Origin of the sequence: Sphingomonas pollutisoli (assembly GCF_029167165.1) — a bacterium.
GTDB lineage: Bacteria > Pseudomonadota > Alphaproteobacteria > Sphingomonadales > Sphingomonadaceae > Sphingomonas > Sphingomonas pollutisoli.
In genome coordinates, this window is sequence record NZ_JARFNJ010000004.1 from 1 (window position 1) to 115,343 (window position 115,343).

88 protein-coding genes, 1 tRNA gene and 2 riboswitches (1 of these 91 running past the window's edge) are annotated in these 115,343 nt (G+C 67.1%); of the genes, 47 read left to right on the forward strand and 42 right to left on the reverse strand.

Features of this window, described 5'->3' with window-relative positions:
• Positions 1–55 precede the first annotated feature (55 nt).
• Together PX554_RS09360 and PX554_RS09365 are read right to left on the reverse strand one after the other, a co-directional pair.
• Entirely contained in the window at positions 56–472 is a 417-nt protein-coding gene (locus tag PX554_RS09360; protein WP_275501036.1) for a hypothetical protein, read from the reverse strand.
• Positions 473–1,504, reverse strand: a complete 1,032-nt coding sequence (locus tag PX554_RS09365; protein WP_275501038.1) for a lytic murein transglycosylase — start codon at positions 1,502–1,504, stop codon at positions 473–475.
• A gap of 96 nt (positions 1,505–1,600) precedes the next feature.
• Here PX554_RS09365 and PX554_RS09370 point away from each other — a divergent pair.
• The 3 genes from PX554_RS09370 (at position 1,601) to PX554_RS09380 (ending at position 5,641) form a co-directional block, all read left to right on the forward strand.
• Positions 1,601–1,690, forward strand: a tRNA-Ser gene (locus PX554_RS09370).
• A 239-nt stretch (positions 1,691–1,929) separates the two neighbouring features.
• Positions 1,930–4,329: a TonB-dependent receptor plug domain-containing protein gene (locus PX554_RS09375; RefSeq protein WP_275501040.1), complete on the forward strand. Its 2,400-nt coding sequence runs from the start codon at positions 1,930–1,932 to the stop codon at positions 4,327–4,329.
• 13 nt (positions 4,330–4,342) lie between these two features.
• Positions 4,343–5,641, forward strand: coding sequence for an aminotransferase class V-fold PLP-dependent enzyme (locus tag PX554_RS09380; protein ID WP_275501042.1), 1,299 nt, complete (start codon positions 4,343–4,345; stop codon positions 5,639–5,641).
• Between the two features lie 231 nt (positions 5,642–5,872).
• On the opposite strand, the gene PX554_RS09385 is transcribed toward PX554_RS09380, so the two are convergent.
• The 11 genes from PX554_RS09385 to PX554_RS09435 all read right to left on the reverse strand — a co-directional run bounded on the left by PX554_RS09385 (position 5,873) and on the right by PX554_RS09435 (position 20,033).
• Positions 5,873–7,756 (reverse strand): PAS domain S-box protein, encoded by a 1,884-nt coding sequence (locus PX554_RS09385; protein WP_275501045.1) that lies wholly within the window; start codon positions 7,754–7,756, stop codon positions 5,873–5,875.
• Positions 7,757–7,869: 113 nt separating this feature from the next.
• Positions 7,870–8,547, reverse strand: coding sequence for a response regulator transcription factor (locus tag PX554_RS09390; RefSeq protein ID WP_093225981.1), 678 nt, complete (start codon positions 8,545–8,547; stop codon positions 7,870–7,872).
• Positions 8,548–8,911: 364 nt separating this feature from the next.
• Entirely contained in the window at positions 8,912–9,847 is a 936-nt protein-coding gene (locus PX554_RS09395) for an OmpA family protein (protein WP_275501048.1), read from the reverse strand.
• A 120-nt stretch (positions 9,848–9,967) separates the two neighbouring features.
• Entirely contained in the window at positions 9,968–10,372 is a 405-nt protein-coding gene (locus PX554_RS09400) for a hypothetical protein (RefSeq protein ID WP_093225984.1), read from the reverse strand.
• Between the two features lie 358 nt (positions 10,373–10,730).
• Entirely contained in the window at positions 10,731–12,128 is a 1,398-nt protein-coding gene (locus PX554_RS09405; protein ID WP_275501051.1) for an efflux transporter outer membrane subunit, read from the reverse strand.
• A complete protein-coding gene (locus tag PX554_RS09410) occupies positions 12,128–13,696 on the reverse strand; it encodes an MFS transporter (RefSeq protein WP_093225985.1) in 1,569 nt (522 codons plus the stop codon). Before PX554_RS09410 ends, PX554_RS09405 begins: the two co-directional genes overlap by 1 nt.
• Complete coding sequence (locus tag PX554_RS09415; RefSeq protein WP_093225987.1) at positions 13,696–14,799, reverse strand: HlyD family secretion protein; 1,104 nt, start codon at positions 14,797–14,799, stop codon at positions 13,696–13,698. The genes PX554_RS09410 and PX554_RS09415 overlap by 1 nt, the downstream gene beginning before the upstream one ends.
• Positions 14,800–14,908: 109 nt before the next feature.
• The gene (locus PX554_RS09420) at positions 14,909–16,009 is read right to left on the reverse strand and encodes an FAD binding domain-containing protein (RefSeq protein ID WP_093225989.1); all 1,101 of its coding nucleotides are present in this window, start codon (positions 16,007–16,009) and stop codon (positions 14,909–14,911) included.
• Between the two features lie 3 nt (positions 16,010–16,012).
• Positions 16,013–17,206: an MFS transporter gene (locus tag PX554_RS09425; RefSeq protein WP_093225990.1), complete on the reverse strand. Its 1,194-nt coding sequence runs from the start codon at positions 17,204–17,206 to the stop codon at positions 16,013–16,015.
• Between the two features lie 263 nt (positions 17,207–17,469).
• The gene (locus PX554_RS09430; protein ID WP_093225992.1) at positions 17,470–18,987 is read right to left on the reverse strand and encodes a DUF389 domain-containing protein; all 1,518 of its coding nucleotides are present in this window, start codon (positions 18,985–18,987) and stop codon (positions 17,470–17,472) included.
• Between the two features lie 77 nt (positions 18,988–19,064).
• Positions 19,065–20,033, reverse strand: a complete 969-nt coding sequence (locus PX554_RS09435) for an NAD-dependent epimerase/dehydratase family protein (protein ID WP_275501059.1) — start codon at positions 20,031–20,033, stop codon at positions 19,065–19,067.
• Positions 20,034–20,122: 89 nt separating this feature from the next.
• Between PX554_RS09435 and PX554_RS09440 the strand changes: the two genes are divergently transcribed.
• A complete protein-coding gene (locus PX554_RS09440; RefSeq protein WP_093225995.1) occupies positions 20,123–21,022 on the forward strand; it encodes a LysR family transcriptional regulator in 900 nt (299 codons plus the stop codon).
• Between the two features lie 15 nt (positions 21,023–21,037).
• Here the strand turns inward: PX554_RS09440 and PX554_RS09445 are convergent, their stop codons facing one another.
• The 4 genes from PX554_RS09445 to PX554_RS09460 all read right to left on the reverse strand — a co-directional run bounded on the left by PX554_RS09445 (position 21,038) and on the right by PX554_RS09460 (position 24,379).
• Entirely contained in the window at positions 21,038–21,310 is a 273-nt protein-coding gene (locus PX554_RS09445) for a response regulator transcription factor (protein WP_093225996.1), read from the reverse strand.
• Entirely contained in the window at positions 21,310–21,711 is a 402-nt protein-coding gene (locus tag PX554_RS09450) for a response regulator (RefSeq protein ID WP_093225997.1), read from the reverse strand. Before PX554_RS09450 ends, PX554_RS09445 begins: the two co-directional genes overlap by 1 nt.
• 81 nt (positions 21,712–21,792) lie before the next feature.
• The gene (locus PX554_RS09455) at positions 21,793–22,407 is read right to left on the reverse strand and encodes a response regulator transcription factor (RefSeq protein ID WP_093225999.1); all 615 of its coding nucleotides are present in this window, start codon (positions 22,405–22,407) and stop codon (positions 21,793–21,795) included.
• Positions 22,394–24,379, reverse strand: coding sequence for a PAS domain S-box protein (locus PX554_RS09460; RefSeq protein ID WP_420833443.1), 1,986 nt, complete (start codon positions 24,377–24,379; stop codon positions 22,394–22,396). Before PX554_RS09460 ends, PX554_RS09455 begins: the two co-directional genes overlap by 14 nt.
• A gap of 168 nt (positions 24,380–24,547) precedes the next feature.
• Between PX554_RS09460 and PX554_RS09465 the strand changes: the two genes are divergently transcribed.
• Positions 24,548–27,229 (forward strand): bifunctional acetate--CoA ligase family protein/GNAT family N-acetyltransferase, encoded by a 2,682-nt coding sequence (locus PX554_RS09465; RefSeq protein WP_275501062.1) that lies wholly within the window; start codon positions 24,548–24,550, stop codon positions 27,227–27,229.
• 56 nt (positions 27,230–27,285) lie between these two features.
• Here the strand turns inward: PX554_RS09465 and PX554_RS09470 are convergent, their stop codons facing one another.
• The gene (locus tag PX554_RS09470; protein WP_275501064.1) at positions 27,286–28,320 is read right to left on the reverse strand and encodes a lysylphosphatidylglycerol synthase transmembrane domain-containing protein; all 1,035 of its coding nucleotides are present in this window, start codon (positions 28,318–28,320) and stop codon (positions 27,286–27,288) included.
• Positions 28,321–28,619: 299 nt separating this feature from the next.
• Between PX554_RS09470 and PX554_RS09475 the strand changes: the two genes are divergently transcribed.
• Positions 28,620–29,243 (forward strand): Bax inhibitor-1/YccA family protein, encoded by a 624-nt coding sequence (locus PX554_RS09475; protein ID WP_420833444.1) that lies wholly within the window; start codon positions 28,620–28,622, stop codon positions 29,241–29,243.
• Between the two features lie 2 nt (positions 29,244–29,245).
• On the forward strand, positions 29,246–31,780 hold the full coding sequence (gene mgtA, locus PX554_RS09480; protein WP_275501945.1) for a magnesium-translocating P-type ATPase: 2,535 nt from the start codon (positions 29,246–29,248) through the stop codon (positions 31,778–31,780).
• On the opposite strand, the gene PX554_RS09485 is transcribed toward mgtA, so the two are convergent.
• The 5 genes from PX554_RS09485 to PX554_RS09505 form a co-directional block, all read right to left on the reverse strand.
• Positions 31,773–32,468: an ABC transporter ATP-binding protein gene (locus PX554_RS09485; RefSeq protein ID WP_275501067.1), complete on the reverse strand. Its 696-nt coding sequence runs from the start codon at positions 32,466–32,468 to the stop codon at positions 31,773–31,775. The two genes, mgtA and PX554_RS09485, sit on opposite strands and share 8 nt — an antisense overlap.
• Positions 32,465–33,718: an ABC transporter permease gene (locus PX554_RS09490; RefSeq protein WP_275501069.1), complete on the reverse strand. Its 1,254-nt coding sequence runs from the start codon at positions 33,716–33,718 to the stop codon at positions 32,465–32,467. The genes PX554_RS09485 and PX554_RS09490 overlap by 4 nt, the downstream gene beginning before the upstream one ends.
• The gene (locus tag PX554_RS09495; protein ID WP_275501072.1) at positions 33,715–34,722 is read right to left on the reverse strand and encodes an efflux RND transporter periplasmic adaptor subunit; all 1,008 of its coding nucleotides are present in this window, start codon (positions 34,720–34,722) and stop codon (positions 33,715–33,717) included. The genes PX554_RS09490 and PX554_RS09495 overlap by 4 nt, the downstream gene beginning before the upstream one ends.
• Positions 34,723–34,800: 78 nt before the next feature.
• Positions 34,801–35,580: a universal stress protein gene (locus PX554_RS09500; protein WP_275501074.1), complete on the reverse strand. Its 780-nt coding sequence runs from the start codon at positions 35,578–35,580 to the stop codon at positions 34,801–34,803.
• A 131-nt stretch (positions 35,581–35,711) separates the two neighbouring features.
• Positions 35,712–36,488 carry a sensor histidine kinase gene (locus tag PX554_RS09505; protein ID WP_275501076.1) on the reverse strand — a complete coding sequence of 259 codons (777 nt, stop codon included), beginning with the start codon at positions 36,486–36,488 and terminating at the stop codon, positions 35,712–35,714.
• 264 nt (positions 36,489–36,752) lie between these two features.
• Here PX554_RS09505 and PX554_RS09510 point away from each other — a divergent pair, with 264 nt between their 5' ends.
• Genes PX554_RS09510 through PX554_RS09520 form a run of 3 tightly spaced genes read left to right on the forward strand, consistent with a single transcriptional unit; the run spans position 36,753 to position 38,786 of the window.
• Positions 36,753–37,088, forward strand: coding sequence for a hypothetical protein (locus tag PX554_RS09510; protein ID WP_093219171.1), 336 nt, complete (start codon positions 36,753–36,755; stop codon positions 37,086–37,088).
• 53 nt (positions 37,089–37,141) lie between these two features.
• Positions 37,142–37,708: an HdeD family acid-resistance protein gene (locus PX554_RS09515; protein WP_275501081.1), complete on the forward strand. Its 567-nt coding sequence runs from the start codon at positions 37,142–37,144 to the stop codon at positions 37,706–37,708.
• A 28-nt stretch (positions 37,709–37,736) separates the two neighbouring features.
• On the forward strand, positions 37,737–38,786 hold the full coding sequence (locus tag PX554_RS09520) for a zinc-dependent alcohol dehydrogenase family protein (RefSeq protein ID WP_420833445.1): 1,050 nt from the start codon (positions 37,737–37,739) through the stop codon (positions 38,784–38,786).
• Here PX554_RS09520 and PX554_RS09525 read toward each other — a convergent pair.
• The 3 genes from PX554_RS09525 to PX554_RS09535 all read right to left on the reverse strand — a co-directional run bounded on the left by PX554_RS09525 (position 38,748) and on the right by PX554_RS09535 (position 43,774).
• Positions 38,748–40,961 carry a copper-transporting P-type ATPase gene (locus PX554_RS09525; RefSeq protein WP_275501083.1) on the reverse strand — a complete coding sequence of 738 codons (2,214 nt, stop codon included), beginning with the start codon at positions 40,959–40,961 and terminating at the stop codon, positions 38,748–38,750. The two genes, PX554_RS09520 and PX554_RS09525, sit on opposite strands and share 39 nt — an antisense overlap.
• Before the next feature lie 67 nt (positions 40,962–41,028).
• Positions 41,029–42,186 (reverse strand): Acg family FMN-binding oxidoreductase, encoded by a 1,158-nt coding sequence (locus PX554_RS09530; protein ID WP_275501085.1) that lies wholly within the window; start codon positions 42,184–42,186, stop codon positions 41,029–41,031.
• Positions 42,170–43,774, reverse strand: coding sequence for a phytoene desaturase family protein (locus tag PX554_RS09535; RefSeq protein WP_275501950.1), 1,605 nt, complete (start codon positions 43,772–43,774; stop codon positions 42,170–42,172). The genes PX554_RS09530 and PX554_RS09535 overlap by 17 nt, the downstream gene beginning before the upstream one ends.
• A 293-nt stretch (positions 43,775–44,067) precedes the next feature.
• On the opposite strand from PX554_RS09535, the gene PX554_RS09540 reads away from it, so the two are divergent.
• The 5 genes from PX554_RS09540 (at position 44,068) to PX554_RS09560 (ending at position 48,381) form a co-directional block, all read left to right on the forward strand.
• Entirely contained in the window at positions 44,068–44,256 is a 189-nt protein-coding gene (locus tag PX554_RS09540) for a hypothetical protein (protein WP_176786959.1), read from the forward strand.
• Entirely contained in the window at positions 44,228–44,965 is a 738-nt protein-coding gene (locus PX554_RS09545) for a Crp/Fnr family transcriptional regulator (RefSeq protein ID WP_176786960.1), read from the forward strand. The genes PX554_RS09540 and PX554_RS09545 overlap by 29 nt, the downstream gene beginning before the upstream one ends.
• A 445-nt stretch (positions 44,966–45,410) precedes the next feature.
• Positions 45,411–46,712 (forward strand): M28 family metallopeptidase, encoded by a 1,302-nt coding sequence (locus PX554_RS09550; protein ID WP_275501090.1) that lies wholly within the window; start codon positions 45,411–45,413, stop codon positions 46,710–46,712.
• An 89-nt stretch (positions 46,713–46,801) separates the two neighbouring features.
• Positions 46,802–48,118 (forward strand): Nramp family divalent metal transporter, encoded by a 1,317-nt coding sequence (locus tag PX554_RS09555; protein WP_093221601.1) that lies wholly within the window; start codon positions 46,802–46,804, stop codon positions 48,116–48,118.
• Positions 48,119–48,180: 62 nt separating this feature from the next.
• On the forward strand, positions 48,181–48,381 hold the full coding sequence (locus tag PX554_RS09560) for a hypothetical protein (protein ID WP_143023257.1): 201 nt from the start codon (positions 48,181–48,183) through the stop codon (positions 48,379–48,381).
• Positions 48,382–48,420: 39 nt separating this feature from the next.
• Here PX554_RS09560 and PX554_RS09565 read toward each other — a convergent pair whose 3' ends face one another.
• Entirely contained in the window at positions 48,421–49,296 is an 876-nt protein-coding gene (locus PX554_RS09565) for an aldo/keto reductase family oxidoreductase (protein WP_093219194.1), read from the reverse strand.
• A 93-nt stretch (positions 49,297–49,389) separates the two neighbouring features.
• Between PX554_RS09565 and PX554_RS09570 the strand changes: the two genes are divergently transcribed.
• On the forward strand, positions 49,390–50,295 hold the full coding sequence (locus PX554_RS09570; protein WP_275501098.1) for a LysR family transcriptional regulator: 906 nt from the start codon (positions 49,390–49,392) through the stop codon (positions 50,293–50,295).
• Between the two features lie 417 nt (positions 50,296–50,712).
• Here PX554_RS09570 and PX554_RS09575 read toward each other — a convergent pair whose 3' ends face one another.
• A complete protein-coding gene (locus tag PX554_RS09575; RefSeq protein WP_275501101.1) occupies positions 50,713–52,263 on the reverse strand; it encodes a cryptochrome/photolyase family protein in 1,551 nt (516 codons plus the stop codon).
• 117 nt (positions 52,264–52,380) lie between these two features.
• On the opposite strand from PX554_RS09575, the gene PX554_RS09580 reads away from it, so the two are divergent.
• The 7 genes from PX554_RS09580 (at position 52,381) to cobJ (ending at position 62,012) form a co-directional block, all read left to right on the forward strand.
• Positions 52,381–54,069, forward strand: coding sequence for a GH39 family glycosyl hydrolase (locus tag PX554_RS09580; protein WP_275501103.1), 1,689 nt, complete (start codon positions 52,381–52,383; stop codon positions 54,067–54,069).
• Positions 54,070–54,128: 59 nt separating this feature from the next.
• A riboswitch (cobalamin riboswitch) is annotated at positions 54,129–54,355 on the forward strand.
• A 169-nt stretch (positions 54,356–54,524) separates the two neighbouring features.
• Positions 54,525–55,562 carry a cobalamin biosynthesis protein CobW gene (gene cobW / locus PX554_RS09585; protein ID WP_275501104.1) on the forward strand — a complete coding sequence of 346 codons (1,038 nt, stop codon included), beginning with the start codon at positions 54,525–54,527 and terminating at the stop codon, positions 55,560–55,562.
• A gap of 7 nt (positions 55,563–55,569) precedes the next feature.
• Positions 55,570–58,839, forward strand: coding sequence for a cobaltochelatase subunit CobN (cobN, locus tag PX554_RS09590; protein WP_275501106.1), 3,270 nt, complete (start codon positions 55,570–55,572; stop codon positions 58,837–58,839).
• On the forward strand, positions 58,836–59,921 hold the full coding sequence (locus PX554_RS09595; RefSeq protein ID WP_275501108.1) for a cobalamin biosynthesis protein CobG: 1,086 nt from the start codon (positions 58,836–58,838) through the stop codon (positions 59,919–59,921). Before cobN ends, PX554_RS09595 begins: the two co-directional genes overlap by 4 nt.
• Positions 59,921–60,550, forward strand: coding sequence for a precorrin-8X methylmutase (locus tag PX554_RS09600; protein WP_275501110.1), 630 nt, complete (start codon positions 59,921–59,923; stop codon positions 60,548–60,550). The genes PX554_RS09595 and PX554_RS09600 overlap by 1 nt, the downstream gene beginning before the upstream one ends.
• Positions 60,547–61,272, forward strand: a complete 726-nt coding sequence (gene cobI, locus PX554_RS09605) for a precorrin-2 C(20)-methyltransferase (protein WP_275501112.1) — start codon at positions 60,547–60,549, stop codon at positions 61,270–61,272. Before PX554_RS09600 ends, cobI begins: the two co-directional genes overlap by 4 nt.
• The gene (gene cobJ, locus PX554_RS09610) at positions 61,269–62,012 is read left to right on the forward strand and encodes a precorrin-3B C(17)-methyltransferase (protein ID WP_275501114.1); all 744 of its coding nucleotides are present in this window, start codon (positions 61,269–61,271) and stop codon (positions 62,010–62,012) included. The genes cobI and cobJ overlap by 4 nt, the downstream gene beginning before the upstream one ends.
• Here cobJ and PX554_RS09615 read toward each other — a convergent pair.
• The gene (locus tag PX554_RS09615; RefSeq protein WP_275501116.1) at positions 61,988–62,737 is read right to left on the reverse strand and encodes a cobalt-precorrin-6A reductase; all 750 of its coding nucleotides are present in this window, start codon (positions 62,735–62,737) and stop codon (positions 61,988–61,990) included. The two genes, cobJ and PX554_RS09615, sit on opposite strands and share 25 nt — an antisense overlap.
• Here PX554_RS09615 and cbiE point away from each other — a divergent pair.
• The 7 genes from cbiE to PX554_RS09650 all read left to right on the forward strand — a co-directional run bounded on the left by cbiE (position 62,736) and on the right by PX554_RS09650 (position 71,091).
• Positions 62,736–63,944 carry a precorrin-6y C5,15-methyltransferase (decarboxylating) subunit CbiE gene (gene cbiE, locus PX554_RS09620; RefSeq protein ID WP_275501118.1) on the forward strand — a complete coding sequence of 403 codons (1,209 nt, stop codon included), beginning with the start codon at positions 62,736–62,738 and terminating at the stop codon, positions 63,942–63,944. The genes PX554_RS09615 and cbiE overlap by 2 nt on opposite strands.
• Positions 63,941–64,306, forward strand: coding sequence for a cobalamin biosynthesis protein (locus PX554_RS09625; protein ID WP_275501951.1), 366 nt, complete (start codon positions 63,941–63,943; stop codon positions 64,304–64,306). Before cbiE ends, PX554_RS09625 begins: the two co-directional genes overlap by 4 nt.
• Positions 64,303–65,088 carry a precorrin-4 C(11)-methyltransferase gene (gene cobM / locus PX554_RS09630; protein ID WP_275501120.1) on the forward strand — a complete coding sequence of 262 codons (786 nt, stop codon included), beginning with the start codon at positions 64,303–64,305 and terminating at the stop codon, positions 65,086–65,088. Before PX554_RS09625 ends, cobM begins: the two co-directional genes overlap by 4 nt.
• Complete coding sequence (locus PX554_RS09635) at positions 65,085–66,398, forward strand: cobyrinic acid a,c-diamide synthase CobB (protein ID WP_275501121.1); 1,314 nt, start codon at positions 65,085–65,087, stop codon at positions 66,396–66,398. Before cobM ends, PX554_RS09635 begins: the two co-directional genes overlap by 4 nt.
• Positions 66,395–67,156 (forward strand): precorrin-6A synthase (deacetylating), encoded by a 762-nt coding sequence (gene cobF / locus PX554_RS09640; protein WP_275501123.1) that lies wholly within the window; start codon positions 66,395–66,397, stop codon positions 67,154–67,156. The genes PX554_RS09635 and cobF overlap by 4 nt, the downstream gene beginning before the upstream one ends.
• Positions 67,157–67,276: 120 nt before the next feature.
• Positions 67,277–67,514: riboswitch (cobalamin riboswitch) on the forward strand.
• Between the two features lie 166 nt (positions 67,515–67,680).
• Positions 67,681–69,837 carry a TonB-dependent receptor gene (locus tag PX554_RS09645; RefSeq protein ID WP_275501125.1) on the forward strand — a complete coding sequence of 719 codons (2,157 nt, stop codon included), beginning with the start codon at positions 67,681–67,683 and terminating at the stop codon, positions 69,835–69,837.
• A 210-nt stretch (positions 69,838–70,047) separates the two neighbouring features.
• Positions 70,048–71,091 carry a HoxN/HupN/NixA family nickel/cobalt transporter gene (locus PX554_RS09650; RefSeq protein WP_275501129.1) on the forward strand — a complete coding sequence of 348 codons (1,044 nt, stop codon included), beginning with the start codon at positions 70,048–70,050 and terminating at the stop codon, positions 71,089–71,091.
• A gap of 51 nt (positions 71,092–71,142) precedes the next feature.
• Here the strand turns inward: PX554_RS09650 and PX554_RS09655 are convergent, their stop codons facing one another.
• Positions 71,143–72,567, reverse strand: coding sequence for an amino acid permease (locus PX554_RS09655; RefSeq protein WP_275501131.1), 1,425 nt, complete (start codon positions 72,565–72,567; stop codon positions 71,143–71,145).
• A gap of 217 nt (positions 72,568–72,784) precedes the next feature.
• On the opposite strand from PX554_RS09655, the gene PX554_RS09660 reads away from it, so the two are divergent.
• Positions 72,785–73,270 carry a hypothetical protein gene (locus PX554_RS09660; protein WP_275501135.1) on the forward strand — a complete coding sequence of 162 codons (486 nt, stop codon included), beginning with the start codon at positions 72,785–72,787 and terminating at the stop codon, positions 73,268–73,270.
• Positions 73,271–73,297: 27 nt separating this feature from the next.
• Here PX554_RS09660 and PX554_RS09665 read toward each other — a convergent pair whose 3' ends face one another.
• Both PX554_RS09665 and PX554_RS09670 read right to left on the reverse strand, forming a co-directional pair.
• Positions 73,298–73,558, reverse strand: coding sequence for a hypothetical protein (locus PX554_RS09665; protein ID WP_275501137.1), 261 nt, complete (start codon positions 73,556–73,558; stop codon positions 73,298–73,300).
• 5 nt (positions 73,559–73,563) lie between these two features.
• A complete protein-coding gene (locus tag PX554_RS09670) occupies positions 73,564–74,628 on the reverse strand; it encodes a Glu/Leu/Phe/Val family dehydrogenase (RefSeq protein WP_275501138.1) in 1,065 nt (354 codons plus the stop codon).
• Positions 74,629–74,758: 130 nt separating this feature from the next.
• Between PX554_RS09670 and PX554_RS09675 the strand changes: the two genes are divergently transcribed.
• Positions 74,759–75,220: an Lrp/AsnC family transcriptional regulator gene (locus PX554_RS09675; protein WP_093221604.1), complete on the forward strand. Its 462-nt coding sequence runs from the start codon at positions 74,759–74,761 to the stop codon at positions 75,218–75,220.
• On the opposite strand, the gene PX554_RS09680 is transcribed toward PX554_RS09675, so the two are convergent.
• The gene (locus PX554_RS09680) at positions 75,209–76,030 is read right to left on the reverse strand and encodes an IclR family transcriptional regulator (protein WP_275501140.1); all 822 of its coding nucleotides are present in this window, start codon (positions 76,028–76,030) and stop codon (positions 75,209–75,211) included. The genes PX554_RS09675 and PX554_RS09680 overlap by 12 nt on opposite strands.
• 163 nt (positions 76,031–76,193) lie before the next feature.
• On the opposite strand from PX554_RS09680, the gene PX554_RS09685 reads away from it, so the two are divergent.
• Positions 76,194–77,372 carry a CaiB/BaiF CoA transferase family protein gene (locus PX554_RS09685; protein ID WP_093219258.1) on the forward strand — a complete coding sequence of 393 codons (1,179 nt, stop codon included), beginning with the start codon at positions 76,194–76,196 and terminating at the stop codon, positions 77,370–77,372.
• Between the two features lie 24 nt (positions 77,373–77,396).
• Complete coding sequence (locus tag PX554_RS09690) at positions 77,397–78,464, forward strand: glycoside hydrolase family protein (protein ID WP_275501145.1); 1,068 nt, start codon at positions 77,397–77,399, stop codon at positions 78,462–78,464.
• A 75-nt stretch (positions 78,465–78,539) separates the two neighbouring features.
• Here the strand turns inward: PX554_RS09690 and PX554_RS09695 are convergent, their stop codons facing one another.
• Both PX554_RS09695 and PX554_RS09700 read right to left on the reverse strand, forming a co-directional pair.
• The gene (locus PX554_RS09695) at positions 78,540–82,565 is read right to left on the reverse strand and encodes a glycosyl hydrolase (RefSeq protein ID WP_275501147.1); all 4,026 of its coding nucleotides are present in this window, start codon (positions 82,563–82,565) and stop codon (positions 78,540–78,542) included.
• Between the two features lie 29 nt (positions 82,566–82,594).
• Positions 82,595–83,704: an extracellular solute-binding protein gene (locus tag PX554_RS09700; RefSeq protein WP_275501148.1), complete on the reverse strand. Its 1,110-nt coding sequence runs from the start codon at positions 83,702–83,704 to the stop codon at positions 82,595–82,597.
• A 115-nt stretch (positions 83,705–83,819) separates the two neighbouring features.
• On the opposite strand from PX554_RS09700, the gene PX554_RS09705 reads away from it, so the two are divergent.
• From PX554_RS09705 to PX554_RS09765, 13 genes are all read left to right on the forward strand, one after another.
• On the forward strand, positions 83,820–84,998 hold the full coding sequence (locus PX554_RS09705) for a CaiB/BaiF CoA transferase family protein (protein WP_275501151.1): 1,179 nt from the start codon (positions 83,820–83,822) through the stop codon (positions 84,996–84,998).
• Positions 84,995–85,444 carry a MaoC family dehydratase gene (locus PX554_RS09710; RefSeq protein WP_275501152.1) on the forward strand — a complete coding sequence of 150 codons (450 nt, stop codon included), beginning with the start codon at positions 84,995–84,997 and terminating at the stop codon, positions 85,442–85,444. The genes PX554_RS09705 and PX554_RS09710 overlap by 4 nt, the downstream gene beginning before the upstream one ends.
• A 4-nt stretch (positions 85,445–85,448) precedes the next feature.
• Positions 85,449–86,444: a sugar ABC transporter substrate-binding protein gene (locus PX554_RS09715; protein WP_275501154.1), complete on the forward strand. Its 996-nt coding sequence runs from the start codon at positions 85,449–85,451 to the stop codon at positions 86,442–86,444.
• Positions 86,438–87,928 (forward strand): sugar ABC transporter ATP-binding protein, encoded by a 1,491-nt coding sequence (locus tag PX554_RS09720; protein WP_275501156.1) that lies wholly within the window; start codon positions 86,438–86,440, stop codon positions 87,926–87,928. The genes PX554_RS09715 and PX554_RS09720 overlap by 7 nt, the downstream gene beginning before the upstream one ends.
• The gene (locus tag PX554_RS09725; protein WP_275501158.1) at positions 87,925–89,049 is read left to right on the forward strand and encodes an ABC transporter permease; all 1,125 of its coding nucleotides are present in this window, start codon (positions 87,925–87,927) and stop codon (positions 89,047–89,049) included. The genes PX554_RS09720 and PX554_RS09725 overlap by 4 nt, the downstream gene beginning before the upstream one ends.
• Positions 89,046–90,215, forward strand: coding sequence for an extracellular solute-binding protein (locus tag PX554_RS09730; RefSeq protein ID WP_275501160.1), 1,170 nt, complete (start codon positions 89,046–89,048; stop codon positions 90,213–90,215). Before PX554_RS09725 ends, PX554_RS09730 begins: the two co-directional genes overlap by 4 nt.
• Complete coding sequence (locus PX554_RS09735; RefSeq protein ID WP_275501162.1) at positions 90,212–91,273, forward strand: Gfo/Idh/MocA family protein; 1,062 nt, start codon at positions 90,212–90,214, stop codon at positions 91,271–91,273. Before PX554_RS09730 ends, PX554_RS09735 begins: the two co-directional genes overlap by 4 nt.
• Complete coding sequence (locus tag PX554_RS09740) at positions 91,270–91,992, forward strand: SDR family oxidoreductase (protein WP_275501163.1); 723 nt, start codon at positions 91,270–91,272, stop codon at positions 91,990–91,992. Before PX554_RS09735 ends, PX554_RS09740 begins: the two co-directional genes overlap by 4 nt.
• Positions 91,989–94,034, forward strand: a complete 2,046-nt coding sequence (locus PX554_RS09745) for a beta-galactosidase (protein ID WP_275501165.1) — start codon at positions 91,989–91,991, stop codon at positions 94,032–94,034. The genes PX554_RS09740 and PX554_RS09745 overlap by 4 nt, the downstream gene beginning before the upstream one ends.
• Positions 94,031–95,617 carry an alpha-L-fucosidase gene (locus PX554_RS09750; protein ID WP_093219288.1) on the forward strand — a complete coding sequence of 529 codons (1,587 nt, stop codon included), beginning with the start codon at positions 94,031–94,033 and terminating at the stop codon, positions 95,615–95,617. Before PX554_RS09745 ends, PX554_RS09750 begins: the two co-directional genes overlap by 4 nt.
• Positions 95,614–97,692, forward strand: coding sequence for a beta-galactosidase (locus PX554_RS09755; protein ID WP_275501166.1), 2,079 nt, complete (start codon positions 95,614–95,616; stop codon positions 97,690–97,692). The genes PX554_RS09750 and PX554_RS09755 overlap by 4 nt, the downstream gene beginning before the upstream one ends.
• A gap of 312 nt (positions 97,693–98,004) precedes the next feature.
• Complete coding sequence (locus PX554_RS09760; RefSeq protein ID WP_275501168.1) at positions 98,005–99,324, forward strand: oligogalacturonate lyase family protein; 1,320 nt, start codon at positions 98,005–98,007, stop codon at positions 99,322–99,324.
• 53 nt (positions 99,325–99,377) lie between these two features.
• Positions 99,378–102,329, forward strand: coding sequence for a TonB-dependent receptor (locus PX554_RS09765; RefSeq protein ID WP_275501170.1), 2,952 nt, complete (start codon positions 99,378–99,380; stop codon positions 102,327–102,329).
• Between the two features lie 28 nt (positions 102,330–102,357).
• Here PX554_RS09765 and PX554_RS09770 read toward each other — a convergent pair whose 3' ends face one another.
• From PX554_RS09770 to PX554_RS09800, 7 genes are all read right to left on the reverse strand, one after another.
• Positions 102,358–103,800 carry an efflux transporter outer membrane subunit gene (locus PX554_RS09770; RefSeq protein WP_275501173.1) on the reverse strand — a complete coding sequence of 481 codons (1,443 nt, stop codon included), beginning with the start codon at positions 103,798–103,800 and terminating at the stop codon, positions 102,358–102,360.
• Complete coding sequence (locus PX554_RS09775; protein WP_275501174.1) at positions 103,797–107,093, reverse strand: efflux RND transporter permease subunit; 3,297 nt, start codon at positions 107,091–107,093, stop codon at positions 103,797–103,799. The genes PX554_RS09770 and PX554_RS09775 overlap by 4 nt, the downstream gene beginning before the upstream one ends.
• Positions 107,090–110,200 (reverse strand): efflux RND transporter permease subunit, encoded by a 3,111-nt coding sequence (locus PX554_RS09780; protein WP_275501177.1) that lies wholly within the window; start codon positions 110,198–110,200, stop codon positions 107,090–107,092. The genes PX554_RS09775 and PX554_RS09780 overlap by 4 nt, the downstream gene beginning before the upstream one ends.
• 12 nt (positions 110,201–110,212) lie before the next feature.
• On the reverse strand, positions 110,213–111,520 hold the full coding sequence (locus PX554_RS09785) for an efflux RND transporter periplasmic adaptor subunit (RefSeq protein WP_093219304.1): 1,308 nt from the start codon (positions 111,518–111,520) through the stop codon (positions 110,213–110,215).
• An 89-nt stretch (positions 111,521–111,609) separates the two neighbouring features.
• Entirely contained in the window at positions 111,610–112,353 is a 744-nt protein-coding gene (locus PX554_RS09790) for a dienelactone hydrolase family protein (protein WP_093219307.1), read from the reverse strand.
• Between the two features lie 64 nt (positions 112,354–112,417).
• Positions 112,418–114,847, reverse strand: coding sequence for a TonB-dependent receptor (locus PX554_RS09795; RefSeq protein WP_275501184.1), 2,430 nt, complete (start codon positions 114,845–114,847; stop codon positions 112,418–112,420).
• 180 nt (positions 114,848–115,027) lie between these two features.
• Positions 115,028–115,343 carry the final stretch of an SDR family NAD(P)-dependent oxidoreductase gene (locus PX554_RS09800; RefSeq protein ID WP_093219311.1) on the reverse strand. The gene runs 527 nt beyond the window's last position, so the window shows 316 of its 843 coding nt (coding positions 528–843); its start codon lies off the right edge, out of view — the gene reads right to left on this strand; it ends in the stop codon at positions 115,028–115,030.

Below are 115,343 nucleotides of genomic sequence, written 5' to 3' on the forward strand. Positions count from 1 at the left end.
ACTTGAAATCCGTCATCGTTCCGTCCGTCCAATCTCCGCCAAGCATGCTCAAGCTTCACGATTTTTGCAACAGAGCCCCCGGAGCGGTGCCAAGCGCCCGGAACGCTCCCGCCGACAGCAGCGCTGTGCCGCCGGGCGCCGCATTCGCGCCGACCAGCGCCAAAATCGTATGGCCGTGATCGAGTTCGGTCAGTTCGACGAAACTGCCCGGCGCGGCCCCTGCCGCCGCGACCGACACGCCGGGAGCACCGCCATCGTCAGGCCGGGCCACCGCGACCATGTCGAACGACGCACCACCCGACGTCGCGCGCGGACCGGCACCTTGCGGCATATCCGAAGGCGCTTCGCCCTGCGGCGGGCCGGCGGGGCGCATCGGCTGCGACCAACCCGTGCGCGGCCGATCGGACGATAGATCATTGCGAAGCCCGTCAGCAGCGTCCAGCGCGGCGGCGAGAACGATCAGCGCGAGCATTTACTGCGACACCGCATCCGAGAGCAGCCCCACCGACAGCGCATAGAAATTCGAGCAATTATAATCGAGAATGACGCGGTAATTGCCCGTCAAAAGATAGGCGGTATCGCCGGGGCCATCCGGTTCGATCAGCGTCGCCAGAACGGAATCGCGCGGCCACGTCCGGCTCTGCGGTACTATGCCAAGCGCGCGCCATTCCGCCATCGTCTTCCAGCCGCTATGCCGCTGGAAAACGCGCGGACAGCGCGGGCTGAACATACGGTTGACGATCTGCGAGCGGTCGAACCCGGCGGGCACGTTCACCGCGAAACCCCAGGGCTGCCCCGGACGCCAGCCGGCATTACTGAAGTAATTGCCGATCGAGGCAAGCGTGTCGGCGTCGCTCGTCCAGATGTCGGCACGCCCGTCGCCGTCACCGTCACGCGCCAGCCGGTTGTAGACCGATGGCAGGAACTGCGGCCCGCCGGTCGCGCCCGCCCAGCTACCCACCAGTTTGCTCCTCGGCACACCGCGATCGATCATCTTGAGCGCGCCGATGAATTCGTCCGTGAAAAGATCGCGTCGACGCCCTTCATACGCGAGCGTGGCGAGCGCGCGCGGCAGGTCGAAACCGCCCATCACCACGCCGTAGTTTGTCTCATTTCCCCAGATCGCGACCATGATCGATTCGGGAACGCCGGTCTCCTCCTCAATCTTCTTCAGGCGCCAGCGCTGCGCCTGATACGCGGTACGGCCGCGGCTGATCCGTTGCGCGTCGACGTGCGCGATTCGGTACGGCGCGAACGGCGGGACGGCCGTGCTCCCCGGGTTGCCGGGCTGCTTGCGATCGAGATCAATCACGCGCTGGTTGAGCGTCAACGTCGGCAGCACCGCGTTGAGCGTCCCCTCCGACACACCCTGCGCCCGCGCCTGCACGCGTAACTGACCGAGGAACGCCTGAAAACCGGCATCGTCCTGAGCACACGCCGGCAGGGAAAACACGGCCGCGACGGCCGCGCCGATCGCCGACAAGGATTTGCAAAACACCCGCATGCGAGGACTCTGGCACAAGCCCGCGCCGACATGAACCCCCAAAGGCCGTACCCCTTGCACAAATCGGCGTTCCGGCTCTAAGCGGAGCCAGCACGCGGAGAGATGGCCGAGTGGTTTAAGGCAGCGGTCTTGAAAACCGCCGTGGGTGTAAGCTCACCGTGGGTTCGAATCCCACTCTCTCCGCCAAAGACGTGCGATCAGGATGCGCGCGGAACGCCCGGAAAAATTTGCCCCTGCACACCGGATGCTCGTGACATGCGTGTACGGAGAACGGTCGCGCCCTGACGGTCCCGTCCGCGCCTATCCGTCGTGGAAACGACATCGCCGCGTCTCATGATTGCAGCGATACTGACACAAAGCGCCCCTAGTGGGTCGCCAGCCGGCGAGAACAACGCAAAGCCGCGCTTTGCCCAAGGGGACATCATTTGACGAAATTCATCTCGGCCGGCGCGTTCGCCGCGCTGCCGGTCGCGCTGTGCGTACCCGTTTTCGCGTATGCCGCACCCGTCGCTACGCCAGCCGAAGCGCCCGTCGCCGATCAGATTGCGGATGCCGACACGGTGATCGTCACCGGCACGCGCGATCGCGGCGTGACCCAGTTCAATTCGCAGTCCCCGATCGACGTGCTGCCCGCCACCGCTCTCGATGCGAGCGTCTCCGGCGATCTCAACGACACGCTCGCGCAATTGCTGCCTTCGTTCAACGTCCAGCGCCTGCCAGCCGCGGATGGACAGGCGTTCGTGCGCCCCGCCACGCTGCGCGGGCTGTCGGCGGACCAGACCCTCGTGCTGATCAACGGCAAACGGTATCACCGTTCCGCCCTGCTCGGCACGCGCGGCGCGCAGGCGCCCGATCTCGCGACGATCCCCGGCCTCGCCATCAAGCGCATCGAAGTGCTGCGCGACGGCGCTTCGGCGCAATACGGATCAGATGCGATCGCCGGTGTCGTCAACATCATCCTGGACGACCAGCCCGGTCTCAACGCATTCGGCCAATATTCGCAATATTACAAAGGCGACGGCAAGGAATATCAAGGTGGCATCCAGGGTGGCGTGGCGCTCGGCGACCGCGGCAGCTTCGTCTTCACCGGCGAATATGATCATTCCGAAGCCACCTCGCGCACCCGCCAGCGGCCCGACGCGATCGCCTTCCAGGCCGCGAACCCCACGCTGAAGGTGCCAAACCCGGTGCAGCGCTGGGGGCAGCCGGATCTCGAAAGCATTCGCGGCGGCTACAATACCCATTTCGACGTCTCGAACGCGTTCAAGCTCTACAGCTTCGGCACGTTCGGCGAGGGCGAAGGCGTCACCGATTTCAACTGGCGCAACCCCGCCGGCACGGCGTCGGTCTATGGCGCCAGCCCCGCCTTTCCCGGTTTCAACTTCTCCAGCCTGTACCCGACGGGGTTCACGCCGCGCTTCGGCACGCAAACCAGCGATGTGCAGGCGACCGGCGGCGCGCGCGGCGCGCTCGCGGATGCGTTCACCTATGATCTCAGCGCATCCTATGGCCAGAGCGTGATCGACTACACGCTGAGCGAGAGCCTCAACGCTTCGCTCGGCCCGACCTCGCCGACCGCTTTCTATCTCGGGCGCCTGCGCCAGCGCGAGTTCAACCTCAACGCCGACTTCGTGTACCGCCTGCCGGTCGGCGGTCTCGCGCCGATCAACATCGCCTTTGGCGGCGAACGGCGCCTCGAACAATATAGCGTCCGCCCAGGCGACCCGGCCTCCTACGCGATCGGTCCGGGCGCGGCATCGGGCCTGGCGCCCAATTCGAACGGCTTCCCCGGCTTCAGCCCGTTGCAGGCGGGTCGGTTCAGCCAGGAGAGTTACGCCGGATACGGCGATCTGGAATGGCAGCCCGTCAAGATGCTCAGCGTCGGCGCGGCCGGCCGCTACGAGAACTTTTCGGCCTTTGGCGGCAAGTTCACCTACAAGCTGAGCGCGCGCGTCGAACCGACCGACGGCATCGCGCTGCGCGGTGGCTATTCGACCGGTTTCCGTGCGCCGACGCCGGGGCAGCTCAACACCTCGAACACCTCGCAAGGCCTCGATACCCGCACCTTGCAGGTGTTCAACAGCGGACGTCTCGCCACCACCGATCCGATCGCGGTCGCGCTCGGCGCCAAGCCGCTCAAGCCCGAAACATCCGATACGATCACCGCCGGGCTGACGTTCAGGACCGCGTTCGGGCTGACCGGCAGCGTCGATGCCTATCAGATCAGCGTCGATGGCCGCTTCAGCCAATCCGCGTCGGTCGCCGTGCCCGCCAGCGTCGCCAATCCGCTGCGCTTCACCTCGGTCAGCTATTTCACCAACGATTTCGACACGCGCACGCGCGGCATCGAGGCGGTGTTGAACTATGTGCAAGCGGTCGGGCCGGGCAAGGCGACCGCGACGATCGCCTATAATTACAATCGCACCAAGGTGACGAGCGGCACATCGGCGGCGATCCCGAACGAGACCCAGCGGATCGTCTTCGAACAGCGTCTGCCTCAACACAATGCGACCGGGTCGATCGGCTATGATGTCGGCGCGGTCGGGCTGCTGCTGCGCGGGCGCTATTATGGCGGCTGGACCGACGTGTCCGGCAACGCGACCGGTGACATCTACCAAAAGTTCGGCGGCATCGCGCTGTTCGATGTGTCGGCCAGCTACACCTTCGCGCGACATTTCACGATCCGCGCCGGTGCGGAGAATGTCTTCAACCGCTATCCGGCCGAAGCGACCAACCAGGCGGTGCGCGGCCTGATCTATTCGCGCAACGCACCCTATGATACCGACGGCGGCCAATATTATGTCCGCCTGGGCATGAAGTTCTGAGGAAGCGAACGGCATGCCGACGATCAGCCGGAGAGCGATGATGACCGCGGCGGCGGCCTTGCCCGTCGCCGGCCGGCTGGGCGCGGCGATGCCGGGGCGCGGTCCGGCGCCGGACAGCCGCGCCGCCCGCCCCGATGACGAAGCCTATTGGGCGAAGATCGCCGCGCAATATGATGTGAGCCGCGACGTCATCCAGCTCGAAAACGGCAATTGGGGCATCATGGCGAAACCCGTGCTCGCCGCCTATGAACGCGCGGTCGAGCGGGTCAACCGCGAGAACAGCTTCTACACCCGCCGCGGCTTCGCGGGCGATTACCGCGCGGTACATCAGCGGGTGGCGGCGGCGCTGGGCGTCGGCGCCGACGAAATCGCGCTGACCCGAAACGCCACCGAGGCGTTGCAGGGGCTGATCGATGGCTACAACAAGTTGCGGCCGGGTGATGCCGTGCTCACCGCCGATCTCGATTACGACAGTATGCTCGGCTGTTTCGACGGTCTCAAGGCCCGACGCGGGGTGCAGGTGGTGCGGATCGCGCTCCCCGAACCCGCGACATATCAGGGCGTGATCGACACCTATGCGCGGGCGTTCGCCGCCAACCCCAAAATCCGGCTGGTGCTGCTCACCCACCTCAGCCACCGGACCGGGCTGGTGATCCCGGTGCGCGAGATCGTGGCGATGGCACGCGCGCGTGGCATAGACGCGATCGTCGATGCCGCGCACAGTTGGGGACAACTCGATTTCGACTTTGCCGATCTCGGTGTCGATTTCGCCGGCTTCAATCTGCACAAATGGTGGGGCGCGCCGCTCGGCGTCGGTGTGTTGTATCTGCGGAAGAGCCGGGTACGCGACATCGATCCCGACCCCGCGAATGGCGAAAGCGACCTCGACAGCGTGCATGCGCGCGTCCACACCGGCACGAGCGATTTCGCCGCGATGTTGACCGTGCCGGACGCGTTCGACTTCCAGCAGGCGATCGGCACGCCGGCGCGGGCGGCGCGGCTGCGCTATTTGCGCGATCGCTGGGCCGAGCCGCTGCGCACGCTGGACGGGTTGCAGATCCTGACGCCGAGCGATCCGCGCTCGCACGGCGGCATAACATCGTTCCGCATCCGCGGCCTCGTCACCCCGGCCGACAATATCGCCGTGGCGAAAATGCTGCTCGACGAATTCGGCATCTTCACCGTCCACCGCACCGGGGTCGCGGCCGGGGCGTGCGTGCGGGTCACACCGGCGTTGTTCACCGATCCGGCACAGATCGACAAGCTCGCCGCGGCGCTGCCACAGGTGGTCAAGCGGCTTGCGAAAGGCTGACGACCGGGGAGAACCCGACCTTCAGGCGGGGAGCCCCGCGATCCCGGCGACGCCTGCGTGGTCATAGGAGCATGGATCGAGCCGCCAACACAGGAGTGCAGGCGCCCACTACAACACGGCGGGGGGGTACGAAGCGGCGAGCGCCTGCCCGATGGGTGTTGCCCTCAGCGGGTCGCCGCGACCATCCGCAATGTCCCGGAGCGTACCGTTCGGACGATCCCGTGCCCGCTCCTAAGCATCCGCCGAGGGCACCGTGAAGTGGAAGCAGGAGCCCTTCCCCTCCTCCGTTTCGTACCAGATGCGGCCGCCATGCGCTTCGACGACGGATCGGCAGATCGACAGTCCCAGGCCCATGCCTTCCGCCTTGTCGCTCAGGAAGGGCTTGAAAAGCCTCGCGGCGGCTTCGGCCGAAATGCCGGGGCCATTGTCGGTCACGGTGAACTGAACCATGTCGCGATCGACCCTGGCGCCGACGTCGATAACGCCGCCGCGCCCAAGAACATCGATGGCGTTACGGATCAGGTTCATCAGCGCCTGCTGGATCTGAACACGATCCACGAGAATGCGGGGCATCGTGCGAGGCACGCTGGAGGTGCAGGAGATGCCTTTGACCTTGCAGTCCACAGCCCCAAGGATCATCGCCTGGGCTGTAACGTCATGCGGATCTTCGATCGTCCGGTCTAGTTCCTCGCGGCGAACGAACTCCCGCAAACCATGTACGATCGCACCGGCACGCAAGGCTTCGCGGCCCGCTTCCTCCAAAGCCTCGCCGACCAGCGCACAGGCGTCCGCGCGTTCCTCTCCGACAAGCGTGGCCGCCGCCTGAAGGTAGTTGGCGATCGCGTTGAGCGGCTGGTTCAGTTCATGGGCAAGCGTCGTCGCCATCGTGCCGGCGGTCGTGATCCGCGATATGCGCAGCAATTGTGTCTGAAGCGTGCGCCGCTCCGCTTCGACGCGCTCGGCCGCAGTGAGATCGCGCATGAAGCCGGTGAGAATCTTGCTGCCTCCTGCGGTAGCTTCGCCGACGAAGAGCCTCAGCGAGAAGACTTCTCCGGTCTTGCGGCGCCCTTGGACCTCTCGCGGTCCCGTCAACGGCCCGCGTGCGGGATCGGCACCATATCGTTCGATACCGCGATTGTGTTTCAGCGCATCGTCGGGAGACATGAGCATGGAGATGCTACGCCCGAGCACCTCATCGGCGGTGTAGCCGAACATCTGCTGCGCCGCAGGGCTGAAAGAGAGTACATCGCCCTTCTCGTCGGCGGTCACCATCGCATCCGGAACGGTGTCCAGGATGGAGCGTAACTGCGCGACGCGTGCCTCGGCCGCCTGCATCCGCTCCCAGTCGGGCGTCATGTCGTGCACGACGGAGCCGAACCCGATCGCATTGCCCGCCGCATCACGCACCGCATTCACGGTTGCGTCGGCCAGGAACTGCGTTCCGTCCTTGCGCAAGCGCGCCGAGCGCGAGTGACAGCTACCTTCTTCCAGCGCCGTGCGTAGCTGCGTGGCGGGCAATCCGGTCATTCGGTCGGAGGGCAGGAAAAGAAAGCTGTGTTCGCGCCCCAGGGCCTCCACTTCGCTCCAGCCGTAAAGCCGCTGGGCGCCGGCATTCCAGATAATCACCCGCCCGCGACGATCGAGGAAGCACAATGCATGTCGCTCGGCGCTGTCGATCAGCAGGTTCAACTCGCGGTTGAGCGCCGCCGCCCGCGTCTGGCTTCGCACCAGCCCGGTGAGGACTTCGGTGAACAAGACGATTCCGCCGATCTCCCCGCCGGGGCGTCGCCAGGGCATGACCTCCCAGCGCACCCAGTCGGTCGCTCCGTCAGCACGGTCGAAACGCTCGATATCGCTGGAAACCGTCTCGCCGTGCAGCGCCCGGCCATGAACCGCCCGCCAATCCTCGCCGATCTCCGGGAACAACTCGTAATGAGATTTTCCCTCGATGCTGCTCTCGCTCAGGTTGTAGTCCGTGAGCCACCGGCGGCTAACGCGCAGATATCGCATGTCAGTGTCGAGAACCGCGATCGCGGCCGGCGCATGCTCCAGCAACAGACGCGTGAGATCGTCATCTTCGGAAACGCGATCCTGTCGAATGCTGGTTTGCGACATGGTGACGATTGCTCTCGCTCTCGGCGCTGATCCGTCCAACCAGCGCCTGACTGCAAGTGGGTCACACCTGCATGGGCTCGCGCAATTGTGGCTTTTCCTGAGCTTCGGCACCATCAGGGATGACCGCAGTCGTTGGCGGCGGGGCGGGACTTGGCCCAAACCTGCTGCGATCCCAACCCAGCGGCGAAGGCGATGCGCAGCGCGTCGGCCAAATTGCTGACGTTCAGCTTGGTCATCACGTTCGCGCGATAGACTTCCACAGTGCGCGCGCTGATGCCCAGATCATAGGCGATGGTCTTGTTGGGATAACCGCAGGCTAGGCCCTCCAGCACTTCGGCCTCGCGAGAGGTGAGCCTGCGAATCTGAAGCGCCGCCCAGCGCGCCTGCTCGCGCCGGCTCTCCTCGCTGCGCAGCAGCTCGAACGCGGTATTCAGGGCTTCGAGCAGCTTTTCCCGGTCGACGGGCTTTTCGAGGAAGTTGGCCGCACCTGATTGCATCGCTCGCACCGCGACGGACACATCGCCGTGTCCGGTAAGCATGATGACGGGAAAGCTCATCCCTTGCTCGGCCATTGAGGATTGGACAGCGAGCCCATCCTTTCCAGGCATCCGCAGATCCAACACGACGCAAGCGGGCTCGGACCTTTCGGCCCCCTTCAGAAAAGCGTCGCCGTCATGCCAGCGTTTCACGCGAAACCCCGCGACGGTGAGCAGGAAATCCAGCGAGCGCCGTACCGAATCGTCATCGTCGATGACGTGGACCAGCGGCCTCTCCCCATCCCCATGCAGCATTGGACGCCCTCCTGCTGTGTCGCACCGGGTCGCCGCTCACGCTCATGATCCCGTCGCCCTCTTGTTATCAGAAGTGAACGCGATTCCGACCATTGTGGTCAGGACAAGATCAGGATGCCGCAAGGGCTATTCTCGAGGTTGAATACTTCGCCTTTGGAAATCGGTTTGTATGGCCGCCGTTTTTTGACCATGTGCGTAGCTTGCGTTCTCTGACTGAGAACAGCACTTATCAACAAGTAGTTTTACGGATTTGACGAGCGCGATCCGCCTGCGCTCACGCCCAAGGCAGCGCCCCGCGAAAGGGAAGGGCCGCCGCGATCATGGCTGCGGCGGCCATCGACGAACCCGACATGATAGCCTCGGATCAGTAGCCAGCCCCTGGCCCGAAGGTGATCTCCACGCGCCGGTTGAGCAGCTCGTGAACGCCATCAGGCGTCGGCACGGCCGGCCGCGTCTCCCCATAGGCGGCGACCAGCATCGCCTGTTCGGGAACGCCTTTGCTGAGCAGATAGGCTTTCACTTCCTGCGCGCGGCGTTCGGAGAGTTTCTGATTATGCTCCTCGGTGCCCGAGCGGTCCGTGTGGCCCGCGATCTGCACCGCCGCCGTGCCGGTCTGCTGGTAAGAGCCTGCGGCATCATCGAGGATCTTCTGCGCGCCGGCGTCGATCTTCCACTGATCGCGCGCGAAATAGACGGTATAGTGGGTGTCCGGCACTTTCGCGATCGCCGGGGCGACCGAGCCTGCCGCTACCGGCACGTACATCGGGTTCGGCGACCCATTCGGCTTGAGACGGCACGGTCGTCCGAGTGCGTTGTACACCGCGTACACATCGGGGTTGCCGCAGATCACCTCGCGCGCCGCCTCGCGATCGCCGAGGGTCTGCGCCAGTTCGCGCGCGTTGAGGCGGCGGACGCATTCCTTGTCCTGCCAGGTCGATCCGCCCGAGGCGCCGAAGCCGAGCACGGACACGCCGAGCGAGGTCGACCCCATGCAGGTATCGGTGAGCGTGGTGGTCAGCGCCGGCGTGAACACGCTCGGCGTGGTGACCAGCTTCTGCCGTTCGGGCGCATAGGAATTCGAGGTGATGGACTGCGCATTGCCCGAGTTCGATGCGTCAGCGCCCGACTGGGAGTTGGAGTTGGAGTTGGAGTTCGAACCCGAGGTCGAGGTCGCCCCCGATTGCGTCTGGGCGACCGCCGCGTTGGTGTTGACCGGGTTCGACGTGGCCGCCGAATTCGAGTTCGAACCGGATGCCGATCCCGACACGGAGCTTTGCGCCATCGCGGCCGAGCTGCTCATGGTGCAGGCTATCAAGAAAAAGAAAGATGCGCGTTTCATGAGGAATCCCCTGTTTCCTGGTGATGGACGAGACCGGGGGAGGTCATCCTCCCCCGGCCCCTTGCACGATCCAGCGTGGTGTCAGCGGGCGCGAAGAGCCATGCCGGGGAAGGTGAAGGTCGGCACGACCGAGAGGCCTCCCGCAGCACCGGCGCCGACCTGCACGCCCGCGGCGGCCGCGTGGCCGTTGCCGAAATTCGTCGCCGAGTTCGACGTACCGCCCTGCGTGCGCGAGTACGTGTCCATGGTGGCCCCTTGCGGGAAGGGCGGCAGCCCCACACTGGTCATCGCGGCGCCCGCCGCCGAGGCGTTGCCCGCCGATGAGTTCGCGATCGAGACACCGTTGTTGTGCGAGCTAGCGATGGAGCCCGAACCCGCGGCGGAGATCGACACGGCGGCCACCCCCGACGGGATTTCCTGGGCGAAGCTCGGCGCGGCAACGGCAAGCGAAACGAGCGAGCAAGCGCCGATCAGAACTTTGCGCATACATTCCTCCTTCTGTGATGGAGCAGTTGGGAACGACAGCGAATGCGCGTCCGTCCGGCCTGACAGGCGCTCGGCGTGCAGGCCGGAAGAACTCACCCTCGTTGTCGCTATCTGGGATACGTCCGGCGCGACCGGCGCTGTATCGGCTCATGTACCGAGGGTGATGAACGTACGGGACAAACCGGATGATCGAGACGCGAACGCACGCGCGCTTCGTTTCTTATCAAGACGATGTCGCCGGTTAGACGGCGGAGCATGATTCGAAAGCTGGGAATGATCCGTAGCCACCGCGATGTAACATACGGCTTAACTCCGAGCGGCGACGCCGGCATGATCTCGCCTCCACCGGATGTTAGCTTTATCTTTGCCAACCGCCTCCGAGTGCCTTGAACACGGTCACCAGCAAATCCGTACGCTGTGCGCGAGATTGGGCGACCGCCGCCTGCGCCTCGATCAGCGTCTGTTCGCTCAGCAACAGATCGAGCTGGCTGGCGGCACCAGCGTCGCGGCGGCCACGCGCCAGGTCCAACGCCTGGCGCGCACTTGCCTCGGCTGCGTCCAGCTCGCGCGCACGGTCGAGCGCGGCGGCGTAACGCGCGAGCGCCTGTTCGACTTCCTTCAGCGCGGTGACGACCGCACCGTCGAAGCGCGCAACTGCGGCGCGGTCCTCGGCACGCGCCGCCTGCAAGCGCGCGCGCGCCGCGCCAAGATTAGGAAAGGACCAACTGACGAACGGGCCAATGCCGAAGCTGGTCGATGCACGCGTACCGAGGCTGACCCCTGCGGGGGCCGCGGTCGACACCGATCCGAGCAGGCTGATCCGCGGCAACAGATCCGCCTCGGCGACCCCGATCCGGGCACTCGCGGCGGCGAGGCGACGCTCGGCGAGCCGCACGTCCGGGCGGCGACGCAACAGCGCGGCGCCGTCGCCGACCGGTAGCGCCTGGCGCAGTTCGGGGGGCTTTCGGCAAACCTCCGCCTCGCGCGGCGCGGCGTCGGGTGTCCTACCGAGCATCGCGGCGAGCGCGAACAGCGCGGCGCGACGCTCGCCCTCCAGCGGCGGGATCGCGGCACGCGTCTGTGCGAGCAATGTCGTCGTGCGCACGGCGTCGAAGCGCGCAGCGCCGCCGGCGGCGAATCCGCGCGAGACGATCGCCTGCTGCTCCAGCGCGACGTCGGCGGAGCGGTTGGCGACATCGACCTGATATGCGGCGGCGCAGGCCGAAACATAGGCGCGGATCGTCTCGGACGCGACGAGCACGCGCACCGCGTCACGCTCGGCGGCGGCGGCATCCGCGTCGGCGCGCGCGGCTTCGACCGAGCGCCGAATACGGCCGAACAGATCGACCTCATACGCAACATCCCCGCCGAACGCGTCGGTCCAGTCGGTCTTCGCCTCGCGGCCGAGCGCGCCGGCGATCTGGGTCTGCGTGCTGGTGCGGCCGTAGCTCGTGCCGGCGGACTCGCTCGTCATCGGCAGCCGCGCCGCGCGCGTTCCGGCCAGAGCGGCGCGCGCCGCGTCGAGATTGGCTTCGGCCGCGCGCAGATCGGTGTTTGCCGCGAACGCCGCCGCGACCAGCCGGTCGAGGACCGGATCATCGTACAACGTCCACCATGCGTCGGGCAGCGGCGTCGCTGCCCCTGGGGCACCAATGAAATTGCGGCTCGCGCCGGCGGCAAGCTCGGGCGGCCGGTAATCCGGCCCCGTCGTGCAGCCTCCCAGCGCCAGCGTAGCGGCGAGGACGAGACGGCGCATCATGACACCTTGCGCCAGAAGGAAAAGCGGAACGGCCGGTACGACGCCGCGCTTGCCGGCGCGCGATCGAGCAGCAACATCGCACCCACTGCGGCAAAGGCGACCAGGCCGATCAGCAGGAATCCGTCGACCACCGATTGCAACTCCGCTGCCTGACGCACCGCGCCGCCCAGCAGCGCATAGGATCGCGCGCCGCCCTCCCCGCCCGAGCGGCTCGTCAGCAGCGCCGCATATTCCTGCAGACGAATCGCGACATTGTCGGCGCCACGCACGACATGCTCGCCGATCTGGCTGGAGGCATATTGCTCGCGCACCCGCACCAAGGTGGCGGTGAAGGCCAGCCCGATCTCGCCTCCCATCAGCCGCGCGGTCTGGATCATCGCGCCGAAGGTCAACGCCGATTCGGGCTTCATATGCTGCACCGAGGTGAAGACCACCCCGCTCAGTGCCAACGTCTGCCCGAGCGCCTGCAGCAACTGGGTCGACAGGAACTGGTGCGGCCCCCATTGCGGTGTCAGGGTCTGCGAGACGATCCAGCACGCCACGCCGACCGCGATCAGTCCGGTACAAGCGGTCCAGCGCGAATCCATCCGCCGCAGCAACAGCGCGGCCACCGGCGCCGCAATCAACTGCGGTATCGCGATCCAGACCAGCGCCTGACCGACCTCCAGACTGCGATAGCCGCGTACCGAGATCAAAAATTGGGGGATGAGGAACGCGGTGGAGAGGATGGTCAGCCGCAAGACCAGCACCATCAGCAGCAGGACGGGCAACGGCCAGCGCAGCGCCCCCTTGGGATCGAACCAACCGCTCGGCGTCGTCACCACGTGCGCCACCGCCGCCAGTAACAGGATGCCCCCGGACGCGAGCAAACCCACAATCGTGCCCGACGCGAACCAGTCCAGCCGGTTGCCTTGATCGAGGGCCGCATAGATCAGCGCGAGCCCGACCGCCGCCGTCATCACGCCGAACAGGTCTGGGCGTCTCGGGATGCGGGGCGCCGGCGCGCGTGGCAACCCGAAATAGAGGCACGCCACCATCGCCAGGGCGAGCGGAACACTCTGCCAGAAGATGAACCGCCAACTGAGATGGTCGATATACCAGCCCTCGAGCGAGGCCGAGATGTTGAGCGACAGTTCGAGATTGAGCGCATAGACGACGATGCCATAGGCCCAATATTTCGGCGCGATCGAGCGCAACACCACTGGCAGCGTCAAGGGGATGAAAGTCCCCGACCCGACGCCGGCGAGGAATTGCAGCACGAGCAACGGTTCGAGCGACCCCGAAAAGGGGATCAGCGTGGAGGCGAGCGCGAACAGCGCCGCGCCGTAGAGGAGAACGTGACGCGGGCCATAGACCCCGCCCGCCCAGATCGCGATCGGGGTGACGAGCATCTGGCCGGACGTTTGCGCGGTGGTGATCCAGGCGCCATCGTCGAACCCGGCGTGCACCGCCCCGCGGATATCGGCGAGGCCGAAGGTGGAGAGCCGGCCGGTCAGCGTCGAGATGAACGCGCCGAACAGTACCGCCGTGATCCCCAGCCACGGCTTCGGCGGGTTGCTCGCCATCAGTGGACCCCGGTATCGATCGTCGCCGCCACCGACATGCCGGGGCGAAGCAGACCCGCGATCGACGCGGGATCGTCGATCACGATCTTCACCGCGAGGCGCTGCACGATCTTGGTGAAGTTGCCGGTGGCGTTGTCGGGCGGCAGCAAGGCGAATTGCGATCCGGCGCCCGGCGCGTAACCGCTGACATGGCCCCGGATGACATGGCCCGGATACGCATCGACAGTGATCGTCGCGGGCTGCCCCGGCCGCACATAGGTCATCTGGGTCTCTTTAAAGTTCGCGATCACCCAGACGCGCGGCAGCGGCATCAGCGTGGTGAGCTGCGCGCCGACCGCGACATATTGCCCCGGCCGCACCTGCCGCTGGCCGAGCACGCCGTCCTGCGGCGCGACGATGCGGGTGTGCCGCAGGGTGATTCGCGCGAGCTCGGCGGCGGCACGCGCGGCGGCAAGCGAGGCGCGCGCCTGCGCGATCTGCGCGGAAAGCACGCCCGATTGACGGATCGCCGCGTCTTTCAGGGCCGTATCGCGCTGCACCTGTGCGGCGGCGGAGGCGCTGGTCGCGTCGGCGGCTTCGCGCTGGTCTTCGGAACCCGATCCATCGCGTAGCAGCGTCCGCTGGCGCGTAGCCGCCTGTCGCGCGCGCAGCGCCAGCGCGTTGGAGGCCTGTACCGAAGCGCCGGCGGCGGCGATATTCGCGCGTTGCAATGCCTGCTGTGCGACGAGATTGCCGATCGCGGCCTCGGCGACCGCGACATTGGCGCGGGCCTGATCGTAGCTCGCGCGGTAATCGTCGTCGTCGATCTGTACGAGCACTTGCCCCGTGCGGACCCTCTCGAAATCCTGCGCCGGCACCGCGCGTACATAACCGGCGACCCGCGCGCCGATCGGGGTCAGATCCGATTGCAGATAGGCGTCGATCGTCTCCTGATAGCGTCGCGCGCCGATCCACCGATCCCAGGACGTGATGCAGAGGATCAACACGATCGCCGCGAGCGCGAATGCGCCGAAGCCGATCAGCGTGGATATCCACCGCCGCCGACGCGTGGTCGGAGCGCCCTCGGTAGGGGGCGCGGGCGGAGACTGAGCGGTCGTCGCCATATCGTGTCTGCTTTCCCCCTCACGACGGACGCGTCGTGCTGGCCCTACCCCTGCCGTCTTGCACACCCCGCGACCGATTTGCATAATCCGCACATCGCCAGCCGATGCGTCAAGCCATGAACGCGCCCAGCTTGCGACCGTAATCGACGATCGCCCGGCCGTTCCGCAGGCGCGCCTGCTGATAGGCCTGCAACGCCGGCTCGACCGAATGCTTAGCGAGCGCCGATGCGAGCGCCAGCGCGTCACCCGCCGCCTTGGCGACACCCATTGCGGTATGCGGTCGCGCCACGAAGGCGCTGTCGCCGACCAGGGCGAGCCGGCCGCGTATCATCTGCGGCGCTTCATAGTCGAAGATCGCCTGAACGAACGGGTTCGGCTCGGCGAGGAGCGCGGTGCGGAACTGCGGCGGCAGCAAGGTCGCGCTGTCCTGCCGCAGCCGCGCGCGGGCTTCATCGGTGAGTTGCCCGGGCGCGAGCGAAAACGGATGCGCGCGCCCCGCCCTATCGGTGAGTGTCGCCGCGAGATCGTCGGCGCGGCGATACCACACCCAATTGTAGCGCCGCCGACCGATGTCGAGTTCGCCGGCCGGACCCGGCACGACATAGCCGAGCGCCTGCGTGCGATCCGCAGTGTAGAAGGCGAACCGATCGAGCAGAATGTCCGCCACCGGCTCCGGCAGCGCGGATTCGGCGATGATCCCGCGCCAAGCGACATAGCCGGTGTAGCGCGCGTGCTGTTCCATGCCGATCACCGCCCCGCGCACGGCGGAGCCGACGCCGTCCGCTCCGATCACCAGATCGGCGGTCTCCCGGCTGCCGTCTTCGAACTCCAGCCACGCCGCGCCGTTCCCCTGCCCGGCGCCCGCAACCAGGCGTCCCAGCGTGTAATCGCGTTCGCCAAGCAGATCGCGCAGGCCGCTATAGAGGTGGTCCCACGAAATCTGCATCTGCGGCGTGGCGACGCGTCCGGCGACGCTCCCGTCGAGATCGAGGAAAATTCGCTCGCGCGCGACCACACCGACCGCCGCGAGATGATCGAGCCCCAGCGCGCGTAGCGCGGTGAAAACCTCTTCCTGCGGGACCAGCCCGGCACCGCGCCCGGCAAGCCCGCCGCGCGACCGCTCGAAGACGATAACCTCATGTCCGGCCCGCCGCAGCAGCCCGGCGGCGAACAGACCCGCTAGCGAGCCACCGGCGATCACGATCCGCATGGATCAGGCCCGCGCGCGCAGGCTGCCGACTTGCAGCGCCGCGGCGACCAGCGCGAACCCGCCGCCAAGCAGCACGACAGCGCTCCAACCGCCCTGGTTCCAACCGATCGTCGCCGCCGCCGAACCGGCCGCGCCGCCGAGGAACATAGCGCCCATGAAGATCGTGTTGAGCCGAGAGCGCGCCTCCGGCCGCAGCGCGTAGACGACGTGCTGGTTCGAGACGAGCGCGCTCTGCACCGCGAAATCGAGCAGGATGACGCCCGCGACCAGCCCCGCGATCGACGTCCACAGGCCGAATATCACCCATGACGCCAGCGTCAGCACCGCGCCGAGCGCGATCACCTGATGCGGCCCGCGCCGGTCGGCGATTCGCCCTGCGATCGGCGCCGCGAGGATGCCGACCGCGCCGACGACGCCGAACAGCCCGGCGACCTCAGCCCCCAACGCGAAGCGCGGTTCCTGCAACCGCAGCGCGAGAATTGTCCAGAACGCGCTGAACGCCCCGAACAGCAGCGATTGTGTCATCGCCGCCAGCCGCAACGCGCCGAACTCACGCCACAGATGGACAAGCGAGCGCAGCAACGCGCCGTAGCGCAAACCGCTATCGGGGTGGCTGCGCGGCAGGCGCAGCGCCATCAGCCCGCAGGCGGCGAGCGCCATCGGCACGCCGAGCCAGAACATCGCCCGCCATCCCGAATGGGTCGCGACGAACCCGGCCAACGTGCGGCTGAGCAGGATGCCGCAGAGCAGCCCCGACATGACCACGCCGACCGTGGCGCCGCGCCGTTCGGGCGCGGAGAGGTGCGCGGCGAAAGGCACGATCTGTTGCGCGACGGTGGCCGCCGCGCCGACCAGCAATGAGGCCAGAATGACCAGACCGACCGTCGGCGCCGCCGCTGCCGCGACCAGCGCCAAGGCGAGAACGCCGAACTGGATCAGGATCAACCGTTTGCGCTCGACTAGGTCGCCGAGAGGCACCAGCAGGAACAGCCCGGCGGCATAGCCCAATTGGGTCGCAGTCGGGATCATGCCTGCGGCGGTGCCGGGGAAGTCGCGCTCGATGACGCCGAGCATCGGCTGGTTGTAATAGATGTTGGCGACGCCGATCCCCGTCGCCACCGCCATCGCCAGCGTGACGCCGTAGGTCAGCGGTTTCGCCGCGGGTGCTTGCGTATCCACGGACACTCTGGTCGACATCACGAAACTCCTCGGAAGATCTTGCGCCCGATCTATTCACACGCCCTTGCCGAGCATAGCGATACGAAAGTTTGGGGGCGATCAGCCGGTGGGCCCGAGCGCGGTGAGCTTACCCGTCTCACGTTCTGCCGTGACCTCGATCCGATCGCGCAACAGGCGCCAGGCTCTTTAGCGGGTGAAGGCCATGCCGTAGCTTTCCTAGGAGACATGCGCGTCACCAAGAGCTCCCGCCGATGTCCGCGCCGGCGGGGCGACACTCACGGTCACGATGCCGGTCGCCCGTCGCTCGTGGGCGCCTCGCCCTCGGGATCATCGCTGCTCCAGCCGAGCCGTAGCGCGCCTCCCGGGTTGCCCGGCGTCGCACGGCCACCCCGATCAGCGATTCCTTCGGCGACCGCGCGGCGCTGCGCGGCTGTCCCCCCTTCGACCAGCAGCGCGCGCTTGCGGCGTGCCGTCGCCCAGGCGGATGCGGTCAGCGCCGCGTCGTCGATGACGCCTGCATCGAGCGCGATCGCGGGCAACGCGGCCTCGGCCGGCGGAACAAGGCGCACCGTCCACTGCGGCAGCGCACGTGCGGCCCGCGCCTCGAGCGCACGGTAGCCGGCGATCGACAATCCGGGCAGTGCCGCCGCCGTGGCGCTCAGCGTCGCCGCCGCGTCGTCCGTCTCGACCGCCGCCGGCTCGACACCCGCTATTAGCGCGAAGTCGGCCACGGCGCGCCGTTGACGCTCGGCATCGCTCGTCCCACCCGCATTCCCGGCTCGCGCGATCTGCGCCGCCTCGACCCCGCCCCCGCCTGACCCGACACTTAGCTGGTCGACATGTAGGTCGATCGGCCGCCCGAGCCGCTCGCGGAGGTCGGTCGCGAGGATACGATCCGCGGCAGGATCGAGCTTCGGTGTCAGGACGACGGCACGGATGCGGATGGGGTTGGCGGCATAGTCGATGTCGAGTTGCCCGAGGCGTGACGAATTCGCGAAGCGTTCGCTGATCGTCTCGCGGACCTGGCGCTGCGCCACGGCCTCGAACGCGATCTGGCGCAGCGCCGCGCCGAGTGGCACGGATAACAGACCCAAAGCGGCGACGAACAGGACGAGCTGCCATCCGGTATGCTGCGGCGAGAGGTGGCTGCCGAACCCATAGGCGCGCGCCACGAGAGCAGCAGTGAGCGCGATCGTGATCGCATTTGTGACGAAGAGCAGTAGCGCGCCAGCGAACACCGTCCAGTTGAGCGTGGCGATGCCAAAGCCCACCACCACCAGCGGCGGCATCAGTGCGATCGCGATTGCTACGCCGACGACCGTACCGCCACGCCCGCGTATCAACGCATAGGCGCCCGCCACGGCCGACAGAAGCGCGACCAGCAGGTCGAACAAAGTGGGTCGGGTCCGCCCGGCGATTTCGCTGGTGATCGTCTGGATCGGCGAGAGCGTGACGAACACGACCGACAGCGCCACGGCCAGCAGCGCGCCGGCGAGCAGAGCGGTGGCCGCCCGGCGAATCTCGTGCGTGTCGACCGTCGCGATGCCGAAGCCGAGCCCGATGATCGGCATCATCAACGGCGACAACAGCATCGCGCCGATAAGCACCGCCACCGACGGCATCAGCAGCCCAAGCAGCGATATCGCGGCCGAGATCACGATGAGGAAGGCGTAGCGGCCAGACCAGCCCGAATCCTCCGCGATCTGGCGCAGCACCGCCTCGTGATCGACACCGCCGACCACCCAGAGCGTCCACCAACGGCTCACCCGTCCTCGATCGTGCCGTATCGTCTGTGCCATGTGGTCTCCACGCTTACTCTCCGGGAGACACCTGCTAGGCCAACCGATCACGAAGGGCGAGCCGCCACCGCGTCGCGTCAGGGTTTCTTGCAGCGCCCGAGCCCCAGGAGTGTCGTGCGCAAGGCTTCGGCCAAGGGCGTGGCCGGCACTTCGCCGAGGAAGTTCCGCAGCTTTCCATCCACGAGCCGCAGCGGGCTGCGCCAGATATACGTCATCTCGCGCATTTCACGAGCGGTTTCGTTGAACGGCGCGAGAAGATGCACCAGCGGCCACGGAAATGGATAGATCGGTATGCGCGGGCGCCCGGCGGCCGTCCGGATCGCCTCGGCGAAATCGCGGTTGTCCTCCACCCAGGTGCCGCCGAACTGAAAGCTGTCGAAGTCGGCGAGTTCGTCGCGCCGTTCAAGCAGGCGCGCCATCGTTTCCGCCAAGTCGGGCAGATAGGCCCACGCATGACCCGTACCTGCCCGCGCAGGGTTGAATATTCGCTTCAGCGGACCCGCTGTCGGCACCATGCCCTGCGCGAACCAGGTATTGCCGCTGCGCGGTCCGTAGAAATCGCCGGCGCGGACCACGAGGGCTTTCGCGCCGCGCGCGGTCGCCTGCTCCAAACGGCGCTCCATCTCGGCCCGGATGCGCCCCTTGCGCGTCAGCGGGTTTTGCGGCGCGTGCTCATCCACCGCGTCGCCCGCGTCCGGACCGTAATTGTACACCGTGCCGGGCAGGAGTACGCGCGCCTCGTTCCGCACCGCTGCGGCGATCGTATTGTCGAGCATCGGCAGAACCAGCCCGCTCCAATTGCGATAGCCCGGCGGATTCACCGCGTGGACGATCACGCGAATGCCGGCGGCCGCCCGCTGGACCGACGCCTGATCCATCGCGTCACCTGCGGTCCAGTGCAGGTCGGGGTTGCTCTGCGACGCGCGGGACGGGTCGCGATGGAGCGCCCGTACCTCCCAACCCCGTGCGTGCAACGCGCGCGCGACCTCGCCACCGATCCCGCCCGTCGCGCCGATCACCAGAGCCTTGTTCACCGCTACCGTCATGTCTCACCTCCTCGATGTCACGAGTGAGATGAACGGTCTGATGCCAATCGGAAATTGTGGATAGGGGCATAGCTGCTATACATTTTTGCATGAATATACATGGCCCAGGCTGGGAATTGTGGCGGACCTTCGACGCGGTTATCCGCGAGGGCAGCTTGTCGAGTGCCGCCCGCGCACTTGGTCTCACCCAGCCGACCGCAGGCCGGCATATCGCCGAACTCGAAGCCCAATTGAGTGCGGGCGCGCTGTTCACCCGTTCGGCACGAGGGCTTCACGCCACCGAGACGGCACGGGCACTGGCACCACATGCGGCCGCGATGGCAGCCGCCGCCGCGGCGTTGATCCGTACCGCCTCCGCGCCCGCGAACGCCGCAGCGGGGGTCGTACGCATCAGCGCGAGCGAGGTTGTCGGGGTCGAAGTGTTACCGCCGATCTTAGCCACGCTGCATGCCGCTCACCCCGGGCTCGCGCTTGAGCTACTGCTCACCAACACGACATCCGATCTGCTGCGGCGTGATGCCGACATCGCGGTCCGGATGACACAGCCCAAGCAACAGGCGCTGCTCGCGAAATCGACCGGCCGTATTCGCCTAGGCTTCTACGCACATCGCGATTACCTCGCTCGCTCCGCCCCGATCGAAAATGCCGCGGATCTCGCTTCGCATGCCCTGATCGGGTTCGACCGCGACGCGGCTTCGCTGCGCGCGATCAACGCGGTCTGGCCCGATCTGCCGGGCTTCGCGTTGCGTACCGACAACCAGTTGGCCCAGGTCGCGGCGGTGCGCGCCGGCTTCGGCATCGGCGTGGTACAAGACCCGATCGCCCGCCGTGATCCGGCGCTTTTCCCGGTGCTGCGGGATACGTTCATCGCTCACCTTCCCGTGTGGGTCGTCATGCACGAGGACTTGCGATCGACGCACCGCATGCGGATCGTGTTCGACGCGTTGGTCAAGGGCATGACCGCGCACGCCCTGGCAAGCGAAGGTTGAGCGACCCACCCGCCTTCATTCGGCGGACGGCGGATGTGCGCCAGCGCCGAGCGATATCGCCGTCGCCACCAGGCTTGCGACCGACGTCGCGCCCAGCTTGCGCATGATCCGGGCGCGATGGATTTCGACGGTGCGGTGGCTGATGCCGAGCTCGCCTCCGATCGCCTTATTGGTGAGGCCGGCCAATATGCCGACCAACACCTCGCGCTCACGGGGCGAGAGACGATCCAGGGAGGGAGGATCGGAGCCCCGCGCCGGGTCGGGCGCCGGATCTTCCGCAGCGGACATCAATCGCCACCGGCGGACCGCACGGTCAGGTTCGCCACCGTGTTGACGAGCGCATACTCCTTGAACGGCTTTTCGAGGAAGGCGCTGAACCCCGCCTCCGAGGCGGCACGCCGCAACTCCTCCGTCGGGAAAGCGGTTATGAGAATCGCAGGCCCCCGCCACCCGAGATTTCTCAGAGTACCGAGGACGTTGATTCCGTTTCTGTCACCCAGAAGATAATCGATGACGAGGCACACCGCCACGGTCAATTCTTCGTCCAGCAGCATCGGATCGGCCGCGGCGTAAGCGCGAACGTCGAAGCCGCGCCCCTGAAGCAGAAGTTGCATCGACCGGCGCATCCCAGCATCGTCCTCCACGACAAGAATTCGCGGTCGCTTGCTGCTTTGCACACCCTGAATCATGGTCACCTACGCCATCCTTTCGCCTGTCGCGAATGGATGCCCGGCGCCGCCCGGTGGGTCGCTACGTATTGATCCTAAGCATCACGCGCCCATGCCAGCGGCGAAGGCGATGCGCAGGGCGTCGGAAAGGCTGCGTACTTCCAACTTGGTCATCACGTTGGCGCGGTGAACCTCGACGGTTCGTGGCGAAATTCCGAGATCGAAGGCAATCGTCTTGTTGGGTAGCCCCTGCGCCAGCCCCCCCAGCACATCGCGTTCTCTTGGGGTGAGGACGCCGAGAAGCACGTCCGCCTCTTCGGCCCTCGCGACAGCAGCATCCGCCCTGGCGATCCGATCGAAGGCAGATTCAACCGCGGCGAGAAGCGCTGCTTTGTCGAAGGGTTTTTCGAGGAAATCGACGGCACCCGCTTTCATGGCGCGAACGGCGATTCCGATATCGCCGTGGCCCGTCATGATAACGACCGGCATCGTCACCCCCCGTTCGGCGAGGATCTGCTGCACCTCGAGACCGTCGATCTCCGGCATGCGGATGTCGAGGAGTATGCAGCCATGCTCCACGTGCTTCACGTCCTTGAGGAAGGCCGCGCCCGTGCTCCAGGCGGTCACGGCATAGCCGCTCGTCTTGAGCGCGAAGCTGGTCGATCGCCGCATCGATTCGTCGTCTTCGACAATATGTACGAGTTTATTGCTCACCATGTTCGTCCTCCATTTCAGCGAGCGGCAGCGTGAAATGAAAGCAGGTTCCCCCGCCTTCGCCGGGTTCCATCCAGATACGCCCCTCATTTGCTTCGATAATCGTGCGGCAGATCGAGAGGCCGAGACCCATCCCGTCCTGCTTGGTGCTGACAAATGCGGTGAAAAGCTGGTTCGCGATCTCCGGCGCCACGCCCGGCCCGGTATCCATCACGGTGACCCGCGCGAAACCCGCCCGGTCAAGGCGGCTTGTCACGGTAACCCGCCGCTCGTCCTGATCTTTCATCGCCTCGCAAGCATTGCGGATGAGGTTGATGAGAACCTGCTGGATCTGGACCCGGTCGACGAAGACCGGCGAGGCATAGGGATCGAGATCGAAACGCGCTTCGATGCCGCGCTCGCGCGCACCGATAAGCCCAAGCACCGAAGCCTCGTTGATGAGCGCCGGCAACCGTTCGACCGTCCGCGCGACCTCACCACGCGCGACGAACTCCCGCAGGCGGCGCACGATGTCGCCGGCGCGCAGCGCATCCTTGGCGGCGTCGCCCAGCGCTTCGATCAGCATGGGCAATTCGGCGGGATCGAGATCGACCAGACGATCGCGCACCGCCTCGACATAATTGGCGATCGCGCCGATCGGCTGGTTGAGTTCATGGGCGAGAGTCGATGCCATTGACCCCATCGCGCTCACCCGGGAAACGTGGATCAACTCGGACCGCAAATCCTCGAGCCGTGCCTCGGTGTGGCGTCGTTCGGTCAGATCGCGAACGAAGCCGGTGAAGATGCGCTGATCGCCGGTGCTTGCTTCGCCAATCGACAACTCCATGGGGAAACTCGAACCGTCCTTGCGGGCGGCGAAGACCACCCGCCCCTTTCCAATGATCCGCTTCTCGCCGGTCTCGAGATAGCGCGCGATATAGCTGTCATGCCGCTCGCGATCGGGCGACGGCATCAGCATGCTCACGTTGCGACCGACCGTCTCCTCCTCGCTATAGCCGAACAGCGCCTGCGCCGCCGCGCTGAACGACAAAATCACGCCATGATCGTTGATCACGACCATCGCGTCGGGCACGGTCGAGAGGATCGAACTCAAATGGTCCTCGCGGGCGCGGATCGTGTTTTCCGCCGCGCGCTTGTCGGTGATGTCGGAGACGATCTTGGCGAAGCCGCGCAGCTCGCCGGCCTCATCCACGAGCGCGGTGGTCGATACCGCCGCAAGGAACTCGCGACCGTCCTTGCGCAAACGCCAGTCCTCTTCCTCGAATCTGCCCTCCTCCCGTGCCCGTGCGAGATCCGCTTCGGGTTTGCCGATCGCGCGGGCATCGGGCGGGTAGAAGAGCGATGCGTGTTTACCCAGAACCTCGGCTTCGCTCCACCCCTTCAGCCGTTCGGCGCCCTCGTTCCAGATCGTCACATGCCCCGTCGTGTCGAGCATATAGATCGCGTGCCCATGCGCACCGTCGATCAGGAGATTGAGTTCCTCGATCACCTGCCGCGCCTCACGAGAACGCGCATCCGCCTTCGCGTCGCTCACGCTCGCGCGTCTCCGCGCCCGGTTCATCAGGTGGCCGAGCGCGATGATACCAGCGGCCACCACCAGGAAGGTCGCTGCCTCGACGATATCCGCGGCGTTGAGCCTTCCGAAACCCGAGAAGTACCAGCCAAAGCCCAGCGACATGATTGCGGCCAACACGGCCGGGACCGGCCCGCAAGCCAAGACCGTGGCCAAGATCGCGAGCACGAAGGGAAGATACGCCGCCCGATCACCAAGCACCGGTTCGAGCGCGGCGCGGGCGGCGGCGGCGACAAGCACGCCGATGATCGCGACGCCAAACCCAGACCACCGTGAACTTCCCCACCCCGGCATACCGAATGCGGCCTCCGTCCGCGCGATCAGCCGGTCCGCAGCGGAAAGGGACTCATTCTCGCGCCTGAAACTGCTTTCACTATAGAAGCTTTTTGCCCGGAACGACATCGTCTCGATCTCCGCTCCTTACGCATTGTTCCGTAAGGGTCTGCCGGTCTGGCTATCGGCGGCGGGGGTGAGCCGACATCGGGGAATCTACGAATGCTCACCGGCGGGCCGGTCGGACATTTTGGCGAGAGGCCAACGACGGCCCGACCAATCAAACGAGGCGCAACCATGTCGATCCGTAATCTCTCGCCGCTGTCGGACGCGAAGAGCGTCGCTGTCATCGGCGGATCGGCAAGGCCACACAGCCTGGGCGCGATCGTGCTCGACAACATCGTCCGCGGCGGTTTCAACGGCACGATATACGCCGTCAATCCGCACCGCTTCGATCAACCGGGCGTCGGTTGGTGCGCCACAATCGCGGATCTTCCCGAGGTGCCGGATCTGGCGGTGGTGGCGACGCCTGCGGAGAGCGTACCGGGCATCATCGAACAGCTTGGTGAGAAAGGAACGCGATGCGCCATCGTGCTGTCTGCCGGTCTGAACCAGGCAAACGGGCTGAAGCAGGCGATGCTCGATGCGGCGCGGTCCCATTGCCTGCGCATCGTCGGACCGAACTGCCTCGGCTTCGTCGCGCCGCGCCTCAAGCTCAACGCGACCTTCGCGCGAACCAAGGCTTCCGAGGGCGGGCTGGCGCTGCTGTCGCAAAGCGGCGCGCTCGTCACAGCGGTGCTCGACTGGGCGCAGGCGCGCTCGATCGGTTTCTCGGCGGTCGCATCGGTGGGGGACATGGCCGATGTCGATCTCGGCGATCTCATCGACCTTTACGCGACCGATCCCGCGACCAAGGCGATCCTGCTTTACGTCGAAGGCGTCACCAACACCGCGAAATTCATGTCGGCGGCGGCCGCTGCTGCGCGGATAAAGCCGGTCATCGCGATCAAGGCCGGCAAATCGGCCGCCGCGGCGAAAGCGACGATGTCGCATACCGGAGCCTTGGCCGGCAGCTATGATGTCTACCGTGCAGCCTTAAAACGTGCGGGCATCGTCCTCGTCGAGACGCTCACCGAATTGTTCGACGCCGCCGAGATCCTGTGCCTTGCCGCCGAGCCGCGCGGCGGACGGCTGGGCATCGTGACCAATGGCGGTGGTGCTGGCATTCTCGCGGTCGACTCGCTGCAGGGTGCCGGCGCGATCCTTGCGCCGCTCCGCGCCGAAACGCTCGGCGCGCTTGATGGGGTTCTTCCGTCCACATGGTCTCACGCCAATCCCGTCGATGTCATTGGGGATGCGCCCCCGGATCGATACCGCGAAGCCGTTTCCGCGCTCTTGCGCGATGAGACGGTCGACGGCCTGATCGTCATGAATTGTCCCACCGGACAGAATGAAGCATCGGCGATCGCGGAAGCCGTTTGCGAGGTGGTCGCCATCGCGCGCGGCGCACGTATCGACAAACCCGTTCTCGGCTGTTGGCTGGGCGACAGCAACGCAGCGGCGGTCGAGACCTTGCTGCTCGACGCCGGCATCCCCGTGTATACCACGCCGGACGATGCCGTCCGGGCGTTCGGCTATCTGCTCGCCAGCCGCGAGGCCCGGCTCGCGCTTACCGATCGGCCGGTCGAAACACGCGAGCGGTCCTTCGACACGACCGAGGCGAAACGGATCGTCGCGGCGGCGCGGGCCGACAAGCGCGAGACCCTGAACCAGATGGAGGCTCAGGCGCTGCTCGCCGCCTACGGCATCGCGGTGGTCCCGACCCGCTTCGCCGCCGCTGTCGAAACCGTGGAGGACGCTTGTGGCTGGCTGAAGCCGCCTTTCGCGGTGAAGATCTCCTCGCCCGATATCGTTCACAAGTCGGAAGCGGGCGGCGTGGTCCTTGGCCTACATGACCGAAAGGCCGCCGCGGCCGCCGCTTGCGCGATGGAAACGCACATACGCAGCGTGCATCCCGAGGCGCGGATCGACGGCTATATCGTCGAGGAAATGGTGGTGCGGCATAATGCCCGCGAGATGATCGCCGGCATCGCGACCGATCCGACCTTCGGGCCGATCCTCCTCGTCGGGACGGGGGGAACCGCGGTCGAGATCATCGCCGACAAGGCGATCGCCCTGCCCCCGCTCGATCATGCGCAAGCTCTGGCGCTCATCAGTGAGACGCGCATGAGCAAGCTGCTCGACGCCTATCGCAACGTGCCCGCCGCCAAGCGCGAGGCCGTGGCCGACGTGCTCGATGCCTTGTCGGCGATGACGGTCGATTTCCCCGATATCGTCGAACTCGACATCAACCCGCTGCTGGTCGATCCCGACGGCGCCGTCGCGCTCGACGCACGCGTGCGGATCACGGCGCAGGCGCCTGCGGGTTCGAACCTGGTCATCCGCCCCGCGCCGATGGAATGGGCATCCTCGCTGGTGACACAGTCGGGCCTCGCCTTTTATGTCCGGCCCGTGCGCGGCGACGACGAACCGCTTTTGGCCGCCTTCTTCGAGCATGTCTCGCCAGAAGATCTGCGCTTCCGCTTCCTGAGCACCGTCGCCCATGTTGAGCATGCGCGGCTCGCGGCGATGACGCGGGTTGATTACCGCCGCACGATCACGTTCCTGGCGTTCGACGCCGCCCGTGAGAACGTGATCGCCACGGCCATGCTGGCGGCCGATCCCGACCGGACCCGTGCCGAGGTGGCGCTTGCAACCCGCGCGGACATGAAGGGCCGGGGCGTGAGCTGGACGCTGCTCGAATATGTCTTGCGCTATGCCAAGGCGGAAGGGATCGGCAGCGTCGAGGCGATCGAATGCGCCGACCACGAGGCGGCGCTGCGCATGGAGCGCGAAATGGGCTTCGCGACCGTCACGGACCCCGATGATCCCACGGTGCGGATCGTTCGTCGCGCGCTCGCTCCCGCCGATGCGGCGTGAACGACGTCCCTGCCGGCGATGGTCTCGCGCGTCTTCCGACGTTGCGGTTGTAGGCTTCAGCGATGATCGTCGCGCGCGCTGCCTCCTGATGCGCCGCTGGGATGTGGCACGCTTGGCGGGCGCTTCATCGCACCGCGCATCAATATCATTCCCGGAACCAGCGGCAGCCACAGGATGAGGAGCCGCAGGAGCATCGTGCCCGCGAATGCGGCTTCGAACGAAACGCCGAGCAGGCGCAGCGTCGCCGTCGATGTGGCTTCGAAGCTGCCGAGGCCAAGCGGAATCGGTCCCAGGGTCACGACGATCGATGCCATGATCAGCGCGATGAAGGACGTTCCGAACGATGCGTTGGTGCCCAACGCCCGCAGACAGGCGAACAGCGTTCCCGCATCGGCGAGGAAGATCAGCGCGTTGCATGCGGCGACGCGCGTTAGCAATGCGCGATCGCGCAGCAAGTCTCCCGGCGATTCCGCCACCGTGTCGAGAAGGCTGCGGACGACCCCGATCCTTTCCAGCCACGCGGGCAGCGGTTCGCTGCCACGGCTGCGCAGCCAGAGGGCAAGACCCGGAATGGCCAGCGCCACACAGAGAAACAGTGTCACGAGACCAGCCATCAACGGTGTCGCGCGATCGTTGAACCAGAGCAGCACCAGCATGATGATCGCGAACAGCGCATAAGCGGCATAGAAGCCGATCATCGAGATGATGAGCGCCGCGACGGCGGTGCCACGCTCGACGCCGATGCCGCGCAATTGATCGACCAACAGGACGTTGCCGCCCATGCCGGCGCTCGGGAGAGCCTGGTCGGCGAACAGCTTCGTGATCGCGATCCGGACCAGCGGCGCGAGCCGCTGCGGCGTGCCGGCGCGCCGCAGCACGGCGGCCCAGCCGGCGGCGACACTGACATAGGTCGAAAGCTGCAGCGCGAACGCCAGCCCCAGCCATCCTGGCCGTGCGCGCTCGACAAGCGCGGCGAAACCCTCGACCTCACCCCAGTGAAGGATGGCGCCGATCAGCGCCGCCGCCAGAACGAACCCGAAGAACCAGTTGCGCCAGCCGCCACCAGCGTAACGTTCACCCCGCGCGGACATGGCGCCCCGCCGCCCGAGCAGGTGAGATGTCGCCGGGCCGGTTCCAAAAGCTTTCGCGCACGAGCGGCTCCCACGGTTGGCTGCCGGCATCGCCTACGCGTCAGCCGCGTCGCGCGAACTTGGGAGTGCTACGTAGCATCACGGATTCGGCTCCGCCCAAGATTGGCGCACCTGAACGGCTTCACCAAGCGCGAGGAGCATGTGCGATGCGTCACCAAGGTGGGATATCCGTGTCCGGCAGCGAATATGCGCGCCGACCCGAAGGGATTAACGCATTTCTGGGATCCGTCTTCCTACAGATGGCGGCGAGCGTCGCCCTTTCGGCCGCAGCCGCGGCGCTCGTTCTGACGATCGGGCCATTGCAAAGCGCGTTGTTCGGACCATCCGGGTTGACGGCGGTGGGTTGGGTGGTGACGTTCGCGCCGCTTGCTCTGGTCATTATCATCGGCGCCGGCGCCGAACGTCTGTCGGGCGCCGCGGCGCGGGCGCTGCTCGCGCTGTACGCGATGTTATTCGGCCTGTCGGTCGGGGTTCTGTTCATCGGCCTCACCGGATCGAGCATCGTCGCGACCTTTCTCATCGCGGCGAGCGCTTTTGCCGTTCTCGGCACGATCGGCCTCACCACCCGACGCGATCTATCGGGCTTAGGCAGCTTCCTCACGATCGTGCTGGTCGGGCTCATCGTGGCCATGCTCGTCAATCTTTTCCTGCGTTCCGCGCGGCTAGACCTTGGCGTCGCCGCCGTCGGCGTGTTGCTCTTCGCCGGGCTGACCGCCTACGACACGCAGCGGCTCAAGCGCCTTTACGACGAGCGGATGCCGACCTCGGACAGCGCGACAACGAGCCTCGGCGCGCTCACGCTGTATCTCGACTTCCTCAACCTTTTCCTCTCGCTCCTGCGGTTCACGGGCCGACGCCGGTGAACATGATCGCCGATGATTTCTGGCGCCGGCCCGCCGAGGAGGTACTCGGCGGGCTCGACGCCACGATGGACGGCATATCGAGTGAAGAGGCGGCGCGGCGGCGCCAGGTGTTCGGCGCCAACCGCATCGTCGAGGCGAAGAAGCGTCATCTGCTCGGCGATATCGGTCGTCGGCTGGGAAACCCCTTGGTCGCCATCCTGCTGTTCGCCTCGGCAATCGCCGGCATGACCGGCGACCTCGTGAGCTTCGTGATCATCGTCGCGATGGTCCTGCTTTCGACCGGACTCGACATCGTTCAGGAGCGCCGCGCCGAAGCGACGGCCGAGGCGCTGAAACACTCGATCGCCCTGCGCGCGCTGGCTTTGCGCGACGGCAGGCCGCAGGAGATCCCGGTCGAGGATCTGGTGCCCGGCGACATCGTCACCGTCATGGCCGGAGATCTCGTTCCCGCCGACGGCATCGTACTCGCCGCGAATGCCTTGCAGGTGAACCAAGCCGCCCTGACCGGCGAGCCGTATCCGGTCGAGAAACGGGCAAAGGTCGAGGCCGGGGACGCGATCGGGGACGCACGCAATGTCCTTCTCCACGGCAGCTCGGTGATCGGCGGCACCGCGACGATGCTCGTCGTCGCGATCGGCTCGCACACACAGTTCGGACAGATCGCCAAGTCGCTCGTCGATGATCAGCCGCCCACCGCGTTCGAACGCGGTATCCACCGCCTCGGCATCCTCATCGTGCGGTTGACGATATTCCTCGTGCTGTTCGTGCTGGTCACGCACCTTGCGCTCGGTCGGCCGCCACTCGAATCCTTCCTGTTCGCAATGGCGCTGGCGGTCGGCCTCACCCCCGAATTGCTGCCGATGATCGTCACCGTCTCGCTCTCGCGTGGTGCGCAGCGCATGGCGAAGGCAAAGGTCATCGTGAAGCGGCTCTCCGCCATCCATGATTTCGGACAGATGGACGTGTTATGCACGGACAAAACCGGAACGCTCACCGAAGCCCATATCACCATGGTCGCCCATCCGGGTATCGACGGTGAGGATAACGAGCGGGTCGCCGAGCTCGCGGCGGTCAACGCCGCGTTCGAAACCGGCCTCAAGAGTCCGCTCGACGACGCGCTTCTCGCGCACGCCGCCGGTCACCCGCTCGACCGGTGGCGCAAACTGGACGAGCGGCCATTCGATTTCGAGCGTCGCCGCGTCTCGGTGCTCGCCGAGGCGGCGGGCGACAGGATCGAGATCGTCAAGGGCGCGCCTGAAACCGTGCTGGCCCTGTGCGACCACGCGGAGGACAGGGCCGGCAAGATCGTCGCGCTCGACGACGCGCTCCGCCGGCGGATCCAGACGCTGCACGACACGCACGCGGCCGCCGGACTGCGCATGCTGGGCGTCGCCTGGAAGAAAGCGGGGGGACGGACCAATATCGATACCGACGACGATGGCGGCCTCATCTTTTCGGGCTTGTGCGTGTTCGTCGATCCACCCAAGGCCAGCGCGACCGACGCCGTGGCCGCGCTGGCGGCGGCGGGTGTTCGGATCAAGGTGATCTCGGGTGACACCGCGATCGTCGTCCAGCACCTCGTCGACAGTCTCAAATTGCCGGTCGAGGGGTTGCTCTGCGGTGACGAGATCGCGCGGCTCGACGATACCGCGCTCGCCGCCCGGGTCGGCTCGGTCGATTTGTATGCGCGGGTGACACCCGATCAGAAGCTCAGGATCGTGCGCGCGCTTCAGGCGCGCGGCGCCACCGTCGGCTTCATGGGGGATGGGATCAACGACGCGCCCGCGATCCGGGCGGCGGATGTCGGCCTGTCCGTCGACGGCGCGACCGACGTCGCGCGCGAAGCCGCCGACATGATCCTCCTCGATCCCGACCTCGGCGTTCTGGCGGCCGGAGTGGAGGAAGGACGGCGCACCTATGCGAACATCATGAAGTACATCCGTATGGGGACGAGTTCGAACTTCGGGAATATGCTCACGATGGCGATCGCCTCCGTGTTCCTGCCGTTCCTGCCGCTCACCGCCGTGCAGGTTCTGCTCAACAACATGCTCTACGATCTCTCGCAGATCGGCATTCCCTTCGATCGCGCGGATGCGAGCGATCTGGCGCGACCGCGCGGCTGGGACATGGCGGCGCTGGTCCGCTTCACCTTCATCATGGGGCCGTTGTCGTCGGTGTTCGACATCGCGACCTTCGTGGCGCTGGTGAAGATCTTCCATGTCGACGTGGCGACGTTCCGGGCGGCCTGGTTCATCGAGTCGATGGCGACGCAGATACTTGTCGTCTTCGTCATTCGAACGGCGGCGCGGTTTTGGCGGGACCGGCCGCACCCCATGCTGACCGCGACAGCGCTCCTCTGCCTCGCGGTGGCGCTCGTTCTGCCGTATCTGCCGGTCGCCGCGCTGCTGGGCTTCAGCGGACCTAATATGGCCGTGCTGAGCATGATCGCGTTGCTGGTCCTCCTCTACCTGGCCGGTGCCGAGGCGCTGAAGCGCCTGGCGATCCCCGAGCGGGTTCGCCAGGCGTCTCTCACATAGCGAGCGCGCCCGTCTCGATCGATGCGATGCGACCGTCGAGCATCGCGATCCGAACATCGGCGGCTTCCGCGACCTTGGGGTCGTGCGTCACACACACCACGGCGCGGTTTTCCCGGTGGGCGAGCGACCTGAACGTCTCGACGACATTGGCCGCGTTCTTGCTGTCGAGGTTACCGGTCGGTTCGTCGCCGAGGATGATCTGAGGATCATTGGCAAGCGCCCGCGCGATCGCGACACGCTGGCGTTCGCCCCCCGAAAGCCGGTCCGGGGTCTTCCCTTCTTTGCCGGCGAGCCCGACCGCCGCGAGCAGCGTCCGCGCGCGCTCGCTCGCGTGCTGCGCGTCCAGCGCCCCCAGGCGTCGGATCGGCAGCAGCACGTTTTCGAGCGCGGTGAACTCTGGCAGCAGGAAGTGGAACTGGAAGACGAAGCCGAAATGCTGGAGGCGCAGCCGCGCCCGCGCGTCTCCGCCAAGCGGCGTCACATCCTCTCCATCGACGAGCAGGGCGCCGCTGGTGGGGCGATCGAGCAGGCCCAGCAGATAGAGCAGCGAGGACTTGCCGCATCCCGACGGCCCGATGATCGTCGTGAACCGGCCGCGCTCGACCGAAAAGGACGCGCCCGCGACGAGCGTGGCCGGCGGATCGCCATCCAGGGTCCGCACCATGTCGCGGGCTTCGAGCGCGATCACGCCGCACCGCGAAGGATATCGACGGGGTCGACCCGGGCCGCCTTGCGGGCGGGCAGCCAGGCGGCGACGATCCCGGCGAGCAGCGATGCCGCCGCCGCGATCAGATACTGACGGGCGCCGTGATCGAGCGGGAGATATTGTGTCTCGCCCGCGATCGGAAACCGCAACGATCCGAGCGCCGACATGAGGCCGAAGCCGAGCACCCAGCCCAGCACGATACCGATGACGGCGACGATCAGCCCCTCGATCACAAAGACGAGTTGTAGATCGCCTTGAGAAAAGCCGATTGAGCGCAGGATCGCTATGTCCCGGCGCTTGTCGGAGACGCTGGTGGACACCGCCGTGTAGATGCCGAAGCTCGCTACGAGCAGGATCGCCGAGACCACGGTGTACATGATGACGTTGCGCGTCACGAGCACCGCGAGGATGTCGGACGAGCGCTCCTGCCAGCTTTGCGCCTTGTAGCCGAAGCGCGCCTCGAGACGTTTGGCGACCGGATCGGCTGCGTAAGGATCACGAAGCTTGATCCCGATCCGGTTGATGATGAACGGCCGTTCGAGCAGCGACTGCGCCTCGCGCAGCAAGACGTAGCCCGACGTGTCGCCGATCGCGGTCTGCCCGCGCTTCATCAGCCCGACGATCCTGAGCGAGCGGGTCGCGCCCGATGCCGATGTCGCGGCGACGACGTCCCCCATGCCAACGCCGAGGCGCGCCGCGAGTTCTTCACCGACGACCAGACCGCCCTGTGTCGTTTCCAAATCGCGCAGATGCCCGGCGCGCAGATTGCTTTCCACGGTGCTGACCCGCGTCTCCTTCTCCGGGTCGATGCCGATCACGCCCAATGCCTCCTCATGTCCGCCGAGTTTCAGCGTGATGCCGCCGCTGAGGCTCGGCGACGCGATCGTGCCGGGCACGGCATCGGCGGAGGCGACGAGCGCCGGCCAGTCCTTGATCCCGCGCGCCTCGGTGCGGGTCTTGAAGTGGCGGAGAATCACGGCGCCTCGCGGAAAGACGATCGTTCCCGGCTGCGGACGCGGGCTGCGAATCTCGTCGGTCACCACGATATGCGGCGCGGCATCGATCAGGCGCGTGATGAAATCGTTCTGGCTGCCGACCATCAACGCCGACACGGCCAGGAAAAATCCCACGCCGACCGCGACGCCGAGGACCGCCACGACGCTCTGCCGCTTGCGCCCGGCGAGATGCTTGATCGCGATGTCGATGAGCAATGGCAGGCGGGCACCGATCATCGGGCCGACGCCGCAACGCGGGTGCCTTCCTGAACGCGCCCGCCCGGAGCGTCGATGACCCGCGCGTCCGGCGCAATACCGCGAACCTCGCTGGTGCCCGGCCCCTGAATGCCGATGCCGACATGCTGGCGGTGCGCGCGACCACCGATGACGAGCCACACGCCATCACCGTCGATCGCCGAGGCCGGCAGGAGCAGCGCATCCGCGACCGAACGCGTCACGATATTCACCTCGAGACTGAGGCCGAGTGGCAGGACGGTGCCGTCGTCGAGCAGGAGTCGCGCCCGAAAGGCACGCTGCTCCGAGTCGCCGGTCGGCGTGAGTTCGGCGACATGCGCGCGGATGACCCGTCCCGGCCAAGCATCCGAGGAAATCAGCGCGCGCTGGCCGACGTGCACGCGGGGGATGTCGCGCTCGTCGACCGTCGCCGTCACCCGCGCGCGCAGCGGATCGCCGAGCAGCATGAGCGTCCGCGTTGGAACGGCGAGTTCCCCTGGCTGAATATCCTGCTTGATGACGATGCCGTCGATCCCCGCCCGTACGACATTCTGGCCGAGCTTGGCGGCGGCCGTGCGTTCCGCGGCGCGCGCGGCCTCGCCATTGGCGACGGCCGCGTCGCGGTCCGCGCCGGTCGTCCAACCCTGGCCGAACAGCGTGACGATCCGCCGCTCCGCGAGGGTCGCGCCGACGCTCTGGGCGTGCGCCTGCGCATAGGTTTCGCGCAGGTCCGTGTCATCGAGCGTCAGAAGGGCTTGCCCTTTGCGGACTTTATCTCCCTCGCCCACCAGCACGGCCTTCACGGGCGCGGTAAACCGCGCGGCGACCGCGACGGGTTGCGTCGGTTCGACGAACCCGGTCGCGTAGACGAGTTCGACGGCGGGGCCGCGGTGCGGCGTGACAATCGTGACGCGGATGGGTCGAAACAAAAAATATGCGGCACCGATCAGCACCAAAGCCGCGAGGAGGACGCCAGCACCCAGCCAGAGGACGCGCGCGCGGGTCATGGCGCAGTGAAAACGCCGGAGAAAGGAACCGAATCGAAGGAAGGGCGCATGTCGGATTCGCCTTCCCGAAACGAAGGCTCAGTGCCCGAGAATGAGCGGCAGCTTGGCCTCGCCGAGCATGCGTTTGGTCACGCCACCGAAGGTTTCCATGAGGCGGCCATGGCCATAGGCGCCCATCAGCACATAATCGGCACGGAAGGCGATCGCCTCGGCCGCGATCAATTGATCGGCGGCCTCTGCGCCATTCTCGATGATCCGTAGCGTGGCATGAACATCGTGCCGGGACAGATATTCGGCGGCCAGCGCCGGTTCGACAGTCTCGGCGCTGCCACGCGCCATGAAGATCTCGACGGCCTCGGCGCACCGCAGCAGCGGCACACAGGCTCGCAGAGTCGCCGCCGCGGACGCTTGCCCGTCCCAGGCGACGAGCGCCCGATCGAGAGCGAGCCGCTTGCAATCGTCAGGAACCGCGACGATCGGCGCGCGCGCGTGCATGAGGATGCGGCTCGCGATGTCGCGCATGTCGGGGTTGCGGCTGAGGACGATAATGTCCGCGAGTGTCGCGGCGTCACACACCCCATCGACCAGATTGCCCGTGACATCGGCCCAATCCCACGGGACATCCTCATGCGCCAGGCGCGCTTCGAGCACGGCCTTGTTCTTGCCCTCGCGTTCGCGCTCGTCGCTCAGCATCGCCTCGGCGACACCGGTCGAATAATAGTCTCCCACCAGTTCGGGGTATATCGAGACGTCGATGCAGCTCAGATGGCCGTTCAGCGCCCGCGTCAGATCGAGCGCCGCCTGCAGGCGAGCTTCCTGACCTGCGTCGTCATGTACCAAGAGAAGAACGTTCTTCATCGTCGCCTCCACCGTCATGTCCCGAACGCTATGGGAGGCGCCGCCTGGTCGATATGCGGGATGCTACTTAACCGGAGACGCCGCAGACGACACTGCGCGAAGCTCGGACCCGCCCGGGTTCGGGCACGCCGTCAGGCCGTAGCGGCGCGAGCGACCCTCTGCTGGACGGTTTCTCCGCGTCTGGATTCGGAAAGCGCGCCAAACGGCCGAGCGCGACGATCGATCGAGGGGATCGAAAGCAAGGTCGGCAGAATGATCGCGACGGCGGTCCCGCCGCCGGCCCGGCTGCGGATATGCAAATGTCCGTGGCTCGCGCGGACGAAGTCATGGACGCGAGAGAGGCCGGCGCCATGCGCGCTGCCAGTGTCCGCGCCGCGCCGGGCGCGTTCCAGCACGTCCGGCGCCATGCCGCGCCCGTCATCGCAGATCAGTATCCAGAGCCGCGCACCGACACGGGCGCTGCGCACCAGGATCGTGCGCGCATGGGCAGCATGCGCATTGGCGATGAGTTCGAGGACGCTCGCGTCGAACGCGGCCGGGTCGATCCGCGACCGCGATTCGGGCACGCCGATCTCCAGATCGAACTCGATTCTCGACCCCGCCAGGGCGTCCATCATCGGTGCGAGGCCCGCGAGTCGCACGCCCACATCGATCGCCTGGTAGGACGGCGGATGATCCCCGGCGCGAAGAAGATCGCTGGTCAGGCGGCCACCTTGAATGGCGGCATGCTCGATGGCTTCGAGCAGCGTGATCCGCTGCGTCTGCACGGGGTCACGGGCCAGGATGTTCTTCGCGGCGACGACGATGCCGAACAGGTTGCGTAGGTCGTGGATCGCCTGCCGCTGCGGCGGCGACGACGCGAACGAAACCGGCGTGGCTCGTGCCTGTGGGTTGCTCTTGTGGTACATCGTGGGGCCCTCCGGTGTCTGGTTCGAGTCCCTTGTGGGTCAGGCGTCACGCCCGCCCCATTCGCAATCCACCGTACGGGCAAGGCCATATGGTACCGATCCCCGCATGCCGAACGCCGCGCCGCCGATAACAATCGGGCGGGCGACGACCAGCCATATCGGGAGATTTACGGACAGAGATGGGCGGCGCGTGCGCCTATCGTGACGCCAAGCCGCCGGGCCGCGAGGGCGCCGTTCGGTGATGCCGACGTGAAAGGACAGGCCATGCGCGGTTGCTGGATCTGGATCATTCCCATCGCCGCGCTCGCATCGTGCGAACCGCACGCACCGGAGCAGCCCGAAAAGCAGACGACGCAAGCGCCCGTGAACCAAGTCGCGGCGGTCATCGCGTTGCCGCCGGGTCAGCGCGAGGGCGTGTTCTTCCGCGCGATCCGCGACGCGGATCTCGACTGCCAGGAGATCAAGACCGTCGAGCAGCTCGCCCCCGAAGGCGGGGCGCAGCAGTGGAGGGTGACGTGTGAGGACCGTGTTCCACACCTCATCTCGATCCCGCCGCAGGGCCCCGCGATCGTCACAAGTCGCACCGCGCCGCGCTCTTGATCGCCGGAACGCTCGCCCGGTGGCAGTCGCAATCGTCGAACACGGAGGATCAAATGGCAACGCATGCATTCGAGGCGCAACTGCGCGTCAAATCGCTCGATACCGAAAGTTGGGGCTGGTTCGTAGGAACGGGCGCCGCCTTGGCCCTGCTCGGGTTCATCGCCTCGGCAAACCTGCTTCTGGCGGCGATCGCCGCGACCTATGTGGTGGGCGCGGCGATGTTCGCGGGCGGCATCCTGATGCTGGTTCACGCCTTTGGTGTGCGGCGCTGGGGCTGGGCAGCGTTCTGGGCGCTGTCGGGCCTGCTATACCTCTCCGCCGCTGCTGCGGTACTCTACCAGCCGCTGCTTGCCGCGGGACTGATCGTGCTCGTCCTGGCCGCCTCGATCGGCGCCTCCGGTCTGGTTCGGGTCGGCGTCGCTCTAGGCGCGCGGGGGCATGGCTGGGGCTGGATGCTGGCTTCCGGCCTCATCAGCATCGCGGCGGCGGTGCTCATCGCGATCGGCTGGCCCGCCAATGCGATCTGGGTGCTGGGCTTCATCCTCGCGATCGATCTGCTCTTCCAGGGATCGATGCTGATGCTGGTCGGGTTTACACTCAGGAGCCAGCGGACGACCTGATGATCGACCGCGCGCGAGGAGCGGACCCATGCCGGTGATGCGCGCCATGGTCTTCGACGGGCCGGGCCAACCGCTTCATGCGCGGGAGAGTGCGGTTCCCCGCCCCGGCCCAGGCGAATTGCTGATCGAGGTCAGCGCCTGCGGAGTCTGCCGCACCGATCTGCATGTCGCCGACGGCGAGATCGCCGCGCAATATCCGATTGTCCCCGGCCACGAAATCGTCGGCCGCGTGGTGACGATGGGGGCGGACGTGAAAGGCTTCGCGAATGATGATCGCGTAGGCGTGCCGTGGCTCGGCTCCACCTGCGGGCGCTGTCCTTATTGTCACGGCGGCCGCGAGAACCTTTGCGATCACCCGCAGTTCACCGGCGCGACACGCGACGGCGGCTATGCGACCCATGTCGTCGCCGACGCGCGCTTCTGCTTCGCCCTGCCCGCGCGCTTTTCCGATGTCGAAGCCGCACCATTGCTGTGCGCGGGTCTTATCGGCTGGCGCGCGCTCCGGCTGGCCGGGCCGGGCCGCAGCATCGGGCTGTATGGGTTCGGCGCCGCCGCGCATCTGCTGACGCAGATCGCGATCGCACAAGGGCGGGACGTCTATGCGTTCACGCGCGACGACGACACGAACACGCAAACCTTCGCTCGCTCGCTGGGTTGCGTCTGGGCCGGCGGCTCTTCGACCGCGACGCCGGTTCCCCTCGACGCCGCGCTGATCTTCGCGCCCGTGGGCGCGCTCGTGCCGCTCGCGCTCAAAGCCGTGAAGAAGGGCGGCCGGGTGGTGTGTGCTGGCATCCACATGAGCGACATCCCAAGCTTTCCCTATGCCGATCTCTGGGAAGAGCGGGAGATCCTCTCGGTCGCTAACCTCACCCGCGAGGACGGCGAAACCTTCTTCGCGGCGATCGGCGCCATGCCGCTCAAGATCGTCACGCAGACCTTCGCGCTCGACGAAGCCAACGTCGCGCTCGAGCGGTTGCGCGCGGGCGCGATCACCGGGGCCGCCGTGATCCTGCCCCACCGCGATGCCCAAAGCCCCGAATTATCGTCCGGGTTCGAGCCTGACCCTGTCGAGCCGTAGGGCGTTCAGCACGACCGTCAGCGAGGATAGCGCCATCGCGGCGCCCGCGAACATCGGCGAGAGCAGAATACCAAAGCCGGGATAGAGCACGCCGGCAGCGATCGGAACGCCGATACCATTGAAGAAAAAGGAAAAGAAAAGGTTCTGGCGGATATTCGCCATTGTCGCGCGGGCCAGTCGGCGGGCGCGCACCATCGCCGCGAGATCACCCTTGGTGAGCGTCAGGCCGGCGCTCTCGATCGCGACATCGGTGCCGGTCCCCATCGCCACGCCGACATCGGCGGTGGCGAGCGCGGGCGCGTCGTTGATACCATCGCCGGCCATGGCGACGCGCGCTCCCCCCGATCGCAGCGCCGCGACGACGCGTGCCTTGTCGGCGGGCCGCAGATCGGCGCGTACCTCGTCGATCCCGCCGAGGGCCCGCGCGACCGCCTCCGCCGTGGCTTGGCCATCGCCAGTCAGCATGACGATCCGCAGCCCTTCGGCGCGAAGCGCCGTAATCGCCGCCTGCGCGGACTCGCGGATCGGATCAGCGACCGCGAGCAATCCCGCCGCGCGCCCATCGACCGCGACCATCATCACGCCCGCGCCAGCGACGCGGTGCCGCTCGGCGGCATCCAACAGAAGCCGTGGATCCGCGCCGACGCCACGCATCTGGGCATCGTTACCGACCGCCACGACGCGTCCATCGACAGTGGCGCGGACGCCAAGCCCCGTCTGAGACTCGAAGCCTTCGGCGCGCCCAAGCGCCAGGCCACGCTGCTTCGCGCCCTCGACCATGGCGCGCGCCAGCGGATGTTCGGAGCCGACCTCGACCGCAGCGGCCAGCGCCAGCAACGCGTCCGCCGGTATGTCGCCAACCGGTTCGACCGCGATCAGCTTCGGCTTACCTTCGGTGAGCGTACCCGTCTTGTCGATCACCAGCGTATCCACCGTGTCGAGCGCCTGGAGCGCTTCGGCGTTCTTGACGAGCACGCCCGCCCGCGCGCCGCGCCCGGTGCCGACCATGATCGACATGGGCGTGGCGAGCCCGAGCGCGCAAGGGCAGGCGATGACCAGCACCGCAACCGCATTCAACAGGGCGTGGCCGATGCGCGGCTCTGGCCCGATCAAGCTCCAGACGAGAAACGTGACGACGGCGATCATCACCACGGCCGGAACGAACCAGCTCGCGACACGGTCGGCCACTGCCTGGATCGGGGCGCGGCTGCGCTGCGCCTCGGCTACCATCGCGACGATGCGCGCCAGCATGGTGTCGGCGCCGACGGCCTGCGCCTCCATGATCAGGCTGCCCGTATCGTTGATGGTGCCGCCGGTGAGCCGATCGCCCGGCGCCTTGGGCACGGGCGCCGGTTCTCCGGTTAGCATCGCCTCGTCCACCGATGACCGCCCGTCGATCACCGTGCCATCCGCCGGAATTGCCTCACCCGGTCGGACGCGCAGCCGATCCCCCACCGCGACGTCCGCGAGCGGCACGTCCCGTTCGCCGCTCGCGTCGATGCGGCGCGCCGTCTTGGGCGCGAGATCAAGGAGCGCGCGAACCGCGCGGCCGGTGGCGGCGCGCGCCCGAAGCTCCAGCACCTGCCCTGCCAAGACCAGCGCCACCACCACACCCGCGGCTTCATAGTAAACGGGCGGCATGCCGCCGTGTGTATGCGCGGTTCCCCGGAATGCAGCGGGCGCGATCGTCGCGCCGAGACTATAGAGGAACGCCGCTCCGACCCCGAGCGCGATGAGGGTGAACATATTATAGTGGCCGGAACGGACCGACCCCCAACCCCGCTCGAAGAACGGCAGCCCCGCCCAAAGCACGATAGGCGCGGTAAGCGCGAGCTGGAACCAGGGCGACACCGCCGCCGGGACCAGGTGCAGCCCCAGCATCTCTCCGCCCATCGAGAGCAGCAGCAACGGCACGCACAGGACGGTGCTTACCCACAGGCGGCGCGTGAAATCGAGCAGCTCGGGGTTTCGATCCTGATCCGTGCTCGGCTCCGCCGGCTCCAGCGCCATGCCGCAGATCGGGCAAGCACCCGGACCATCTCGCCGGACCTGCGGGTGCATCGGACAGGTCCAGGTTCCAGCAGTGGACATCAACGGCGCCGCAGCACCGCTCCCGCCACCCACCTCGCCGTCGCGCGCGACGGTGAGCGCTCCTTCTTCTCGATGGCCGAGCATAGCGTAATCCCCCATTCTCAACGATCCCCCCGCATGCGCGTTCCAATATCCGGCACGGCTCGCGCTTCTACAGGGAAGCGGCGCCAGAGACGATCGCGCTCACCGGCCGCCGGGCCGAGAACGGCATGGCGGACCCATGGCCGAACCGCATCACGATATCCGGTCTGCGATCGGGCAAGCCAGCCCAGCGCGCGAGTTCGCCGCGCAGCGCGGGAACTTCGACGGGTTGATTGACGAAGGCGCATTTCATGCCGAGCGCGGTCGCCTGAAGCGCGAAGCGCTGGCAGGCCCGTCCCGCCTGTACCCAGGATTCGCGGGTGGCGCCTCGCGCTACGAAAATGGCGATGCCCGCCGATGAGCGTAGCTGCCTGGCATATTTGTCGTTTTCGGCATCGACGCGGAACGCCAGATCGAACATCAGCCGACCCAGCCACGTCGGCGCGATCGGGTTTCCGCTCAGGACGCTGAACAAGCCATCCCCGCTCGCAAGCGCCGAACGAGGATTGAAGCGGAGCCAGCCCCTCAGTTCACGCAGGAATGCGCGATCGGCCATTTGCGCGCGATTGCCGGCGACCACGAGGTCCAGCACGCTTTCGATCTGCGCGCGAGCGGTCGCGATGATTACATCGACGCCGCGCACTTCCGCTGCAACCTCTAGCGCCTTCAGGTCGGAGACGGCGGCAGGGTGACCGTCATATTCCGCCCGCGTTGATTGGCGGCGCGGGATCGCCTCGAACAATGGCGACGATTCCGGTCGGCCCGGCGCGAACTCGAGAAGGATCTGACCGGAGCCGGCGAGATCAGACCACACGGCCCCTCCCCGGCCTCGCGCGGCAGCCGCCAGCACGAGGTTCTCCAGCGCGCAGCCGAGGCTCACGAAGAGATGATGGTCGTCGGGATCGACCGCTGGGGTGCGACGGCTGTAGTCTGGACGGATTCCGATACGGTGTGGATCGAGCTGGAAACGCCACGGCTGCACGTTGTGGCCGCTCGGCGCCAGCGCGGCGTATCGTACGAGGTCCAACAGTCCGGCGCGGTCGCCGAGCGGCGCACGCTCGGCCGCGACCGCCGCGGTGTAATCCGCCATCGAGCCGGTACGCGACGCATCCAGCGCCGCCGCACCGCCGGCTCCCGCCACGACCAAGCCCCCGCCGACAAGCATCTGGCGGCGGTTCATCATCATCGTGCCCGACGAGAACGAGACGTCGCTACGCGAAGACCACATGGTCCTCCCGACAGATTGCCTGCACCGCCGATCGTGCCGTCATCAGGCCGCTTGGAAGGCCGCCGCCGGGTTGAACCCAATGGCCAGCCATCAGGAAGCGCTTCAGGCGCGGCAGCGTCTGTGGAAGAGTGCCAAAGCCGGTCTCCGGGGTCATCAGCCAGCCTTCCATGCTGCCCTGCCAGTTTCCGGTGAAGCGGATGACGGTAGCCGGCGTGGAGACGTCAACGATCTCGATATCGTCACGGACACCGGGAAGGCGCCGACCGAGAACCTCGATCACGGCCTCGGCGGCGCGGTGTTTCGCCGCTTGGTAGGCGGTGGGATCGTCATGGCGCAGGCCGGCCCACCATGCGCTGTTCCGTGTCGGCAGGAAGCAGGTGACCGCCGTCTTGCCCGCGGGAGCAAAGGTCGGATCGTAGTTGAAGATGCGGAACGCCAGCGCGTCCAGGCGGGTTAGCGGATCGACCTCGACAGGCGACTCGGCGCGAAGCGTGAGATAGCCCGGCTCACCGGACAACGGGCGTGCCAAGCCGAGGGAAACTTGCACATAGGAGGGAAAGGCCTCGTAGCGGGCGAAGGCCTTGTCGAACGCCGGATCGTGATAGCGGCCGCCAAGAAGCGCGTGCAAAGTCGCGTGACCGTCGGCCGCCGAGATCACCCAATCGGCCGGGACGATCTCGCCAGAATCGAGCACAACGCCAAAGGCGGTATCGTTTTCGACGAGGATGCGCTCGACGCGGGTCTCATAGCGGATCGTGCCGCCGAGCGCCTGCAGACGATCGACGACCGATCGGATGAGGGCCTGCGAGCCGCCGATCGCATAGCCGGCGTTTCGCCCGCTCATCCAGGCCAGCGACAGGATCAGCGCAAGCGCCGAGAGGTTCGGCGTCGCCCCATCCCGAAAGAAGGAGCGCAACAGGGGGTTGCGGAAGCGCAGGCCGTAGTCACCGAGGCTGATATGCGCGAGACGCCAGACGAGTGGCAGATCGGGCAGCATCCTGAACATGCTCGCTAGCCTCGCGAGCCCGGATTCGCCGATCGGCGGCATCGGCAGATCGACGAGTTGGCGGACTGCCTTGGTCAGATGCCGGATTTCGTTTTCGTCCTCCGGTCCCACGGACAGGAGTTCCGCCTCGAGCCGCCCGACATCGGTGTAGATGCACAACTGCGCGCCACGCTCATCCTCAATTCTCAGGAATTCGTCATGGTCGACGAAGCGGAGCGAGTCGATTTCGCAGACCTCCTGCCATTCGGCGTGCAAAACGCCCCCGGGCCGCGAGCCCACGAGCCAGTGCATACACGTTTCGAAAACATAGTCGCCGCGTCGCCAGCTCGTGGCGAGGCCACCGGCACGATCATGCTGCTCGACGAGTTCGACGGCGTACCCGCACTTGCGCGCATACACCGCCGCGCACAGCCCGGCGATGCCGGCGCCGATGACGACGATCTTGCGTTCACCCGGCATGACGTTCGACCTTCTGGCGCGAGATATGCGCCGGCCCCCGCATGGCCAAAATGCGCGCGCCAACGCCCGCCTCACGCCGGAGGACTCGAGCCGCTCTGCCGCTCGCGACCGTCGCCCCGTCATCGGCGACACCGGGGAGCGCCCTCGCGAACGCGTCGCTATCGGGGTTGGCGGCGGTGTATGACATCGATGTCGTGTCCTTGCGGGGGTGCCGTCCGTCATCGAGAACGATCTGTGGTCGTCGCGCAAATACAGCTTTGGTCGGCGGGGTAGATATTCGGGTTATTACTGAAGAACCCCTCGTCTCGGCGACGGTAAACACGCTACCAACGGCGCCGAAACGATCTTGGGAAAACTACGTGTGTCGCCGTCGAGACGCCCGGGTCTATATGGACGGACATGCCAAGGAGGATCGTATGAGCGATCCAAATGCTTATGATCGTCGCCGGGCCGCTGAAATTCGCCAGCGCGCGGCGAGCATTCAGAATGTGGCGCTACGTCGACAATATCTTGAGCTTGCCAAGATCTATGAAGCGCGCGCGGCATCGGCGGGGGCTGGCGCACGAGGTAGGCACGATGGTGATCGACGCATCGACAATCCGTAACCGCCTGCTGAAGCTGATGCCAGCCGACACGCTCGAGCGCCTGCTGCCGCATCTGCGGCCAGCGGTCATGCTGAGCGGAATGACGATCGACCACATCGATGGCCCCATCACGCAGATGTACTTCATCAACCGCGGCCTCGTTTCGCTGGTGAAAGTGATGCGGGATGGCCGGACGGTGGAGGTCGGTGCCGTTGGAATCGAAGGGGTGACCGACCCGACCGCCCTCTTCGGCATCGATGAGGCGATCGTCGAGACGATGGTCCAGATTCCCGGGGACGCCTTTCGCATCGACCGGAGGATTCTGGTGGAGGAGATGGCAACCGACCCCGCGCTTTCGCGGGTGATGCAGCAATATACCCGCTTCGCGATCGGCCAGTTCGCGCAAACCGCAGCGTGCAATCGGCTCCACACGCTCGAAGAGCGGTGCTGCCGCTGGATTCTCACCGGCCAATATTGCGCGGGATCAGACACGTTCAACCTAACCCACGAGTTCTTGGGGATGATGCTCGGCGGTCCACGTTCTAGCGTGTCGCTCACGGCGAAAGTGCTTCAGCGCGCGGGCTGCATCGATTACGTGCGAGGCCGCCTGACCGTGCTGGATCGCGACGCGCTTGAATCACTGGCGTGTGAGTGCTATTTTGAGACAAGAAATGCGATCGCCGTACTCTATGGGGCGGACGATTCGTCGCAGTTGATCGCTTCGATCTGATCTATGTTGGATTCGAACATACGTCGCCGAGTACCCCTGATTACCTTCCGGTCGGAAACCGTTCAAATTTCGACTCAGGAGTTAGCTATGATAAACCGGCGAGGTTCATTGCAAAATGAACTGCACGCCGTCAGAATAGCGATCATCGACGCCGAACGTGACATCTTGCAGTGGAACGCCCAGCGCCAGCGATCGTCTTTGGCGGGGCTGAACTGCGCGTCCCGGACGCGCCACCTTGAAGCGCGTTTGACCGCGCTACACCAGCGCCGGGCAGCCCTCATCGCGAGGATAACTGCGGGGGACGACGATTCCTTCCCCAAGGCGCCCCCTCCGGCACCGATGCAAGATAAGCCTCACCGGATCGCCTGATTGCCTGGGTGACCCCGCCAGCAGGCGGTCGCGCTTGGCGGTTGAAGGTTGTCGGCAATCGCGCCACGGTCGGCGCATGCGTATCCTGCTCCCACCGGTCCTTTCGGCCGCCATCCTGTCCGCCTCGCCTGCAGTGGCGGAAGCGCCCGACCCGGCGCGTCTGAAGGCGACCGTCGAGAAGCTGGTGAGCTTCGGCACCCGCCACACGCTTTCCTCGCCCGATGACCCCGTGCGCGGCATCGGCGCGGCGCGGCGCTGGGCGGGAGCGGAGTTGACCCACCTCGCCGATGCTTGCGGTGGCTGCATCACCGTCGCGAACATCGCCCGCACCTTCACCGGCCCGCGTGCGCCGCAAGGCGCGGAGATCGTCGATGTGCTGGGGTTCCAGCAAGGCACCGAGCCCAAGCGAGTCGTCATCGTGGGCGCGCATATCGACAGCCGCGTCACCGACGTGATGAACGCCACCGCCGATGCTCCGGGCGCCAATGACGACGGCTCGGGCGTCGCGCTGGTGCTGGAAGCGGCGCGCATCCTCTCGAAGGAGAAGTTCCGCGCCACGATCGTCTACGCGATCTTCTCCGGTGAAGAGCAGGGATTGTGGGGCAGCCAGTTGCTCGCCGAGACGGCCAAGGCGAAGAACTGGACCGTCACCGCGATGCTCAACAACGATATCGTCGGCAACACGATCGGCCAGAACGGCGCGCGCGTGGCGGATCGCGTACGGGTGTTCTCCGAAGGCTTGCGCGCCGCTGACGACCTGCCCGCGTACCTCGCGGCGCGCGGTAACGGCGGCGAAGACGATTCGCCGTCGCGCAGCCTCGCCAAAGCGGTCCGCGACATCGCAACCTCGCTACCGGGCGGCCTCGACGTGTTCGTCGACCGTCGGCCCGACCGGCTCGGACGCGGTGGCGATCATGAACCATTCCTCAAACTCGGGTACCCGGCGATCCGCTTCACGGTCGGCGCGGAGAATTGGGATCAGCAGCATCAGGATATCCGAACCGAAAACGGCGTCAGCTACGGCGACACGGTCGACAAGATGGATTTCGACTATCTCGCCAAGGTGGCCGCGATCAACGTCGCGACGATCCGCCGCCTCGCCGCCGCCCCGCCCGCGCCGAACAGCGCCACGATCACGGGCGGCGGCACCGACGACACGACCGTCGCGTGGCAAGCCGTTCCGGGCGCGACACGCTATCGCATCCATTGGCGCCGTACGGATGCACAGGACTGGCAGCAGGCGCTCGACGTGCCCGCCGCCGAGACGACGCATCTCCTGAAGAACGTGGTCGTGGATGACTGTTTCTTCGGCGTGAGCGCGGTGGGGACCGACGGTGCGGAAAGCGTGGTGACGTTCGCCGGCCAGCCCGCGCGGTAAAGGCGTCTGCTTCTCTGATCGTGCGCTTCGATCAGTCTCATTACGCGAGATCAATGGTCGTGCGGCGCAGCGCTTGCTACGGGCCCCCCATGTCCTACAAACTGCCCGCCGTCGCGACCGCTCCTTTCTGCCCGTCCGAAGTTCGTGGCGCGGTCGCGGTTCCCGCCGGCTTGCCGCTGTGGCGCAAGCTGCTCCGCGCGGCCGGGCCGGGTTTGCTCGTCGCGGTCGGCTATATGGACCCAGGCAATTGGGCGACCGATATCGCGGCGGGGTCGCGCTTCGGCTATGATCTGCTTTTCGTCGTGCTGCTCACCAGCCTCGCTGCGATCCTGTTGCAATCGCTGGCGATGCGGCTGGGCCTCGTGGCCGGGCATGATCTCGCGCGAATGGCACGCGAGCGATATTCGCGCGGCGCGACCGTGGGGCTCTGGCTGCTTGCGGAACTGGCGATCGTCGCGACCGACGTGGCGGAAGTGCTGGGCAGCGCGCTCGCCTTCAACCTGCTGCTCGGCGTGCCCCTCTGGCTCGGCGTGTTGTTGACGGCGCTGGATACGATCGTCGTGCTCGGGCTGAAAGGCAACGGCTTCCGCCAGGTGGAGGCGATCATCCTCGGGCTGGTGACGACGATCGCGGTGTGCTTCGCCGTGCAACTCGTCATCGCCGGCCCGAGCCTGTCAGGCATCCTGCATGGTGCCGTCCCCAAACTCGACGTGTTCTCCGATCCGCAGGCGATCTATCTCGCGGTCGGCATTCTCGGCGCGACGGTGATGCCGCACAACCTCTACCTGCATTCGTCGATCGTCCAGACGCGCGTGACCGCGCCCGGCGAAGCCGCGCTCAAGCAATCGCTGCGTTTCGCAACCGTCGATATCGTCGTTTCGCTGCTGCTCGCGACATTGGTCAACGGAGCGATCCTGACGCTGGCGGCGGCGACCTTCCACGACAGCGGCTATGCCAATGTCGCGGAAATCGAGGAAGCCTATCATCTGCTCGCGCCGCTGACCGGCGCGGCGGCGGCGGCGATCCTGTTCGGCATCGCGCTGTTCGCCTCCGGGCAGAGCGCGACCTTCACCGGGACGATCGCGGGCCAGGTCATCCTCGAAGGCTTCCTCGATCTCAAGATTCCCTGCTGGCAGCGCCGCATCATCACGCGCGGGCTGGCGCTGGTGCCGGCGCTTGCTGGCGTGCTGTGGCTGGGCGATCACGCGGTCGGCAAGCTGCTGGTGCTGACGCAGGTGGTGCTGTCGCTGCAACTGCCGTTCGCGATCTACCCGCTGATACGCTTCACCAGCGATCGTGGCATCATGGGCGTCCATGCCAGCGGCGCGGCTGTGCGTGTCGCCGCCTGGGGCGTGTTCGCGGTGATCGTCGCGGCCAATCTGTGGCTGATCGTGCAGATGGTGTGAACGCGTTTCGGAACATCGCCGACGCCGGGGCATTTCTCTGTGACCACAACAGGGAAACGCCCGTGACCGACCAGCCCCCGCCCCGCAATGCCGGCAAGGCCGCCATCGTCGTCGTCGCGATCGTCGTCGCGGTGATCGTCGCAGTCTTCATCGGGCTGAACGCATCGCACTACAGGTCGCTTCAGCAGCAGCAGAACGGCCAGGACGCGCCCGATTCCGCCAAGCGCGGTCCGCAGGATCTCGGCACCGAGAACCAGCAATAGCCGACATCCCCGACGCCGCAGCGTCGGGGACTGAGCGGATCAGGCGACGACGCTCGCCACCGCGTCCAGCTCGATCAGTACCGCCTCCGACAGGTCGAGATCGGCGGCCGCGAGGTTCTCGGCCAGATGCGCCACGCTCGACGTGCCGGGGATCAGCAGGATGTTCGGCGCGCGCGCCAGCAACCAGGCGAGCGCAACCTGCATCGACGTCGCGCCGAGCCGCTCCGCCACCGTCGCCAGCCCGTCCGACTGGATCGGTGTGAAGCCGCCAAGCGGGAAGAACGGCACATAGGCGATGCCCTGCGCGGCGAGCGTATCGACCAAAGCGTCGTCCTCGCGATGGACGAGGTTATACTGGTTCTGCACGCACACCACCGGCGCGATCGTCTGTGCCTCGGCAACCTGCGCGGCGGTCACGTTGCTTACACCGAGGTGTCGGATCAGCCCCTGTTCGCGCAACCGCGCGAGCGTCGAGAATTGTGGCTCGATCGAACCTTCCGAGGGGACATGTATATCGCCCATCACCCGCAAATTGACCACGTCGAGTACATCGAGCCCAAGGTTGCGCAGATTGTCGTGCACCGCCTGCGTCAGTTCGGCCGGGCTTTGCGCGGGCAGCCACGAGGCATCGTCGCCGCGCACCGCGCCGACCTTGGTGACGATCGTGAGGCCATCACGATACGGGTGAAGCGCTTCGCGGATGATCTGGTTGGTGACGTGCGGGCCATAGAAATCGCTCGTGTCGATATGGTCGACACCCGCCTCGACGGCGGTGCGCAGCACGGCGAGCGCCGCGTCGCGATCCTTCGGCGGTCCGAATACGCCCGGCCCGGCAAGTTGCATCGCGCCATAGCCCATGCGGTTGACGGTGCGGTCGCCCAAACGGAACGTACCGGCTTTGGCAAGATCGGTCATGACACATCTCCTTGTTGGTGACGGCGATATGGACTTCGCTCGATCATCCGATAAGCCATCACAATCGGAACGGGCCGTGCGAAGGATCGAACAATGGCGACGGAACTCGACGATCTCGCGACCTTCGTCGCGATCGTGCGGGCGGGCGGCTTTCGCGATGCCGCGCGCGCGAGCGGCGGCTCGGCCTCGGGGCTGAGCGAAGCGGTCAGGCGGTTGGAAGCACGGCTCGGCGTGCGTCTGCTCCACCGCACCACGCGCAGCATCGCGCCGACCGCGGCGGGCGCGCGCCTGTTCGAGCGGCTATCGCCCGCGCTCGCCGAGGTCCGCGCCGCGCTCGACGTGGTCAACACCTTCAGGGATCGCCCCGCCGGCACGCTGCGGCTTAACGTCCCCGCCAACGTCGGGCGCACCGTGCTGCCAGCGATTCTCCCCGCCTTCCTCACCGCGTACCCGGACATCCGCGTCGAAGTGACCGTCGAAGACGGGTTCGTTGACATCCTCGCGTCGGGCGCGGACGCCGGCATCCGCTACGAGGAGCGGCTCGAACAGGATATGATCGCGGTCCCGATCGGCCCGCGCACGCAGCGCTTTCTCACCGCCGCCGCCCCCGCCTATCTCGCTGCGCGCGGCCGGCCCGGCCATCCGCAGGATCTGCTCGGACACGCCTGTTTGCGCGGGCGCTTTTCGGGCGGTGCCGGCCCGGTGTGGGAATTCGAGCGCGCCGGCGAGATCGTCCGCGTCGATCCGACCGGTCCGCTCGTCGCGCAACCGGGGCTCGCCTGCGACCTGCTCATCGAGGGCGCGATCGCCGGTCTGGGTGTCATCCATCTGTTCGAGGACTGGCTCGCGCCGCATATCGCGCGCGGTGCGCTCGAGACCGTGCTCGACGATTGGTGCGAGCCGTTCTCCGGCCCGATCCTCTATTATCCGGGCCGCCGCTACCTGCCCGCGCCGCTGCGCGCCTTCGTCGACTTCATCAAGGCGCATCCGTACGAATGAGCCTCTTCCCTTGAAACATCAGTAGGTTGCCCCATATTCAGGTAATTGTTCAACGACAGAAAGGAAGTGGTCGAATGTCTCATTGTTTCATGCCGCTCATGGCGGACCTGCTGAGCACGACTCCCGCCCGCGGGGCTGTCCGGCTCTAACGGACCAAGCCATCAGTGGCTGGCAATGGAAAGGCCGTCCCGCAAGGGGCGGCCTTTTGTCTTGGCGCCACCCCGCCCCCCCGTTGGTCCCGCCCCCCCGTTGGTCCCGCCCCCCCGTTGGTCCCGCCCCCCCGTTGGTCCCGCCCCTCCGTTCCTCCCGAGCGAAGTCGAGGGACCGGCCCGGCGCGCGGGTGCCTCGACTTCGCTGGACACGAACGGTTGCGGACAAGGGCTTTTCGCTCAAATGCTATCTACCAGACAGAGCACTTCACCGCGCCCAGCCCGCTTCGGCCGGCTCCAGCGCATCGAGAAACGCCTCCGCACTCGCCCGATACGCTTCCCGCACCTCCGGCTTCATCCGGTCCCAGGTGCCGTACATATTGGCCATGCGCCGGTTACGCCGGAAGCGGCCTTCGTGCCGAGCGAGAAAATCCCAGTACAAAGCATTGAACGGGCAGGCATCCGGCCCGGTCTTCTGCTTCACATCGTAACGGCACCGCCCGCAATGGTCTGACATGCGATCGACATACGCGCCGCCGCTGGCATAGGGCTTGGTCGCCATCCGTCCGCCGTCGGCATGCTGGCTCATGCCGATCACATTGGGCAGTTCGACCCATTCATAGGCATCGGCATAGACGACGAGGAACCAGTCCGCGACCTCCTGCGGCCGCACCCCCGCAAGCATCGCGAAATTGCCGAGCACCATGAGGCGCTGGATATGATGGGCATAGGCATTGTCGCGCGTGTTGCGGATTGCTTCGGCGAGGCACAGCATGTCGGTCTCCCCGGTCCAGTAGAAGCCGGGCAACGGCCGCGTCGCCGCCAATGCATTGGCATCGGCGACATCGGGCATCTCCAGCCAATAATAGCCGCGCACATATTCGCGCCAGCCGATGATCTGGCGGATGAACCCCTCCGCTGCGTTGAGCGGCACATGCCCCGCCGCATAGGCGTCCGCCGCGGCGCGCGCGACCTCGATCGGGGTGAGCAGCCCAAGGTTGAGCGCGGGGCTGAGCCAGCTATGGTACAACCAGTCCTGCCCCGTCACCATCGCGTCCTGATAGGTGCCGAAATCGGGCAGTGCGGTGCGAACGAAATGCTCGAGCGCGCGCCGCGCCTGCGCCGCCGTGACCGGCAGCGAGAAGCTTTCCAGCCGCCCGAAATGCCCGGCGAACCGCTCCGCCACCAGCGTCATCACCTCGCGGGTGATCGCGTCGGGAACGAACGCCATCGGTTCGGGATAGTTGAGCCCGCGCTTGGGTGGCACGCGGTTTTCCTTGTCGAGGTTCCACTGACCGCCCTCAGGCCGGCCGTTCGCGGTCATCAGCAACCCCGTCTTGCGGCGCATCTCGCGGTAGAAGAACTCCATCACGAGATCGTCGCGCGATTGCGCCCAGGTCTGAAATTCGAGGATGCCACAGATGAAGCGATCGTCGATCAGCAGCTCGACCGGCACGCCGAAACGCTTGGCCCAGCCCTGGATCATCGTCAGCACGCGCCACTCACCCGGCTCGACGATGCGGATCGCGTAGGGCCGGTGCCGCTCGACCGCGCGCGCGATCTCGCCGGTGAAGCTGCCGCTGTTGGCGGGGTCGTCGAGCCGCACATAGTCGACCGCCCAGCCGGCCGCACGCAACTCCTCCGCGAAATGACGCATCGCGGAGAAGATCAGCGCGATCTTGGCCTTGTGGTGCCGCACATAGGTCGTCTCTTCAGCCACCTCCATCATCAGCAGCACCGCATCGGCGCGCGCGACGCCCTGCAAGGACGCGAGATCATGCGAAAGCTGGTCGCCGAGGATCGGAATGAGGATGGTCATGCTAGCATCCAACGCGCCGGAGGCGCTGCGGATGCGTAGATGCGGGTTGTGTCGTCGCTATCCTGCTCTACACGCACGTCTTTGCAGCCGGAATCGCGGCGCGACGGGAGAGGACGAATGATGATCTGGAAGACGATCGCGGCCACAGTGGCACTGGCCGGCCTCACCTTCCCGGCGTTCGCGCAAGACGGTACACCGCGTCAGGTCTCCATCACCGTCGATGCCAGCCGCAGCGTCGGCAGCTTACCGCCGACATGGCGCTTCTTCGGCGCCGACGAGCCGAATTACGCGACGATGAAGGACGGCCGCAAATTGCTGGTCGAACTCGGCGCGCTGAAATCGGGCGATGTCTATTTCCGGGCGCACAATCTGCTGATCAGCGGGGACGGGACGCCCGCGTTCAAATGGGGCAGCACCAACGCCTATACGGAGGACAAGGCCGGCAAGCCGGTTTACGACTGGACGATCGTCGATGGCATCATCGACACGTACCGCGCGCAAGGCATCCATCCCTATCTCCAGATCGGCTTCATGCCGGAGGCGCTGTCGAGCGCGCCGACGGGCGTGCCGTACCGGCACGCCTGGCAGCCTGGCGTCGATTACGGAAAGATCGCGACGGGATGGAGCTATCCACCGAAGGATTACGCGAAATGGGGTGAACTGGTCTATCAATGGACTCGCCATAACGTCGAACGGTATGGCCGCGCTGAAGTCGAGCGCTGGTTTTTCGAAGTCTGGAACGAACCCAATCTCGACTTCTACTGGCGCGGCAGCCCGCAAGATTTCTACAAGATGCACGATTACGCCATCGCCGGAGTACGCCGCGCCTTGCCGACCGCGCGCGTCGGCGGCCCGGACGTGGCGGGCGCGGGCGGCGCTTTCATGGACGGTTTCCTTCAGCACGTCACCGCGGGCAGGAACTATGCGACCGGCCGGATCGGCACTCCGACCGACTTCCTTTCGTTCCACGCCAAGGGCAAGCCCACCATCGTCGATGGGCACGTCCGGATGGGCATCGCCACGCACCTGATGGCGGCTGATGGGGGCTTCACCAAAGTCCTCTCCGTCCCGACCCTCGCCGGCAAGCCCGTCGTCATCGGCGAGAGCGATCCCGAAGGCTGCGCCGCCTGCCCCGGCCCGGAGAATGCCTATCGCAACGGCACGATGTATTCGAGCTATACCGCCGCCAGTTTTGCGCGGATCTGGGAACTTGCCGCCAAGCGCAAGGTCAAGCTGGCAGGCATCATATCCTGGTCGTTCGAATTCGAGGGCCAGCCGTGGTTCGCGGGCTATCGCCAGCTTGCCACCAACGGCGTCGATTTGCCCGTGCTCAACGTCTTCCGCCTGTTCGCGAAGCTCGGCGAGACGCGGCTCGCCAGCACCAGCAGCGCGCAAATCCCGCTTGAGGCCGTGATGGCGAACGGCGTTCGGGGGACGCCGGACGTCGGCACTCTCGCCACCCGCACCGCCGACGGCAAGCTCGCGGTGCTGGTCTGGCACTATCACGACGACGATGTCGCCGGCGCCGACGCGCAGGTCCGCATCAGCCTGACCGGCCTGCGCCGCGCAGCCGCGTCGGCGACGGTGTGGCGCGTCGACCCCACCCACGCGAACGCCTTCGCGGCATGGCGCGCGATGGGTTCGCCGCAGTCGCCCGACGCGGCGCAATACGCCGCGCTGGAAGCCGCGTCACGGATGCACCCCGAGACGGTTGACGTCACCCCGGGCGCAGCCGGCGCGGCGACGCTCGACCTGCCGCTCGCGCGGCAGGGCGTCGCGTTGGTTCTGCTCGACGGCGCGCGCTGAAATCGAGAATTGGCAAGCCGTGCGGCTTGGGTTAGATGCAGCGGCGAAGCCCGTGATCGGGCTTCGATGATCGCGCCGGTGCCCCGCGAGGGGCTTGAATGGGAATGCGGTGCGGGGTTCTCCCCAAATCCGCGGCTGTCCCTGCAACTGTGAGCGGTGAGCGAGGGCATCATGCTCCTTCGGGAGCGGCCACTGGACCGGAGCATCCACGGATGCTCCTTCTGGGAAGGCGATGCCGCAGCGTTGACCCGCGAGCCAGGAGACCTGCCGGCGATAGGGTCGCTCTTGCTTCGGTCCAGGGGATGGCCGCGGCACGGTTCTCCGTCTGAGCGACGAGCCTGTGCGGCTGGGGCTGCACCGGTGCGTGGCACGGGCGGCATTCGGCGCCCGTCCGTCGTCGCGTGCCGAACGAAGTGTTGCCCCGCCCGGTCGTTGCTTGCGCCGCGGGGAAGAGCATGTCCGATCTGTCCAAGGTGCCCGTCACCATCGTCACCGGCTTTCTGGGCGCCGGCAAGACGACGCTCATCAGCCATCTAATCCGCCAAGCGGGGGGGCGCCGGCTGGCGGTCGTCGTCAACGAATTCGGTACTCTTGGCGTCGATGGCGACATTCTGAAGGGTTGCGCGATCCCCGACTGCCCGGCCGAGAATATCGTCGAACTGGCCAACGGCTGCATCTGCTGCACCGTCGCGGACGATTTCATCCCCACCGTGGAGACGTTGCTCGCGCTCGATCCACGCCCGGATCACATCCTCATCGAGACATCGGGCCTCGCGCTGCCGAAGCCGCTGCTGAAAGCCTTCGATTGGCCCGCGATCCGTTCGCGGATCACCATGGACGGCGTGATCGCGCTGGCCGACGCCGAGGCGGTCGCGGCCGGGCGCTTCGCCCCCGACGTGACCGCGCTCGACGCGCAACGTGCCGCCGACCCGAGCATCGACCATGAGACGCCGCTGTCCGAGGTGTTCGAGGACCAGCTCGGCTGCGCCGACCTGGTGCTGCTGACCAAGTGCGATCTCGCCGGTGCCGAAGGTATCGCCACCGCGCGCGCGGTGATCGCGGCCGAGACACGCAAGCCGCTGCCGGTCATCGAACTGGTCGATGGCGTGGTCGATCCGCGCGTCGTGCTCGGTCTCGGTGCGGCGGCGGAGGACGATATCGCCGCGCGGCCCTCGCATCATGACGGCGAGGAGGAACACGAGCATGATGATTTCGACAGCATCGTCATCGAACAGGGCGATATTGTCGCACCTGATGACCTGGCCGGACGCATCGAGGCGATCGGAGCGGGCGGCGACGTTCTGCGCGTGAAGGGCTATGCCGCCGTCGCGGGCAAGCCGATGCGGCTTCTGGTGCAGGCGGTCGGCGCGCGGGTACGCACCCACTACGACCGGCCCTGGGGCGTCGACGAGCCGCGACTGACCCGCTTGGTCGTGATCGCGGAGCGCGGCCGGCTCGATCCGGCGGCGATCCGGGCCGCTCTGACCGCTTGATCCGGCGATGCACGTCATCTTTCGCGAAACGCATGGGCTGGAAGAGACCGCCGCCCCGCGCGATCTTTGGCAGGATGCCGCCGATCTCGTGGTGCTGTCGTTCTCGGACAGCGATCTCGGCGCGTTCGCGGCCGGATGGCGCGCGATGGTGGCTGAGGCCGACGGCCGGGGCCTGCCGAGCCTGCGGCTCGCCAACCTCGCCGAGCTGACGCACCCCCTGTCGGTCGATACCTATGTCGATCGGACGCTCGGGCGCGCGAAAGGCATATTGATCCGGCTGATCGGTGGCGCGGCCTACTGGTCTTATGGATTGCAGCAGATCGAGATGCTGGCCCACCGGAACGGCATCGCACTGGCCGTGGTGCCAGCGGACGGGCGAGCGGATGCCCGGCTCGACGCCGCATCCACCCTGCCGATCCAGACATTGCGCAGGCTCGCGCAGCTTTGCGATATCGGTGGCGCAGCGGCGGCGCGGGCGGCGTTGGCCCAGTTCGCGTCGGCGGCGGGTTTGCACGTTCGGCCTGGAGAGGGCGTGGGCGCCATTGGGCCGGTCGGCGGCTGGCGGCCCGACCCGGGAGTCGCCTGCCCCGCCGCCTTCGCGATGACGGCATGGCGGCCGCGTATCCTCATCGTTTTCTACCGATCATATCTGACCGCCGCCGATCTCGATCCGGTCGTGGCGTTGAATGATGCATTTGCCGCGCGCGGGTATGATGTGCTGGGGCTGTTCGCGCCGTCGTTGAAGGACGATGCGGCGCGTGGCTGGCTATGCCGCTGGGTCGCCACGCTGGCGCCAGCCGCGATCGTCAACGCGACGGCGTTTTCCGCGCGCGACGAGAGCGGGGCGACGCCGCTCGACGTTGCAGGCGTCCCGGTGTTCCAGATCGCGCTGGCCACATCCGATCGAGCGGCCTGGATCGAAGCCCCGCGTGGCCTCTCCCCCGCCGATCTGGCGATGCACGTGGTACTGCCCGAAGTCGATGGCCGCGTGTTCGCAGGAGTCGCGAGCTTCAAGGACGACGCGGCGCGCGACCCCGAGCTTCAATATGCCCGCCGCGAACACCGCGCCGATCCGGCGCGGATCGATGCCATCGCCGCGCGCGTCCACGGCTGGGTCAGCCTCGCGGCAAAGCCCGCCGCCGAACGGCGTATCGGCATCGTCCTGTCGACCTATCCCGGCAAGGCGCATCAGATGGCGCACGCGGTCGGACTAGACGCGATCGCCTCAGTCGAGGCGATGCTGCACGATCTGACGGAGGTGGGCTATGCGACACAGCCCGCTGACGACCTCGCCCAAGTGCTGCGATCGCGGTGGATCGACTGGCCGATCGCCGACTATCGCGCCGCGCTCACGCGCTTGCCGGCGGTGCTGCAGGCCGATCTCGCATCCGCATGGGGGGCGCCCGAGGACGACCCCGCCATCGTGGACGAAGCGTTCCGGTTCGCCGCCATCGCCATAGGCGACAGCGTCGTCGCGCTTCAGCCCGAACGCGGCCGCCCGGCGGCGCGGACAGAGGACTATCACGATCTCTCGCGGTGTCCGCGCCACGGCTTTGTCGCTTTCTATCTGTGGCTGCGCGAGCGCGGCATCGACGCGTTGATTCATGTCGGCGCCCACGGCACGCTGGAATGGCTGCCGGGCAAAGCGGTCGCGCTGTCGGACGTCTGCTGGCCCGAGGCGCTCACGGGTGCGACCCCGGTCGTCTACCCGTTCATCGTCAACGATCCAGGCGAGGCGGCACAGGCCAAACGCCGCATCGGCGCGGTGACGATCGGTCATGTGCCCCCGCCTCTCGAGCGCGCCGGCGGCGGCGCGGGACTGGGGCGGCTGGAGGCGTTGCTCGACGAGTTCTCGAGCGCCGACGGCCTCGATCCGCCGCGCCGCGCCCGTTTGCGGGCCGACATCCGCGACGAGGCCAAGGCACTCGGGCTGGAAAGCGCGCTCGGTCTGACGGGGGTGCGGTCCGATGCGGAGGCGATCACGCGCATCGACACCTTCGTCTGCGACGTCAAGGATAGCCAGTTCGGCGACGGCCTCCACGTGTTCGGACGCGGCGAGCATGGCGCGGCGGAACGCGCCGGGTTACTCGCGGCGCTGGATGGACGGCGGGTGCCGCCAGGTCCAGCTGGGTCGCCGTGGCGCGGGCGGCGCGATGTGCTGCCGACGGGGCGGAACCTCTATACGACCGATCCGCGCGCGGTGCCGTCGCGTTCGGCGCACGCGCAAGGCGTGCGGCTCGCCGACGAGTTGATCCGCCGCCATTTGCAGGATCATGGCGAATATCCGAAGGGGCTGGTCGTCGATCTCTGGGGTTCGGCGACGATGCGCACGGCGGGCGAAGAGTTCGCGATGGCGCTCCATCTGCTCGGCGCGGAACCGGTGTGGGACATGGGATCGGAGCGTGTGACCGGGGTCGAGATCCTCCCGCTCGCGATGCTCGACCGCCCCCGTATCGACGTGACGCTGCGTGTGTCGGGACTGTTCCGCGATGCTTTCTCGCCATTGTGCGCGATGTTCGGACAAGCCGTCCGGGCGATCGCGGCGCGCGACGAACCGGTCGAGAGGAATCCCTTCATCGGCGCGACCGTTGCGTCCCGCGTCTACGGCCCCGCGCCGGGCCGCTACGGCGTCGGGATCGACGACACCGCCGACATCTACACGCCCGAGGCGCGCCGCAGCGCGGGTGAGGCCTGGCTCGCCGCATCGTCACATGCTCTCGACGATCACGGCGCTCGGGCCGATCCGACCGGCTTGCGCCAGCGTATCGCCGCCGCGGACACCTTCGTTCATGTCCAGGATCTGCCCGAGACCGACCTACTGCTCGCAGCCGATTACGCCGCCCACGAGGCCGGATTCGCGGCGGCGCAGGGGGCGGCCGGAGGCAACGCCGCGCTGTATCACCTAGACGCGACCGTCCCCGATCGTCCGCGTGCCCGGCCACTCACCGAGGAGATCGCCCGCGTGGTCCGCGCCCGCGCCGCGCACGCCGGCTGGATAGCCGGCATGATGCGCCACGGTTTCCGCGGCGCAGCGGAAATCGCCGCCACGCTCGATCATCTTGGTGCGTTCGCGCATCTCGCCGGCGTGGTCGCGCCCGAATCGCTCGATCTCTATTATGACGCGACGCTGGCGCGCGATGATGTCCGCGCGTTCATGGCAAGGGCCAACCCCGCCGCGCTGGCCGCGATGGAGGCCCGCTTCGCGGCGCTGCTTGCGGCAGGCTTATGGTCGACGCGGCGCAATTCGATCCTCGCGGCGCTGGATGGCGCGGCATGATCCACGGCTGGTGCCCGACCGCGTGGCGACCGATGGCGGCGGGCGACGGCCTGCTGGTGCGCGTGCGCCCGCGCCTCGGACGGCTGACGCGCGAGCAGATGCTCGGCGTGTGTGACGCCGCGCTCGCGCGGGGGAGCGGTCTGATCGACATGACCAACCGCGCCAATCTGCAAATCCGCGGCGTCGCCGAGAGTAACTGGGAGCCGCTCGTCGCCGCGCTGGTGGCGCTTGGCCTGGTCGATCCCGATCCCGAATTGGAAGCGCGCCGCGCCATCCTGGTCGCGCCGCAGTGGGCGGTGGGGGACGATACCCATCGCATCGCCTCCGAACTCGAGCACCGGCTGGCCCGGCTTCCCGATCTGCCCGGCAAGGTCGGCTTCGCGGTCGACGCCGGCGAGGCGCCCGTGCTGCACCGCGATCCCGCCGATTTCCGGGTCGAGCGCGGCGCGAGCGGCGGGCTGATCCTGCGCGCGGACGGGCGGGGCACCGGCGCGGCGCTGGCGCCTGGTAGCGAGGTAGATGCGCTGATCGCTTTGGCCGAATGGTTCGTGGCGAGCGGTGGCCGCGATGCGGGGCGAATGGCGCGGCACCACGCACCGCTCCCGTACTGGGCGGCCGGGGCTGAACACCCTGGCCCGCCGATGGCGCAGCCGATCACGCGGCGCCACCCGGTTGGAGCGGCGCAGGGCCTGCCGTTCGGACGGATCGATGCCGAAACGCTGCGAAAGTCCGACGCCGAAGCGATGCGCACGACGCCGTGGCGGATCGTCATCTTCGAAGGCGCCGCGCATGCGAACGCGACGGGCGTGCGCCTCGATGCCGATGCCTGTGTCGGTGCCCCCGCCTGTCCGCAGGCCAGCGTCGAAACACGCGCTCTCGCGACACGGCTCACGCCGCTGATCGACGGCCGGCTGCACGTTTCGGGATGTGCGAAAGGATGTGCCCGCGCGGCGCCGGCGGACGTGGTCCTGACCGGACGAGACGGCCGCTACGACCTCGCGTTCGCCGCGCGCGCCGGGTCGGTGCCGACAATACCGGGGCTCGATGCGGCCCAACTTCTCACCTATTTCGGAACCGCCTGATGCCGCATGTTTATGAGACCGATGGCGCGGCGATCTACCGCCGGTCCTTCGCCACCATCCGCGCCGAAGCGGCGCTTGCACGCTTCGGCGTGGAGGAGGAGCCGGTTGCCGTCCGCATGATCCACGCCGCCGGTTTGGTGGGTCTCGCGGAGCACATCCGCTTCTCGCCAGGCTTCGCGCTTGCCGCGCGCGCCGCGCTGGAACGCGGAGCCCCCATATTGTGCGACGCGCGCATGGTGAGCGAGGGGATCACCCGCGCCCGCCTGCCCGCCGCCAACCCGGTGATCTGCACGCTCCACGCGCCCGAGACGCCGGACCGGGCGCGCGCGATGAACAACACGCGCTCGGCCGCCGCGCTGGAACTCTGGCGCCCACACCTCGCCGGTGCCCTGGTCGCGATCGGCAACGCACCGACGGCCTTGTTTCACCTGCTCGATATGCTGGAAGATCCGGCATGTCCGCGTCCTGCCGCGATCATCGGCTGCCCGGTCGGTTTCATCGGCGCGGCCGAGTCCAAGGCGGCGCTCTGGGCCGAACAACCCGCCCCGTGCGTGATCGTCGATGGGCGGATGGGTGGCAGCGCGATCACCGTCGCGGCGATCAACGCACTGGCGAGCCGGGCCGAATGACGCCCGGCACCGTCCACGGCGTCGGCCTTGGCCCCGGCGCGCAGGATCTGATGAGCGTGCGCGCCGACCGGCTGGTGCGCGGCGCGCGCAACATCGCCTTCTTCCGCAAGCCCGGCCGGTTCGGGCAGGCGCGGCGGATCGTCGAGGGGATGCTCCGCGCCGACGCGAGTGAATTCGCGATGGAATATCCCGTCACCACCGAGATCGCCACCGTCGACCCGCGTTATGCCGCGCAGCTCGCCGGTTTCTACGCCGATTGCGCGCGCCACCTCGTCGCGCTCGCGAGCGGCGGCGAGGACGTGGTGGTGCTGTGCGAGGGCGATCCGTTCTTCTACGGATCGTTCATGCATCTGCACAGCCGGCTGACCGGGCTCGTGCCGGTACAGGTGGTGCCGGGGATGACTGGCATGTCGGGCGCGTGGACCGCTACCGACACGCCGATGACCTGGGGCGACGACGTGCTGACCGTGCTGACCGCGACCTTGCCCGAGGCCGACCTCGTCCGCCGCATCCGCGACACCGATGCGCTGGTAGTGATGAAGATCGGCCGCCATCTCGATAAGCTGCGCCGCGCGGTCGCCGCCGCCGGGCGCGACGGGGCAGCGTGGCTGGTCGAACATGCCGCGATGCCCGAGCAGCGCGTCACCCGCCTCGCCGACGCTGACCGCGTTGCCCCCTACTTCTCGATCCTGCTCATCCACGGCCAGGGGCGGCGACCGTGAGCGGGTGGCTTGCCATCGCCGGGCTGGGCCCCGGCGCCGCCGCGCAGGTCACGCCCGAGGTCACCGCCGCGCTGGCCGAGGCGACCGACGTGATCGGCTATATCCCCTATGTCGCGCGCGTGGCGCCGCGCGCCGGGCTGACGCTGCATCCTTCGGACAACCGCGTCGAACGCGATCGTGCCCGTCACGCGCTCGCTCTGGCGACGGCGGCGCGGCGCGTGGTGGTGGTGTCGTCGGGCGATCCGGGCGTGTTCGCGATGGCGGCGGCGGTGTTCGAAAGCGTCGAGCATGGCCCGCCCGCATGGCGCGCGCTCGACATCCGCGTGCTGCCCGGCATATCGGCGATGTTCGCCGCCGCCGCGCGCGCGGGCGCACCGCTCGGGCACGATTTCTGCGCGATCAACCTGTCGGACAATCTCAAGCCGCAAGCGGTGATCGACCGGCGCATCCGGCTCGCCGCCGAAGCGGATTTCGTGATCGCCTGCTATAATCCGCGCTCCAGGGCCCGCCCGGACGGGCTCGGCGCCGCGTTGGCGATCGTACGGGAGGTGTGCGCGGACGATCGCCCGGTGCTGTTCGCCCGCGCGGTTTCGACGCCCGAGGAACATCTGCGGATCGTGCCGCTCCCCGAGGCTCGCGCCGAGATGGCGGACATGCGGACCGTCGTCATCATCGGCTCGAGCCAGACGCGCATGATCGCCGGAACCCGCTTCCTCTACACGCCAAGGTCGGCGGTATGATCGATCCAGCGCAGCACGGCGGCTACGGTATCGACCTCGGTTCGCGGCGGCAGACGCGGTCGGTCGATCATCAGCACGGGCAGGCCCAATGCGCGCGCGGCGATCAGCTTGGCCTCGGCGCCGCGCCCGCCCGCATTCTTGCTGACGACCAGATCGATCTCGTGCGCGCGCATCAGGGCGATGTCGGCATCGACGGTGAAGGGTCCACGATCGACGACGACATGATGATGCGCCAAGCCGGGCGCTTCCCGCGGGGCATCGACGAAGCGCAGCAGATAGTGATGCTGCGGCTGCGCGGCGAAGGCATCGACATGCATCCTTCCCAGCGCGAGCATCACGCGGCGCGCCGGCCCAGCAAGGGCGGCGACGGCGCCGGGGATGTCGGCGACGTGGTACCAGCGATCGCCGGGCTGCGGGGTCCAGGCGGGGCGCGTGAGTGCGAGATGCGCGACGCCAGTCCGCGCGGCGGCGGCGGCGGCGTTCGCGCTCATCCGGGCGGCGAACGGGTGCGTCGCGTCCACCAGATGCGTGACACCGGCAGCGCTCAGATACGCCGCGAGACCAGCAACCCCGCCGAACCCGCCGATCCGCACCGCGACCGGCTGCGGCTTCGGCTTTGCGACGCGGCCCGCGTAGCTGAGCGTGGCGGTGAGCTCACGCGCCGCCAGCGCGGCCGCAAGCGCGCTCGCTTCGGTGGTGCCGCCGAGGATCAGGATGTTCCGCATGGCTGAAGCTACTGAAAATCCATGGTTGACGATCGTCGGATTGGGCGAGGATGGACCAGCGGGCCTCTCCGCCGCAAGCCGTGAGGCGATCGCGCGCGCGGAGTGGGTGACGGGCGCGGCGCGTCACCTCGCGCTGCTGGGCGATTTGACCGTCGCCGCGACACCGTGGCCGGTACCGTTCGCCGACGGCATCGCACCGCTGCTCGCACGGCGCGGTCGCCGCGTGGTGATGCTGGTCTCGGGCGATCCGTTCTGGTTGGGCGCCGGAACGGTGGTGACACGCCATCTCGCGGCGGACGAATGGATCGCCCACCCCACCCCCTCCACCTTCGCGCTTGCCGCCGCCCGCTTGGGGTGGGCGGTCGAGGAGACCGCCTGCCTCGGGCTTCATGCCGCACCTTTCGAGCGCCTGCGCGCGCACCTCGCTCCGGGCATGCGCGCGATCGTGCTGGTTCGGGACGGTGCTGCGGTCGCGGCGCTGGCGCGCTATCTGGTCGCGTGCGGGTTCGGCGAGAGCGCGCTGTGGGTGCTGGAGGCGCTCGGCGGCCCACGCGAGCGCGTTCGCCGGACGCAGGCGGAGGAGTATGATTTCGCGGATGTTCTCCACCCGGTCGCGGTCACGATCGAGGCGGCCGGGCGCGGTCCGGTCTTACCCGCGACATCCGGGCGGCCGGACGACTGGTTCGCGCATGACGGACAGATCACCAAGCGCCCGGTGCGCGCGCTAACGCTATCCGCGCTCGCACCGCGCCCTGGCGAGACGCTGTGGGACATTGGCGCCGGATCGGGATCAATCGCAATCGAATGGCTGCTTGCGCATCCCGCCAATCACGCAGCCGCGTTCGAGGCCGATCCCGCCCGAGCGACACGCGCGCGCGACAATGCGAACGCGCTCGGCGTCGATCGCCTGCGCGTGGTCGTGGGACGTGCGCCCGACATCCTCGCTGGCGAGCGCCCGCCCGATGCGGTCTTCATTGGCGGAGGGCTGTCGGACAGCATGGTGGAGTGGCTCTGCAAGGCTGTGCCGCGTGGCACCCGGATCGTCGCGAATGCCGTGACGCTCGAATCCGAGGCGGTTCTGGCGCGCTGGCATCTCAAGAAGGGTGGCGAACTGATGCGGATCGAAGTCGCCGATGCCGCACCGATCGGCACGCGGCGTGGCTGGCGGTCGCACTATCCGATCGTGCAGTGGAGCGTGACGCTGTGATCGTCGCAGGGTTTGGCCATCGCGCGGGCGCCGAAGCATCGTCCTTGAGCGCGGCGTTAGCGCTCGCGCAGGCGGGTGGACGGCCCGTCACCGCCCTCGCCGCACCGGCGGACAAGACAGCGCTACTGGCGCCCCTCGCCCGGGCATTGGCACTGCCGCTGATCGCGGTGATGCCCGAAGCCTTGCGCTCGGTCGATACGCCGACCCGATCGCCCTTCAGCCTCAACGCACGTGGCACCGGCAGCGTCGCGGAGGCCGCCGCGCTCGCCGCCGCAGGGCCGCGCGCGCGGCTCGTCACGCGGCGCCACATCTCCCCGGATCGCATGGCGACCTGCGCCATAGCCGAAGGATCTTTCACATGACCGTGCATTTCATCGGCGCCGGCCCAGGCGCGCCCGATTTGTTGACGCTGCGGGGCCGCGACCGGATCGCGGCATCCCCCGTCTGCCTCTATGCGGGATCGCTGGTGCCTTCCGCGCTTCTGGACCATTGCCCGCCGGGCGCGCGGATCGTCAACACTGCGCCCTTGTCGCTCGACGCGATCATCGCCGAAATCGCGGACGCGCATACGCGGGGGCAGGACGTGGCGCGGCTCCATTCGGGCGACCTTTCGATCTGGTCCGCGATGGGCGAGCAGCTTCGCCGGCTGCGCGCGCTCGACATACCGTTCACCATCACCCCCGGCGTCCCCGCCTTCGCCGCAGCGGCCGCCGCACTGGAGAGCGAACTGACGCTGCCCGGCCTCACGCAGTCGGTCGTGCTTACCCGCACGCCGGGCCGCGCGAGCACGATGCCGCCGGCGGAGACCCTGGCGGCTTTCGCCGCCACCGGCGCGACGCTGGCGATCCATTTGTCGATCCATGCGCTCGAAAGCGTAATCGCCGAACTGACGCCCCGCTACGGGCCCGATTGCCCGGTCGCGATCGTCTGGCGGGCAAGCTGGCCCGACGCGCGGATCGTGCGCGGCACCTTGTCCACGATCGCACAGGCGGCGGCGGACGGCCCTGAGCGAACCGCGTTGATTCTCGTCGGTCCGGTCCTCGCCGCCACCGATTTCATCGAGAGCAGCCTGTACGCGCCGGAATATGACCGCCGCTTCCGGCCGCGGACCGCCGCGTCTCCTTTCGCGGCGACCGGCGAATGACGCCCGGTTTGATGATCGCCGCGCCTGCATCCGGCGCAGGCAAGACCACCGTGATGCTCGGTCTGCTGCGTGCGCTGCGCGAGGACGGGCTGGCGGTTCAGCCGTTCAAGAGCGGTCCCGATTATATCGACCCGGCCTTCCACCGCGCGGCGAGCGGACGGCAATCGTTCAATCTCGATAGCTGGGCGATGCCGCGTGCGATGCTGAGCAGCCTCACCGCGCAGGCGGAGGGCGTGGATCTTGTCCTCGCCGAAGGATCGATGGGGCTGTTCGACGGCGTCGCCGAGCCAGGCGCCACCGGTAACGGCGCGACTGCGGATATCGCGAAGCGGATGGGTTGGCCTGTGGTGCTTGTCGTTGACGTATCGGGGCAAGCGCAATCCGCTGCCGCCACCGCCCTGGGCTTCGCACGCTACGATCCCGATCTCACGATCGCGGGCGTGATCCTCAACCGGGTGGCGAGTCCGCGCCACGAACGGCTCGCGCGCGGCGGGATGGCGGCTGTCGGTATCCGCATATTCGGCGCGCTGCCCCGGCGCGGCGATCTCAAGCTGCCCGAACGGCATCTCGGACTCGTGCAGGCGGCCGAACACCCCGATCTCGACGCGCGCATCGCCGACTATGCGGCGTTCCTGCGCGCCCATGTCGATCTCGCCGCGCTGCGCGATGCCGCCGCAGCCGCACAGCGCGATCCGGCCGAGCGGTGGCGGTTCGCGCCGCCCGCGCAGCGTATCGCCCTGGCGCGGGATGCGGCATTCTCCTTCACATACCCGCATATGTTCGGCGCGTGGCGCAGCGCCGGTGCGGAGATCCTGCCGTTCTCGCCGCTCGCCAACGAGCCGCCCGATGCGACCGCCGAGTTCGTCTGGCTGCCCGGCGGTTATCCCGAGCTTCACGCCGCGCGGTTGGCGGCGGCGGACACGTTCCGGGCCGGCCTCGCCGAACATGCCCGAACCCGCCCCGTCCACGGCGAGTGCGGCGGCTATATGGCGCTGGGCGAGGGCCTGATCGACGCCGACGGGACACGCCACCGCATGGCGGGATTGCTCGGCCTCGTGACCAGTTACGCGCGGCGGCGGATGCACCTGGGCTATCGCCGCGCCACCCTGCTGGCACCGATATCCGGACTCGCGCGAGGCGCCGCTCTCCGGGGCCATGAATTTCACTACTCGACGATCCTCGAACAGCCGGACCCGCCGCTCGCGTCCGTGAGCGATGCGGACGGTAACAGGGTCGCGGAGAGCGGATCGTATCGCGGACAGGTATCGGGCACGTTCTTCCACCTGATCGCGCCGGCCGAAGACCGATGATCGACCTGCACCTGATCGGCATCGGCACCGGCAACCCCGATCACCTCACCCGCGAGGCCGAGGCGGCGATGAACGCGGCCGATCTGATTCTGCTGCCGCGCAAGGACGACGCCAAATCCGAGCTGATCGACTTGCGTCGCGCGCTATGCGCCAAAGTGCTCACCAAGCCGGTGCGCGTCGTCGCGTTCGATCTTCCCGTCCGCGCGCGGGATGGCGACTATCTCGCCGCGGTCGGCGACTGGCACGACGCGATCGCCACGGCATGGGCGGCGCAGATGGCAATGCACCTGCCGAACGGCGGGCGGCTGGCGCTGCTCGTCTGGGGCGATCCCTCACTATACGACAGCACGCTCCGCATCGCGGATCGGTTGCGCGCGAATGGAATGGCGATGCGGGTCCATGTCGTGCCCGGCATCACCAGCCTGCAGGCGCTCACCGGCGCGCATGCGATCCCGCTCAACACGCTCGGCGCGCCGGTTCTCATCACGACCGGGCGGCGGCTGCGTGACGGCGGCTGGCCGGACGGCGTCGATAGCGTCGCGGTCATGCTGGACGGGGCGTGTGCCTTCACCGCGCTCGTGTCCGACGGCCTGACGATCTGGTGGGGCGCGTACCTCGGCATGCCGCAGCAGGCGCTGATCGCGGGTCCGCTGGCGGAGGCCGCGCCGCAGATCGTGCGCCGCCGTGCCGCGCTGCGGGCCGAGCACGGCTGGATCATGGACACCTATCTGCTTCGCCGTACGCGCGCCTTCGCATGACCGGACTCGCTTCCTCGCAGACCTCGGCGGCCTGTTCGGTTGGGGCGCGATGAACGACGCGGCTTGCGTGGCGCTGGTCGCTTCAGTACCAGACGGACGAGCGAGCGATCTCAAGGTCGCTTGCGTCATGATCGCGCTGGTGCCCCGTGAGGGGCTTAAAAGGGAACGCGGTACGGGATTTCGTCCCAAGGCCGAGGCTGTCCCTGCAACTGTAAGCGGCGAGCGCGATGCACATCGCTTCCATCCACTTGGGCGGAAGCAACCACTGGGTCGAACGCGTATGCGCGAGGCCTGGGAAGGTCGTGCATCGTAGCGTTGACCCGTGAGCCAGGAGACCTGCCAGCGTGGGTCGCTCTTGCTTCGGCCCAGGGGGTGGCTGCGGCACGGTGAACTCCGTTCGAGCGACGAAGGTGCGGGGGGCCGCACGGGCAGGCGTGACGGTCGCGATGGCGTCCGGCCGGCGCGGCTGCCGCCGTTCGCGCGGGAAGGCACCCCGGTTCGTCCGACGCCGGGGGACCGTATGAATGCGAAATCTCATGACTTGCACGGCGGGGGCCATCACGGTCGTCGCCACGACGGCGGGCGCGCAGACGCCTGCCACCCGCGACGACGCGGATAGCATCCTGGTAGTGGGCGAGCGTCAGCGCTCGAGCCTGACCACGCCGAACACGACCGGCAGCCGGCTCGGCCTCACCGCACTGGAAACGCCCGCCACGCTCTCGACGATCGCGGGCGATCTGATCCGCGCGCGCGGCGACATGTCGGTGATCGAGGCGGTGAGCCGAGCTCCGGGTATCAGCAACGTCGGCAATCTCGGCAACGGAGGCACCGCACTCGCTGCGCGCGGGTTCAGCGGCCAAGGTTCGGTGCTGCAACTGATCGACGGCGTGCGGCTGTTTCCGGTCGCCGGCACGATCACCTTCCCGACCGATCCGTGGATTGTGCAGCGGATCGACGTCCTGAGTGGCCCAGCGTCCGTGCTTTACGGGCAGGGTGCGCTCGGCGGCGCCGTCAATGTCGTCATGCGCAAGCCGGATACCAAGCGCACCGCCGTCGAGGGCGAAATCGGCTATGGATCGCAGAACAGCTTCCATCTCGCCGCCGGGATGGGTGGGCCGCTGAACGACCGGCTCTCCTACCGCGTCGATGGCAGCTATCGGCGTTCGGATGGTTATGTCGATCGCGGGCAGTCAAGCGGCTATGCGCTGTCGGGCACTTTGCGCTGGGCGCCGGCCGACGCGATCATCGTTACCGCGCGGGGCGATTATGGCGATCAGCGGCCGATGCGCTATTTCGGCACGCCGCTCATCGACGGCCACCTCGATCCCGCGATCCGCGAGCGCAACTACAATACGCGCGACGGCCACACGCACTATCGGGACAGCCGCACCAGCGTACAGGTCGATTGGACGCCGAGCGGCGCGCTGTCCTTCAGCAACCAGGCATACCGGCTAACGAGCAAGCGGTTCTGGCTCAATCTGGAAAGCTATTGTTGGATCGCCGCCGACGGCTTCTGCCCGAATGGCCTCAACGAAGACCCTGCCCCACCCGGGCAGATCTATCGCACCGGCATGACCGGCATCGTCCACGACCAGACGCAATGGGGCGATCAGGGCAGCGCGACGTGGCGGACCACGCTGGCTGACAGCATCGGCAACGATTTCGTCGTCGGGTTCGACGCGAACCTCATCAAGATGCGCTATTCGCACAATTTCGGTTCGAACCCACAGATATCGGTGGTGGACCCGATCGCGTTCGATCCCGGATCGATCGTCGATACGCAGGGCATCGCGCCGCGCTATCGTACACGCACCAGCGAAGTTTCGATCTTCGCGGAGGATCGGCTCAAGGTAGGCGATCATGTCTCGGCCATCGGCGGCGTCCGCCATGAACGGGACCGCATCAAGCGCTGGACGATCGCGCCGTCGGGCGCCGAGAGCTTCGCGCTCGACAAGACGCTATCCAATACGACCTGGCGGGTCGGCGGCGTGTACCAGCCCGCCAAGGCCCTCTCGCTCTATGCCCAATATGCTACCGGCGTGGACCCGCTGGGTACGCTGACCACCTATTCGACCGGGCAGGTTCAGTTCAGCAACGCCAAGGGCGATCAGGTCGAGATCGGCGCCAAGGCCGTGTTCCTCGGCGGTCGCGGCAGCGCGACGGTCGCCGCCTATCGGATCGTCAAGAAGGGTCTGCTGTCGCAACGCACACCCGCCAGCCCGGTCGAACAGATCGGCCAAAGATCGGCCAAGGGGATCGAGGCGGCGGTATCGCTCGATCTTCCACACGGCTTCGGGTTCGATGCGAATGGCAGCATCCTCGACGCGCGGTTTGACGATTTCCTCTCGGGCGGGGCCAATTTCGCCGGCAACACGCCGCCCGACATACCCGAACGTATGGCGAACCTGTGGTTGCGCTGGGATGCGACCCGCCGACTGCAGGCGCGCGCGGGACTACGCTATGTCGGGCGCCAATTTTCGGACAATGCCAACCGCTTCCGGCTGCCGGGTTACGCGACGGTCGATGCCACGCTGTCGCACGCGCTGACGCGCGCGGTCGCGGTCGATATCCATGTCTACAACCTGTTCGGCACGGATTATGCGACCAACGCCTATAGTGACCAACAATGGGTGCTCGGCAGGCCGCGCGCCGTGGACGTGTCGCTTCGTGCCGGCTTCTAGCCTCGTGCGCGTCGCCCGGCGCTGGCTGCACCTGACACACCACTGGATCGGCATCGCGCGCTCTGGAAGGTCGCGATCGACGATCCCGCGCGGGCGGACCTCTATGTCCCCTCGGCGACCGGCGTGGAGTATTCTGATCTCTCTGTTCCTCCTGATCGGGCCGGTGACGTCGGTGAGCGGCGTTCGGCTAGGCTATAAGAGGCTCGTACGATGACCGATCCCACGTCCCGCCCCCGCCTGCGGCGGCGTATCGTGCCGCTGCTGACGCTCCTTGTCTCCGCGAACGCCGCGGCCTGGGTATGGGCCGGCAGCCTCTTCCACGCCGCGCCCGCCATGCTTGGAACCGCGCTGCTCGCCTGGACGCTCGGCCTCCGCCACGCCGTCGATGCCGACCACATCGCCGCGATCGACAACGTCACCCGCAAGCTGATGCACGACGGATCGCGCCCCGTCACCGTCGGCCTGTGGTTCGCGGTAGGACATAGCGCCGTCATCCTGGTCGCGTCGGTCGCGATCGCGGCGACGGCCAGCGCGCTCACCCGCTTCGAGGCGCTCAAGGCCGCTGGCGGCGTCGCCGCGACGATCTTCTCGGCGGGTTTTCTGTTCGCCATCGCGGGCATCAACCTCGTCATCCTTCGTTCGGTATGGCGAACGTTCGCGCGGGTCCGCGCCGGCGCCAGCTACCGTGAAGGCGATCTCGACATGCTGCTGGCGGGGCGCGGCCTCGTCTCGCGTCTGCTCCGCCCGCTGTTCCGGCTGGTGACGCGACCGTGGCACATGGCCCCGCTCGGCTTCCTGTTCGGTCTCGGCTTCGATACCGCCACCGAAGTCGCCATTCTCGGCCTGTCCGCCGCGCAGGCGGCGCGCGGGTTCGCGTTCGCGCCGGTGCTGGTGTTTCCGGCGCTGTTCGCCGCCGGGATGGCGCTGGTCGACACCGCGGACGGCATCCTTATGCTCGGCGCCTACGAATGGGCGTTCGTGCGGCCGATCCGCAAGCTCTACTACAATATCACCATCACGGCGGTTTCCGCGCTGGTGGCGGTGATGATCGGCGGGATCGAGGCGACCGCTCTGTTCGCCGACAAGCTCGGACTGTCCGGGGGACTGTGGGACGTCGCGATCGATCTCGGGGGCCGCTTCAACCTGCTCGGTTTCTTCATCATCGGACTTTTCGCAGCCGCCTGGGCGATCAGTTTCGCGATCTATCGCTGGAAACGCTTCGATGAGATCGAGGTGCAGCCATCGACGCCGTGACATCTCGTACCACACGCGACACCGCGCGGCCCCCGCCCACGACGATCTCGGCTACGCCCGCGCCGCCTTCACGCGCCCGAGTAAGCTGCGCGAGCGGCCGTAGGCGAAATACACGCCCAGGCCGATCAGGTTCCAGATGGCGAAGCGCTCCAGTGTCTTCTCGGGCAGCGAGAACAGCAGATAGACACATCCAAGGATCGCCCCCGTGCCGACCAGATACGGCTGCGGGCAGCGAAACACGCGGCGCGCGTCGGGCGCGCGGCGGCGCAGGATCATCATGCAGGCGCCGACCGCGATGAAGGCGATGAGCGTGCCGGCATTGGCGAGTTCCGCGATCTCGTCGAGCCGGAAGAATCCCGCCACCGCGGCGACGAACACCCCCGTCATACCCGTCACCAGGACGGGCGCGCCGGTACGCGTCGACACGTTGGACAGCGCGCGCGGCAACAGCCCGTCTCGCGCCATCACGAAGAAGATCCGGCTCTGCCCGTACATCATCACCAGGATGACCGATGGCAGCGCGATCAGCGCCGCGCCAGCGATCGCCCAGGATGCGAACGGATGCCCCAACGTCCGTAGTACCAGCGCGAGCGGTTCGGACGACCGTCCGAGCGCGGTGAACGGCATCGCGCCGACCGCGGCCACCGCCACGAGTACGTAGATGATCGTGCACAATGCCATCGATCCGATGATGCCGATCGTCAGATCGCGACCCGGATTGCGCGCCTCCTCGGCTGAGGTCGCCACCGCATCGAACCCGTAAAAGGCGAAGAACACGATCGCCGCCGCCGCCATCACGCCGCGCGTCCCGCCGCCCTCGACATGGCTGGCGAAGCCGTAGGGCATGAACGGATGCAGATTCTGCGCATCGAACGCGGGGATCGCAAGGATGACGAACGCGCTCAGCGCGACCAGCTTGATGGCGACCAGGAAGATGTTGAACGTCGCGCTCTCGCGCGTACCCGCCATCAACATACCCGCGATGCCGAACGATACGACCACCGCCGGCAGGTTGATGATCCCGCCGGCATGCGGGCCGTTGAGGATCAGGGCGGGCAGATGTACGCCGACCGCGCCGAGCCAGCCGACCAGATAGCCCGACCAACCGACCGCGACCGTTGAACAGGCGAGCGAATATTCGAGGATGAGGCTCCATCCCACCACCCAGGCGAGCGTCTCACCGACCACCGAATAGGTGTAGGTGTAGGCGCTGCCCGCAGTCGGGATCATCGTGGCGAGTTCGGCGTAGGCAAGCGCCGCGCACGCGCAAACCGCACCCGCGATCGCGAAGGCCAGGATCACCGCCGGCCCCGCGCGCTCCGCGCCAACGCCGGTCAGCGTATAAATGCCGGTACCGACGATCGCCCCCACGCCGAGCGCGATCAGGTGCGGCCAGGACAAGGTCGGCTTGAGGCGACGGCCGTCGTCAGGGTCGATGCTGCGTTCGATCGGCTTGATCGGCCCCAGAAGATTCATTTAGCCACCCTTTGCTGTCGCGGACCCAAACGACCGAGAGCCCCACGCGGAAGCGGTCCTCGCGATCGATCCAGATCGTCTTGGAAACCGGCGTTGATACCCGGTCCCCCCATTGAGGGGATAATGCCCGTCGCGCCGGCCGCGTCCACCCTTTCCTCGACATCGGCACCGATCCGGCCGAGAACGGCATGGCTGTGCGCTTGGGAGATCTGCAATCGTGACCTCGATGATCGCGAGCGGGATAGAGAATGGCCGCCGGATGAACTCGCCAATTACCGCCAGGAACGCCCCCCTCTCGATGCCCGGCGCCCGAGCCAAGCGCTCGTGTCGCGCCCGTTTGGCCGCGGCGTTACTCATCCTGCCCGCGCTCGCGGGCTGCACCTCGATCAAGGCGGCCGAGGGGCCGGTACGCCTCCGGCGAATCGCCTATGTCAACGGCCCCCGCGTCCGGGTGGACCGTATGATCGAGGACAGCCGCTGTCCGGCCGGGACGCAGTGTATTTGGGCCGGTCGCCTGGTCGTGCGGGCGACCGTCTTTGGCGGCGGGTGGTCGAAACAGCTTGATCTCACGCTCGGCGTGCCGGTCGATATCGCGGACGGCAAGCTGACCCTGGTTGGAGCGGTTCCCGATCGACCGCCCGGTAGGCATCATTACGACCCGCGATCCTACCGCTTCACGTTGGACTTTCAGGGCGGTCTGTGACGATCACCCCTTCCGCCTCCCGGAACGTCAGCACAGGACGAGTTGAACCGCCTCCACATCGATCATCGCGCGGATATTCTCCGCCAGCAGCTCCGCGCGATCGACATCGATATCGCCAAGCCGGATCGAAATCCGCATCTCGTCCCCCTGCCGAATGGCGTCGACCTTGTCGGGCACCCACCCCAAACGCGCGACGAAGCCGAGGACGCGGCACAGAAGCTGGGCGTCCGCCGAGGCCGCCACGGTGAAGGCGATTGGCCCGGGCGACTTCGCATGAGCGGTCGGCATGGCGATCAGGCGGCGAGCGCTGCGGTTCTCCCCTCACCCGCGATGATCGAGCGGGCCAGCCGGTCGGCCGCGAGATGCGGCGCCACCTGATCCCCGTCGGCGAGATCGAGCACCTGCGCGAGCCGCGTGCCGATGCGATCGACACGCGCGCGCGATTCGTCCTCGCTCCAGCCGAGATATTCTGCGGCGACGTTGATGATGCCGCCCGCATTCACCAGGTAGTCGGGCGCGTAGAGAATGCCGCGTTCGGCCAATTCATCACCTTGCGCGGGCGTGGCGAGCTGGTTGTTGGCGGCGCCGCACACCACCTTGGCCCGGAGCCGGCGAACCGCCGCGGGATCGAGCACGCCACCGAGCGCGCAGGGCGCGAACACGTCGATCTGCGCCTCCAGCAACGCCGCCGAACTCATGATGTGCGCGCCGAACGCCGTCGCCGCTCGCGCCGCGACCTCGCCGCGCGGTTCGGCGACGATCAGCCGCGCGCCACGGTCGCGGAGCAACCGGCACAGCGCGAAGCCGACATGCCCAAGCCCCTGCACGCCGACCGTGACATCGGATAGGGGGGCGCCGAGCGTGCGGCGCACGGCGACCTCCATCGCGCCCAGCACGCCGCGCGCCGTCCATGGCGAGGGATCGCCCCCTGCCCGGCCAGGCTGCTGGGTCAGGCCGGCGACGTGGCGGGTGGCTTCGGCGACATCGCCCATATCCTCGACGCTGGTGCCGACGTCCTCCGCGGTCACGTAGCGGCCGCCGAGCGACTCGACTGCACGGCCGAACGCGCGGAACAGCGCCGACCGGTCGAACGCCCCGCGCGGAGCTCGGATCACCGCCTTGCCGCCGCCCAGCGGCAACCCGGCCAGCGCGTTCTTGTAGCTCATGCCCTCGGCCAACCGCACGGCGTCCGCCGTCGCTTCGCGCATCGACGGATATGACTGGAATCGGCACCCGCCCGCCGCTGCGCCTAGGCTCGTCGAGTGGATCACGATGACGCCCTCCAGCCCCGAAGCGGGATCGTCCAAGCGAACGATTTCGCGCGGCGGCAAGGGTTCGAGCGAATGGGACACAGGCATCGGGATACGTCCTCGGAATTTCGCGAGAACATTACGCGAGATTTCGCGGCGATTCCGACCTATTTCGCTTCCGGCTGGCGCGATCCGACATATACTGACCCGGCATGTCGCGGAATCGGGAAAAAACGTGCTGGATAAGCTGGACAGCTACGAGCGGAAGATCCTGCGGGTGTTGCAGGCCGACGCATCGCTTTCGACTGCGGCGGTGGCGGAGGCGGTCGGCCTCTCCGCCTCACCCTGCTGGCGACGAATAGACCGGCTTGAGCGCGACGGTTTCATCAAACGTCGAGTCGCGATCCTGGATCGCAAGAAGCTCGGGCTGAACGCGCAGATATTCGCGCAGGTGAAGCTCAACGCGCACGGCCGCGCGCATCTCGACGAATTCGCCTCCGCGATCCGCGACTTTCCCGAAGTGCTCGAATGCCACGTGTTGATGGGATCGATGGACTTCATGTTGCGCGTCGTCGCCGCCGACATCGAGGCCTATGAACGTTTCTTCTTCGAAAAGCTCTCGACGTTGCCGGGGGTGAACGAGATCAACTCGATCGTGGCGCTGTCGGAGATCAAATCAACCACGGCGCTACCGGTCTGACGGCTCGCCCTTCGACCGACCCAGCGTAAGTCCGGCGGCTTGCGAAATCGCGTCCGCCGCGCGCCGCAACGGCTCCAACAGCCGCTCGTGGCGCGCGTCTCCATCCGCACCGATCAATGTCGCGATCGTCAAGGCCGCGTTGAGCGGCGCACCCGGGCTGCCAACCAGCACGCCCATGTCGGCGCTGCCGAGAAATCGCTCGCCGACCGACTCGGCGTATCCGTCGCGCGTGATCGCCGCGATCCGTTCCTGCTTCTGCTTGCGCGCGGCGGTGCTCATAGCGCGCCATTCCGGCAACCGGCCGAGCAGCCCGTCGCGCGCCTGCACCTGCAAGCCCGCGAGCAGCAGGCGGCCTGAATTGGTGTGGATCGGCGAATGGGTCGAACCAACCTCGACCGAGAGGCGGAAAGCGTTCGGACTTTCCTCCTGTGCCAGAACCAGCACCGCGTCGCTCTGCAATACGGTGAGATGGCAGCTTTCGCGGACCTCGTCCGCGAGTGCGCGCATGAACGGGCGCGCGGTTGCGACCAGCCGTTCATAAGGCGAATGAATGCGCGCCAGTTGGAACAGCTTGAGCGTGAGCGAATAGCCGCCGCTGGTCGGCTCGCGCGCGATGAACCCGCGCCCCTCCAGACAGGCGAGCATGCGGAACAGTTCATTGGGTTGCCGTTCGAGCGCGCGCGCGAGTTGCGATTGCGTGAGCGGCACCGCCTGATCGGCGAGATACTCGATGATATCGAGACCCTTTTCGAGCGCCGGCACCATATATTTGCGGCGACGCTCATCGGTCGACAGTGCCTTCTCGGACATCGTGTTCCCTATACCGGAATATCTAAGCCCTTGTATCTCAACATGTGGCACTCAGACAACGGCCCGGCGCGAACCCGCCAGTTCGCCGTTGTATATTCATATAGACATTGTATGTTCATATACAAATATTCTCGGCGGAGTGATCTCGTGAAGCGGCCGCGCAATGCACGCTGAGGCATTTTCAAGACAATCAGCGCAACCATCCGGCCCGCTCGCTGGATTGGTCGTGCTCGACATGGCGCAGTTCCTCGCAGGGCCTGCGGCGGCGTTGCAGCTCGGCGATCTCGGCGCGCGCGTCATCAAGATCGAACGGCCGGACGGCGGCGACCTCGCGCGACGAATGTATCTGAGCGACACCGATATCGACAGCCACTCGACCTTGTTTCACGCCATCAACCGCAACAAGGAAAGCATCGCGCTCGATCTCAAAGCGGCGGACGACCTCGCGGCGGCGAAGCGGCTGATCGAACAGGCCGATGTCGTCATCCAGAACTTCCGTCCCGGTGTGATCGAGCGGCTCGGCTTGGGCTACGATGTCGTCAGGCGGATCAACCGCCGCATCATCTATGCGAGCGTGTCGGGCTATGGCGGCGCGGGGCCGTGGGCGAAGCTGCCCGGCCAGGATCTGCTCGCGCAGGCACGCTCCGGCGTGATGTGGCTGACGGGAACGGCCGAAAGCGGACCGATGCCGATCGGGCTCTCGGTCGCCGACATGCTCGCCAGCCATGTGCTCGCCAAGGGTATTCTGGCGCTGCTCGTCCGGCGCGGGCTGACCGGCGTCGGCGGGCAGGTTGAGACCAGCTTGCTCGAAGTGCTGGTCGATTTCCAGTTCGAGTTGCTTACGACGCATCTCAACGATGGCGGTCGTGCGCCGCAGCGCGCCGCCGCGCACGGCGCCAACGCCTATCTCGCGGCACCTTACGGCGTATATGCGACGCGGGACGGGCATCTGGCGCTGGCGATGACGCCGCTCGCGCGGATCGAAACGTTGCTCGAGCTGCCGGGGTTGGCGGATGCCGGCGACGGCTTCGCGGGCCGCGATGCCTTGCTCGACCGCATCGGCCGCCGGCTGAGGGAACGTACCACCGACGAATGGCTGACGATCCTCGAGCCCGCCGGCATCTGGACGGCGCCCGTGCTCGACTGGCCGGCCTTGCTTGAGGCGGAGAGCTTCCGCGCGCTCGATATGCTCCAGCGGATCGGCACCAGGTCCGGCTCGATCCATACCACGGCAAGTCCACTACGGATCGACGGCATGCGGCCGCTCAGCCCGAATGGCGCCCCCGATGTCGGACAGCATAGCGCCGCGATCCGCGACGCTTTCGGGCTCGATCGCGATTGACCGTATAAAGACCAGGAGACGGGCATGGCCTTGAAGCAGGTTTCACGTCGCGGCGTACTCGCGGGCGGCGCGGCGGCCATGAGTGCCACGATCGGGACGTGCGCGTTTGCGAGGCGGCACCGCGATCCGGCGGCATGGCTCCGTACACCATATAAATACAACAAGCTGATCCTCGGCGGCTCAGGCGTGGCTGGTGCGTTCGATGAGAAGGCCGTCGACTGTCCGTTCGTCTTCTCGCACGAAGGCCGTTTCCATCTGACCTACGTCGGCTTCGATGGCACCGGCTACCAAACCGGCATCGCGGTGTCCGACGATCTCGTTCATTGGGAGCGGCAGGGCATCATGCTGGCGCGCGACCCCGCCGATCCGGTCACGCGCTACAATGTCGCCTCCGCCTCGATCCTGCGCGAAACCGAATTGTATTCCCCCGGTCGATTGATCCGCGTCCGCGGCGAATATGTCTGCGCGTGGCACGCCTATCCGAGCGCTGGGTATGAGGCCGGCCCGGCGGTGATTGGACTCGCGTTCAGCCGCGACCTCAAGACCTGGCGCCGCGAGCCGCCGATCCTGTTCCCGCGGGACGGCGCCGATTGGGAGCGCGGCGGGCTCTACAAACCGTATCTGGTCAAGGATGGCGACACCTTCTACCTCTATTACAATGCCAAGACCGCCGAGAAGACGTGGCGTGAACAAACCGGCGTGGCGATCTCGCAGGATCTCAAGACGTGGCGGAGGCATCCGGGCAACCCGGTGCTGCGCAACGGTGCGCCCGACGCACCCGACAGCCGTTTCGCGAGCGATCCCTTCGTGGTGACGCACCGCGGGCAATGGGCGATGTTCTACTTCGGCCTCTCCGCCGCCGACCGCAAGGCGCGTGATCTGGTCGCGGTGGGTTCAGACCCGTTGCACTTCACCAAACTCGACGAGGTATTGGTCGATGCTGGCCCGCACGGCTCGATCGACGACGACTATGCCCACAAGCCGGCACTGATCTCGCATAGGGGCGACTTGTACCATTTCTACTGCGCGGTCGGCGGGCGATACCCCGACGACGTGCGCGGGATCTCGGTGGCGCGTTCGCGCCCCTGGTGAAGAGCAGCGCCTCGCCCTCCGGCCCGCGCTGAAGTAGCGCAGGCGGGCGGCGGGCGTTCGGGCGCGGTTCGCGGGCTATTTCACGTCGATCGAATCCGCGAACACCAGCCGTACCGGGCCGAGCAACCCCGAATCGAGCAACGGCTCATCCTTCTGGAAGAAGGTCCAGGTCGAGAAGGCGACGCGGCCATCATCGGGCTTGGGTTGGCCCGCCTTGTACCAGTCCGGCAACGCGACCAGCTTGCGCGCCATCACGTCGGCCTTGCTGCCATCGGCCGCGAACCGCTCGCCGATCGGCCATTCGGCGTCGACACGCGGGTATGGATCGGGCTGTTGCGCATCACCAATCAGGCGGTTCGGCCACAGGCTGGTGACCGCGATCGAGACGTCGTTCTGCCCCACCCGCAGCGCGTCGGTGATATCGACCCGGTAGGGCGCCTTCCACACCGTCCCGAGATCGCGCCCGTTGACGGTGACATGCGCGAGCACTTCGACGCGGCCGAGATCGAGGAAGGTGCGGCGCCCCGCCCGCCGTGCCTGCGCCGGCACGGTGATCTGCCGCGTATAGGTCGCGGTGCCTGCGAAATACCGGATACCGGGGTCCGCGTTGTGGCTGAGCGAGGCGAGCTTCGACAGCGCGGCGGTTGCCGGGCCCCCCCGGCCGGGTTCGAACGCGACCTGCCAGCCACCTTCGACCGTCAGCGGCGTGGGCACCTGCGCGGTGAACGCCGCGCCGGTATCGAGCGTGTACCGGCCGCTCTCGAACGCCAGCGCGCGCAGCCCGGCAGCGGTGCGCTCGATCTGCGCCGGCTGTGCGGCGATGTCCGGCGCTGGCGGCCCTTTGGCAGCGATGACCCCGATCTCGGCCGCGGACAGCACGCGCGGCGTGGTGACGATCGCGCTGTTGTCCCCTTCGAAGAAGTAGGTGACGCCGCTCGGCGACGGCGCATCGCTCCCGCCGGCGAATACCGTCCGGCTGCTCTTGAGACCGGTCCGCGCGAGCTCGCCGTTGATGTACAGGCGGGGCGTGCCGTGGTCATAGACCAAGGCGAAGTGCGTCCAGCCCGCGATCGGCTGGTGCGAGACCAGCACCGCCGGCGCGGAGTCGGGCGACACCCGCTCGATCACATACGCACCGTTCCGTCCGACCGCGAGTCCAGCCACCGCCGTTCCGGCGCCATGCATGTCGGCGCCCGAGCGCGCCGGGATGACGTAGAATTTGCCCGTCTCATTGATCCGCCCTTCCGTGCGCTCCGGCGGCATCAGGCGCAGATCGATGTCGGGCTTCGCCCAAACCGAGAGCGTGAAGCTGTCGGACGGCGCTGGGGTAGTGGGCGTTGTCGCGCCGAGATCGGCGAACCGCACCCCGTCCCGTGCTGCCCATCGCACGCTGGCGGCTGCGGGCTTGCGCAACATCACGAACGTCGATCCCGCCGGGTCGAGCGTGAAGGATACGCGCGTGCGGTCGCCCGTGGCATCGTACAGTGCTGGCGCGGCGACCGTACCGGTCTCTGGATTCCAGAGTTCGGGCGCCTTGCCGGCGACACGGAAGCTGCACGTCACCGTCTCGGCGCGGCGCTGGCGGTTCGCGACGAAATACATGTCGCCATCGGCCAGCGATCGATGCTGCCACACCACCTGCCCGTCCGGGGCGCCCGTGCGGCACTCGGCGTCCGGCCCGGCGCCGAGATCGCGAAGCACCCCCGCGATCGTGCCGGTCGTGTAGACCTTGCCTTTACTGAGCGTGTGCGCGCCATTCCCCGCGCCCCACAGGGCATCGACGTCGGCGCGAAACGCCGCCTCGGCGCGCGCGCCGCCGGCAAGCGACAGCAACCCGCGCGGGCGCTCGCCCAGCACGACCAGCCCGCGCGAGACCAGATCGCGCAACCGTGCCGCGAGCGCGCCCGTCATGCCGGTCAGCCCGTCCGGCAGCACCAGCATCCGATAACTGGCGCCGTTGGGCAGAACGATGCGCCCGTCCCGCACCTCTGCCGAGGTCAGCACCTCGGCATTGACGAAGTCATATTGATAGCCGGCAGGCATCGCTGGTGTGAAATGCGTGCCGATCCGCGGATTGCTGTCGGGCGAAATGTCGGGCCGGAGATATTCGGCCTGGTTGGGGCTGTCCTCGCCGACGAAGTACAGCACGTCGGCGGCATGGTGGCCGATGCCGAGCAGATACTGGCTGCGCGCCAGCGTATCGAGCCAAGGCTTGGCGGATTTGAACCAGGTGTTGCTTGCCTCCAGGTTGATCCCCCATGGGCCCATCGTCATGCCGGGCGCGGCCTTCGGGTCAGGCTGCATCGCGTAGCGGTGGAAATAGAGGCGATTGACCCCCTGGGAGAACATCAGGTCGCCCAGCGCCTTCATCGCATAGGGGTAATCGGACCAGCGGCTGGTCTGCGCCTCGCCGGTGAACGCCTCCGCTGCGACGAGATCCTTGCCGTAGACGTGCGCGGCGGAACTCACCATCTTGACCGAGCGATTGTCGGTCCACGGCGTGCGGGTCCAGAACTCGGTCATCGGGAACTGCACGCGCCCGGACACCTGCAACTCGTCGAATGGCCCCGGTCCATAGCCCTCGACGGTGAACTCGAGCCCAGCGGCGCGGACGCGCTGCTCCATCCGACCGTAATAATTGTCCGCCATCAGATCGGCGAGCGTGCGGCGGAAATCGAACAGGAACCGGTCGGATGTCTCGCGGTCGCCCACCACGCGCCCGATCAGCGCGGGCGCGAAGGTGGTCAGCGGATAGCCGTTGCGCTTGGCGAATGCGGCGGGCACGCCCTCGCTCCAGTTTTGCAGCCCGGCCTCGTAGCTGTCGATCTCGACGCGCTTGAACGCCTTGCGCGCTTGGCCATCGGCGGCGGCGAGAACGCGGCCGATGCTGCTATCGAACTGATGATCGACCGCGGCGACATCGAACTTGTCGACCTCGAGACCGCGCCCCGAATCCGACGCGGCGACGTTGAGCTTGCCGGTCGGCGTGTGGCCGAGCCGCAGGATCGTCCAGCGCCCTTTCGGCGCGCGCCAGTCGAGCGAACCGTCCGCCGCGACCTTGCCGGTGAGGTCGATCACGGTGGCCGGGTCGATCGCCGGCGGGCTCACGGGCGCCCCCGCCGCGCCCGCACCGTTCGCGGGCAAGGCACGGAATCCATGTTCCGCCTTGATGTCCCAATCGGCGAGGCGCGGCGTTGCGTAGAACAGCGCCTCGGCGAGCTTCGCCTTGGCGGAAGGCGTCACCCTGAAGTAGCGTCCCGAGACACCCGCGAAATTCGCCGTTCCGGGCGCCTCGATCCCGCGTTCGGCGCCCACCGCCACCCGCGTGACCGGACGCCAGGCGCGGCCATCATCCGAGGCCTCGATCACGGCGGAGAACGCAGGCTGGTCCTTGTCGGCGTAGAGCGTCACCGCCTGCGCGGTAAAGGCGCCCTTGGTCGTGATGACGAGCGGCGCTTCCGGGCCGATCTCGACGGTCGAATGCAGATCGCGATCGACCAGCGTCGCGGCCGGGACGCTGCGCCCGCCGACGGACATCACCGTCACCGCCTCGCGCCACACGCTTTCGTCACTGGTGGAAGCCGGATAGGCCACGACGATCGCATCGCGATAGAAGCCGAGCTTGGTATAGGGTTGCGACAGCCGCGTCATGAGGCGCCGGCCACCCTCCACAGTCGTTTCGGTCCAGACGATCTGCTGCATCGCCTGCGCGGGGCTGATCCAGGGGCCGCCGCTCGACGACCAGCCCGGCGCGTTCTGCATCGCCACCGTCAGCCCCAGTTCGTCACCGCGCTTCATCATATGGGTCATCAGGTCGAGCCACTTCGGGCTGAGATAATCGACCGGTCCTTTGGGAATGTCGCTGCTGCCGTCGAACGCGAGCAGTCCGCCCAGCCCAGCCTCTCGCATCGCGGCGAGATCGGCGTCGATCCCCTCGCGCGTGACGTTGCCGTTCATCCAGAAATAGAGCGTCTTGGGCCGCGCCTCGGCGGGCGGGGTGCGAAACGCGGCTTCGCTCGGCAGAACATCGGCCGGGGCGGCGGTGGCGCAGAGCGCGGCAAGCGCGACGCCGGAGGAAAGCGCGACGAGATGACGGATCATGAGGATTCTCCCCGATACGGGCTGATGGATCACCGGCTCGCGGCGTGTAGACGGTTAAGCGCCATGATGGCCTCGTCTGCGCTCTCTTGCCGTTGCAGCGCGAGGTTGAGACGTTGCGACGCGAGGTGCTGGAACGCCATGTAACCCCGGTGGCGCGGACGCAGCCAAGCGGCATCGAGCGTCGCTCGCGTCGCGCGGTAGAATTCCCGCGTCGCGGCGTTGGCCGCATCCGCGTCCCACGCGGCCGCATGCGCGGGCTGACCGCCATGCGTCGCGATGACATCGCGCTGCACCGCGCCTCCTGCGATCCACGTGGCGAAGCGCACCGCCGCGGCCGGATCGCGGCCTCGGGCCGAAACGGCGATCCCGGTTCCGCCAAGCGCCGATCCGCTTGGGCCGTGTTCAAGCGTTGGGACGTTGGCGAAGCCAATGGTCTCCGATCGGAATCCGGGCATCGCATAGCTGACGTAACCGTAGATCAATGGCGCGACAGCGAGCGTCGCGCCGGGACGGGCCATCTCCTCGAACATCGCAATCGGGTCCATGTCGTAAACGCAGGGGTCCAGCGCGGCGGCGAACCTTTCGAGAAGCGCGAAGGCGCGCGCGGCCTCCGGGGAAAAAAGCGCCTCGCCCGTCGCGTCAAGGCGCACGCCGGTCAGCCCGCAAAGCGTGAAGAGGCTCATCAGACTGTGCGGCGGACGCAACGGCAACGCCGCCCGCCCCGCCGCCGCCAGCGCGGTCAGATCGGTCCAGTCGGCAACGGGCGCTCCGATGCGGCTAGGCACCCATGCCTGCACCTGCGCGGCCGCGTCGATCGGCAGCGCCCATTGGTGCCCGGCCCAGCGATAACTCGCATATGATCCTCCGATCGATCCCGCAGCGATCTCGGCCAGCGCCGCCGGCTCGACGGCCTGCTCCAGAGCGACAAGACATCCCGATTCGGCGATTTCGCCGACGTGCGGATGATCGATCACGATAAGATCATAGCGCCGCGCGAGATCCTCTACCGGGTAGGTCTCGAAGTCCTGCAACGAACGGCGGTCCCAAGCGATCGTTTCGCCGGTCTGCCGTTCCCAGAGCGCGGATGCTGCGGCGAGCGGGTCGAAACCTCTGGGGTGGTCCCACGTCATACCGCGCATATTTATTCCTCTACAAATATCCGGTTCATATATAAAATCCGGTTGACACCCCATAGCGGCAACAATAGCGTGTGGGAATATCCCTCGATAAACATAATGCAGTAAGGATAAGCGCTTGGAGACGGAGCCGCAGGCCGACCTGGACGCCCATGACGGGCTGCCGCTGTCCGGCCTGATGATCTTGGATTTCAGCCAGTTTCTCGCCGGCCCCTCGTGCGCGCTGCGACTGGCCGACCTCGGCGCGCGCGTCATCAAGGTCGAGCGTCGCGCAGGTGGCGACGCGAGCCGCAGCCTGTTGCTGGCCGGCACGACGTTCGACGACACCAGCGCTCTGTTCCATGCAATCAACCGCGGCAAGGAGAGCTACGCGGCCGACCTCAAGGATGCGGACGATCTCGCCGCGGTCAAGCGGCTGGTGGCGCGCGCCGACGTGCTGATCCACAATTTCAGGCCCGGCATCATGGACCGGCTCGGTCTCGGCTGGGATGCGGTCCGCGCGCTCAATCCCCGGCTCGTCTATGCCGGTGTCAGCGGCTATGGCCCGGATGGTCCGTGGCGCGATCGGCCGGGACAGGATCTGCTCGTTCAATCGCTGTCGGGAATGGCATGGTTGTCCGGCGACGCCGACGATCCCCCGATCCCGGCCGGCTTTTCGGTCACCGATATGATGGCTGGCGCGCAACTCTGCCAGGGCATCCTCGCGCTGCTGTTACGGCGCGGCGTGAGCGGACGCGGCGGCCGTGTCGACGTCAGCCTGATGGAGGCCGCGATCGATCTGCAGTTCGAGCATTTGTCGGTCCATCTCAATCAGGAGGAGCCGATGCCGCCGCGCAGCAGCGTGGCGGGCGGAAACGTCTATCTCGCCGCGCCTTACGGGCTGTACGCGACGGCGGACGGGCATCTCGCGCTGGCGATGGCGCCGGTCGATCAGCTTGGCACTCTGCTCGGAATAAGCGCGCTTGACGCCTTCCCGCCCGAGAGCTGGTACCCCGAACGCGACACGATCAAGGCGCTGCTGCGGGACCATCTGCTGACGCGCGGCACCGCCGATTGGCTTGCCGCGCTCGAGCCGGCCGGCATTTGGTGCGCGCCGGTGCTCGACTGGCCGGCATTGCTGGCGGAGCCGGCCTTCACCGCACTCGACGCCACGCAGCGCATCGTCGCGCCGGGCGGCGCGAGCATGATGACGACCCGCTGCCCGATCCGGATCGACGGCGCGATCCTGCGGTCGTCGCGGCCGGCATCGCGGCTCGGCGCGGACCAGCAGCGCATCGATGAGGACATGGCGTTATGATCGTCGCGCAATATTTCGAGGATATGGAGATCGGATCGGAGCGGACCAGCTTCGGCCGCACCATCACCGAGACCGATTTCGTCGTCCATGCCGGGCACACGGGTGACTTCTTCCCGCATCACATGGACGCCGCATGGTGCGCGACCCAGCCGATAGGCCAACGCATCGCGCATGGCACGATGGTGTTCGCGATCGGCATCGGCTTGACCGCGACGACGATCAACCCGCATGCCATGTCCTACGGCTACGACCGGCTCCGCTTCGTCCGACCGGTGCATATCGGCGACACGCTGACCACGATCACGCGCATCGCCGACAAACGCGATCATCCCAAGCGCGCCACCCAGGGCGTGGTCACCGAGAACGTCGATATCCGCAACCAGCGTGGCGAGACCGTGCTGGCATGCGAACACCTCTACCTCGTCGATCGCCGGCCGGCCGGCTGATCCCATGCGCTGGCGCCCCCTGCCCCTCGCGCTGACGCTGCTGGTCGCGATCGTCGCGATCGCCTCGCTGATCGGCGTGCGCAGTGCCGCTCGCGCGGGGAATGGCGTCAGCGCGACCGGCCCCAGCGGCGGCAAGCGCTACGGACTCTCGACCGTCGGGCTCAGCTTCCCCTTCGCGGCCGCGATCGCCAAGGGCTTCAGCGACGCGGCTGCGCGCGCCGGCGCGACCGCGATCGTGCTCGACGCCAAGGGCGACGTGCAGAAGCAAGCCAACGATATCGACGATCTGATCGCGCAGCATGTCGCGGGCATCGCGGTGATGCCGCTCGATTCGGTGGTCGCGCAAGGCTGGGTCGCGCGTGCGGACAAGGGCGGCGTTCCGATCGCGGCGGTCGCGGCGCTGGTCGGCGATCCGCGCGGACGACGCGTGGACGATGTGTATCCCGGGCTGGTCGCGCTGGCCTCACAGGATGAAGTCGCGGCCGGGCGCGCCGCCGGTGGCTTGGCGGCGCGTCTGCTCCCCGCCGCACGCCCGGCGCAGATCGCGATCATTGAGGGCGCGGCCGGGTTTCCGGAGGTCGAGCAGCGCGCGCGCGGATTTCGCGAAGCGCTCGATTCGGCTGGCATGCGCTACAGCGTGGTCGCGACGCAACCGGGCAACTGGACGAGCGAGGGCGGCGAGGCCGCATGCCAGAACATCCTCGCCGCGCATCCGAACATCGACCTCTTCTACAACGAAGCCGACGACATGGTGATCGGTTGCGCGCGCGCGGTGCGGGCCGCCGGGTCGCACGCCCGGCTGATCGGCGTCGGCGGGTCGAAGCTGGCGATCGCCTCGATCAAGGCGGGCGCGGTAGATGGTACGGTGTGCTTCAAGCCCGAAGCGCTGGGGGCGCTCGCCTTCGCGGCCCTGCGGGGTGACCGTGGTCCGCGCTTCCGCACCTATCCCATTCCGGCGGTGACGCGTGCCACCGTTGGGGAGTGTGTCGGGCAATGGTAACGCCGCTGTTGACGCTCGCCGGGGTGACGAAGACCTGGCCGAACGGCACCGTCGCGCTGCGCGGGGTCGACCTGACCGTCGTTCCCGGGCGGGTCCACGGGTTGCTGGGCGCGAATGGCGCGGGCAAGTCCACCCTCATCAAGATTCTGTCAGGCGCGATCCCGGCGACCGGCGGTGACATCATCTGGCGCGGCCAGAGCGCACGCTGGACCTCGCCGCGGTCGGCTCGCGCCGCGGGCGTCGCCACCTTGTACCAGCACATCCCGCTCGTGCCGACGCTGAGCGCCGCCGACAACATCCTGCTCGAACAGCGCGGCTGGCTGCGCCACGCCGCTGCGGCAAGGGCGCGCGCGGTGGCGGTCACGGCGATGCTCGGCGATCCGTTCGCGCTCGACGCCATCGTCGGCGATCTGCCGATCGGCGCGAGGCAAATGGTCGCCATCGCGCAGGCGCTGGTCGGTGATCCGGCGCTGGTCATCATGGACGAACCCACCGCCGCGCTCGCCGGGCACGAGCGTGAGACCGTCTATCGCACGATCCGCCAGCTCGCCGAGGCCGGGCGCGCGGTGCTGTTCGTGTCGCACTTCCTCGACGAGATCCTCGCGCTGACCGACGCGGTGACCGTGTTGCGAGATGGCCGCGCGGTGCTGCACGCCGAGACCGCGACGCTCGACGAAGCCGCGATCGCGGCCGCCATCGCCGGCCGTTCGGTGGCGGCGCTGACGCGCACCCCGCGCCTGTCGCCACCCGGCGACGTCTTGCTCGAGGTGCGCGGTTTGCGCGCTCCCGGCCGGCTGGCGCCGACCAGCCTCAGCGTCCGTGCCGGCGAGATCGTCGGCATCGCCGGCGTGCTTGGGTCAGGCCGCAGCGAATTGCTCCACGCGATCTTCGGCGCGGACCCCACCGCGCGCGGCGAGATGCTGGTGGCGGGGCGACGCATCGGCCTGTTCGCGGACGAGAGCGTCGCCGCCGGCATCGCGCTGGTGCCCGAGGATCGTGCGCGCCAAGGCTTTGTGCCGAAGATGACGATCGCCGAGAACATCGCGCTGCCGCAGCGTCACCGCCTGCTCGATCGCGCCACCGAAGCCGCCGCCGCACGCGACGCCATCGCGCGGCTCGCCATCAAGGCCGATGGTCCCGACGCGCTGGTCAGCGAACTCTCGGGCGGCAACGCGCAGAAGGTCGTGCTCGCCAAATGGCTGACACCGGACACGCGCGTGCTGCTGCTCGACGAGCCGACCGCCGGGATCGATATCGGCGCGCGGATCGACATCCTTCGCGCCGTCCGCGCGCTCGCGGACGAAGGCTTGGCCGTCGTGCTGGTCAGCTCCGAATTCGAGGAGTTGCTCGCCATCGCCGATCGCATCCTCGTGCTGCGCGACGGGGCGGTGGTGCGCGAGATCACCGATCCCGGCGCGCTCGACGAGGCCGCGCTGATCCGGCTGACCGGCGGCGCACAGGCGGAAATGGGAGTGGCCGCATGAACCGGATCGACTGGCGGCGGCATTTCGGGCTACGCGAGGCCGGCGTCTATTACGCGCTGCTGATCCTGCTCGGCGTGCTGGCGACGCTCGCGCACGCGCATGGCCTGCCCGGCTATCTGACCCCGCAGAACCTCGGCAACATCGCCTATCAGGCATCGCTGGTCGGGATCATGGGGGTCGCGATGACGGTGATGCTGATCACCGGCGCGTTCGATCTGTCGGTTGCCTCCGTGGCGGCGCTGGCGGCGGCGGTGCTGGTCGGGCTGGCGCCGCAGGTGGGCTTCCCGCTCGCGGCGGTCGCGGCGCTCATCACCGCCGCCGCGATCGGGTTGCTCAATGGCGCGATCGTTCAGTTCGTCGGCATCAACGCGTTCATCGTCACGCTCGGCACGCTTACGGCGGTGCGTGGGCTGGTGCTGGTTCTGACCGACGGGCGCTCGCTGATGGTCGAGCGGGCCGATACGCTCGCGCAGATGCTCGCCTTCGAAAGCACGCGCGTCGCGTTGTTCTGGCCTGTGCTCGGGATCGCCGCCGCGCTGCTCGCGCTCGGCGTCTTCCGCCGTTCGCTCGTCCAGATCGGTGCGGCGGTGATGGTCGCGGCGCTGGTGCTTCTGGCCGGCCCAGGCGTCGCGGTTGCCGCACCGGTGGTGTACCTCGCGATTTTCACCACGATCGTATGGGCGGTGCTGCGCTTCACCGTGATCGGCCGCCGCATCTATGCGGTCGGCGGCAATGCTGAGGCGGCGCGGCTATCGGGTATCAACGTCCACGCCTACAAGCTCGGCGCGTTCGTGCTGTCGAGCCTTGCGGCGGGCTTTGCCGGCGTGCTCTTCGGCTGCCGCCTCGGCGCGATCAACCCGACCGCGCTGCAAGGCACCGAACTGACGGTGATCGCGGCGGCGATCCTCGGCGGCACCTCGCTGTTCGGCGGCGCGGGCAGCGTCATCAAGACCGTCGCGGGCGCGCTGCTGCTGTTCACGCTCACCAACGGCTTCAACGTGCTCAACCTCGGTGCAAGCTATCAGGGGCTCATCGAAGGCGTCGTGGTGATCGCCGCGGCGGCGATCTACACCGTCGGCGGCGACCGCCGCCGCACGCGCCCCGCCGGGGCCGCGGCATGACCCGCTTGCGCATCGCCGTTCGCCGCTTCGACCCGTTCGCGCGCGCCATCGCCGCACAATTCGCCGACTTCGTGCGCGCAACCGGCAGCGACGCCACGCTCGACGCGGTCGAAATGGACCTCAACCCGCTCCACGCAACGCTGATCGGGCAACGCGGCCTTGCCTCGGGCGAATGGGATATCGCGTTCCTCAACACCGATTGGCTCGCCGAAGCCGTCGCTGCCGGGCTGCCCGAAGATCTCGTCCCGCACCTCGCCCGCGCACCGATCGACGATTTCCCGCAGGCGTGGAGCCCTTCGCTCACCGGTTTGCAGCGCTTCGGCGGCGGTTTCTGGGGCATGCCGTATCATGACGGTCCCGAATGCCTGATCTACCGCAAGGATCTGATCGCGACCCCGCCGACGACATGGGAGGCGTTCCACGCCTGCGCGCGGGCGCACCACGATCCGGCGGCGGGGCGCTTCGGCACGGTATTGGCGCTGTACCCCGACGGGCATAACGGCCTCTACGATTTCTGCATCCAGGTCTGGTCGCGTGGTGGGGAACCGTTCGACGGCGCCGGCCGCCCAGCTTTCACAACCCGGCACGCGCACGACGCGCTCGATTTCCTGCGCGCGCTCGCACGCGACACGCGCGCGATCGCACCGAATTGCGCCGCGCTCGACAGCGTCGCGTCGGGGATGCTGTTCGCGCAGGGCAAGGTCGCGTTGATGCCCAACTGGTTCGGGTTCGCCGCCTATTGCGACACTGCGCCCGACAGTAAGGTGAAGGGCCTGGTCGATGTGGCGCCGCTGCCGGCGGGTCCGGGCGGGAAGAGCGTGTCGCTCAATGTCTTCTGGGTGCTCGCGATCGGCGCCGGGTCTCGCAACAAGCCCCTCGCGTGGGATTTCCTGCGGCACTGCGCGACCGCGCCGATGGACCGGCGCACCACCACCGAGGGCGCGATCGGGGTGCGGCGCTCGACCTGGGACGATGCCGGAATCAACGCCGCCATCCCTTATTACCACCGGCTCGGCTGGCTGCATGAGCATGCCCGCGCGATGCCGATCACGCCCGACCTTGCCCGGATCAGCCACATCGTCGATCGGATGACCACCGCCGCCATCACCACCGATCGCACCACCGCCGAACTGCTGGCGCAAGCGCAGGCGGAGGCGACGCGATGACCGACCTGCAACAAGCCTGGCCGATGCCGTCGGCGCCCCGCCCGATCGTCATCATCGGCACTGGCGGAATCGTCCGCGACGCGCACCTGCCCGCCTATCGAAAAGCCGGCTTCACCGTCGCCGGGCTGTACGATCCCGATCTGGTTCGGGCCGACACACTGGCGCGCGAATGGGGCGGCCTGCGCGTGTTCGGCTCGCTCGCCGAGGCTGTTGCGCAGGATGCCGTCTTCGACATCGCCGCGCCGCCCGTGGCGCACGCCAGCATCCTCGCCGCGCTGCCCAAGGGCGCGACGGTGCTGCTCCAGAAGCCGATGGGGCTCGATCTCGCCGGCGCGACTGCGATCCGCGATCTCTGCCATGCCCGCGGGCTGACCGCGTCGGTCAATTTCCAGTTGCGCTACTCGGCGATGATGCTGGCGATCGCCGACGCCATCCGGCAGGGGCGGCTCGGCACGCTGACCGAGATCGAGGTCCACATCAACCTCGTCACGCCGTGGCAGCTTTTTCCCCACCTCAAGCCAAACCCGCGCGTCGAGATCGTCAGCCATTCGATCCATTATCTCGACGCGATCCGGGCGTTGGTTGGCGATCCGCGCGGCGTGTTCGCGCGCAGTTTCGGTCACCCGACCAGCGCCTTGGCAGACACGCGCACGTCGATGATCCTCGATTATGGCGACACGCTGAGGGTGCTGCTGTCGATCAATCACCACCATGATTTCGGCCGGCAGTTTCAGGACGCGCGGTTCCGGGTCGAGGGCGTCACCGGCGCCGCCATCGCGAAGCTGGGCGCGCTGCTCGACTATCCGAAGGGCGAAGGCGACGAACTGTGGATCACACCGCGCCGCGACCCTTGGGCGCGGGTGCCGCTTGCCGGCGCGTGGTTCCCCGATGCGTTCATCGGCCCGATGGCCAACCTCCAGCGCTTCGCCGCCGGCGAGGACGCCGTGCTCGCCACCGCCGTCGATGATGCCTGGCAGACGATGGCGCTGGTCGAGGCGCTGTACCGATCGAATGACCAACCCGGCACGCCGCTGCCGAGCCAAAGGACAGACCGTTGACCGACCTGACCGGACAGACCGCCCTCGTCACCGCCGCCGCGCAGGGCATCGGCCGCGCGGCGGTGCTCGCACTCGCCGCCGCCGGCGCGCGCGTGATCGCCACCGACATCAACGCCGCCGCGCTGGACGGGCTTGCCGGCGAGCGGATCGAGACGCGCGCGCTCGACGTGCTCGATCCGCACGCGGTCGCCGCCTATGCTGGCGAGGCGATCGACATTCTCTTCAACTGCGCTGGCGTCGTGCATGGCGGCACCGTGCTCACCACCAGCGACGACGATCTTGATTTCGCCTGGGCGCTCAACGTCAAGGCGATGACCAGGACGTGCCGCGCGGTGCTGCCCGGCATGGCCGCGCGCGGCGGCGGCGCGATCATCAACATGGCGTCGGTCGCCTCCAGCGTGAAGGGCGTACCCGACCGGTTCGCATATGGTGTCACCAAGGCCGCGGTGATCGGGCTCACCAAGGCGATCGCCGCCGACTTCGTCGGTCAGAACATCCGCGTCACCGCGATCTGCCCCGGCACGGTCGAAACCCCGTCGCTGAACCAGCGGCTCGGCGCCGGCGGCGACTATGCGGCGACGCGCGCCGCCTTCATCGCGCGCCAGCCGATCGGCCGGATCGGCACCCCCGAAGAGATTGCCGACCTCGTCGTCTATCTCGCCAGCGCGACCTACACGACCGGGCAGATCCACATCATCGACGGCGGCTGGACGATATGAAGCGCCTGGCAGCACTTTGGCTCGCCTGCGTCGCCACTCCGGCGCTCGCGCAGGCGCCTGCCCCCAAGGCCGCCTCCGAGCGGCTCTGGCTGGGCTCGGCCTGGTATCCCGAGCAATGGCCCGAGGATCGTTGGGCCGAAGACCTGCGGCTGATGAAGGCGCAAGGAGCCAATGTCGTGCGGATCGGCGAATATGCCTGGAGCCGGATCGAACCGTCGGAGGGCGTGTACGATCTCGCTTGGCTCCAGCGCGCGGTACGGCTCGCCGCCCGATACGATATCAAGGTGGTGGTCGGCACGCCGACCGACACACCGCCCGCGTGGCTGACCAGCAAGTATCCCGACACGCTGCGGGTCGATACCAATGGCGTGCGCGCGGGACATGGCGGGCGGCGGCAGTTCTCGATCAGTTCGCCGCGCTATCGTGCGATGGCGCGCGAGGTCGTCGCGCGCATGGCCGATGCGGTCGGGGGCGAAGCCAATGTGATCGGCTGGCAGATCGGCAACGAGCATACCGAGGAGAGCTACGACCCCGCCGCGCGCGACGCGTGGCATGCGTGGCTTAAGGCGCAATACGGCACGCTCGATACACTCAACGACCGGTGGGCGACGGCGTATTGGTCCCAGACCTACAGCGATTGGGATCAGGTGCCGTTCAACGCGGGCATCAACAACCCCGGGCTAATGCTGGATCTCAAGCGCTTCATCACCGATCAGTGGGTCGCGTTCCAGGCCAACCAGGCCGATGTGCTGCGCGCCAAGCTGCCCGCGCGCGCGTTCATCACCACCAATCTTGGCGGGCTCGGCTGGGCGAATCGGTTCGATCGCTATGCGATCAACACCGGGCTCGATCTCGCGTCGTGGGACGATTACGTCGGCACGGGCCATCTCGACGCCTATCGCAACGGCGCGGTCAACGATCTCGTGCGCGGCTGGAAGCGGCAAAACTTCTGGGTGATGGAGACCCAGCCCGGCTTCGTGAATTGGGCTCCGGTCAGCAATATGCTCTATCCCGGCGAAACGCGCGCGCTGGCGTGGCAGACGGTGGGGCATGGCGCCGATGCGGTGCTGTTCTGGCAATGGCGCAACGCGCTCAACGGGCAGGAGACACTCCACGGCTCGCTGGTCGGGCCGGACGGAAAGCCGTTGCCGATCTATGCCGAAGCAGCACAGATCGGCGCGGACTTCGCCAAGGCATCGCGGGCGCTGGCGGGCACCTCGCCCAACGCGCAGGTCGCGGTCCTACAGGATTACGACAGCCGCTGGGCGATCGACTTCCAGCCGCTCACCAAGGACTATGACCAGATCGGCGTGCTGCTCGATTATTATCGCCCGTTGAAGACCGCGCTCGGCGCGGTCGATGTCGTCTCGGCGGCAGCGCCGCTCGCCCGCTACAAGCTGGTGGTCGCGCCCAGCCTCAACGTCATCCCGGATGCGCTCGCGCGCCACCTCGCCGACTATGTGCGCGGCGGCGGCCATCTGATCCTCGGACCGCGCTCGGGCCTCAAGGACGAATACAACCGGCTCGACACCATTCGGCAGCCCGGCCCGCTTGCCGGCTTGCTCGGCGGACAGGCCGAGCAATTCTACGCGCTCGACGAGAGCATGGCGGTCGATGGCGGCACGGCGAGCGTGTGGGCGGAAGACCTCGTCGTCAAATCGCCCGATGCAAAGGTGCTGCTGCGCTATGGCAAGGCGAACGGGTGGCTCGACGGCCACCCTGCCGCGATCACCCGCAAAGTCGGCAAGGGCAGCATCACCTATTACGGCGCGCTATTCGACAAGGCGGTGACCAGCACGCTGATCGATCAGGCGCTCGCCGACGCCAAGGTCGTGCGCGACTTCGCGGTCCCCGCCGATGTCGAACTGATGACGCGCGAGGGAGCCGGCCGCCGCATCGCCATCCTTATCAACCACGGCCGCACGCCGCAGCGGGTCGCGTTGCCCGTGGCGATGACCGACGTCCTCGGCGGCGGCACCCTCCAGGCGGTCGATCTCGCGCCCGAGGGAGTCGCCGTGCTGCAAACCGGAGAAAAGCGATGACACGCGCCCTTGGAACCCTGTTGCTCGGGTCCGCCCTCGCCATCGCCACGCCGGCGCGCGCCGACGAGGCCTATCCGATGGATTTCAAGCCAGGCCCGGTCGCGCGCCAACTCGCCAAGGTCGACCGGGGCACTGCGAGCGGCCCCTACCGCCCCGATTGGGAATCGCTGAAGGCGATCCGCGTCCCCGCATGGTTCCGCGACGCCAAGTTCGGCATCTTCCTCCACTGGGGGCCGTATGCGGTGCCGGGGTTCCTGACCGAATGGTACTCGCGCAACATGTATGATCCGGCGAACGTCGCCTTCACCTACCACCGCAACGTCTTCGGCCCGCAATCCCGCTTCGGCTACAAGGATTTCATTCCCAGGTTCACCGCCGAGAAGTTCGACGCGGCACAGTGGATCGCGCTCTTCCAGGAGGCCGGCGCGAAATACGTCATGCCGGTCGCCGAACATTGCGACGGTTTCGCGATGTACGACAGCGCGATGACCGACTGGAACGAGGTCAAGATGGGGCCAAAGCGCGATACCGCTGCCGCGTTGGAGAAGGCGGCGCGCGCGAGCGGACTGCACTTCGGCCTGTCCTCGCACCGCGCCGAACATTGGTGGTGGTACGGGATCGGCCGCAGCTACGACAGCGACGTCAACGATCCGCGCTATGCCGGGCTCTACGGCCCGGCCGCGCCGGTGCGGCTGCCGGGGGATCCCGCCGCGGGCCAGCCCCACCCGTCGCACCTCGAAAATTGGCTGCCGCCCAGCAAGCAGTTCCTCGACGACTGGCTCGCGCGCACCACCGAGTTCATCGACAAATACGATCCCGAGATCGTCTATCTCGACTGGTGGACCAGCGCACCCGCGTTCGAGCCGTACCTCCAGCGTATGGCAGCCTATTACTACAACGCCGCCAAGAAAAAGGGCTATAGCCCGGCGATCGCCTACAAGGGCGCGCAGTTCGCACCCGGCACCGCGCTGTTCGACGTCGAACGCGGCAAGCTCGATGAGTTGCGGCTCGAACCGTGGCAGACCGATACCTCGATCTCGACAAAGAGCTGGGGCTATATTCAGGACGACGATTACAAATCACCGAAGTCGCTGGTGCAGGATCTCGTCGATATCGTGTCGAAGAACGGCAATCTGATGCTCAACGTCGGACCGCGCGCCGACGGCACGATCCCGGATGCCGCGCAGGCGGTGCTGCGTGGCATCGGCGCGTGGCTCCAGGTCAACGGCGAGGCGATCTACGGCACGCGCCCGTGGAAATATTTCGGCGAAGGCTCGACCACGCTGGTGGCCGGCGAGAAGTCGGAGGCGGCCAATCGCGGCTGGAAAGCCGACGACATTCGCTTCACCGCCAAGGGTGACGCGCTCTACGCGATCGCGCTCGAACGCCCGGCGGACGGCATCGTGCGGATCAAGACGCTCTATGCCGGCACGCCCTATCTCGACCGCAAGATTGCCGGGATCACGCTGCTCGGCGGCGGCGAAGTCGTGTGGCGGCAGACCGACAAGGGGCTGGAGGCGACGCTGCCGGCTGCGAGCGGCGCCGACATGCCCAGCGTCCTGCGCATCCGTTTCGCAGCATGATCGCCCGCATCGCTCTTGCCGCTTTGGCCCTGTCCGCCGCCGCGCCGGCGTCGCCGCATGCCACGCCGGCGCGCGCGACCAACTTCCCCGACAAGCCGCCCCTTGCGGTCGGCGTGTCGTGGTATCCCGAGCAATGGCCCGAGGCGCGCTGGGCAACCGATCTCGCGCTGATGCGAAAGGCCGGGTTCAACACCGTGCGGATCGGAGAGTTCGCGTGGAGCCGGATCGAGCCTCGCGAGGGCCAGTTCGACTTCGCATGGCTCGACCGCGCGATCACCGCCGCCGCAGACCACGGCATGATGGTGGTGCTCGGCACGCCGACCGCCGCCCCGCCCGCATGGTTGACCCAAGCCTATCCCGACGTGCTGCGCGTCGATGAAGATGGCAAGCGCGCGGGCCATGGTGGCCGCCGCCATTTCTCGTTCGCGAGCGCGCGCTACCGCGATTTCGCCCGCACCATCGCCACCGAAATGGCCAAGCGCTACGGCCATGACCGGCGCGTGGTCGGCTGGCAGATCGACAATGAGATCGGGCCACCCTCGTTCGATGCCGAGGCCGTGGCGCGCTGGCACGCCTTTCTGAAGCACCGCTATGGCAGCATCGACACGCTCAACCAGCGTTGGGCAACCGAATATTGGAGCCAGCATTACGACAGCTTCGATCAGGTGCCGCTCCACGCGACTGGCCAGCAGAACCCGGCGCTGCTGCTCGACTTCAAGCATTTCACCACCGCGACCTGGACCGACTATGTCGCCAACCAGTCACGCGCGATCCGTGGCCTTGCCGATCCGCGCCAGTTCGTCACCACCAACACCATGTTCTGGAACGGCGGGTTCGACCACTTCGCGCTTCACCGCGATCTGGATCTGGCGGCCTGGGACAATTACATCCCGAGCGGCCGCCCCGACTGGGTGGCGAACGGCGCGAACCACGATCTCGTCCACGGCTACAAGCAGCGCAATTTCTGGCTGATGGAGACGCAACCCGGCCGCGTCGATTGGGGGCCGGTCAACCGTGCGCTCGATCCGGGTCAGGTGCGGGAAATGGCATGGCAGGCGATCGGCCACGGCGCCGACGCGGTGCTCTACTGGCAGTGGCGCCCCGCGCTTAACGGGCAGGAAACCTACCACGGCGCGCTGCTCGGGCAGGATGGCTTGCCCAATCCGATCCTCGCCGAGGTCACCCGAACCGCGCGCGAGATCACCGCCGCCGCGCCCGCGCTCGCCGACACCGTCCCGGTCGCGCGCGTGGCGATGCTGTTCTCTTATGACAGCCGTTGGGCGATCGACCTTCAGCCGCTCAACAAGAGCTTCGATCCGATTCGAGAGTTCACGGACTTCTACCGGCCACTGCGCATCGCCGCGCAGGGTGTGGCCGTGTTGCCCGTTGATGCCGATCTGTCGCACTACCCGCTCGTCGTCGCCCCCGCGCTCAACGTGCTTACCGCTGAGGCGGCGCAGCGGCTCGCGGCCTATGTGCGCGGTGGCGGCCACCTCGTCCTCGGTCCGCGCTCGGGGATGAAGGACGATGCGAACGCGCTATGGCCGGAGCGCCAACCCGGCCCGTTGGCTGCCCTGCTCGGCGCGCATGTCGAGCAATTCTACGCGCTCGACGCGCCTGTCGCGCTGTCCGGCACGGTCAGTGGCTCCGTCGCGACCTGGGCGGAAGCGGTCACGCCCGACGCGACCGACACGCAGGTTCTCGCGCGCTACGCCGATCCCGGCGGCTGGCTCGATGGCAAGCCAGCCATCGTCACGCGGCAGGTCGGCAAGGGCAGCGTCACCTATGTCGGAGCATGGCTCGATCCGGCACCGATGCTGTCGCTGGCCGAGCGGCTGTTGCGCGATGCCGACATCAAGCCGATCCTCGCCGGCGCCCATTCCGATATCGAGGTGAGCGCGCGCGCCGGTGCGGGCCGCTGCACCCTCGTCGTGGTCAACCACGGCTCGGCCGCGCGTGACGTGGCCGTCTCGACTGGCGCCCGACTGGCCGCCGGGAATATGAAAGACGGCAGGCTGCCGCCGCATGGTGTCGCTGTGCTGGAAGTCGCCGGCGAGTCCATCTGCCGCCGGTAAGCCGGGCCGGGATCGGGCCAACGCGCGGATCAGCACCGCGCCAGAGATAGACGCGCCACGTCGATCGCATTGAGCACCGCACCTTGTCAGTTTGCCGTGGCAATCGCCGCGCATCGCCTGTCGAGGTGGCGCGCACGATCGGCGCTGTGCGCGGCGTCTGCGTCGCTCAAACGCCATGTGATCGCGAGCATGCGACGGGCATGCTCGCCTCGAACGCGCGCGCACAAATCGGCCGACCCGCCGGTTGACACCATAATGGTCCATAATATACGAACTGGTGCCATAATATGAAATTATAAGGGAGAGAACGGCGTGCTCAACGTTTCCCATCGGGCCCTGGTCGCAGCCGCATTGATGATGACGCCGGTCTGCGCGCATTCCCAGAGCGCGCCTCGCGACTGGATCGATCCGGCCACCGGGCACCGCGTCGTCCGCCTCTCCGATGAACCTGGCAGTTCCAGCCTCTACTTTAACTTCAACGGCTACACGCCGCAGGGCGACCAACTGGTGATCTCCACGCCCAAGGGGATCGCCAAGGTCGATCTCAAGACACACAAGCTGACGACGATCGTTCCGATCGCGGGGCCCTTCCGTCTGCTGTTCGTCGGACATCGTACCCGCACCGCTTTCTACCAGACGCAAGCTGCCGACGGTTCCGGCGCGAAGACGATCTTCGCCGCAGATGTGGATAGCGGCAAAACGCGCAAGATCGCGGCGCTCGCGCGCGGCGACATCCAGACCATCAACTCGGACGAGACCTTGCTCGCCGGCGTCGATACCGATCCCACCGCCGCCGGCGGCGCGCTCGCGGTGTTTCAAAAGCGCGATTCCCGGTTCGACCAATCCGACTACAAAGCCACCGGCGCGGACGGCAAACCCCTACCCTATGCCGAGGCGAAAGAGGTGCGGATGAACGAGCGCCTCGAGGCGAAGATCCCGATGGAGATGTTCACCATCGACACGCGCAGCGGCGAGAAGCGCGTCATCCACCGCGCGACCGACTGGCTGAACCACCTGCAATTCTCGCCCACCGACCCCAATCTCCTGATGTTCTGCCACGAAGGGCCCTGGCACAAGGTCGATCGGCTCTGGCTGATGCGGCTCGACCATCCCGAGACGCCGCCGGTCAATCTCCACCAGCGCACGATGAACATGGAAATCGCCGGCCACGAATGGTTCGCCCAAGACGGCAAGACCATCTGGTACGATCTGCAAACGCCGCGCGGCGAGGATTTCTGGGTCGCCGGCTACAACATCGCGACCGGCGCGCGGACGCGCTACCACCTTCAGCGCAACGAATGGTCCGTACATTATCATAGCGCGCCCGATGGCAGCGTATTCTCGGGCGACGGGGGCGATCCCGAGATGGTCGCGCATGCGCCCGACGGCAAATACCTGTATCTGTTCACGCCCCACGGCATCCCCGACGTGGCCGGCATCCACGCGGCGGGAGCGGCATCGCTCATCAAGCCCGGCTATTTCACCGCCGAGAAGCTCGTGAACATGGCGAAGCAGGATTACCGGCTCGAACCCAACGGCAATTTCACGCCCGACGGCAAATGGATCGTGTTCCGATCCAACATGCACGGCGGCACGCAAGTCTATGCCGTGGAGATCGCCAAGGCGCGCTGAAGCGCCGCCGCGCGACGACTATCGACGAACATCAAAAATCTAGGGAGTGGAGCATGACCAACTTTTCCGCCGCGCGGCAGCGGCTGCGCACGCGTACGTCGAGCCTCGCACTGGCCGCCTTGCTGACGATCCCCACGGCGGCACTCGCGCAGCAGCCGCCCGCCACGCAGACCATCGCCCAGCCACAAGATACCGCCGCCGATACCGAGACACAGGACATCGTCGTCACGGGCTTTCGTCAGAGTCTCCAGTCGGCCCTCAATGTGAAGAAACAGGCGACCGGCGTGGTCGACGGGATCAACGCGGCCGACATCGCCTCCTTCCCCGACGCGAACCTCGCCGACTCGTTGCAACGCATTCCCGGCATATCGATCGAACGCGACGGCGGCGAAGGGCGCCAGATCACGGTGCGCGGTCTCTCCGGCGATTTCAGCCGAACGCGCCTGAACGGGCTGGAATCGACGATCGCGACGACCGGCTCGACCCTCGGCGCGGGCATCAACAAGGGGCGCAGCTTCGATTACAGCGTTCTCGCGTCCGAGCTGTTCAACTCGATCGTCGTGCGCAAGACGCAGTCGGCGGAGATCGACGAGGGCTCGCTCGGTGCGACGGTCGATCTCCAGACCGCGCGGCCGCTCGATTTGCCCGGTTTCCAGGCGGCGCTTTCGGCGCAGACCGCTTATTACGACATCAACAAGAGCTTCGCGCCGCGCCTTGCCGGGTCGGTCAGCAAGACCTTCGCCGACGGTCGCATCGGCATCATGCTCTCGGGTGCGTACAGCAAGCGCAACGTGCAGGAAGACGCATATTCGAACACCGTCCTCGCCGACTTCGGGGACGTGAACGGCGGCTTCTGCCCGGTCGTCCCGAACACCCCCGTCATGCCAGTCGATCCGCTGGTCGGTAGCAAGCCCGTGACCAATCCCTGCATTCCCGCGCCCGGCGCGTTCCCCGGTTCGACCCCGTCGGCATATGACACGGTCAACCGCCCCAACGTGTTCGTGCCCAAACTGCCCGGTTACGGCCGGTTCGTGAACAAGGAGGAGCGGATGGGCTTCGCCGGCACGGTGCAGGCCAAGCCGACCGATACCACGCTCATCACCATCGACGGCGTGTTCGCGCGCTACAAGCAACGTCAGAACGATCTCGCCACCAACCCGATCAGCCTGAACCGCGCCAATGGAACCGCGACCGCCGGCCTCACCGCCGCGCAACTGACCGGCCGCCCGAATATGAAGATCCGCGAGGCGCAGGTCGATGCGAATGGTCAACTCGTCTATGGCGTATTCGACGACGTCGACTTCAGCGTCACCAACAGCGAAAACCGGTCGACCACGACATTCTATCAGGCCGGCATCAACATCGACCAGAAGATCGGCGAGGCGGTCGATTTGCATCTGCAATATGGGCAGAGCGAATCGATTTTCGACAATCCCTATTCTCGCCTCGTCACATTCAGCCGCTTCGATAGCGACGGTTTCGTCTACGACGCGCGGACCAGCCCGACCCGACCGCTCCTCAACTACGGATTCGACGCGACCAATCCGAACAACTGGCAGTTCCTCAACGGCTATGACAACATCCGCGAATTCACCAACAAGGTGACCAACCGGCTGCACACCGCGAAGGGTGATCTCAAGTGGCAGGTCAACGATCAGTTCACGGTGAAGTTCGGCGGCGCCTACAAGCGCTTCAACTTCATATCGGCGCGGCAGCAGCGGATTGCGGGGACGACGACGATCCCGACGCTGGCCTCGGCGGGGCTGACGATCGGCGATGTCAGCACGGCACCGGTCAGCATCAACACGATCGGCCTTCCGAACGGCGCGACGTCGAGCTTCATCGTGCCCAACATCGGCAAGATCATGGATGCGTTCGGCGTCGATTGCTACTGCGTCAACCAATATGGTGATTTTCGCCTGGGAAGCCTCGGCACCGGCGCCCAGGGCGACAACCGCTCGGTACAGGAAGAGGATGTCAGCCCCTACCTTCAGTTCGATTTCAACATGGATATCGGCAGCGTCGCGCTGCGCGGTGACGCCGGCATACGCTACGCGCACACGCATCAATATTCGGAAGGCTTTGTCGGCATCGGCACGCCGGTCAACTTCACGCGCAATTACGAAGATTGGCTGCCCGCGATCAACCTGGCGCTCGACCTCACCCCCAGGCTGACCGCACGTTTCGCGGCGGCGAAGGTAATGTCACGACCCTCCCTAAGCTTCCTGACCCCGGGCGGATCGATCTCCACCGTCAACCCGCCCTTCTCGGCCACCGTCGGCAATCCGCAACTCGATCCCTATCGTGCGACCAATCTCGATGCGTCGGTGGAATGGTATTTCCAGCCGGGGGCGCTGCTTTCGGTGGCCTATTTCCACAAGGACGTATCGAGCTTCGTCCAACAGATCAGTTCGATCTCGACCTACGCGGCGGCCGGCCTTCCGCTCGAACTGCTCACGCCTTCGCAAGATCCGAACACCACGACCACCATCACCTCTTATGCCAATTCTGCGGGCGGCAAGATCGACGGCGTCGAGGTGCAATATCAGCAGCCCTTCACCTTCCTGCCGGGCTTCCTGAAGCATTTCGGCACGATCCTAAATTATACGCACATCAAATCGAACATCAGCTACATCCTGACCACCAACGCCGCAGGGCCGACGTTCATCCGGCCGCTCACCAACGTCTCGCCGAACTCGGCGAACGCGACGCTCTACTATGAGGATGCGAAGTTCTCGATCCGCGGTTCGCTCGCCTATCGTGACGAATATCTGCGCATGGTGCCGTTGCGCGCGGGATATGCGGACACGACGGGCTCGTATTCGAGCACCAACCTCGACATGTCCGCCTCATACAAGCTGACACCGCACGTCACGCTGACGGTCGATGCGATCAACCTCACCAACCAGCCGAGCAGCTATTGGGACGGCGAGGATCGCCGCGACCAGCAAATCTACAGCTCGACCGGGCGCCAGTTCTTCTTCGGCGCGCGTTATAAGTTCTGATCGACTGGTGAGACCTGCCGACGCCTGCTCAGCGCACGGTCGGCACGCCTGCCTGCCAACCACCGCCAAGCGCCTGGATGAGCGCAACGGCGGTGGTCTGGCGGTCCGACTGGATCTGGATCAGCGCGCGGCGCGCCGCCAAAGCGGTCGCCTGCGCGCTGACGACGTCGGTATAGACGACGATGCCGGACTGGTATTGGAAGCGCACCGATGCCTCGCTGCGATCCGCCGCGACCGATGCTTCGCGCAACAGCGCCTCCTGCCGCGCGAGGATGGCGGTGGCGGCGAGATTGTCCTGCACGTCCTGGAACGCGGCAAGCGTCACTTGCCGGTAATTGGCGACCGCCGCGTCATAAGCCGCACGATCCGCCGCCACCCGTGCGCGTCGTGCGCCCGCGTCGAAGATCGTCTGCGCGAGCGACGCGCCGACCGACCATAGCGATGCCGCCGAACTGAACAGCCCGGATAGCGTATCGTTGTTGAAGCCCCCACTGCCGGTCAGATTGAGCGTGGGAAAGAAAGCCGCACGATCCACGCCGATCTGTGCGTTCGCCGCCGCGACCTGCCGCTCCGCCGCCGCGATATCCGGTCGGCGTTCGAGCAGCGTCGATGGCACCGCCACGGGCACCTCGGGTGTCGTGGGTGCCCAGCCCGGCACCGGGGGAAGCGAGAAGGCCGCGGCGTTCTCGCCGACTAGCACCGCGATCGCGTCCTCGAACTGCGCCCGCGTACGTTTCTGCCCTTCGAAGTCGGATCGCGCCGACGCGAGCTGCGATTGGCCCTGGAAGACATCGCTATGCGGCGCGATTCCGGCATTGTAGCGGTTGGTCGCGATCTGGAGCGAGCGCTCATACGCCTCGACAGTCGCGCTCAAACTGATGATCTGCGCATCGGTGGCACGAAGGCCGAGGTAATTGGTGGCGAGTTCGCCGTCGATCGCGAGCTGCGCGGAGGCGAGGTCGGCGCGGCGCGCCTGCTCGGTGGCCCGCGCGTTGGCCACGGTATTGGCGATCTGGCCGAACAGATCGGGTTGCCAGCTTCCGTCGAGCCCGACGCGGTAGCTGGTCTGCGCGCTACCGCCACCCGAGGACGCGACGCCGTTGGTGACGATCGTGCGCGATCCGCCGCTTTCCGAATGCGTGACCGATCCGCTCGCGGAGACCGTTGGAAACAGGCTCGCACGCGCCTCGCGCGTGATCGCCCGCGCCTGCCGATAGGTCGCGGCGGCCTGCGCGATCGTCTGGTTATGTGCATGCGCGCGCACGATCAGGTCGTCGAGGGTCCGGTCGCCGAAGCCGCTCCACCAATCGGTGCGCGGCGCCTGATCGGACGGATTGGCCGGTTGCCAGCCATCGACCGGCTTCCACGCGGGCGCGGCGGCGACCTCCGGCCGCGTGTAATGCGGCGCGAGCGAGCAGCCCGCCAGCGCGAGCAGCGGGAGGAGCGACGCGGAAAGGATCGGCTTTGTCATGCGGGAAGCTCGCTGAGGGTCGATCGCCGCGCGTGGGCACGGCGCGACGTGAGACGGTCGAGATAGATATAGACGACCGGGGTGGTGAAGAGCGTCAGCAACTGGCTGCCGATCAGCCCGCCGATGATCGCGACGCCGAGCGGCTGACGCAGTTCCGCCCCTTCGCCGAACCCGATCGCGAGCGGCAGCGCGCCAAGCGCGGCGGCAATGGTGGTCATCAGGATCGGGCGGAACCGCAGCAGGCTCGCCTCGCGCGCGGCGGCCTCGGCGCTGATCCCGCGCGTGCGCTGCGCGTGGATCGCAAAATCGATGATGAGGATCGCGTTCTTCTTGACGATCCCGAGTAGCAGGAAAACCCCGATCAGCGCGATGATCGAGAAGTCCATCCCGAACAGCATCAGCGCCAGCACCGCGCCGACCCCCGCCGCCGGCAGGGTGGAAAGCACCGTGAGCGGGTGGACGAGGCTTTCGTAGAGGATGCCGAGCACGATGTAGATCGTTACCAGTGCGGCAAGGATCAGCAACGGCTGTTCGCCTTGCGACTGTTGCGAGGTCGCTGCCTGCCCGGCGAAGCGGCCATGCACGGTGGTCGGCATGCCGATCTGCGCCTCGGTATCGGCGATCGCCGCCTGCGCCGTTGAGAGCGCGACGCCGGGCGCGGTATCGAACGAGATCGTCGTCGAAACCTCGGTGCCGTCATGGTTGACGCTGGCGGCGGTGGCGGCCTGGCCGAACGACGCGATCGCATCGAGCGGAACCATCGTGCGCGGCGTGTTGCTGAGCGCGGCGCCGGTCGAGGGGCTGCGCAGCGCCGGGTTGGTCGGCACCGCCGCCGTGGCGGCCGAGGCCGTCTTGCCGGTCGCGCTGGTGGTGGCGGCGGCGCCGGTCAGCGTAGTCGCCGAGGTCGCCGTCGTCGTGACCGAGTTGGTCGCGGTCGCGTTTGGACCCGTGGCGATCACCGCATCGGCCTTGGCGGGCACGCGGACGTCGGGCAGCGCGTGCGGACCGGTGGTCGCCGTCTCGGGCCAGCCGAGGATCACGCTATACTGGTTCACGTCCTGGTAGATGTTGGCGACGCTGCGCTGGCCGAACGAATCGTACAGCGCGTTATCCACATCGAGCGAGGTGATGCCGAGCCGCGAAGCGCTGTCGTGATCGATCGTCACGAAGCTCGACACGCCGTTTTCGGCGAAGTCGCTATCGACGTTCTTCAACTCGCGTCGCGCCTGGAGCGCGGTGGCAAGCTTCTGCGACCACAGCTTCAGCGCGGCGCTGCTGTCGGCGACGAGCGTATATTGATAGGTCGAGTTCGACTGGCGCGCGCCGACCCGAAGGTCCTGCACCGGCATCAGGAACAGCCGGATACCCGCCACCGGCTGGAGCTTGCGCTGGAGCCGCATGATGACGTCGCTCGCCTGCACCCCGCGGCGCTTGCGCGCGGGTTCCAGCGACACCATCATGAACGCGCTGCCGGCGCGGCTGCCGCCGGTGAAGCCGACTACGCTCGCCACAGCCGGATCGGCGTTGATGATGCCGACGACCTGCTTGAGCTTGCGCTGCATGTCCTGGAACGACACGCTCTGGTCGGCGCGCACACCAGCCATCAGCAGCGGCGATTGCTGTTGCGGGAAGAAGCCCTTGGGCACCACCACGTAAAGCCACGCGGTCAGCACCACCACGGCGATCAGCAGGAACAGCACGAGCGGCTTCATCGCCAACGCCCAGTCGAGCGCGCGTTCATAGCCGCGCTCGATCCGCTGGTAGCCGCGTTCGAGCGCGCGCGACACGCGACCGGGTTCGCGATCGTGCTGCGGCGCCTTGAGGAACCACGCGCACAGCATCGGCGTGGTGGTGAGCGACAGCACGAGGCTGATGAGCACCGCCGCCGACAGCGTCACCGCGAATTCGCGGAACAGCCGCCCCACGATGCCGCCCATGAACAAGAGCGGGATGAACACCGCGACGAGGCTGACGCTGATCGAGAGGACGGTGAAGCCGACCTCGGACGCGCCCTTGATCGCCGCCTCGAACCGCCCCATCCCCGCTTCGAGATGCCGCGTCGTGTTCTCCAACACGACGATCGCATCATCGACGACGAAGCCGGTCGCCACCGTGATTGCCATCAGCGACAAATTGTTGAGACTGAACCCGAGCAGATACATCACCCCGAACGTGCCGAGCAGTGAGATGATCGTCGCGGTCGCCGGGATCATCGTCGCGCGCAGATCGCGCAGGAACGCGAACACCACGACGATCACCAGGATCAGCGCGACCAGCACGGTGATCTCGATCTCGCGCAGCGACGCGCGGATCGAACTGGTCCGGTCCATCGCTACGTCGAGCTTGATGTCGGGCGGCAATTGCTCGCGCAAAGCCGGCAGTTCCGCCCGGATCTGGTTGACCATCCGGATCAGGTTCGCGCCCGGCTGCTGGGTGATGTTGACGATGATCGCGCGCTTGCCGTTGAACAGCCCGAGCGTGCGCGTGTCCGCCACGCTGTCCGTTACGGTCGCGATGTCGCCCAGCCGCACCGCCGAGGCGCCGCGCCACGCCACCACCAGCGGGCGGTAATCCGCCGCGCTCTTCCCCGCGGCGTTGGTGTAGATCTGCCACGATCGGCCGTTCGCGCCCTCGATCAGACCCTTGGGCCGGTTGGCGTTCGACGCCTCGATCGCGGCGCGGACATCCTCCATCGCGATGCCATAGGCGTTGATCTGATACGGGTTTACCGACACCCGCACCGCCGGCAGCGACCCGCCGCCGAGTTCGACGTCGCCGACGCCCGGGATCTGCGACATGCGCTGCTGGATGATGTTCGACACCGCATCGTAGATCTGCCCGGCGGTGCGCGTGTCCGAGGTGAGCGCGAGCGTCACCACCGGCTGGTTGGCGGGATTGACCTTGCGGTAGGTCGGGTTCTGGCGGAGCGTCGCCGGCAGATCGACCCGCGCGGCGTTGATGGCGGCCTGCACCTCGCGCGCGGCGCCGTCGATATTCTTCGACAGATCGAACTGCAGCGTGATCCGCGTCGAGCCGAGCGAGCTCGACGAGGTCATCTCGTTGACCCCGGCGATGGTCGAGAGCCGCCGTTCGAGCGGGGTCGCGATGCTCTGCGCCATCACGTCGGGGCTGGCGCCGGCGAGGCTCGCCGACACGCTGATGACTGGGAAATCGACCTGCGGCAGCGGTGCCACCGGCAGCGAGAAGAACGCCGCGATCCCAGCCAGCGCAAGCCCGATCGTCAGCAGGATCGTCGCGATCGGCCGCCGGATGAAGGGTGCCGAAAGGTTCATGGCCGCGCTTCGGGTCCGACATCGGGCGACGAGCGCGCGCCCCAGCCGCGCCGCGCCAGCGATTGCTGCGCGCGATCGAAATAGAGGTACACGACTGGCGTGGTGAAGATCGTCAGCAACTGGCTGACCATCAGCCCACCGAAGATCGCGATGCCGAGCGGCCGGCGCAGCTCCGCGCCCTCGCCCATACCGACCATCAGCGGGATTGCCGCGAACAGCGCCGCGAGCGTCGTCATCAGGATCGGGCGGAAGCGCAGGATCGCCGCCTGGCGGATCGCCTCGAGCGGCGGTAGCCCCTCGTCGCGCTCGGCGGCGATCGCGAAGTCGATCATCATGATCGCGTTCTTCTTGACGATGCCGATCAGCAGCACGATGCCGATGATCCCGATCACGTCGAGATCGTGCCCCGTCACCCACAAAGCGAATAGCGCGCCGACCGCCGCCGAGGGCAAGGTCGACAGGATCGTGACCGGGTGGATGAAGCTCTCATAGAGCACGCCCAGCACGATATAGACGCACACGATCGCCGCGAGGATCAGATAGAGCTGGTTGGTCAGCGAGTTGGCGAACGCGCCCGCCGCGCCGAGGAACGTCGTAGAGATGCCGCGCTTGACGTTGAGCGTGGCGAGCTTCGCCTTGATCGCATCAACCGCGCTGCCGAGCGACACGCCGGGCGCGGTATCGAACCCGATCGTCGCCGCCGGGAACTGCGCGACGTGCGTGACCTGGAGCGGCGAACTGCCCTCGCGGATCGTGGCGATCGCGTTGAGTGGCGTGGCGCCGCCCGACGCTTGCAGGTGGAGCAGCCCGAGTGACTGCGGATCGGTGAGCAGCCCCGGTGCGGCTTCGAGGATGACGCGGTATTGCGTCGTCTCGGTGAAGATCGTCGAAACGATGCGCTGACCGAACGCCGAGTAGAGCGCGTCATCGACGCTCGACGCGGTGATGTTGAGCCGAGCGGCGGTGTCGCGGTCGATGTTGATGAATGCCGCCGATCCCTGCGCGCCAGCGTCGGTGGTGACGTTTCGCACCTTCGACACCGATTGCAGCGCCTTGGCGATCCGCTTGGCCTCGGCGTTGACGTCGGCGGTGTTCGATCCCTCGATCGACAGGCGGTATCGCGTCGGCCCGCTTTCGGCGTCGATCGTCAGATCCTGCGTCGGCTGGAGGTACAGCGTGACGCCGGGAATGCGATCGACCGCTTGCGTCAACCGCTGCATCACCTTGACTTGGCTGCCGTGGCTCTCCTTGAGGTTGATGAACATGCTGCCCGAATTGAGCGTGGCATTGTCCGAACCATCGACACCGACGAACGCCGACAGCGAGGCGACATCGTCGTCCTGGAGGATCGCTTTCGCGGCCTGCGCCTGGAGCGACGCCATCTTGTCGTAGGAGACGCTGGTCGAGGCGACCAGCCGCGCCTGCAACTGGCCGGTGTCCTGCGTTGGGAACAGTCCCTTGGGGATGACGAGGTATAGCAGCACCGTCAGGATCAGCGTGCCGATCGCCACGAGCAAAGTGGCGAAGCGGCGATCGAGCACAAACCCGAGCGCCTTTTCGTAGCGCCGCTCAACCGCGCCGAACAGCGCGGCCGAGCGCTGCGCGATGCGGCTCGGTTTATCCTCGGCCGGCGCCTTGAGCCAGCGCGCCGACAGCATCGGCGTCAGCGTGAGCGACACCACCGCCGAGATCAGGATCGTCACCGCCAGCGTTACCGCGAATTCGCGGAACAGGCGCCCGACGATATCGCCCATGAACAGCAACGGGATCAGCACCGCGATCAGCGAGACGGTCAGCGAGATGATCGTGAAGCCGATCTCGCCCGCGCCCTTCAGCGCCGCCTCGAACGGCGGGATGCCCTCCTCGATATGGCGCTGGATGTTCTCGATCATCACGATCGCATCGTCGACGACAAAGCCGGTCGCGATCGTCAGCGCCATCAGCGAGAGGTTGTCGAGGCTGTAGCCGAGCAGGTACATCACCCCGAACGTGCCGATCAGCGAGATCGGCACCGCCAGCCCCGCCACCAGCGTCGCTCTCCCTGAGTGCAGGAAGAAGAAGATCACCAGCACGACGAGCAGCACCGCCAGCACCAGCTCGAACTCGACGTCGCTCACCGAGGCGCGGATGCCGGTGGTGCGGTCGGCGATCACCTTCGCGTCTAACCCAGCGGGCAAGCTCTTGAGCAGTTCGGGCAACTGCGACTTGATCGCGTCGGTGGTCTGGATCACGTTCGCGCCGGGCTGGCGCTGGACGTTGAGGATGATCGCTGGCGTGGTGCCCGCGAGCGCGCCGAGCCGCGCATTCTCCGCGCCCTCGGTCACCTGCGCGACCTGCGACAGCCGCACCGGCGCGGCGTTGGCGTAAGCGACGATCAGGTTCTTGTAGTCGTCGACCGTCTCCAACTGATCGTTGGCGTTGATCTGGTAGGATCGGTTCGGCCCGTCGAAGCTGCCCTTGGCGCTGTTGGCATTGGCATTATCGATCGCGGTGCGAAGCTGCGACAGCGACAGGCCGAAGCTCGCCAGCGCTTGCGTGTCGGCGCGAATCCGCATCGCCGGCTTTTGCCCGCCCGCGAGGCTGACGAGACCGACGCCGCTGATCTGGCTGATCTTCTGCGCGAGCCGCGTATCGACGATCGACTGGACCTGCGTGAGCGGCATCGTCTTCGAACTGATCGCGATCGTCAGCACCGGCGCGTCGGCCGGGTTGACCTTGGCATAGACCGGCGGCGCGGGCAGATCGGCCGGCAGCAGCGCCGAGGCCGCGTTGATCGCCGCCTGGACTTCCTGCTCGGCGACATCGAGGCCTTCGCTCAGCCCGAATTGCAGCGTGATGACCGACGCGCCCGCCGAACTGGTCGAGGCCATTCGGGTCAGCCCCGGCATCTCGCCGAACTGGCGTTCGAGCGGCGCGGTGACGGTCTGGCTCATCACCTCGGGGCTGCCGCCCGGATAGAGCGTCGTCACCTCGATCGTCGGGTAATCGACTTCGGGCAGCGCCGACAGCGACAGCATGCGGAAGCCGACCAGCCCGGCCAACACGATGCCGACCATCAGCAGCGCGGTCGCGACCGGGCGCAGGATGAAGATACGCGAGGGGCTCATCGGTTGCGCCCGTCAGCCGCGATTGTGCCGACGACGCCCGCCGCCCCCGCCGCTGCCCGCCGCAGGCTTGTCGCCCGGCAGCGCGACCTTGGCGCCTTCGCTCAGCCGGTCTCCGCCGTCGGTGATGACGATGTCGCCAACGTTCAGCCCGCTGATCACCTGCACCTTGTCGGCGGAGGCGACGCCCGTCTTGATCGTGCGCTGCGTGACGGTCTTATCGGGCTTGAGCAGCCACACGAAACTGGAATCCTGCCCGGAGCGCACCGCCGCCGGCGGGATCGTCACCGTCTGACGGATCGTATCGACCGTTAGCCGCACGTTGACGAACTGGCTCGGGTAAAGCTGGGCGGCCGCATTGGCGAAGCGCGCCTTGCCCTTGATCGTGCCGGTGGTGGTATCGACTTGGTTGTCGAGCGTGGAGAACCGGCCCTGATCGAGCGTCTGGGTGCGGGTGCGGTCGAGCGCGATCGCCGGGATCTCGGCGCCCTGCGCGATCCGCCTGCCGATCGCCGGCGCCTGATCCTGCGGCACCGCGAACTCGACGTCGATCGGCTGGAGCGTCGTCACCACCGCGATACCGTTGCTGTCGCCGGCGCCGATGTAATTGCCGATATCGACCACCCGCAGGCCGACCCGCCCGTTGACGGGCGATACGACGCGGGTGAAGCCGAGGTTGATCTGCGCCTGCTGCACCTGGCCCCGATCGATCGCGATCGTGCCTTCGAGCTGCTTGGCGGTCGCTGCCTGCGTATCGACGTCCTGCCGCGCGATCGAATCCTGCCCCAACAACGTCTGGTAGCGCCCGAGCTGGACACGCGCGTTGGCGAGCTGTGCCCGATCGCGGATCAGCGCGCCCTGCGCTTGAAGCAGCGCCGCCCGATACGGCCGCGGATCGATGATCGCGAGCGTCTGGCCCTTATGGACGAGCTGGCCTTCGCGGTAGAGCACCTGCGTGATCGTCCCCGAAACCTGCGGGCGGATCGTCACGGTCGCGGCCGGCGTGACCGTGCCGAGCGCCTCGACCTCGATCGGCAGGTCGGCGCGGACCGCCTTGACCGTCCCGACCGTGGTGGGTTGGCCGCCACCGCGACGGCCGCCGCCCCCACCGCCCGGACCGCCACCGCCTCCGGGGCCGCCACGCCCTCGCCCGCTGAATGACGAACTCGAATGCGCCAGCCACACCGCGCCGAGCACGACCAGCGCGAGGACAGCGATGCCGATGATCCAGCTCAGCACGCGGCCCCGCCGGCCGATCGGACGCGGCGCATCCGCTACGGCATCGTCAGGGTAAACGGGGGAGGAAGGATCGACCTCGGTCATGGATGTTCCGCACGTGATTTCGTCGCGCGTACCGTCTCGGATCGGGGCTGTCTGTCAATCCAACAATTGTCGCAGAGTGTCGCGGGAGGTCAGCGCAGCGTGCGTTGGAACAGCGCCAGCGTCCACTGCATCGCCTGCAGGAACAGCGCCGGATCGTAGCGCGGCCCCTCGTCTCGGAGGAATGCGTGCTGCCCGTTCACCTCATGCCATTCATAGCGCGCGCCGACCGCTTCGAGCCGCGCGCGGATGCGTTCGCGCCCTTCGAACGGCACGTGCGGGTCTTGCCGGCCCCACACGAACAGCGCCTCGGCCTTGAGATCGGCCATGCGCGCGAGGCTGTCGTCGCTCCGCCCTTCGCCGAGCGTTCCCGAATGGATGTCGGTCGCGTAGAAACATGCCGCCGCCTGCACGCGTGGATCGAGTGCGGCGCGATAGGCGAGATGCCCACCGAGGCACACGCCGAAGGTCGCGAGCTGGCCATTGCAGGCGGGGTGTTCGCTGAGTGCGGTCAACGCCGCCTTGGCATCCGCATCATAGCCGGCGATCGGCTTGGTAAACTTGAGCGCGTTGCCGCGATCGGTGCCGGCCTGATCGTAAGCGAGCACCGTGCCGGCCGGCTCGTATTCGTGATACACTTCTGGCACCGCGACGACATAGCCGTTGCCCGCCAGCATCGCCGCGAGCCGCCGGATCGGCGCGGTGACCTGATAGATTTCCGAGAACAGCAGGATTCCCGGGAAACGCCCATCGACCGCTGGGCGGAACAGATGCAGCCGCATCGTGCCGCCGCCGGCGACCGCGATGTCCTGGGTTTCGTCGCTGCGTAGGATCATAGCTGGCACCCTCTGGCTGATCGGCGCTTGGTGGCACCGCACCAGCCAGAGGGCAACCGCCCGGTTAGAACTTCACCTTGACCGTACCGCCGAAGGTGCGGGGATTGCCGGGATAGCCCTGCACGATCCCGGTCGATTTCGTCAGCCCCAGCAGGTTGATGTAATAGGCCTTGTTGAGCAGGTTTTCCGACCAGAGCTGGATATCGTAAGTGCCGTGCGCGAGTTGTAGCCCGACGCGCGCACTGACCAGCGCGTAATTGCCGATCTCCGCCGTCGGATCGAGCGTGATCGTGGTGTTCTGCTTGCTCCGCCAGTTCACATCGACCAGCCCATAAGCGACCGCATCCTCGCCGACCTCGTGGCTGTAATCGGTGGTGAGATCGGCGGTCCACTTGGGCGCCCACGCGACCTGGCGGCCGGTCAGGTCGCATACCGATGCCGTCGTCGTCGCGGGGCAAGTCGAGTTGTGGAAGGACGAATAATAAGCGTGATTGTACGCGCCGAAGCCCTTCATGTGCAGGCCCTTGGCGAGGAACAGCTCGCCTTCTAGCTCTACGCCGTCCGATGTCAGCGAGCCGACATTGGCGAGGAACTTCGCCGCCGTGTTGCCGACGCCGACCGACTCGTTCGCCTGATAGTTGCGCACGACGGTATGGAAGCCGGTGAGGTTGAGCAGCAGGTGGCGGTTGAACCATTCGCTCTTGATGCCGGCCTCGAAATTGTCGGCTTTCTCGCCGCGCACCTGCTGGCCCGCGCCGTAGAGCGTCACCGCGCGCAGTACGCTCGCGTCGGGGTTGGAGGCGTTGACCGGGAGCAGGTTGAACCCGGCCGACTTGTTGCCGCGCGCGAACTTGGCATAGAGCATCGCCGACGGCGTAACCTTGTAGCTGACGCTCGCCTCGCCCGAAAGCGATCGGTCGTTGAGACGATCATCGACATGCCCGAGCTGCGCGTTGGCACCCGACGGCGACAGAGCGTTGATCTGCGCGGTGCTGAGGTTGCCGAGATTCGACGTGACCGAACCATCATAGACTTCGGTGCGGTGTTCCCATGTATAGCGCAGCCCCATATCGAGCGCGAGCCGGCGCGCCGCATCGGGATGCCAGGTCGCATTGGCGAAAGCCGCCTCGGTATCGGTGTGGAAGATCGCCTTCGACGCGAAGCCGAGACCGGCGACGCGATCGGCATAGGCACCCTGCGCCCAAGTGCGTCCGCTCACGGCGGGAAACGCCGTCGCCGAGGGGTTGGCTGCCCAGATGTAATATTGGTTGCCGAAGCGGATACGCGAATCGACCTCAAGCTTCTGCCGCGACAGGAAGCCGCCCACGGTCAGCTCGGTCGGGCGGTTCTTGGCGGTCGCCCAGCGCACTTCCTGCGAGAATTGGTGCTCGTCGTTGCACGAGCCGTAATCGGGGATGGCGTTGAGCTGAGTGTAATCATTGTCGTTGTTGGTGAAGCAACTCCAATGCTGGAACGCGGTGATCGAGGTGAAGGTGCCGCCGCCGACATCCCAATTGACCTCGCCGCTCACCGCGCGATTGTCGGTCACGGCGTTGAGCGCACCGTCGATGTTGATGCGGCGGTTCTCCACCGTGCCGGTGGACAGCGTATAACCGGCGTTGCGCATCCGCGTCTGAAGCAGCGTCGGATCATAGACCTGCAGGATCACCGGCGAGATCGTCGGGAAGCTCTGATGATTGTACGTGCCGATCAGCCGGATCGACAGCATGTCGGTCGGCGTCGCCAGCAACTGCGCGCGGATGCCTTGCCCTTGCCGCGCGTTCTGGTAGCTTTGGTTGAACTGGTTCGGGTAATTGCCGTCGGTCTTGCTGTAATAGCCCGACAGCCGCAGCGCGAGCTTTCCGGGGATCAGCGGACCGGTCACGCCGCCCTTGACCTCCTGATAGCCCTGGTTGCCGACCGTCGCCTCGGCATTCGCGCCGAAGTCGAAGCTCGGCTTGAGCGTGTTGATGATGACCGCGCCCGCCGTGGTGTTCTTGCCGAACAACGTACCCTGCGGGCCGCGCAGCAGCTCGACCTGGGCGAGATCGTTGAAGTCGGTCGAGACCATGCCCTGACGGCCGGTATAGACGCCGTCGACGAAAATGCCGACCGAGCCGTCGATGCCGTCGGTGTTGAAGCCGTTGTTGCCGATGCCGCGCACGCCGAGATTGAGCTGCTTGGGGTTGGTCAGATAAACCGAGAACGCCGGGAACTTCGACTGGAAATCCGTGAAGTTGACGAGGTTCTGCCGATTGAGTTCGGCAGGCGTGATGACCGTGACCGGGATCGGAACGTTTTGCAGATTCTCGGCCCGCTTGCGGGCGTAAACGGTGATGTCGCTGAGCTGATCCTGATCGGCGCTGTTCTGGTCCGCCGCTGGCGCGGCGGCCGAAGCGTCTTGGGCATATGCGGCGCCGGTAACCATGCTGGTCGACAGCAACAGAACAGCGATCAAACCCGACCGGCGTGACCGCAAACGAAATGTCATCATCAAAGTGCGCCCCCTGAAACCATCGGGCACGCGGCGGCCGGCGCTTGCCCGTCAGGACACGCGCGTTGCTTGAATGTTGCTGCCCGCCGCAGCCCGCGCCGCGCCTAGGGGCAATGCGCGACGATCTCGTTACGGCTTGACGACATCCCCGTGACAGACCGCCAATGTGCCTGTCGCGGGCTACTCGGCCATGAACGTCGCGAACGCTGCGGCATAGTCGGGATGCCACCGTGACAGCGCCGGACGGTTCGCGATGATGTCGTCCATCGCCCAGCGCATCCGCTTCTCGTCGGTGGCGCGATCGACGTCGTTGTCGGGGCAGAGGATGTAGAAGTCGCCCTGCGCGATGCGGTCGAACATGAAATCGGCAACCTGTTCGGCCGACCACGCCCCGGCAGGCTTCTCCGCGCGCCCGGTCATGCCGGTGAACGTGAATCCGGGGATGAGCAGATGCGCCGAGACCCGGTCGCCAGCAGCATCGCGTAGCGCGTGCGAG

What these genes read in the sequence shown, in the direction of transcription:
- PX554_RS09500 (WP_275501074.1), bottom strand. Translation starts at nt 35,580, where the DNA reads ATGAAGAACGTTCTTCTCTTGGTACATGACGACGCAGGTCAGGAAGCT.
- PX554_RS09775 (WP_275501174.1), bottom strand. Translation starts at nt 107,093, where the DNA reads ATGAACCTTTCGGCACCCTTCATCCGGCGGCCGATCGCGACGATCCTG.
- cobW (WP_275501104.1), top strand. Translation starts at nt 54,525, where the DNA reads ATGTCCGATCTGTCCAAGGTGCCCGTCACCATCGTCACCGGCTTTCTG.
- PX554_RS09770 (WP_275501173.1), bottom strand. Translation starts at nt 103,800, where the DNA reads ATGACAAAGCCGATCCTTTCCGCGTCGCTCCTCCCGCTGCTCGCGCTG.
- PX554_RS09475 (WP_420833444.1), top strand. Translation starts at nt 28,620, where the DNA reads ATGGCGGCGAGCGTCGCCCTTTCGGCCGCAGCCGCGGCGCTCGTTCTG.
- PX554_RS09595 (WP_275501108.1), top strand. Translation starts at nt 58,836, where the DNA reads ATGATCCACGGCTGGTGCCCGACCGCGTGGCGACCGATGGCGGCGGGC.
- PX554_RS09410 (WP_093225985.1), bottom strand. Translation starts at nt 13,696, where the DNA reads ATGGCGAGCAACCCGCCGAAGCCGTGGCTGGGGATCACGGCGGTACTG.
- PX554_RS09420 (WP_093225989.1), bottom strand. Translation starts at nt 16,009, where the DNA reads ATGCGGATCGTGATCGCCGGTGGCTCGCTAGCGGGTCTGTTCGCCGCC.
- PX554_RS09415 (WP_093225987.1), bottom strand. Translation starts at nt 14,799, where the DNA reads ATGGCGACGACCGCTCAGTCTCCGCCCGCGCCCCCTACCGAGGGCGCT.
- PX554_RS09650 (WP_275501129.1), top strand. Translation starts at nt 70,048, where the DNA reads ATGACCGATCCCACGTCCCGCCCCCGCCTGCGGCGGCGTATCGTGCCG.
- PX554_RS09510 (WP_093219171.1), top strand. Translation starts at nt 36,753, where the DNA reads ATGCGCGGTTGCTGGATCTGGATCATTCCCATCGCCGCGCTCGCATCG.
- PX554_RS09390 (WP_093225981.1), bottom strand. Translation starts at nt 8,547, where the DNA reads ATGCTGCATGGGGATGGGGAGAGGCCGCTGGTCCACGTCATCGACGAT.
- PX554_RS09685 (WP_093219258.1), top strand. Translation starts at nt 76,194, where the DNA reads ATGCACGCTGAGGCATTTTCAAGACAATCAGCGCAACCATCCGGCCCG.
- PX554_RS09470 (WP_275501064.1), bottom strand. Translation starts at nt 28,320, where the DNA reads ATGTCCGCGCGGGGTGAACGTTACGCTGGTGGCGGCTGGCGCAACTGG.
- PX554_RS09540 (WP_176786959.1), top strand. Translation starts at nt 44,068, where the DNA reads ATGAGCGATCCAAATGCTTATGATCGTCGCCGGGCCGCTGAAATTCGC.
- PX554_RS09680 (WP_275501140.1), bottom strand. Translation starts at nt 76,030, where the DNA reads ATGTCCGAGAAGGCACTGTCGACCGATGAGCGTCGCCGCAAATATATG.
- PX554_RS09405 (WP_275501051.1), bottom strand. Translation starts at nt 12,128, where the DNA reads ATGCGCCGTCTCGTCCTCGCCGCTACGCTGGCGCTGGGAGGCTGCACG.
- PX554_RS09465 (WP_275501062.1), top strand. Translation starts at nt 24,548, where the DNA reads ATGTCGATCCGTAATCTCTCGCCGCTGTCGGACGCGAAGAGCGTCGCT.
- PX554_RS09615 (WP_275501116.1), bottom strand. Translation starts at nt 62,737, where the DNA reads ATGCGGAACATCCTGATCCTCGGCGGCACCACCGAAGCGAGCGCGCTT.
- PX554_RS09790 (WP_093219307.1), bottom strand. Translation starts at nt 112,353, where the DNA reads ATGATCCTACGCAGCGACGAAACCCAGGACATCGCGGTCGCCGGCGGC.
- PX554_RS09655 (WP_275501131.1), bottom strand. Translation starts at nt 72,567, where the DNA reads ATGAATCTTCTGGGGCCGATCAAGCCGATCGAACGCAGCATCGACCCT.
- PX554_RS09715 (WP_275501154.1), top strand. Translation starts at nt 85,449, where the DNA reads ATGCGCTGGCGCCCCCTGCCCCTCGCGCTGACGCTGCTGGTCGCGATC.
- PX554_RS09795 (WP_275501184.1), bottom strand. Translation starts at nt 114,847, where the DNA reads ATGATGACATTTCGTTTGCGGTCACGCCGGTCGGGTTTGATCGCTGTT.
- PX554_RS09385 (WP_275501045.1), bottom strand. Translation starts at nt 7,756, where the DNA reads ATGTCGCAAACCAGCATTCGACAGGATCGCGTTTCCGAAGATGACGAT.
- PX554_RS09395 (WP_275501048.1), bottom strand. Translation starts at nt 9,847, where the DNA reads ATGAGCAGCTCGGCCGCGATGGCGCAAAGCTCCGTGTCGGGATCGGCA.
- PX554_RS09695 (WP_275501147.1), bottom strand. Translation starts at nt 82,565, where the DNA reads ATGATCCGTCATCTCGTCGCGCTTTCCTCCGGCGTCGCGCTTGCCGCG.
- PX554_RS09720 (WP_275501156.1), top strand. Translation starts at nt 86,438, where the DNA reads ATGGTAACGCCGCTGTTGACGCTCGCCGGGGTGACGAAGACCTGGCCG.
- PX554_RS09520 (WP_420833445.1), top strand. Translation starts at nt 37,737, where the DNA reads ATGCCGGTGATGCGCGCCATGGTCTTCGACGGGCCGGGCCAACCGCTT.
- PX554_RS09550 (WP_275501090.1), top strand. Translation starts at nt 45,411, where the DNA reads ATGCGTATCCTGCTCCCACCGGTCCTTTCGGCCGCCATCCTGTCCGCC.
- PX554_RS09505 (WP_275501076.1), bottom strand. Translation starts at nt 36,488, where the DNA reads ATGTACCACAAGAGCAACCCACAGGCACGAGCCACGCCGGTTTCGTTC.
- PX554_RS09785 (WP_093219304.1), bottom strand. Translation starts at nt 111,520, where the DNA reads ATGACCGAGGTCGATCCTTCCTCCCCCGTTTACCCTGACGATGCCGTA.
- PX554_RS09780 (WP_275501177.1), bottom strand. Translation starts at nt 110,200, where the DNA reads ATGAGCCCCTCGCGTATCTTCATCCTGCGCCCGGTCGCGACCGCGCTG.
- PX554_RS09400 (WP_093225984.1), bottom strand. Translation starts at nt 10,372, where the DNA reads ATGCGCAAAGTTCTGATCGGCGCTTGCTCGCTCGTTTCGCTTGCCGTT.
- PX554_RS09440 (WP_093225995.1), top strand. Translation starts at nt 20,123, where the DNA reads ATGAATATACATGGCCCAGGCTGGGAATTGTGGCGGACCTTCGACGCG.
- PX554_RS09535 (WP_275501950.1), bottom strand. Translation starts at nt 43,774, where the DNA reads ATGACGGGGCGACGGTCGCGAGCGGCAGAGCGGCTCGAGTCCTCCGGC.
- PX554_RS09750 (WP_093219288.1), top strand. Translation starts at nt 94,031, where the DNA reads ATGACACGCGCCCTTGGAACCCTGTTGCTCGGGTCCGCCCTCGCCATC.
- PX554_RS09445 (WP_093225996.1), bottom strand. Translation starts at nt 21,310, where the DNA reads ATGTCCGCTGCGGAAGATCCGGCGCCCGACCCGGCGCGGGGCTCCGAT.
- cobN (WP_275501106.1), top strand. Translation starts at nt 55,570, where the DNA reads ATGCACGTCATCTTTCGCGAAACGCATGGGCTGGAAGAGACCGCCGCC.
- cobF (WP_275501123.1), top strand. Translation starts at nt 66,395, where the DNA reads ATGATCGACCTGCACCTGATCGGCATCGGCACCGGCAACCCCGATCAC.
- PX554_RS09565 (WP_093219194.1), bottom strand. Translation starts at nt 49,296, where the DNA reads ATGACCGATCTTGCCAAAGCCGGTACGTTCCGTTTGGGCGACCGCACC.
- mgtA (WP_275501945.1), top strand. Translation starts at nt 29,246, where the DNA reads ATGATCGCCGATGATTTCTGGCGCCGGCCCGCCGAGGAGGTACTCGGC.
- PX554_RS09380 (WP_275501042.1), top strand. Translation starts at nt 4,343, where the DNA reads ATGCCGACGATCAGCCGGAGAGCGATGATGACCGCGGCGGCGGCCTTG.
- PX554_RS09635 (WP_275501121.1), top strand. Translation starts at nt 65,085, where the DNA reads ATGACGCCCGGTTTGATGATCGCCGCGCCTGCATCCGGCGCAGGCAAG.
- PX554_RS09450 (WP_093225997.1), bottom strand. Translation starts at nt 21,711, where the DNA reads ATGATTCAGGGTGTGCAAAGCAGCAAGCGACCGCGAATTCTTGTCGTG.
- cbiE (WP_275501118.1), top strand. Translation starts at nt 62,736, where the DNA reads ATGGCTGAAGCTACTGAAAATCCATGGTTGACGATCGTCGGATTGGGC.
- PX554_RS09670 (WP_275501138.1), bottom strand. Translation starts at nt 74,628, where the DNA reads ATGCCTGTGTCCCATTCGCTCGAACCCTTGCCGCCGCGCGAAATCGTT.
- PX554_RS09730 (WP_275501160.1), top strand. Translation starts at nt 89,046, where the DNA reads ATGACCCGCTTGCGCATCGCCGTTCGCCGCTTCGACCCGTTCGCGCGC.
- PX554_RS09580 (WP_275501103.1), top strand. Translation starts at nt 52,381, where the DNA reads ATGATGATCTGGAAGACGATCGCGGCCACAGTGGCACTGGCCGGCCTC.
- PX554_RS09545 (WP_176786960.1), top strand. Translation starts at nt 44,228, where the DNA reads ATGGTGATCGACGCATCGACAATCCGTAACCGCCTGCTGAAGCTGATG.
- PX554_RS09555 (WP_093221601.1), top strand. Translation starts at nt 46,802, where the DNA reads ATGTCCTACAAACTGCCCGCCGTCGCGACCGCTCCTTTCTGCCCGTCC.
- PX554_RS09600 (WP_275501110.1), top strand. Translation starts at nt 59,921, where the DNA reads ATGCCGCATGTTTATGAGACCGATGGCGCGGCGATCTACCGCCGGTCC.
- PX554_RS09495 (WP_275501072.1), bottom strand. Translation starts at nt 34,722, where the DNA reads ATGACCCGCGCGCGCGTCCTCTGGCTGGGTGCTGGCGTCCTCCTCGCG.
- PX554_RS09575 (WP_275501101.1), bottom strand. Translation starts at nt 52,263, where the DNA reads ATGACCATCCTCATTCCGATCCTCGGCGACCAGCTTTCGCATGATCTC.
- PX554_RS09365 (WP_275501038.1), bottom strand. Translation starts at nt 1,504, where the DNA reads ATGCGGGTGTTTTGCAAATCCTTGTCGGCGATCGGCGCGGCCGTCGCG.
- PX554_RS09725 (WP_275501158.1), top strand. Translation starts at nt 87,925, where the DNA reads ATGAACCGGATCGACTGGCGGCGGCATTTCGGGCTACGCGAGGCCGGC.
- PX554_RS09700 (WP_275501148.1), bottom strand. Translation starts at nt 83,704, where the DNA reads ATGCGCGGTATGACGTGGGACCACCCCAGAGGTTTCGACCCGCTCGCC.
- PX554_RS09755 (WP_275501166.1), top strand. Translation starts at nt 95,614, where the DNA reads ATGATCGCCCGCATCGCTCTTGCCGCTTTGGCCCTGTCCGCCGCCGCG.
- PX554_RS09710 (WP_275501152.1), top strand. Translation starts at nt 84,995, where the DNA reads ATGATCGTCGCGCAATATTTCGAGGATATGGAGATCGGATCGGAGCGG.
- PX554_RS09455 (WP_093225999.1), bottom strand. Translation starts at nt 22,407, where the DNA reads ATGGTGAGCAATAAACTCGTACATATTGTCGAAGACGACGAATCGATG.
- PX554_RS09515 (WP_275501081.1), top strand. Translation starts at nt 37,142, where the DNA reads ATGGCAACGCATGCATTCGAGGCGCAACTGCGCGTCAAATCGCTCGAT.
- PX554_RS09530 (WP_275501085.1), bottom strand. Translation starts at nt 42,186, where the DNA reads ATGTGGTCTTCGCGTAGCGACGTCTCGTTCTCGTCGGGCACGATGATG.
- PX554_RS09735 (WP_275501162.1), top strand. Translation starts at nt 90,212, where the DNA reads ATGACCGACCTGCAACAAGCCTGGCCGATGCCGTCGGCGCCCCGCCCG.
- cobM (WP_275501120.1), top strand. Translation starts at nt 64,303, where the DNA reads ATGACCGTGCATTTCATCGGCGCCGGCCCAGGCGCGCCCGATTTGTTG.
- PX554_RS09435 (WP_275501059.1), bottom strand. Translation starts at nt 20,033, where the DNA reads ATGACGGTAGCGGTGAACAAGGCTCTGGTGATCGGCGCGACGGGCGGG.
- PX554_RS09765 (WP_275501170.1), top strand. Translation starts at nt 99,378, where the DNA reads ATGACCAACTTTTCCGCCGCGCGGCAGCGGCTGCGCACGCGTACGTCG.
- PX554_RS09360 (WP_275501036.1), bottom strand. Translation starts at nt 472, where the DNA reads ATGCTCGCGCTGATCGTTCTCGCCGCCGCGCTGGACGCTGCTGACGGG.
- PX554_RS09525 (WP_275501083.1), bottom strand. Translation starts at nt 40,961, where the DNA reads ATGCTCGGCCATCGAGAAGAAGGAGCGCTCACCGTCGCGCGCGACGGC.
- PX554_RS09645 (WP_275501125.1), top strand. Translation starts at nt 67,681, where the DNA reads ATGCGAAATCTCATGACTTGCACGGCGGGGGCCATCACGGTCGTCGCC.
- cobI (WP_275501112.1), top strand. Translation starts at nt 60,547, where the DNA reads ATGACGCCCGGCACCGTCCACGGCGTCGGCCTTGGCCCCGGCGCGCAG.
- PX554_RS09425 (WP_093225990.1), bottom strand. Translation starts at nt 17,206, where the DNA reads ATGTCGACCAGAGTGTCCGTGGATACGCAAGCACCCGCGGCGAAACCG.
- PX554_RS09570 (WP_275501098.1), top strand. Translation starts at nt 49,390, where the DNA reads ATGGCGACGGAACTCGACGATCTCGCGACCTTCGTCGCGATCGTGCGG.
- PX554_RS09690 (WP_275501145.1), top strand. Translation starts at nt 77,397, where the DNA reads ATGGCCTTGAAGCAGGTTTCACGTCGCGGCGTACTCGCGGGCGGCGCG.
- PX554_RS09490 (WP_275501069.1), bottom strand. Translation starts at nt 33,718, where the DNA reads ATGATCGGTGCCCGCCTGCCATTGCTCATCGACATCGCGATCAAGCAT.
- PX554_RS09665 (WP_275501137.1), bottom strand. Translation starts at nt 73,558, where the DNA reads ATGCCGACCGCTCATGCGAAGTCGCCCGGGCCAATCGCCTTCACCGTG.
- PX554_RS09460 (WP_420833443.1), bottom strand. Translation starts at nt 24,379, where the DNA reads ATGTCGTTCCGGGCAAAAAGCTTCTATAGTGAAAGCAGTTTCAGGCGC.
- PX554_RS09430 (WP_093225992.1), bottom strand. Translation starts at nt 18,987, where the DNA reads ATGGCACAGACGATACGGCACGATCGAGGACGGGTGAGCCGTTGGTGG.
- PX554_RS09745 (WP_275501165.1), top strand. Translation starts at nt 91,989, where the DNA reads ATGAAGCGCCTGGCAGCACTTTGGCTCGCCTGCGTCGCCACTCCGGCG.